Genomic DNA, 112,833 nt, shown 5'->3' with positions numbered 1-112,833 from the left:
GCGTCCCCGCTGGCCCGGTCGGCAAACCCGCGCACCCACGCGCCCGGGCGGCCCACCACGCACCCACGCGCCCGGGCGGCCCACCGCGCACCCACGCGCCCGGGCGGCGCGCCGCGCACCCACGCGCCAAGGCGGCACTCACCGCACCGGTCGGCGAGCCAGCGCGTCCGGCGCGTCCCCCCACGACTCCGGGCGTCCACCACGCCTGGTCCGGCGGTGTGAGGTGGGGACGGCTACCCGGGCGGCAGCGCGGCGGTCAGGTCGGCGGCGTGCCGCAGCGTATCGGCCAGCCGGTCGCGCAGATCCTCGTCCAGCGGCACCGCCCCGGCCCGGCGCAGCCACTCCCGCGCGTCCTCCGGCCGGTCGAGCACCAGGGCCACTTCGGCGCGGTAGACCAGCGCCTCGACGTGCGTGGCCGGGTCGTCGGCGGCGTCCGGGCGGGCCAGCGCGCCGTCGAGGATCCGGACCGCCTGATCCGGTCGGCCGCGCGAGTCGGCCTGCACCACGGCGTTGCGCAGCGCGCGGGCCAGCCCGCCCCGGTCGTCGGTGTGGGGCGCGGTGGCGCGGCCCACGAACCGGATCCAGTTGCCGCCGGGGTCGACGATGCTGAACCCGGAGTGCCCGTCCTGGTTGGCGCGGGGCCGGGGCCGGGTCATCCGGGGCACGCCGGAGACGAGCACTTTTCCGTAGGCGGCGCGCAGGCCCGCGGCGAAGGCGCGGTGGATGGCGACCAGGTCGTCCACCACGACCAGACAACTGCCGTACGAGGTGGCCGGGTCGAACTCGGGCATGCCGAAGAAGTGCAGGTTCAGGTCGTCCCGGCGCAGGGCCAGGTAGGGGTTCGGCCGCTCCTGCCGGTGCGTGACCTGGAAGCCGAGGGCCTGGTAGAAGGGCGCCACGTCGTCCAGGGAACGACACGGCAGCAGCGGGATCGTGGTCTCGTGGGCCATGCGCCGAGCGTGGCAACCGGCGGTGGGCACGTGCACATGGAAATGTCCGGACGGCCCGGCGGGACCGCCCGAACGGACACGGGGGCCGGCCCCGGGCGGGACCGGCCCCCGTTCGGGGTCACGCGGGGTCAGGGCTTCCAGGACCCGGCGGTACGCAGGTGGTGCTCGTACTCGACGACGCCGTTCTGGTCCTTCACGTCGAAGATCAGCTGGCCGCTGCGCTTGGAGCCGGCGGGCAGGTTGTTGCCCGAGGTCATCAGCTTGCCGCAGCCGGAGAAGGCCCCACCGATGCCGTTCTCCTCGGTGCCGTCCGCCGCCTTCCAGGTGAAGAAGAACGGGTTGATCGACCCGGTGCCCTTGGTGACCTCGGCGGTCACGTCGGCGATCAGGAAGGTGCCGTTCTTCGGGCCCGGCATGAATTCCCGGCACGCGGCGCTCTTGGTCCGGAAGTTGCCGACGGTGATCTCGACGGTGCCCTCGTCGTCGTTGACGATCAGCTTGTCGCCGGCGGGCATGTCGAAGGTCTTGTCGTCGGTCGTGCCCGGCTGCGGCGTGTTGGAGGTGTCGCCGGTCGGGGTGTCACCGATCGGGTTGCTGTAGGTGACGCCCGGAGTGGGCAGCGTGTCGATCGCTTCCTTGGTCTTCTTCGCGCCACTGTAGATCGCGAAGATGCCACCGCCGCAGCAGAGCAGCAGCATGACCGCCGCCACGATGCCGACCGTGATCCAGACGTTCTTGCTGGACTTCTTGGCCGGCGGCCCGAACGGCTGCCCCGGCGGGGGCGGGTACGGCCCGGACGCCGGGTACTGCCCGGGCGGCGGCGGGTAGGGCGGCTGCCCACCGGGCGGCGGGTAGCCACCCGGCGGCGGGTACGCGCCACCCGGTGGCGGATACGACGCGCCCGGGGCCGGCGGCGCGGGCGGGTACGCCTCGGTCGGCGCCGGCGGCTGGTACGACGGGTACGCCTCGGTGGGCGCGGCCGGCGGCTGGTACGACGGGTACGCCTCGGTCGGCGCGGGCGGCGGCGGGTACGGCGCGCCGGAGGTCGGCGGCTGCGGAGCGTACGGCGCGCCCGAGGTCGGCGGCGTGCCCGGGGCGGGCGGCGGCGCGTACGGGCTGCCCGACACCGGCGGCATCGGCGCGGTGGGAAACGCCTGTGTGGGCGGTTCCGGCGGCTGCTGGTTCGGGTCCTGCGACCCGGACGGAGGCTGAGGGTGGCTCACCGTACTCCTTGGGCACCTTCGGGATTTTCAGTCGGAACGACGGTACAAGCCGGCGGCAACCAGACCGTCAGGCCCTCACCGACGTGGCAGAACGGCGGCGGTGCGGACCAGATCGTCGTCGACCGCGAACCGACCGGTCATCGAGGGCGGCGGATCGGCCACCGGGGCGGCGGCGAGCCGGGCCGGCGCGATCTCCGCCCGGAACGTCCCCGCGTCGAGGTCGAGCGTGACCCGCGCGTCGGGGAAGCCCAGCCAGGTGCCGACGACCGGGTGCCAGATCTTGTAGACGGTCTCCTTGGCGCTGAACACCACCGTCGGCCAGGGCAGTCCGGCGGGCAGGCGGGCCAGCTCCGCCTCCTCGTCGGGAAGGCACACCTTCCGCCGTACGCCGGGGGAGAGTGCCCGGTGCCGCTCGGCGTCGATGCCGACCGCGCGCAGGTCGGCGGCGCGGGCGACGGCGGCGGCGCAGTAGCCCTCGGTGTGGGTGATCGCGCCGACCACGCCGGGCGGCCAGACCGGGGCGCGGTCGGGGCCGGCGGGCACCGGCGTGGGCGGCAGCCCGAGCGCGGTGAGCGCCCGGCGGGCGCACATCCGACCGGCGGTGAAGTCGCGCCGGCGGCTGGGCACCGCGCGGTCGCCCAGCCCGGCCAGCTCGGCCGGCAGCAGCTCGCCGGACCAGTCGGCCGGGCCGGCCACCGCCACGGCGACGGTGGACGGCAGCAGGTCACGCACGAGCGGCGGTGGGTGACGGGGACACTCGGTGAACGTACCGTAACGCGGGAGCGCGCTGCGGCGCTGAACCAACGTCGCGGGGGAGGCAGCGTCCACACACCACTGGTACGAACTGGAAGGAGTCGCCGATGACGCCCGGTGCGGAGGCGTCGGAACCACGGGCCGGCGAACATGTCCCCGTGACCCCCGACTGGACCTGCGGCTCGTGCGGCGACGACTGGCCGTGCGCCACGAAACGCCACCATCTGCTGCACGAGTACGAGGTCGACCGGGCGTCGTTGAGCGTCTACCTCGGCTCGTGTCTCGCCGCCGCCACGCACGACCTGCGCGCCGCGCCGGTCACCGCGCTCCAGGACCGGTTCATCGGATGGGTGCCCCGCGGCCCGCGGACGTTCTAAGCAGCCCGGCGCTCCCGGTGGCCGCCGCGTCGGGTTCACGGCGGCCACCGGTCGCGGTTCTAGGGGCGGCGGGGCCGGCGGGTGAGGGCGAAACCGGCCACGCCGGCCACGGCGGCGAGCACGCCGCCCACGCCGGTCCAGACCCAGCGCGAGCCGGCCTCGGGGAGCCAGCCGGTCAGGTCGGTCTCCTCCTCGGCCACCGGCTCGGGCGTCGGCTCGGCGGTCAGCAGCGTCCCGGCCCGCGTGTTCGGCACCAGGGGCGCGGCCAGCTCACCGTCGTCGCCGGAGGCGCCGCCGGAGTCGGCGGCGCCGACCAGCATGTCCACCTCGATCGGCAGACCCAGGTCCGGCTCGGGCAGGTCGGTGACGGAGAGCCGGACGTAGTAGGTGCCGGGCAGGGGGTCGCCCGACCACGGCTCAGCCCACGGCCGCACCCGCCGCAGCGTGCAGCCGAGCGTCACGCTGGTCGCCGCCGTGTCCGCGGTGGGGGTCTGCGCGCCGGCCGTGCAGGCCTGCCGGCGGCGCAGTCCGTCGAAGACGTCGACCGTCCAGGCGGACGCGCCGCTGCGTCGCTTGGGGAAGGTGACCGTGACGCCGACCTCGTGGACCTGGCCGGCGTCGGCCCGGAACGACCAGTACAGGTGGTCGCCGGTGGAGGCGCCCACCCGTACCGGCTGGCCGGCCGTGACGGTGGCGGCGGTGAGGAACGAGGTGCCGGCCTTGGTCACGGTGGTCGCGCCTGGCGACGGGCTGGGGGCGGCGAGGGCCGCGGCCGGGGTGAGGGCCAGGCCCGCGGCGGCCGCCGCCGCCGCGAGGCGAATCGGGGTACGCATCCTCAGTTCTCCCTCCACGTGGCCACCCACCAGCGGGTGAGCAGGCCGGCGAGCAGCCCGGTGACCAGGCCGGCCACGGCGAGCAGGAGCAGCAGGACCCAGCCTCGGCCGAGGTCCGGCCCGTCCGGGGCGGGGGAGGCGGCGACCACGTCCACGGTCAGCTCGACCGGCATTCCCGGCTCGGCCCGGGTGCCGGCCCGGGCCGCGAACGAGTTGCTGACCACCAGGCAGACGGTCCGCGCGGTCTGCGTCCCGCCGGGGGTCGGCTCCGGGCTCGCCGCGTCCTCCTCCTCGGCGGCCGACCAGCGCAGGCCGGCCGAGACCACGTCGGTACGCCCGCTGCCGGCGTCGACGCCGCGGACCAGTTCCCGCCCGTCCGGCGCGGTGGCCCGCAGCAGCACGCCGTAGTCCGGGTTGACCGGGCGGTCCAGCGCGACGCTGACCGAGGCGCGTAGCTCCTGCCCGGGGCGCACCGGCACGCGGTACCAGCGGTGCTCGGAGAACTTCTCCCGGTCGCTGTAGACGCCGGGTGCGAGCAGCGGCGCGCCGTCGCAGGCCGCCGCGCCGCCGACCACGGCCGGGGTGGCCGTGTACGTGTCCCGGGCCCGGTCGACCAGTTGCTTGATCCGGCCGGTCAACTCGTCGGCGCTCTGCGCCGCCGTGTACGTGCCGCCGGTCGCGCCGGCGATGCAGAGCAGCTGCCGGCGTACCTTCTCGTCCGGGGCCAGGCCCAGCGTGTCGACGACGAGCCGGGTGCCCTGGGCGGCCAGCTCGCGGGCGACCTCGCACGGGTCGGGCGGCGCGCAGGTGTCCTCGCCGTCGGTGATCAGCACGATCCGTCGGGCGGTGCTGCCGGTGCCCAGGTCCTGCGCGGCGGAGCGCAGCGCGAGCCCGACCGGGGTGAAGCCGGTCGGTCGCAGCCCGGCGACCGCGGCCTTGGCCGCCGCGCGGTCCACCGGGCCGACCGGCACGATCTGCTGCGTGTCCAGGCAGCCCTGTTTCTTGTCCTTGCCCCGGTAGGTCGCGCCGAGCACCCGGATGCCGAGCTGCGTCTCGTCGGGCAGGCCGTCGACCACCTCGTTGAACGCCTGCTGGGCGACGGAGATCCGGCTGCGCCCGTCGATGTCGCGGGCCCGCATCGAGCCGCTGACGTCGAGGACCAGCTCGACCTTGGGCGGCTCGGCGGCGGGTTCGGTGGTCTCGTCGTCGGCCCCGGCGGGGCTCGGACCGATCATCGCGGTCGCCGCCAGCAGTCCGATGAGGACGGCCGTCGATCGTCTCTTGTTGATCACCGGGCGAAGTGTAGTGAGATCCACTTAGGAAGATCATCCGGGTGGGCCCCTCCCCGGGCGCCCCTCCGTCGGCCCCGCTGAGCTTCCGGAATATGACCCACCGTTAGCTGCCCGATGTAAACCTTTCGGGGGGTGGCGCATTGGTCGGAAATCTGACCCGCCCGCACCCGTTGTGCCGCTGCCGGAGTGTGGTTAAGCTCTGTCTTGCGCGCCCCAATCGCCCGCTTCCCCCGTGGCAGGCGATCGGGGCGCGCTTTTTCGTGCCCCCGTTCGGCCGGGGTCAGATCCAGCGACCGTCCAGCCACATCCGGGCGGACCAGTCGGCGTAGGGCAGCAGCCGGCCGACGAACACCGGATAGAAGTAACCGAAGCAGAGCGCCACCAGCAGCACGTAGGCGCCCGCGATGATCCCGCCCACCAGTCGTCGGTCACCGACCTGCTCGGCGCTCGGTGGCGGCGCCGTCGCGGAAACCGGCGCGGGGGTCGCGATCGCGCCGAGCACGTAGACCACCGCGAGCACCAGGAACGGCACCGCCGGCGCGGCGTAGAACGAGAACATCGTCCGCCCGTCCAGCGCGAACCAGAACCAGGGCAGCAGGCCGGCGGCCACGCTGAGCAGGATGGCCCCGGCCCGCCAGTCGCGCCGGGCCAGACCCAGCCAGACGGTCGCGGCCAGCGCCGGCAGGAACGACCACCAGAGCAGCGGGGTGCCCAGCAGCAGCACCTCGGAGGCGCAGCTCGACGCGCCGCAGTTGCCGTCGCCGGACCAGTAGAACGCCACCGGCCGGCCGAGCAGGAGCCACTGCCACGGCCAGGACTGGTATTTGTGCGGGTCGTCGAGCTGCGTGTGGAAGCCGTACGCGGCCTTGTGGTATTCCCACAGATTGATCAGGGGACCGATGACCGGGGTGTCGCTCAGCCCGGGCGTGTTCGGGTAGCGGGCGGCCAGGCGGTAGTAGCCGTCGTCGCTGAGCAGCCACCCCGACCAGGTCGCCACGTAGGTGGCCACCATCAGCACGCCGGCCACCAGCAGCCAGGGCAGCTCGTCGAGGACCGCGTCCCGCCACGGGTGACGGACCCCGGCCGACCGGCGGACCCCGACCTCCCAGAGCAGCACCAGCAACGCGAACGCCGGCACGAAGTAGAGCCCGCTCCACTTCACCGCGCAGGCGCAGCCGAGCAGCACCCCGGCCGCGAACCGCCACCACGGCCAGTCCCGCCAGCCCGACGCCGGCCGCCCGGCCCGCCCCCGCAGCGTCGGGTCGAGACCCGCCTCCAGCGCCCGCGCCCACCGCCGCCGTCGGGCGTCCCGGTCGAGCACCAGCGCGCCGAACGCGGCCAGCACGAACAGCAGCAGGAAGATGTCGAGGATGGCCGAGCGGGACAGCACCAGGTGGAAGCCGTCCAGCGCGAGCAGCAGGCCGGCCGCGCAGCCGAGCACCGTGGACCGGAACATCCGCCGGCCGATGCGCACCAGCAGCAGCACCGACACCGTGCCGGCCAGCGCCGCGCCGAAGCGCCAGCCGAACTCCGGGGCGGTCGTCACGAGGTGTCCCGGCACGGAGATGTTGGTCTCCGCGTCCTGGTAGCCGAAGGCCCACTCGCCGAGCCCGATCAGCCACTTGCCCAGCGGCGGGTGGACCACGTACGACGGGCCGTTGTCCTTGTAGTTCCACTCGACCCCGCGGTCGATGAGCCCGTACGCGTCCTTGGCGTAGTAGGTCTCGTCGAAGATCTTGCCCGGCGGGTGGCTGAGCCCGACGAAGCGCAGGATCGCGGCGATCGCCACCACCACCCCGGTGGCCAGCCAGGCCTGCCCCCGACCGATGCGGTCGTCGACGGTGGCGAGCCGGCGGCGGACGGCGGCCGGGATCCCACCCCCGCCGGTGTCGCCCGGGGAGCCGGTGGCCCGGTCGTCGGGAGAAAGCTCGGCGTTCGCGCTCTGTGCTGTCGACGCACTCGTCACCCGGCGATCGTAGGCTGCGAGGGTGCCCGGTGGCGTACGTCGTCTCCGAAATTGGTACGACCGTCGATGAGGGAGCGCACGCCGTGGGTGAAATGTCCGAGGTTGGGCGACTGGTGCTGCTCGGTGCGCCACTGGGCAACCCGGCCGACGCGTCCGCCCGGTTCCGCGAGGCGCTCGCCACCGCCGACGTGGTCGCCGCCGAGGACACCCGGCGGCTCACCCGGCTGGCCCGCGACCTGGACGTCACGGTGCCCGGCCGGATCGTCTCCTACTTCGAGGGCAATGAGGAGCGGCGTACCCCCGAACTGGTCGACGTGCTGACCGCCGGCTACACGATCGCCCTGGTCACCGACGGCGGCATGCCGAGCGTCTCCGACCCCGGCTACCGGCTGGTCCGCGCCGCGCTGGACGCCGGTGTCCCGGTGACCGCGGCCCCCGGGCCGAGCGCGGTCACCACCGCGCTGGCGCTGTCCGGGCTGCCCTGCGACCGGTTCTGCTTCGAGGGTTTCCTGCCCCGCACCCCTGGCGCCCGACGGTCCCGGCTGCGCGCGCTCGCCGCCGAGGAGCGCACGCTGGTGCTCTTCGAGGCGCCGCACCGGATCACCGGGGCGCTGGCCGACCTGGCCGAGGCGTTCGGCCCGGACCGGCCCGCCGCGCTCTGCCGGGAGCTGACCAAGACCTACGAGGAGGTGGTCCGCCGGCCGCTCGGCGAGTTGGCCGAGTGGGCCGCCGCGGGCGACGTGCGCGGCGAGATCACGTTGGTGGTGGCCGGCGCGTCACCGCAGCCGGCGGCCCGGCCGGACGACGAGACGCTGCGCGCCGCGGTCGACGAGCGCGAGGCGGCCGGGACGTCCCGGCGGGACGCGATCACCGAGGTCGCGACCACGTACGGGCTGCGTCGCCGCGAGGTCTACGAGATCGTGCACCGCTGATCGGCGGCCCGCCTCACCAGGCGGCGGCGAGGAAGCCGACGGTGATCAGCAGCGGGCCGGCCAGCGCCAGCCCCACCGCCCAGCGCCGCTGCCGCTCGTCCGCGAGCCGGGTGGCGCCGGTCCACCGGGGGATCGCGGCGGCGCAGCCCGCCACCAGGGCCAGCCCGAGCAGCCACCGCAGGTGCCGGCCGGGCCCGGTGTCCGCGTAGGCGGTGGAGCCCTGCGGCCCGGTCATCCGGGCGGGCAGCGTGCTGCCGGTGGCGGTGCGACCGGCCGGCACGCCGCTGACCCGCACGCCGTGGGCCTGGAACCGGTCGCCGTCGGCCAGGAAGATCCCCCGGCAGCGCTGGGTGAGCCCACCCCCGACACACTCGGTGATCATCACCGTGCCGCCGGTGGAGTGCCCCACCGCCAGCCAGAACGGCCCGGCGCTCACCCAGGCGAAGAACGCGGCGAGCAGGCTCAGCGTCAGCAGCGCCGCCAGACCGGCGGGCGGATCCGGCGGGTGGGCCGGGCGGGCCGGCTCCCGGCGGGCGCGGGGGCGACCGGTCCGGCGACGCGGTTCGTCGCGCAGGGGCGTGCCGTCCCAGTGCACCTTCTCGATCGGCGCCCAGACGGCGGCGTCGTCGCCCGCCGGCGCGCCCCGGCGTTGCCACCGGGGCTGCCGCACCGGCACCCGGCGGGGCACGGCGTCCACCGGCGCCCCGGTGGTCGGCTCCACCTCGACCGGCGGGTCCGTCGGGTCGAGCCGGGGCTGCGGGGCGACCGGCGCGCCGGTCGCCGGCCGCGCGGCCGCCGACGGCTCCGGTGCCGCTGGTCTACTGGTCACGACGTTCATTTCACACCGCCGCACCGGGCTCGCCGGGCAGCTCAGGCCGCGTGTCGGCGACAAATCGGGCGTACGGCGGGAACGGCCGGCCTATTGGTTCGCGGGTGCCCCGGAGCACTCACTAGGCTTGACGCTCATGAGTCACGTTCTCGCCGCGGTCGCCTGGCCCTACGCCAACGGCCCGCGCCACATCGGCCACGTATCCGGATTCGGCGTTCCCTCCGACGTCTTCGCCCGGTACATGCGGATGGCCGGCCACGACGTGCTCATGGTCTCGGGCACCGACGAGCACGGCACCCCGATCCAGGTGCAGGCCGACGCCGAGGGCGTCACGCCGCGCGAGCTGGCGGACCGCTACAACCGGGTGATCGCCGAGGACCTGCGGGCGCTGGGCCTGTCCTACGACCTGTTCACCCGGACCACCACCCGCAACCACTACGCGGTGGTGCAGGAGCTGTTCACCGGGCTCTACCGCAACGGCTACATCGTCCCGAAGGTCACCACCGGGGCGATCTCCCCGTCCACCGGCCGCACCCTGCCCGACCGCTACATCGAGGGCACCTGCCCGATCTGCGGCTACGACAGCGCGCGCGGTGACCAGTGCGACAACTGCGGCAACCAGCTCGACCCGATCGACCTGATCAACCCCAAGTCCAAGATCAACGGCGAGACGCCGGAGTTCGTGGAGACCGAGCACTTCTTCCTCGACCTCCCCGCCCTGGCCGACGCGCTGCGGCAGTGGCTCGACAGCCGGGACGGCTGGCGGCCCAACGTGCTGCGCTTCTCCCGCAACCTGCTCGACGACCTCCAGCCCCGGGCCATCACCCGCGACCTGGAGTGGGGCGTGCCGATCCCCCTCGACGGCTGGCAGGACCGGTCCGACAAGCGGATCTACGTCTGGTTCGACGCGGTCATCGGCTACCTGTCCGCCTCCATCGAGTGGGCCCGCCGCTCCGGCGACCCGGAGGCGTGGCGCAGGTGGTGGTCGACCGACGGCGAGGGGAAGGACGCCCGCTCCTACTACTTCATGGGCAAGGACAACATCGTCTTCCACTCGGTGATCTGGCCGGCCCTGCTCGGCGGCTACTCCGGCGAGGGTTCCCGCGACGGCGAGCCCGGCGACCTGGGCCGGCTCAACCTGCCCACCGAGGTCGTCTCCAGCGAATACCTGACCATGGAGGGGCGGAAGTTCTCCTCCTCCCGCAAGGTGGTCATCTACGTCCGGGACTTCCTGGAGCGCTACGACGCCGACGCGCTGCGCTACTTCATCGCGGTGGCCGGCCCGGAGAGCAACGACACCGACTTCACCTGGGCCGAGTTCCTCCGCCGCAACAACGACGAGCTGGTCGCCGGCTGGGGCAACCTGGTCAACCGGTCCGTGTCGATGGCGGCGAAGAACTTCGGCGCGATCCCGCCGGTCGACCCGGCCGGGCTCACCGACGCCGACCGGGCGCTGCTGGACACCGCCCGCGCCGGTTTCACGGTGGTCGGCGACCTGATCGCCCGGCACCGGCAGAAGCAGGCCATCGGCGAGGCGATGAAGGTCGTCGCCGAGGCCAACAAGTACCTGTCCGAGCAGGCGCCGTGGAAGCTCAAGGGCGACGACGACAAGCCCCGGATGGGCACCATCCTGCACGTCGCGCTCCAGGTGGTCAGCGACGCCAACACGCTGCTCACCCCGTTCCTGCCGCACTCCGCCCAGAAGATCCACGAGCTGCTCGGCGGCACCGGCACGCACGCGCCGATGCCGGTCATCGAGGAGGTCGACGACCTCGACGGCGGGCCGGCGTACCCGGTGCTGACCGGCGACTACACGGTCGGGGCGCGCTGGGAGTCCGTACCCCTGGAGGTGGGCCGGCCGCTCGCGGCGCCGAAGCCGGTGTTCCGCAAGCTCGACCCGTCCGTCGTCGACGAGGAACTGGCCCGCCTCGCCGGCTGACCGCGTACGCGTGACCGCGGCCCCGGGGGATCCCCGGGGCCGCGGTTGTCCGCCCGGTCAGGCGGTCGCCATGCTCGGCTTGCCGATGAACTCCATGATGGCCTTGTTGACCTCGGTCGGATGCGTCCACGGCGTGCCGTGCGGCGCGCCCTTGAGCGTGACCAGCTTGGCGTCGGACAGCATGTTCACCAGCCGCTGACCCGTCACCGGGTACGGCAGCACGTTGTCCTTGTCGCCCTGGATGATCAGCACCGGCACGTCGATGTTCGGCAGGTCACCGCGGAAGTCGGTCTGCCAGGCGTCCACCGAGTCGTGGGTGCCCTTGGCCGACGCCTGCGCGCCGATCTGCCAGTGCGCGTGGTAGGCCTCGTCGCTGACCAGCTTGCCCCGGTTCTCGCTGGCGTTGAAGAACGCGTCGCAGAACTGGGTCAGGTAGGCGAACCGGTCCTGGATGATCGCCTTCTGGAACCCCTCGAACAGGCTCTTGTCGACGCCCTCCGGGTCGTCGGGCGCCTTCAGCAGATACGGCGCCAACGGGGCCATCATGACCGCCCGGTCCACCCGGTCCGACCCGTACGCGCCCAGGTAGCGGGTGACCTCACCGGTGCCCATCGAGTGCCCGATCAGGATCGCGTTGCGCAGGTCCAGCTCGGTCATCAGCACGTCGAGGTCGGCGGCGAACGTGTCGTAGTCGTAGCCGAAGGCCGGCTGCGCCGAATTCCCGAAACCGCGCCGGTCGTACGTGATCACCCGGTATCCGGCGGCGAGCAGCGGACCGCTCATCTTCTCCCAGGTCGCCCCGTTGAACGGGAACCCGTGGATCAGCACGATCGGCTGACCGGAGCCGTGATCCTCGTAGTACAGGTCGATGGGTGCGGAATTCTCCGTACCGACGGTGACGAAAGGCATGTCGGAAACATCCTCCTGCGTGGGGCCTCGGACGCCCACGCCTTCCCGACCAGCCGCCGTCTATGCGCCCCGCTGCGGATACGGCAGATCCACCACCCGGTCGTCGGCCAGCTCCGCGCCCGGCGCCCACACCTCGTAGACACCCCGTTCGTGACACTGCGCCCCGGTCGCTGCCACCGCGTCCGGATCCGGACGGGACAGCCGCAACCGCGACCACCCCGCCTCCTCCCGCAGCACCAGACAGGGGACCCCACGCCAGGACGCCGTGCGCAGCCGCCGCGCCGCCGCCTCCACCGGATAGCGGGCCGCCCGGGTCATCGCCAGCACCCGAAACCCGCCCGGCTGGTCGGCCACCGCCTCGTACTCCGTCCCGCCGTACGCGCCGACGAGCTGGGTGGAGCGCGGCGCGTCACCGGTCGGCACGTACTCCTGGTCGGCGGAGAGACCGGGCACCGCGGCCAGCAGGTGCCGCCACTGCGGGCCCGCCAGACGCAACCAGCCGCGCTGCTCCGCCTGGTAGGTGTAGAGCACCACCTCCACCCCCTCGGCCGGATAGGCCAGCAGCGTGGCGTTCGCCGGCATCGGCAGGTCGGCGAAGTCCCGGGTGACGAACTCCGGGACGAGCTGGGCGTTGCTCGGCACGAACCCGGTGCCCAGCACCGGCGGGCCGAGCCGGTCCCGCGGCGGCAGCGCGGTCAACCCCCGGTGGGCCGCGCCGACCGGGACGTCGTAGTCGGCCGGGTCGGCGGCCCGCCAGCGCAACGCGTACGCCACGTCGCCGCCCTCCGGGTCGCCGCGCAGCACCGCCATCCCCGCCGGCGTCCGCAGGTGCGCCACGTCGTGCTCCCGGTAGCAGAAACCGTGCGGCAGCCAACCCCGCACGTAACCGGCGAGCTGCCGCGCGGACAGCACCTTCACCATCCGGGTGCCCGGCCGGATCACCGCCGACGCCCGCACCGCCGCCAGCGTCGGGTCGCCGGCCGCCCCCGGCTGCTGGCTGAGCTGGTGCACGTACGCCCAACCCCGGTCCCGGTGCAGCGGCATCAGCAGCGGCGGGTCCGCGTCCTCGCTCGGCTCGGCCGCCCCGTGCACCGCGCCCACCTCGGTCGCGTGCACGAACCTGCGCCACGGGTAGGCCAGCCCGGGCCGGGGGCACCACTCGAAGCCGGGGGCCTCGTCGGCGCTGAACAACTCGTACGCGGCGCCCCGGGCGATCTCCTCGGCCGGGTGCACGCGACCGTCGTACGTCACGCGCAACCCGGTCCGCTCGGAGGCGGCCCCGCCGGTCTGGTCGGTGACGGTCACCCCGGGACGCTAAGCCGGCCAGATGTTGACCGTGTGAACAGCCGGTGGCGGTCCGGGAACGTCGGCCCCGGCGGGTGTGTGATGCTGGCCGCGATGACCGAGCAGACCGAGACCCGCAAGCAGCGCGCCGCCCGCCGCGCCGGCGAGTTCCCGCCCGCCCCCGAGCCGCTGCCCCGCCCCGTGCTGGACAGCCACACCCACCTCGACATCACCGTCGGCGAGTACGGGACGCCCGGCGGCGCCACCACCACCGGCGACGACCCGGTCGCCGCCGCGATCGCCGTCGCCGCGCAGGTCGGGGTCGACCGGCTCGTCCAGGTCGGCGTGGACGTCGAGTCGTCCGGGTGGGGCGCCGACGTCGCCGACCGGTACGCCCCGGTGCTGGCCACCGTGGCGCTGCACCCCAACGAGGCGCCCCGCCTGGCCGACCTCGACGAGGCGCTGCGCGAGATCGAGGCGCTGGCCGGCCGGGACCGGGTCCGGGGCGTCGGCGAGACCGGCATGGACTTCTTCCGCACCGGCGACGCGGGGCGGGCCGCGCAGGAGGAGAGCTTCCGCGCGCACATCGCCATCGCCAAGCGGCACGGCAAGGCGCTGGTCATCCACGACCGCGACGCCCACGCCGACGTGCTGCGCATCGTCGACGACGAGGGCGCGCCGGACACCGTCGTCATGCACTGCTTCTCCGGCGACGCCGACTTCGCCCGCGAGTGCGTCCGCCGCGGCTTCCTGCTCAGCTTCGCCGGCACCGTCACGTTCGGCAGCGCCGCCGCGCTGCGGGAGGCCGCCGCCGTCACCCCGCCGCAGCAGATGCTGGTGGAGACCGACGCCCCCTACCTCACCCCGATGCCGCACCGGGGACGGCCGAACGCGTCGTACCTGATCCCGCTGACCGTCCGGTTCCTCGCCGAGACCACCGGCGCCGACCTGGACACCCTGTGCGCGGCCATCTCCACCAACGGTGACCGAGCATTCGGCCCCTGGTGAAAGGAGGGGGCCCTTCTTAACACCAGGCGATAAGAAGGGGCCCCTCCTAACGGCAACACCCAGGCGCTTACGCTACGGGGCGTGACCGGACTCCTCGGCCCGGCGGAGATCCGGGAACTCGCCGCGCGGCTCGGCGTCACGCCGACCAAGAAGCTCGGCCAGAACTTCGTGCACGACCCGAACACCGTCCGCCGGATCGTCACCGCCGCCGGGCTGACCCCGGACGACGTGGCGCTGGAGGTCGGCCCCGGGCTCGGCTCGCTCACCCTGGCCCTGCTGCCGGTGGCCGCGCACGTGCACGCCGTGGAACTCGACCCGACGCTCGCCGCCGCGCTGCCGGAGACCGCCGCCCGGTTCGCCGGCCCGGACGCCGCCCGGCTCACCGTGCACCACGCCGACGCGCTGCGGGTCACCGCCGCCGACCTGGCCGACCCGGCGCCCACCGCGCTGGTGGCGAACCTGCCCTACAACGTGGCCGTCCCGGTGGTGCTGCACCTCCTCGCCGAGCTGCCCACCCTGCGCCACGGCCTGGTCATGGTGCAGAAGGAGGTCGCCGACCGGCTCGTCGCCGGACCCGGCTCCAAGGTCTACGGCATCCCCTCGGTCAAGCTCGCCTGGTACGCCCGCTCCCGCTCCGCCGGCAAGGTCCCGCCGAACGTGTTCTGGCCGGTGCCCAACGTCGACTCCGGCCTGGTCGCGTTCACCCGACGCGAACCGCCCCGCCCGGACGTACCCCGGTCGGCCGTCTTCGCCGTGGTCGACGCCGCGTTCGCCCAGCGGCGCAAGACGTTGCGGGCCGCCCTGGCCGGTTGGGCCGGCGGCGCGGACCGGGCCGCCGCGGCGCTCACCGCGGCCGGTGTCGACCCGGGCGCACGCGGCGAGTCACTCACCGTGGAGCAGTTCGCCGCCATCGCCGCGTCGGCCCCGGACGCCTCCGCCGGCGCCCAGTAGGCTGGCGCCGTTGCCCGACCCCGCCGAGGAGCTGACCGTGCAGAAGCCGTTCGACATCCGCCTGCGCCCACGGGAGCTCACCCGGTGACCGAGGCCTGGCGACCGGAGGACGAGGACGGGCAGCGGCGCGGGGCCAGCGGTCCGGTCAAGGTGCGGGTGCCCGCCAAGGTCAACCTGCATCTCGGGGTGGGACCGCTGCGGCGCGACGGCTACCACGAGCTGAACACCGTCTACCACGCGATCTCCATCTACGACGAGCTGACCGCCCGCCGCGGCGACACGCTCACCCTGACCATGGAGGGCGAGGGCGCCGGCGAGCTGGCCCTGGACGACTCGAACCTGGTGATGCGGGCCGCGCACGCCCTCGCCGGCTACGCCGGTGTCGCCCCGCACGCCCGGCTGCACCTGCGCAAGCAGATCCCGCTCGCCGGCGGGCTGGCCGGCGGCAGCGCCGACGCGGCCGCCGCGCTGGTCGCCTGCGACGCGCTCTGGGGCACCGGCCTGTCCCGCGACGAACTGGCCGGCATCGCCGCCGACCTCGGCTCCGACGTGCCGTTCCTGATCCACGGCGGCACCGCGCTGGGCACCGGCCGGGGCGAGGCGGTCAGTCCGGTGCTGGCCCGCCCCACCTCCTGGCACTGGGTGGTGGCCGTCGCCGACGGCGGCCTGTCCACCCCGGCCGCCTACCGCGAACTCGACCGGCTGCGCGACGCCGGCACTGCCGGCGAGCCGCTGGGCAGCACCGACGCGCTGCTCGGCGCGCTGCGGCAGCGGGACCCCCGGGTGCTGGGCGCCACGCTCGGCAACGACCTGCAGGCCGCCGCGCTGACCATGCGTCCCGCCCTGGCCGCGACGCTCAAGGCGGGCGAGGCCGCCGGCGCGCTCGCCGGGATCGTCTCCGGCTCCGGACCGACCTGCGTGTTCCTCGCCGCCGACGCCGCCGACGCCGGACGGATCGCCGCCGAGCTGACCGCCGCCGGGGTGTGCCGGGAGGCACGGGTCGCCCACGGCCCGGTCGCCGGCGCCCGCGTCGTCTGACGCCCCGTACCCTTGACCCAGGCGTCCCGGCCCCCGGGGCGCCTGAGTCATGAAGGGTGGGTCTGTGGCCAACATCGTCAACCTGGACCGGGTGTCCAAGGGGTACGGCGCCGCCGGGCCGCTGCTCACCGACGTCTCGCTCGGCCTCGACGACGCCGACCGGGTCGGCGTCGTCGGCCTCAACGGCGCCGGCAAGTCGACCCTGCTGCGGTTGCTCACCCGCACCGAGGAGCCCGACGACGGCCGCGTCACCCACCGCCGGGACCTGCGGGTGGCCTGGCTGCCGCAGCGCCTGGACCTGGCCCCCGACCTCACCGTGCGGGACGTCGTCCTCGGCACCGCCTGGCTGGACGAGAGCATGGGCGCCGAGCACGAGTGGGCCGGCGACGCCGGCGTCCGGGCCATCCTCGACGGCCTCGGCATGCCCCACCTCGGCCTCGACACGCCGGTCGGCCCGATGTCCGGCGGCGAGCGCCGCCGGGTCGCGCTCGCCGCGCTGCTGGTCCGCGACGCCGACCTGCTCGTCCTCGACGAGCCCACCAACCACCTCGACGTCGGCGGCGTCGACTGGCTGGCCCGGCACCTGGTCAGCCGCAAGGGCGCGCTCGTCGTGGTCACCCACGACCGCTGGTTCCTGGACGCCGTCTGCACCACCACCTGGGAGGTCGCCGACCAGACCGTCCGGGCGTACGAGGGCGGCTTCGCGGCGTGGACGCTGGCCCGCGTCGAGCGGCAGCGGGTCGCCGCGGCCACCGAGGCCCGCCGGCAGAACCTGCTCCGCAAGGAGATCGCGTGGCTGCGCCGAGGCGCGCCGGCGCGCACCTCCAAGCCCAAGTTCCGCATCGACGCCGCCAACGCGCTCATCGCCGACGTGCCGGAACCGCGCGACACCATGTCGCTGCAACGGCTCGCCACCGCCCGCCTCGGCAAGCAGGTGTACGACCTGGAGCACGTCCGCCTGCACGCCGGCCCCAAGGAGATCCTGCACGACACCACCTGGCAGGTCGGTCCCGGCGACCGGGTGGCGATCCTCGGGCGCAACGGCGCCGGCAAGACCACCCTGCTGCGGATGCTGGCCGGGGTGACCCGCCCCGACGGCGGCCGGTTCGCCGCCGGGCAGACCGTGCGGCCGGCGTTCCTCTCCCAGGAACTCGCCGAACTCCCCGGCCACCTGCGCGTCCTGGAGGCGGTCGAGGAGGTGGCCCGGCGGGTCCAGTTCGGCGACCGGGAGATCAGCGCCTCCCAGCTCGCCGAGATCTTCGGCTTCGACGACCGGCGGCTCTGGACGCCGGTGAGCGACCTGTCCGGCGGTGAGCGCCGCCGCCTCCAGATGCTGCGGCTGCTCGCCGGCGAACCCAACGTGCTCCTGCTCGACGAGCCCACCAACGACCTGGACACCGACACGCTCGCCGCGCTGGAGGACCTGCTCGACTCCTGGCCCGGCACCATCGTGGTGGCCAGCCACGACCGCTACCTGATCGAGCGGGTCACCGACGTCGCGTACGGCATGTTCGGCGACGGCCGGCTCGTGCACCTGCCCGGCGGCGTCGACGAGTACCTGGCCCGCGCCGCCGCGGCCGGCGGCCCGGCGCCCGCCGACCTCACCCCCGGCACGGCCGCCCCGGCCCGCGACGGCATGTCCGCCGCCGAGGTACGCGTCGCGAAGAAGGAACTCACCCGGCTGGAGCGGCAGATCGCCAAGTTGGAGCAGAAGGAGGCGGGCCTGCACGAGCAGCTCGCCGCCAACGCCACCGACTACGCGAAGGTGGCCGAGCTGGACGCCCAGCTCAAGGAGGTGCGGGCCGAGCGGGACCGCACCGAGGAGACCTGGCTGGCCCTGGCCGAGGAGCTGCCGGCCGGCTGAGCATGGGGGGTGTGCGGCGTCACTGACCGGCGTACGCGACAATCAGCGGCGGAACCCTCGTCCGAACGGTCTTTTGGAGACGCAGAGATGGCCCACACCCCCGTCAACCACCCCGCGCGGCCGATCTACCGGGCGATCGGCGGGCTCGTTGGTCTGTACTTCGTCGTCTTCGGCGGCCTCGGCATCATCGCCAGCGCCGGCAACGACTTCTTCGCGCAGGACGACACCAAGGTCCTCGGCCAGGGCACCAACATGGGCTTCTCGCTGCTGTCGGTGCTCATCGGCGTGGTGATCCTGGTCGGCACCGCGATCGGCCGCAACCTCGACGTGGCGATCAACCAGTGGCTGGCCTACACCCTGATGGCCATCGGCCTGGCCGCGCTGGCGTTCATCCAGACCGACGCCAACATCCTCAACTTCTCGATCATGACGGTGATCGTGGTCCTGACCCTCGCGCTGGTGCTCCTGATGGTCGGCATGTACGGCAAGGTCGGCACCGACGACGAGCACGAGGCCTGGCAGAAGGCCCGCCTGGTGCTCTGACCCCGATCCACCCCGAAGGCCCGGCGTGCGCGCCGGGCCTTCGGCGTTTTCCGGTACGGGAACCGGCGCCCCGGGTGACAATTGCCCCGAATCAGTCAGATGGCTGGAGGGCACCATGGCGCACTTCCCGGTGAACCATCCCGCGCGACCGCTCTACCGGCTGCTGTCCGGGCTCATCGGTCTCTACATCCTGGTCTTCGGGGTCTACGGCGTCTTCCAGACCTGGGGAGACGGGCTGTTCGGTCGGGACAGCAACTGGGCCCTCGGACTCCGTACCAACCTGGCCTTCTCGCTGGTCTCGGTGATCTTCGGCGCGGTCCTGATCGTCGGCGCGTCCCGCCGGAACAACCTCGGGCACTACATGAACCTCACCGCCGGCGCGGTCTTCCTGGTCACCGGCATCCTGATGATGTCCGTGCTCCAGACCTCGGCGAACTTCCTGAACTTCTCGATGTCCACCGTCATCGTGTCGCTGCTGTTCGGGCTGATCCTGCTCGCCACCGGCCTGTACGACAAGGTCGGACCGCCGGAGCACGCGGAGGAGGAACGCCGCCGCCGCTACCACCCGGTCGCCGAGAGCCCTAACCCCTGATCGGGCCCGGCTTCGACTCCAGGTGCGACAGGCCGTTCCAGGCCAGGTTCACCAGGTGCGCGGCCACCGTCTCCTTGCGCGGCTTGCGCACCTCCAGCCACCAGCGCCCGGTCAACGCCACCATGCCCACCAGCGCCTGGGAGTAGAGCTCCGCCAGCTTCGGCTCATAGCCCCGGCTGGAGAACTCGGCGCCGAGGATGTGCTCCACCTGGTGCGCGACGTCGTTCATCACGCTGCTGAAGTTGCCCGTCGCCGACATCAGCGGCGACTCACGGACCAGCACCCGGAAGCCGCTGGTCTCCTCCTCGATGTAGGTGAGCAGCGTCAGCGCCGCCTGCTCCAGCAACTCGCGCGGGTGGCCCGCGGTCAGCGCCGTGGTGATCCGGTCCAGCAGCGAACGGACCTCCCGGTCCACCACCACCGCGTAGAGCCCCTCCTTGCCGCCGAAGTGCTCGTAGACCACCGGCTTGGAGACCTTCGCCCGCGCCGCCACCTCCTCGATCGAGGTGGCGTCGAACCCGCGCTCGGCGAAGATCTGCCGAGCGATCGAGATCAATTGCTCGCGCCGCTGCGCCGCGGACATCCGCACCCGGGACGGCTTCGCCGCCGGGACGGCCCGTCGGCGAGAGCGGTCGCTACCGGGAACATCGGTCACCCGACCCATCCTGCCAGGCGCTGCTCACCTGGGCCGACCGGTCGGTCGGTGTCGTACGTACGTTCTAATCTGTGCCGATGACCGATCCGCTCGCCGCCGAGGCGCGCCGTCTGCGCGTCGAGGAACAGCTCTCCGTCGCCGAGATCCGGGCCCGGCTGGGCATCGGTCGTGATCGCGTCTACACGCTGCTGCGCGGTGTGCCGCCCCCCGAACGGACCCGCCGACCCCGTGCCCGGGACGACGACCGTGCCGAGGCCGTGCGGTTGCGCGCGGCCGGCCGGTCGGTCAACCAGATCGCGGAGCAGCTCGGCGTGGCGAAGTCGACGGCCTACCAGTGGGTGCGGCACCTGCCGCTGGATCCGGACGAGGCGACCGCCGAGCGGCGTCGCGCGCACTCCAAGGCGATGACGGACGCCCGCTGGAGCGCCTACCGGGAGTCGCGGGACGCGGCGCAGGCTGCCGAGCATGCCCGGGCGGCGGGTGCGGTCGGCGGCCTCGGGGAGCGGGATCTGCTGCTGCTGGGCGCGGCGATCTACTGGTGTGAGGGGGCCAAGTCCAAGCCGTGGCGGCGGCCGGTGACGGTGCAGTTCGTCAACAGCGACCCCGGTCTGCTGGCCCTGTTCCTGAGGTTCCTCGACGTCTGCGGCGTGGAGCGGGCGGTGCCGACCTACCGGGTGAGCATCCACGAGTCGGCCGACGCCGAGGCTGCCGTCCGGTGGTGGGCGCAGCGGTTGCGCCTCCCTGCGGATCGGTTCCGCCGGACCGTGCTCAAGCGGCACAACCCGACGACGGTGCGGCGGAACACCGGCGACACCTATCACGGGTGCCTGGTGATCACTGTGCCGCGCAGCCGTGCGCTCTACTGGCGGATCGAAGGTATGATCTCCGAGCTGTTCCGGATCGCGGACGAGGATCGAGCCCAAGAGGGCGACCCGTAGGTCTTGACACGGCAATGGGGTGTGGGGTAACGGCAACCCGCAGGCCTTTGGAGCCTTGAGCTCCTGGTTCGAATCCAGGCACCCCAGCTCATCCGCCGGATCGCCCGTGGGCGGACGGCGTTTGTGTGGCCGGATGCGAATTGTGGCGAGCCGCGTGGTTAGCATGACCGCGAGACTGTCGCCGTCCCGACGGGAGCACGTCGTGTCCCAGCCCCACCTCCGCACCGTTGTCGTGCTCGCCGCCGGTGAGGGCAAGCGGATGAAGTCGTCCCTGCCCAAGGTGCTGCACCCACTGCTCGGCCGTACCCTGCTCGGTCACGTCCTCGCCGCGGCCGGGCCACTGGGCGCCGACCGCACGGTCGTCGTGGTCGGCCACGGCGCCGACCAGGTACGGGAACACCTGACCGAGGTCGCGCCGGCGGCCACCCCGGTGCTCCAGGAGCGGCAGCTCGGCACCGGGCACGCGGTCCGGATCGCGCTGGACGCGGTGCCGGAGGCGACCGGCACGGTCGTGGTGATCAACGGCGACGTGCCGCTGCTGCGGCCGGCGACCGTCGAGGCCCTGGTCGAGGCGCACGAGGGCGCGGGCGCGGCGGCGACCGTGCTGGCCGCCGAGGTGCCCGACCCGACCGGGCTGGGCCGGATCGTGCGGGACACGCAGGGCCAACTGGAGCAGATCGTCGAGGAGCGGGACGCCACGCCGCAGCAGCGCGCGCTGCGCGAGATCAACGCGGGCATCTACGCGTTCGACGTGGCCCGGCTGCGGGAGGCGTTGGGCAAGCTGTCCACCGACAACGACCAGGGCGAGGAATACCTGACCGACGTCTTCGCCCTGCTGCGGGACGCCGGCGAGCCGGTGGCGGTGCACTGCGCCGCCGACCACGTGGAGACGCTCGGTTGCAACGACCGGGTGGAGCTGGCCGGGCTGCGCCGGCTGCTGCGCGACCGGGTCAACGAGGGCTGGATGCGCACCGGCGTGAGCATCCTCGACCCGCACACCACCTGGATCGACGTGACGGTGACCGTGGAGAAGGACGCGGTGATCGACCAGAACACCCAGCTCCAGGGCGCCACCGTGGTGGGCGCGGGCGCGCTGGTCGGGCCGGACACCACGCTCGTCGACACCGTGGTGGGCGAGGAGGCCAGCGTGGTGCGCAGCCACGCGGTGGGCGCCGAGGTGGGCCCGCAGGCCAGCGTCGGGCCGTACGCGTACCTGCGGCCGGAGTCGCGGCTGGCCCGCAAGGCGAAGGTCGGCACGTTCGTGGAGACCAAGAAGGCGTCGATCGGTGAGGGCTCGAAGGTGCCGCACCTGTCGTACGTGGGGGACGCGACGATCGGCGAGCACAGCAACATCGGCGCGGCGACGGTCTTCGTCAACTACGACGGTGTGCGCAAGCACCACACCACCATCGGCAGTCACGCGCGTACCGGGGCGGACAACATGTTCGTGGCGCCGGTGCGGGTGGGCGACGGCGCGTACACCGCGGCCGGTTCGGTGATCATCGCGGACGTGCCGCCGGGCGCGATGGCGGTGGCGCGGGGTCAGCAGCGCAACGTGGAGGGCTGGGTGGTGCGCAAGCGGTCCGGCACGGCCGCCGCGGAGGCGGCGCAGCGGGCCCGCGAGGGTGCGTCGGAGCCGGGAGTGGCCGCAAGCGAAGGTGACTGACTCCACGGGGACCGCCGGGCCGTGGGTGGACCGGTGAACCCGGGGGATACTGCAACCGAACAGTCCCCGGCCCACCGCCGCCGGGTACCACCGACATACGGGAGCAGACGGGCCCATGGGCAGCATCGTCGCCGAGAACCGCAAGAGCCTGATGCTCTTTTCCGGACGGGGTTTTCCGGAGCTGGCCAAGGAGATCGGTGAGGTGCTCGGCGTCGCGCCGACACCGGCCGACGCGTACGAATTCGCCAACGGTGAGATCTTCGTACGGTTCAAGGACTCGGTCCGTGGTTCGGACGCCTTCGTGGTGCAGTCCGTGACGCACGGCGTGAACACCTGGGTCATGGAGACCCTGATCATGGTCGACGCGCTGAAGCGTGGTTCGGCCAAGCGGATCACCGTGGTGCTGCCGTTCTACCCCTACTCGCGGCAGGACAAGAAGCACCGCGGCCGGGAGCCGATCTCGGCGCGGCTGGTGGCCGACCTGCTGAAGACCGCGGGCGCGAACCGGATCCTGACGGTGGACCTGCACACCGCGCAGATCCAGGGTTTCTTCGACGGCCCGGTGGACCACCTGTTCGCGATGGACGTGCTGGCCGAGTACGTGGAGCACAAGTACGCCGGCCGCCCGATGACGGTGGTGGCGCCGGACTCGGGCCGGGTGCGGGTGGCCGAGCGCTGGACGGACCGCCTGGGCGGTTGCCCGCTGGCGTTCATCCACAAGACGCGGGACCCGATGAAGCCGAACCAGGTGGTGGCGAACCGCGTGGTCGGTGAGGTCGAGGGCCGGGTCTGCCTGATCGTCGACGACATGATCGACACCGGTGGCACGATCACCAAGGCGGCCGACATCCTCAAGGAGTCGGGGGCGGCGGAGATCGTGGTGGCCTCGACCCACGCGCTGCTGTCCGACCCGGCGACCGAGCGGTTGAAGAACAGCCCGATCAGCGAGGTCGTCGTGACGAACACGCTGCCGCTGCCGCCGGAGAAGCAGCTGGACAAGCTGACCGTGCTGTCGATCGCCCCGCTGCTGGCGCGGGCGATCCGGGAGGTCTTCGACGACGGTTCGGTGACCACCCTGTTCGGTGGCCTGAGCTGATGGTGGGCCCGGTCGCCGGCGTGGTCCGGCGGCCGGGCCGTTGCCCTGCGCGCCGGCCGGCGCGGTGATATGGGGGACTGCCGGAAAGCCCGGAATCCGCTCGGGTAGACTGGTGCGGTTGCCACGGCGAGGGTGCCCGGCGGGCTGCTGACAAGCACCGCACGGAGGCGCCGTCATCGACGCGGTGCTCCGGGCGGTCGTTCATGACCTTGAGCCCCAGCGAGCCCCTCGCCCAGCACCGCCAGACGACAAGCCGCCGCAGCGAAGCATCAGGAGTTTCCCCGTGTCCGAGGTAAAGATCAGCGCCGAGCCCCGTACCGAGTTCGGCAAGGGTGGTGCCCGTCGTACCCGCCGGGCCGGCAAGGTGCCCGCCGTGCTGTACGGCCACGGCGAGAAGCCCAAGCACATCGCGTTGCCGGCGCGTGACTTCGCCGCCGCGATCCGCAAGGGCGGCGCGAACCAGCTCTTCGCGATCGAGGTGAGCGACGGCACCCAGGTGCTGGCGCTGCCGAAGGCGATCCAGCGTGACCCGATCAAGGACACCTTCGAGCACGTGGACCTGCTGCTGGTCCGGCGCGGCGAGAAGGTCACCGTCGAGGTCCCGGTCCAGCTGACCGGCGAGGCCGCGAAGGACACCCTGATCGTGCACGACCACGACACCCTGTCGGTGACCGCCGACGCCACCAAGGTGCCGGACCACCTGGAGGCGTCGATCGAGGGCGCCGAGCCGGGCACCACGATCACCGCCGCCGACGTCGAGCTGCCCTCGGGCGTGGAGCTGGCCACCGACGAGGAGACCGCTGTCGCCTCGGTGACCGCCGCCCCGACCGCCGAGCAGCTCGAGGCCACCCTCCCCGAGGTCGAGGTCGCCGAGTCCGAGGCCGAGGCCGAGGTCGGCGAGGAGACCGCCGAGGGCGAAGAGGGCACCCCGGCCGAGGGCGAGCCGGCTGCCGAGGAGCCGAAGACCGAGGCCTGATCGGCCCGCAGGCTGTGCGACAGGCGTCCCCGGTTCCCGGGGGCGCCTGTCGGCGTATCGCCAGGCGGGTCGTGGGGAAGAGCGGAAGGGACGTGGCGTGACGGACGAGGCGGGGCCGTGGCTGGTGGTCGGCCTGGGCAACCCGGGTCGGGAGTACGCGGCCAACCGGCACAACGTCGGCTTCATGGTGGCCGACCTGCTGGCCGCCCGGGTGGGCGCGAAGTTCGGCCGGCACAAGCGGGCGGTGGCGGAGGCGGCCGAGGGACGGCTGGGGTTCGGCGGCCCGAAGCTGGTGCTGCTGAAGCCGTTGACCTACATGAACCTCTCCGGCGGCCCGGTGGCCGGGCTGGCCCAGTTTCACAAGATCCCGCCGGCCCGGGTGATCGCGGTGCACGACGAGCTGGACATCCCGTACGGGCAGGTGCGGGTCAAGTGCGGCGGGGGCGAGGGCGGCCACAACGGGCTGCGGTCGATGTCGAAGTCGCTCGGCACGAAGGACTATGTCCGGGTGCGGTTCGGGATCGGTCGTCCGCCCGGCCGGCAGGATCCGGCGGACTACGTGCTGTCGGACTTCTCCGCCGCGGAGCGCAAGGAGCTGGAGTTCCTGGTGGACCGCGCGGCGGACGTGGTGGAGTCGGTGGTCACCAAGGGTGTGGAGCCGACGCAGAACCTGTACCACGGGGGTTGACCGGCAGGTCGCTCGCCGGCCGGTAGTCTGCGCCTTTGCGACGGGAGCGAAGGCAGCGACGGGAGCGAAGACACCATGGGCAGTCCTCCGATGATCGACGGCGCGTTCGCGCGTTGGCTCGCGTCGCGGGCCGGGCAGGCGCTGATGGCCCTGCGCGCGGAGATGGGCTTCGCCGACGCCGGGGCGTTGCGGTCCGCCGGGGACAAGATCTCGCACGACCTGATCCGTACCGAGCTGGCGCGGTGGCGCCCGGCGGACGCGGTGCTGTCGGAGGAGGACGAGGGGTCGCGGCTGGCCTGGACCGCCGAGGTGAGCGACGAGGCGATGCCCCGGCTGACCGCGGACCGGGTGTGGATCGTCGACCCGCTGGACGGCACCCGGGAGTACGCCGAGGACGGGCGCGCGGACTGGGCGGTGCACGTGGCGCTCTGGTCGCGGCACGCGCCCTCGCCGCACGGTCTGGTGGCGGGGGCGGTGGGACTGCCGGCGCAGCACCGGGTGCTGGGCACCGACTACCCGCCGGCGTACCCGCCGATGCGGTTGGAGGCGGCCACGGCGGCCGGCGCGCGGACCATCCGGTTGGCGGCCAGTCGTAGCCGTCCGCCGGTTTTCCTGACCGATCTGGCAGAGGACGTCGGCGCTCATCTGGTCCCGATGGGCTCGGCGGGCGCGAAGATCGCCGCCGTGGTGACCGGCGAGGTCGACGCGTACATCCACGCGGGCGGTCAGTACGAGTGGGACTCGGCCGCTCCGGTCGCTGTGGCGACGGCCACCGGATTGCATGCTTCCCGGATCGACGGTTCTGCGCTGGAATACAACGGGGCCGACCCTCGCCTACCCGATCTGCTGGTCTGCCGCAAGGATCTCGCGGGTCGGTTGCTTGCAGCGCTGCAGCGGCATTCCGGGTAACCTGAGCAATCTTCTTCACGACTCCGACCGGAAAGGTCTGGAATCCCGATGTGCGGATCCGAGCGAATCGAGTTCGTGTCATGACGTCCCCCGCCGCGTACCAGGTGTCGCACCTCGACGCGCTCGAGGCGGAGAGCATCTTCGTGATGCGCGAGGTCGTCGCCGAGATGGAGCGGCCGGTGCTGCTCTTCTCCGGCGGCAAGGACTCGATCGTGATGCTCCGGTTGGCCCAGAAGGCGTTCGCGCCGGCCAACATCCCGTTCCCGGTGATGCACGTGGACACCGGGCACAACTTCCCCGAGGTGCTCGACTACCGCGACCAGCGGGTGGCCGAGCTGGGCCTGCAGCTCATCGTGGCCAGCGTGCCGGAGGCCCTGAACAAGGGCATGGTCCGCGAGTCGGCCGACGGCATGCGCAACCGTATCCAGACCCCGGTGCTGCTCGACGCGGTGGAGAAGCACCGGTTCGACGCGCTCTTCGGCGGCGCCCGGCGGGACGAGGAGAAGGCCCGGGCCAAGGAGCGGGTGTTCAGCTTCCGCGACGAGTTCGGCCAGTGGGACCCGAAGAACCAGCGCCCGGAGCTGTGGTCGCTCTACAACGGCCGGCACCACCCCGGTGAGTCGATCCGGGTGTTCCCGCTGTCCAACTGGACCGAGCTGGACGTCTGGCACTACATCGCGCGGGAGCGGATCCCGCTGCCGTCGATCTACTACGCGCACGAGCGCGAGGTGATCGAGCGCGACGGCATGTTCTACGCGGTCAACGAGTTCTTCCGGGCCCGCGCCGGTGAGCAGCCGTTCAAGGCCCAGGTGCGGTACCGGACCGTGGGCGACGCCTCCTGCACCGCGGCGGTCCGCTCGGACGCCGACACGGTGGAGAAGGTGATCGAGGAGGTGGCCGCCACCCGGATCACCGAGCGCGGCGCGACCCGCGGCGACGACCGGGTCAGCGAGGCCGCCATGGAGGACCGCAAGCGAGAGGGCTACTTCTGATGAGCGTCGAGACTGTGGCGCCGGCCGAGGCCGACGCGTCGGCCCGGCCGATGGACCTGCTGCGGTTCGCCACCGCCGGCAGCGTCGACGACGGCAAGTCGACCCTGATCGGCCGGCTGCTGTACGACACCAAGTCGCTCTTCAGCGACCAGCTCGCCGCGGTCGAGGCGGTCAGCGCCGCGCGGGGCGACGAATACACCAACCTGGCGCTGCTCACCGACGGCCTGCGCGCCGAGCGGGAGCAGGGCATCACCATCGACGTGGCGTACCGCTACTTCGCCACCCCGCGGCGGAAGTTCATCATCGCCGACACCCCCGGGCACATCCAGTACACCCGGAACATGGTCACCGGCGCCTCCACCGCCGATCTGGCGCTGATCCTGGTGGACGCGCGCAAGGGCCTGGTGGAGCAGTCCCGCCGGCATGCCTTCCTCTGTTCGCTGCTGCGGGTGCCGCACCTGGTCCTGTGCGTGAACAAGATGGACCTGGTCGACTGGTCGCAGGAGGTCTTCGAGCGGATCGCCGACGAGTTCACCGCGTTCGCCGCGAAGCTCGACGTGCCGGACCTGACCGTGGTGCCGATCTCCGCGCTGCGCGGCGACAACATCGTCTCCCGCTCCGAGAACATGCAGTGGTACGAGGGTCCGTCGCTGCTGCACCACCTGGAGCGGGTGCACATCGCCTCCGACCGCAACCTGGTCGACGTGCGGTTCCCGGTGCAGTACGTGATCCGGCCGCAGTCCACCACCGTCACCGACTACCGGGGCTACGCCGGCCAGGTGGCCTCGGGCGTGCTCAAGCCGGGCGACGAGGTGATGGTGCTGCCGTCGGGCTTCACCAGCCGCATCGCCGCGGTGGAGACCGCCGACGGGCCGGTGGACGAGGCGTTCCCGCCGATGTCGGTGACGGTTCGGCTGACTGACGAGATCGACATCTCCCGCGGTGACATGATCTGCCGGCCGAACAACGCGCCGATGGTCGCGCAGGACATCGAGGCGATGGTCTGCTGGATGGACGAGAGCCGGCCGTTGCAGGTCGGCGGCAGGTACGCGATCAAGCACACCACCCGTACGGCGCGGACGATCGTGCGGGAGCTGCACTACCGGTTGGACGTCAACTCGCTGCACCGGGACGAGTCGGCCGGCGAGCTGAAGCTCAACGAGATCGGCCGGGTGCGGCTGCGTACCACCGTCCCGCTGCTCGCCGACGAGTACCGGCGCAACCGCACCACCGGCGGGTTCGTCATCATCGACGAGGCCACCAACCGGACGGTCGGCGCGGGCATGATCGTCGAAGCCGGCTGACCCTGGCGTAAGGAAGGGCCCCTTGTTAACAGTGAGTGTTAACAAGGGGCCCTTCCTCTACCGCAGGCGTTAATAGGGGGCCCTTCCTTACAAGCGGGTCGCGCCGCCGGCGGGCTGGACGGTGAGCGTGCCGGGGGCGGCGAAGCCGCGCTCGGCGTACGCGGCGGCCACCGCGTCGGCCACCGTGTCGGCGGCGTCCGCGTCGACCAGGGCGAGCACGCAGCCGCCGAACCCGCCGCCGGTCATCCGCGCGCCGTGGGCGCCGGCGGCGAGCGCCGCCTCGACCGCGGTGTCGACCTCCGGCACGGTGATCTCGAAGTCGTAGCGCATCGAGGCGTGCGACGCGGTCAGCAGCGGGCCGATCTCGCGGACCCGGCCGGCGCGCAGCAACGCGACCGTGTCGAGCACCCGCTGGTCCTCGGTGACCACGTGCCGGACCCGGCGGCGGGTCTCGTCGTCGTCGAGGCGGGCCAGCGCCGTGTCGAGGTCGGCGGTGGGTACGTCGCGCAGGGCGGCCACGCCGAGCGTCGCGGCGGCCCGCTCGCAGCTCTTGCGCCGGGCGGCGTACTCGCCGTCGGCGTGCCGGTGCGGGGCGCGGCTGTCCACGACCAGCACGGCCAGCCCGGCCGCGGCCGGGTCGAACGGGATCTGCTCGACCTCCTCGGTGCGGCAGTCGAGGAAGAGCGCGTGCCCCTCCCGACCCCGGATCACCGCGGACTGGTCCATGATCCCGGTGGGCGCGCCGACGTAGTCGTTCTCGGCCCGCTGGGCGAGCCGGGGCCAGCGCTCGGCGGGCAGGTCCAGCGCGCCGAGGTCGACCAGGGCGGCCAGCACGGCCGACTCGATCGCGGCCGACGAGGAGAGCCCGGAGCCGACCGGGACGTCGGAGGCGATGGCGAGGCGCGCGCCGGGGACGTCGAGGCCGGCGGCGCGCAGCGCCCACACCACCCCGGCCACGTAGGCGGCCCAGCCGTCGACCCGGCCGGGGTCGTCGGCCTCCTCGGCCCCGAACTCCACCGGCTCGTCGTCCAGCTCCGACCAGACCGTCCAGCGCCGGTCCGGCCCGGGCGCCGCGGCGACCACGGTACGCAGCGGCAGCGCGAAGGGCAGCACGAAGCCGTCGTTGTAGTCGGTGTGCTCGCCGATCAGGTTGACCCGCCCGGGAGCCGCCCAGCGGCCCGCCGGCTCGGCGCCGTACCGCTGCCGGAAGCCGGCGGTGGCGCGGTCGGTGACGTCGCCGCGGCGACCGTCACCCACGCTCGCGGGGCTCACGCGGGCCGACCGACGTGCTCGCGGTAGAACGCCCAGGCGTCGCCGACCATGTCGTGCAGCGTCGGCTTCGCCGGCGTCCACCCGAGTTCGTCGCGGGCCAGGGCGGACGACGCGACCAGTTCGGCGGGGTCGCCTTCGCGGCGCGGCGCCACCTCGACCGGCACGGGGTGGCCGGTGACCTCGCGGACCACGTCGACGACCTGCCGGTTGGTGAAGCCGTTGCCGTTGCCCAGGTTGTAGATCCGGTGCCGGCCCGGGGTGGCCGCGTCGAGGGCGAGCAGGTGGGCGCGGGCCAGGTCCTCGACGTGGATGTAGTCGCGCACGCAGGTGCCGTCGACGGTGGGGTAGTCGTCGCCGAAGAGTTGGAGCTTCTCCCGGCGGCCGGCGGCCACGTCGAGGGCGATCGGGATGAGGTGCGTCTCCGGTTCGTGCCGTTCGCCGATGGCGAGCCCGTCGTGCAGGTAGGCCCCGGCGACGTTGAAGTAGCGCAGCGAGACGGCGCCCAGGTCGTGCGCGACCGCTTCGGAGGTCAGCGCCATGTCGACGGCCAGTTTCGTCGCGCCGTAGGTGTTGGTGGGGGCCTTGACGGCGGTTTCCGGGATGGGCAGCTCGGTGGGGTTGCCGTAGACGGCGGCGGTGGAGGAGAACACCATCCGGGGCACCCGGGCGGCGCGGACCGCGTCGATCAGGGCGAGTGAGCCGACGGTGTTGGTGTGCCAGTAGAGCTCCGGCTTGATCATCGACTCGCCGGCGGCGATCAGGGCGGCGAAGTGCAGCACGCCGTCGAACCCGGCGTCGGGGGTGAGCACCCGGGCGGCCTCGTGCACCGACAGCTCGACGTGCGTCGCCTCGGGGGCGAGCGCCTCGCGGTGGCCGGTGCGCAGGTCGTCCAGCACGGTCACCTGGTGGCCGTGGTCGAGCAGCATCCGGGTCACCACGCTGCCGATGTAGCCGGCGCCGCCGGTGACGAGCAGTTTCACGTGAGGTCCTCCTCTGCCTGGCCGCGTTCCGCGTCGGCCGTCCGTGATCACCCTACGGCCGACGGCTGTGCCACCGCTGTCGAGTGAGCCTCCCTCCATTCCATCACAATCCATCAGGGTTGAACAGATCCGAACATTCGGGCGGGCGGACGGTGTCCGCTGTCTACCATCCTTGTCATGCGGGAGGCAGGTGGTCCCGGGCCTCGGCGGCGACCGCCGGGGCGGCCCCGGCGCGAACCCGGCCCGCTCGCCCGGACCGTGGCCCGCCTCGTGGTCCGCGCCGCCGACGGCGCCACCCGCCTGGTCACCGACCTGCTCGGGGCGAGCCCCACCGCCGGCCGCGAGCGGATCAGCGAGGCGGAGCTGCGCGACCTGGTCGCGGCGAACACGCTGCTCGACCCGGACGAGCGGCGGATCATCGACGAGGTGCTGGTGGCCGGCGCGCGGCTGGTCCGCGAGGTGATGGTGCCCCGCACCGAGGTGGTCTTCCTCGCCGCCGGCCTGCCCGTGGCCGCGGCGCAGCGGCTGGTCCGCGACGACCCGCACACCCGCTACCCCGTGGTCGACGGCACCCACGACGACGTGGTCGGCTTGGTGCACCTGCGCGACGTGCTGCTGCGCCCGGGCCCGGACGCCCGGGTCACCGTCGGCGAGCTGACCCGTGAGGTCAAGCGGCTGCCGGACAGCAAACGGGTGCTCGCGGCGCTGACCGAGATGCGCCGCGAGGGCCACCACCTGGCCGTGGTGGTCGACGAGTACGGCGGCACCGCCGGCATCGTGACCTGCGAGGACCTGGTCGAGGAACTGGTCGGGGAGATCCACGACGAGGGCCACGGGCCGCCCGACGCCGAGCCCGCCGGTCTGCCCGCCGTGGTCGACGGTCGGCTCAACCTGACCGACTTCGCCGAGCGCACCGGGGTGCCGTTGCCCGCCGGCCCGTACGAGACGGTCGGCGGCTACGTGATGGCCGCGCTGGGCCGGCTGCCGGTGGCCGGCGACGAGGTGCCGGTGGCCGTCGACCCGGTCGACGGATCGGGACCGGCCGATCCGGAGGGCTGGCTGCTGCGGGTGCTGGCGCTCGACGGCCGACGGGTGTCCCGCCTGGTGGTCTCCGCGGCGCGGCTGCCCGAGCCCCGGCGCGAGGTCAGCGGCCCGCCGCCGGCCGTACCCGCCCGACCCGCCGGCCCGTCATGACGGACGCCGGGGCTTGCTGACAGAATTGCCGCCATGTCCGACGTACCCGCCCGGCCGCGCGTCTTCTCCGGCATCCAGCCGACCGCCGACTCGTTCCACCTCGGCAACTACCTGGGCGCGCTGCGGCACTGGGTGGCCCTGCAGGAGAGCCACGACGCGTTCTACTGCGTGGTGGACCTGCACGCGATCACCGCCGGGCACGAACCGAAGGTGCTCAAGCAGCGCAGCCGGGTGGCCGCCGCGCAGCTCTTCGCGCTGGGCATCGACCCGGACCGCAGCACCCTGTTCGTCCAGTCGCAGGTGCCCGAGCACCCGCAGCTGGCCTGGGTGCTCGGCTGCATCACCGGCTTCGGCGAGGCCGGCCGGATGACCCAGTTCAAGGACAAGTCGCAGAAGCAGGGCAGCGAGCGGGCCAGCGTCGGCCTGTTCACCTACCCGATCCTGCAGGCCGCCGACATCCTGCTCTACCAGGCGAACGCGGTGCCGGTCGGCGAGGACCAGCGGCAGCACCTGGAGCTCTCGCGCGACCTGGCCCAGCGGTTCAACTCGCTGTTCGGGCCGACCTTCACGATGCCCGCCCCGCACATCGTGAAGGACACCGCGAAGATCACCGACCTGCAGGACCCGACGGCCAAGATGTCGAAGTCGTCCTCCTCGCCGGCCGGGATCATCGACCTCCTGGAGGATCCGGCCCGCTCGGCCAAGAAGATCCGCTCGGCGGTCACCGACACCGGCCGCGAGATCGTCTTCGACGCCGAGGGCAAGCCGGGCATCTCCAACCTGCTGACCATCTACTCCGCGCTCTCCGGCCGCGGCATCGACGACCTGGTCGCCGCGTACGACGGCAAGGGCTACGGCGACCTGAAGAAGGACCTCGCCGAGGTGGTGCGGGAGTTCGTCACGCCGATCCAGGCGCGCACCAACGGCTACCTGGACGACCCGGCCCAGCTCGACAAGCTGCTCGCCCGGGGCGCGGAGAAGGCCCGGGCGGTGGCGGCCGAGACGCTGCGCACCGCGTACGAGCGGGTGGGCTTCTTCCCGCCGGTACGGTTCGAGTAGCGGCCCGGGCGGGGCGGGAGTGACGCAGTCGGTGGCCGGAGGGACGGCGCGCAACGTGGCGGGCGGTGACGCGGCGCGGGACGGCGGCGACACGATCCAGATCGGGATCGCGGTCGACGTCCCCGAACCGTGGGGCGGGCAGCTCACCCGCCGCCGGATCTCCGCCGGCGACCCGCAGGCGGTCCCCGCGCACGTCACCCTTCTCGGCCCCACCGAGATCCCGGTACGCGCGCTGCCGGCCGTCGAGGAGCACCTGGCCCGGGTGGCGGCCACGCACCTGCCGTTCACCCTGCACCTGCGCGGCACCGGCACGTTCCGCCCGGTCACCCAGGTGGTGTTCGTGGCGGTGGCCGCCGGGATCAGCGAGTGCGAGCTGCTCGCCGCCGCCATCAACTCCGCCCCCGAACTGCGCCGGGAAGCGCGCTTCCCCTACCACCCGCACGTGACGGTGGCCCAGGACGTGCCGCCCGAGGTGCTGGACAAGGCGTACGAGGACCTGGCCGACTTCTCCGCGCTGTTCGAGGTGGACGCGTTCACGCTCTTCTCGCACAGCGGGGCGACCCGGTGGCAGCCCCGCCGCGACTTCCGGCTCGGCGGCCCGCGCTGAGCACTCGGCCGGCCGGGCCGCCTCCGCCGGGAGCGGGGATCGGCGAGGATGACGGAGTGAACGTCTTCGGCCGGATCGAGACGGCCATCGGGCGCCGTATCGACGCGGCTCGTGGTCGCTCGTCGGTCTTCGACCACCTCTGGCTGGCCGGGACGCTCTACGCCGACCTGATGGCCGGCCGGCTCGCCGCCGCCATCGCCTACTACGGGTTCTTCGCCGTGTTCGCGCTCGCCCTGGTCGCGTACTGGATCTTCGGCGCGGTGCTGCGGGACAACGAGGAGGTCAGCCGCGCGGCGGCCGACTTCCTGCGGGACAACCTGCCCTTCCTCGACCCGGCCCAGATCTCCGAGAGCAGCAACACCGTCGGCGTGGTCGGCCTGGTCATCCTGGTCTTCACCGGCATCGGCTGGGTGGAGGCGATCCGTTCCTCGCAGCGCCTGATGTACGGCTTCAACCAGCAGCCCGGCAACCTGGTGGTGCGCCGGCTGGTCGACCTGGGCGTGCTGGTCGCGGTCTTCGTGCTGCTCTTCGTCTCGGTCGCCGCCGTCGACGCGCTGGAGTCGCTGCTGCGGTTCCTGCTGCGCAGCACCGGCTCGGTGGGCCTGACCACGGTCAGCGCGGTGCTGAGCGTGCTGGTCAACGCCGTGCTCGCCGCCGCGCTGCTGCTCGCCGTGCCCCGGCTGCGGATGAGCCGGCGGCGGCTGCGCCCGGCGGTGCTGACCGTCGCGGTCGGGATCACGCTGCTCAACACCGTGGGGCGCTACTACGTGGTCCGCACCGAGCGGAACCCGGCGTACACGGTGGTGGCGACCGCCGTGGGGCTGCTGCTCTACCTCTACCTGCTCAACCAACTGGTGCTCTTCGGCGCCGCGCTCGCCGCCACCAGCCGCTACGGCCGGGTGGTCGACCTGGCCGAGGGCGGGGCGCGGGAGGTGGACGTGGAGGCCGACGTGCTCGACGAGGAGACCGACCCGGGCACCCCCGGAGGCGGCGGATGAGCGCCCGGATACGGATCGACGCCGGGTCGGCCACCCCTCCGTACGAGCAGGTGCGCGCGCAGCTCGCGGCGATGGTGGGGGACGGGCGCCTGGCGGTGGGCACCCGGCTGCCCGCGGTCCGGCAGCTCGCCGCGGACCTGGGGCTGGCGGTGAACACCGTGGCCCGGGCCTACCGGGAGCTGGAGGCCGCCGGCCTGGTCGAGACCCGGGGTCGGCACGGCACCGTGGTGGCCCCGGGGCGGGACGACGCCACCGACCGGCTGCACCGTGCCGCCGCGGACTACGCCGCCGAGGCGCGTCGCCTGGGCGTCCCGCCGGAGCGGGCGCTCGCCCTGGTCCGTGCGGCGCTGGACGCCGGTACGCGTGGCTGAGAGCGGTCGCCTGAGCGGGGAGAGTCGGGGGATTGCGCTCCCCGGTCGTGCGGGCAACGACGATGATGGGCCGGTGGGCGCACTCGTGACACTGGACCTGCCGGACGACTCCCCGATGCTGGGCCTGCCGTGGATCATCACGTTCGCCCCGCTCGGGCCGGAGGACGAGTGGGAGCCGGTGGTCTGCGGGCCGTACGAGCGGCCGCACGCGCTCGCGCTGGCCGAGGCCGTGGTGGCCGAGGAGCAGCTGATGGCGGTGGTGGAGCCGCTGCTGCCGGCGCTGACGCCGGAGGAGATCCGGGGCGAGATCGCCGCCGCGCAGATCGCCGCCGCGGACGAGGCGGCCCAGGCCGACCAGGCGGATCTCTACGGTGACTTCGAGGACGTCATCGACGAGGAGCTGGAACTGGCCGCCGAGCGCCGGCCGGAGCCGGAGCCGGCCAACCCGCCGGACTCCGACGAGGTGCGCGCCGGGTTCGCCCGGATCGCCGCGCTGCTCACCGCCAAGGGCGGCTGACGACGAGGGTCCCCGATGGACACCGGCCCCCCGGGAGCGGACTCCCGAGGGGCCGGTACCACCTCACCCCCCACCACAAGGGGTCGGCAGCCCAGCCGCCCGTCGGCGCGGAGCACAACGGACGACCAGGTCGTTGGCGGGTTACCCGGCTCAGCGCCGTTCGAACCACGCAGCTGCGTCCACCGGCAGGACGTGCCCGTCGCCCTGCTCGGTGAGATCGGCGCTGGCGACGAGCGGCCGGCCGAAGCCGGTCACCGTCACGTCGGCGCCGCTGATGTTGACCACGCAGGTCAGCTCGGTGTCCCCGGCGGTGCGGCGGAACGCCAGCACGCCGGGCTCGGTCTCCAGCCAGGTGATGCCACCGAGGCCGGCCAGCGCCGGGTGCGCACCGCGGATCCGCAGCGCGGCCCGGTAGAGCTCCAGCGTCGAGGAGGGCGTGCCGGTCTGCGCGGCCACCGAGAGGGACCGCCAGGTCGCCGGCGCCGGCAGCCAGCTCAGCTCGCTGCCGTCCGGCCCGAAGCCGTACGGGGCCAGCTCGCCGCTCCACGGGATCGGCACCCGGCAGCCGTCGCGGCTCTCCCCGGTGCGCCGGAACGCCGGGTCCTGGCGCAGCTCGTCGGGGAGGTCCAGCACCTCCGGCAGGCCCAGCTCCTCGCCCTGGTAGACGTAGGCGCAGCCGGGCAGCGCGAACATCAGCAGCGCGGCGGCGCGGGCGCGGCGCAGGCCGACCTCGCCGTCGCCGTACCGGGTGACGTGGCGCTGCCGGTCGTGGTTGGAGAGCACCCAGGTGGTGGGCGCGCCGACGATCGTCGACTCGGCGAGCGCGGTGTCGATCACCTTGCGGAACGAGTCGGCCGACCAGGTGGCGTCGAGGAAGTCGAAGCTGAACGCCTGGTGCAGCTCGTCCGGGCCGATGTAGCGGGCCAGCCGCTGCGGGGTCTCGGCCCAGGCCTCGGCGACCGCCATCCGACCGCCGGGGTAGCTGTCCAGGATGGGCCGCCAGGCGCGGTAGATGTCGTGCACCTCGTCCTGGTCGAAGTAGGGCAGCCGGCCCTTGCCGAGCAGCTCCGACTGGCGCTGGCCGGTGGTCATCGAGTTGAAGCCGACGTCCGGCAGGCCCTCGGCCTTGATCATCCCGTGCGCCACGTCGATCCGGAAGCCGTCCACGCCGCGGTCCAGCCAGAAGCGCAGGACGTCCTCGAACTCGGCCCGCACCTCGGGGTGGCGCCAGTTCAGGTCGGGCTGGGCCGGGTCGAACAGGTGCAGGTACCACTGGCCGTCGACCACCCGGGTCCACGCCGGGCCGCCGAAGATGCTCTCCCAGTCGTTCGGGGGCAGCTCGCCCTGCTCGCCCTTGCCGTCGGCGAACAGGTAGCGCTCGCGCTCCGGCGAGCCCGGACCGGCGGCGAGCGCCGCGGCGAACCACGGGTGCGCGCTGGAGGTGTGGTTGGGCACCAGGTCGACGATGATCCGCAGGCCCAGGGCGTGCGCGTCGGTGATCATCTCGTCGAAGTCGGTCAGGTTGCCGAAGAGCGGATCCACGTCCCGGTAGTCGGACACGTCGTAGCCGGCGTCGACCTGCGGCGAGGTGTAGAAGGGGGTCAGCCAGAGCGCGTCCACGCCGAGGTCACGCAGGTAGGGCAGGCGCTGCCGGATGCCCTGGAGGTCACCGACACCGTCGGAGTTCGCGTCGGCGAAGCTGCGGACGTAGACCTGGTAGACGACCGCGGACCGCCACCAGTCGTCGTCGGCGGCCAGCGGCGTGGGGGTGGGGGCAGAGGTCATCGGATGTCGATTCCCGTTCTGTGGTGGCGCAGGGTGTCTGAGCAGGATGCCGCGCCAGCTCTGCAAGAGTCAAGCATTCCTTGCGCAAGAAATGACACCGATCACCTCCCCGCCAGGAGGATCACGCTTCCACCCCCGTCCCGCATCCCGGGACACCCCGCGCAGAGCGCCGCCCCCGAGCGCACCCGCGATCTTGCAGTTGCGGCCCGTGACTCGCGGCTTTCACCCCTTCTGTCGGGGCCGAAACTGCAAGATCGACGGGGTGGTCAGGCGGGGACGGCCAGGGAGGTGGGGGCGGGGCGCTGGCGTTTGGGGGCGGTCGCGGGGCGGGTCACCGCGGTGGAGCCGCGTACCACCAGCTCGGGGCGGAACAGGTACTCGGAGTTGGGGGAGGGGTGGCCGTTGATCTCGTCGACCAGCGCCCGTACCGCCGCGACCGCCATGGCGGCGACCGGCTGGCGCACGGTGGTCAGCGGCGGGTCGGTGAACGCCATCAGCGGGGAGTCGTCGTACCCGACCACGGAGATGTCCTCGGGCACGGACAGGCCGCGCTGGCGGGCCGCCCGGATCGCGCCGAGCGCCATCAGGTCGGAGCCGCAGACCAGTCCGGTGGCGCCGCGCTCGATCAGCCGGCCGGCGGCGGCCTCGCCGCCCTCCACACCGAACAGGGACAGTTCGGTCAGCTCGGTCAGGTCCTCGTCGGAGATGTCGGTGAGGCGCCCCATCGCCGCCTTGTAGCCGGCGACCTTGCGCTGCACCGGGACGAACCGGTCCGGGCCGGTGATCAGGCCGATCCGCCGGTGCCCGAGCGCCACCAGGTGGGCGACGGCGAGTTCGGCGGACTCCCGGTCGTCGCAGGAGACGAAGGGCGCGGGGATGCCGGGGGCGTAGCCGTTGATCATGACGATCGGCAGCGGCCGGGCGAGCAGGGTGCGGTAGCGGTCGTGGTCCGCGGCCGTGTCGGCGTGCAGGCCGGAGACGAAGACGATGCCCGATACCTGGCGGTCCAGCAGCATCTCGACGTACTCGTCCTCGCGGACGCCGCCGGGGGTCTGGGTGCAGAGCACCGGCGTGTAGCCGGTCGGGGCGAGGGCGGACTCGATGATCTGGGCGAACGCCGGGAAGATCGGGTTGTCCAGCTCGGGCACGACCAGGCCGACCAGCCCGGCGCTGCGCTTGCGCAGCCGGGCCGGTCGCTCGTAGCCGAGCACGTCGAGGGCGGTGAGGACGGCCTGCCGGGTCTCCGGGGCCACTCCGGGGCGGTCGTTGAGCACCCGCGACACCGTGGCCTCGCTGACTTCGGCCTGTTGGGCGATGTCGGACAGTCGAGCGCGCATGGCGGCACTTTAGCTCAACGGCAAAGTCTTGCGTACACTTCTGCAAGCCCTTCCATTCTCTGCAACCTCTTGCTAACGTCCCCGCAACATGCGAGAGCAGCGGCGCAGCACCCCCGCGCCGGTCAGCAAGAACTTTCAGAGGTTTCCACTGGTGGTCGCCCTTCCCCCGGCGGGCCACCATGACGACAGGAGTACCGATGCGCATCCGTACCGCGGGTGTGGTCGCCGTCCTCGGCCTGGCGCTCGCCGCGTCCGGCTGTGGTGACAGCGGCAGCGACAAGCCGGCCGCCGAGAAGTCCGCCGACAAGGCGACCGGCGGCAAGCTGGTCATCTGGGCCGACGACAAGCGCACCGCCGCCCTCAAGCCCTTCGCCGAGGAGTTCGGCAAGGAGAACGGCGTGACCGTCGAGGTCCAGGCCGTCTCCAAGGACCTGCAGACCAACTTCGTCACCGCCTCCCAGCAGGGCAGCGGCCCGGACGTCGTGGTCGGCGCGCACGACTGGATCGGCAACATGGTCCAGAACGGTGCCATCGACCCGGTGCAGCTGCCGGCCGAGCAGAAGAGCGGCTTCAACGAGACCGCCATCAAGGCCGTCACGTTCAACGGCCAGCTCTACGGCGTGCCCTACGCCACCGAGAACGTGGCCCTGCTCCGCAACACCGAGCTGGCCCCCGAGGCGCCGAAGACGATCGAGGACCTGGTCGCCACCGGCAAGAAGCTCAAGGCGGAGAAGAAGGCCAGCGAGATCCTCTGCCTCCAGTCCGGCCAGAACGGCGACGCGTACCACATCTACCCGCTGTACACCTCGGGTGGCGGCTACCTGTTCGGCACCGCCGCCAACGGCGACTACGACCCGAAGGACCTGGGCGTGGGCAAGCCGGAGTCGATCGCGGCCTTCCAGAAGATCGCGAAGCTCGGTGAGAAGGGCGACGGCGCGCTTAAGCGCTCCATCACCGGCGAGAACTCGATCGCCACCTTCACCGGCAAGAAGTGCGCCTTCCTGGTCTCCGGCCCGTGGGCCGTGGCCGACGCCAAGAAGGCCGGCATCAAGTACGACATCTCCCCGGTCCCCGGCTTCGCCGGTGGCAAGGAGGCCCAGCCGTTCGTGGGCGTCCAGGCGTTCTACGTGGCCGCCAAGGGCAAGAACAAGGCCCTGGCCCAGGAGTTCGTCACCAACTACGTGACCAAGCCCGAGCTGGCCGTCGCGCTGTACAAGGCCGAGCCGCGCCCGCCGGCGCTGACCGCCGCCTTCGACCAGGTCAAGGGCGAGGACGCCGACCTGGCCAAGTTCTCCGAGGCCGGCAAGAACGGCCAGGTGCTCCCGGCGATCCCGGCCATGGCCGCGATCTGGGACCCGTTCGGCAAGGCGGAGGCCGCCATCATCGGTGGCGCCGACCCGGCCAAGACGATCACGGCCGCTGGCAAGACCATCCAGGGTCAGATCAAGTAATGAGCGCGCCGCTGTCCGGCCCGGGGTCTGCCACGCAGACCCCGGGCCGGGAGCCCGCCCGCCCCGGGCTCCCGCGCACGTCCCGTACCGCGCGGAACCACGCGCCGATCACCGCGACCGGCCTCGTCGTCAAGGTGGTCCTGCTCGGCCTGGTGGCCGGGATCGCGATCTGGGCGGCGTTCCCGCTCATCGAGGCCGAACAGTGGATCGGGCTGGGTGTCCTGGCGGTCACCACCGCCGGCCTGTTCTACCTCTACCTGAGCCGCCGGCACATCCCGGCCAAGTACCTGGTCCCCGGCACGCTCTTCCTGATCGCCTTCCAGGTCTTCCCGGTGCTCTACACCGCGAGCACCGCGTTCACGAACTTCGGCGACGGCCACCGGGGCAGCAAGGACGACGCGATCGTCGCCATCCAGACCTCCTCGGTGAAGCAGGTCCCCGGCTCGACCGAGTACAACCTCAGCATCGCCACCAAGGGCGACCCGGCCACCGGCCCCCTGGTGTTCCTGCTCAGCGACCCGAAGACCAAGGAGGTCTTCGCCGGGGACGCGGGCGGGCTGCGCAAGCTCGACGCCGGTGACGTCACGGTCAGCAGCCTCAGCGGCAAGGTCACCGCCGCCGACGGCTACACCGTGCTGAACATCGGCCAGGCCAGCGGCCGCAGCGACGCGATCACCGCGCTGATCGTCCCCACCGACGGCGGCGCCATCCGCTCCAACGGCCTCACCCGGGCCTACGAGGGCAAGGCGGCCCGGGCGTACGACGCCGGCTGCGACTGCGTCAAGGACAGCGAGACCGGCAAGACCTGGAGCGCGGACGAGAAGGTCGGCTCCTTCGTCGCCGCCGACGGCGAGCGGCTCACCCAGGGCTGGAAGGTGAACGTCGGGCTGAAGAACTTCAGCGCCGTGCTCACCGACCCGAACATCTCCAAGCCGTTCTTCGGCACCCTGGCCTGGAACTTCGCGTTCGCGATCGGCTCCACCGGCCTCACCTTCCTGCTCGGCATGGCCATCGCGCTCGCCCTGCACTCGCCCCGGATGAAGGGCACGAACTTCTACCGGGTGCTGCTGATCCTCCCGTACGCGATGCCGTCGTTCGCGATGCTGCTGGTCTGGCGGGACATGTTCAACACCGACTTCGGCCTGGTCAACAACCTGTTCGGGCTGGACGTCGACTGGTTCGGCGGCTCCTGGTCGGCCCGGATCGCGGTGCTGCTGGTGCAGCTCTGGCTCGGCTACCCGTACATGTTCCTGGTCGCCACCGGCGCGTTGCAGGCCATCCCGCGGGAGCTGACCGAGGCCACCTCGGTCGACGGGGCGACGCCCTGGCAGTCGTTCCGGGCGGTCACCCTGCCGCTGCTGCTGGTGGCGCTCTCGCCGCTGCTGATCGCGTCGTTCGCGTACAACTTCAACAACGTCAACGCGATCCTGTTCACCACCGAGGGTGGGCCGTTCGCGCCGGACAACCCGCGCAACGGCGCCACCGACCTGCTGATCACCTACACCTACCGGTTGGCGTTCGGCGCGCAGGGCGCCGAGTTCGGCCTGGCCGCCACCGTGTCGATCTTCATCTTCGCGATCGTGGCGACGGTGTCGGCGATCAGCTTCCGGCGCACCCGCAAGCAGGAGGAGGTGTACTCGTGACCAGCATCGCGGAAACCCCGGTGGCCAACCGCAACGCGGCCGGCCGGGCGCGCAGCCGGTGGTTCGCCCAGGTGGGCTGGCGGCACCTGGTCGGGGTGCTGGCGGTCGTGTTCAGCCTCTTCCCGATCCTGTTCGTGATCTCGGCGGCGCTCAACCCGCTCGGCACGCTCTCCTCCACCGAGCTGCTGCCGACCGGGGCGTCGCTGGAGAACTTCACCAACCTGTTCGACCGCACCGCGTTCGGCCACTGGTTCCTCAACTCGCTGCTGCTGGCGGGCGTGGCCAGCTTCGCGTCGATCTTCCTGTCGGCGCTGGCCGCGTACGCGTTCTCCCGGATGCGGTTCGCCGGGCGCCGGGTCGGCCTGCTCACGCTGCTGCTGATCCAGATGTTCCCGCAGTTCCTGGCCATCGTGGCGATCTTCCTGATCTTCACCACGGTCACCGACCTGTACCCGGCGATCGGCTTCAACACCCCGTGGGGCCTGTTCCTGCTCTACATGGGTGGCGCGCTGGGGGCGAACACCTGGCTGATGAAGGGCTTCTTCGACACGCTGCCGAAGGAGCTGGACGAGTCCGCGACCATGGACGGCGCCTCGCACGTGCAGGTCTTCTTCCGGATCATGCTGCCGCTGGTGGCGCCGATCCTGGCGGTGACCGGCCTGCTCGCGTTCATCGGGTCGATCAACGAGTTCATCATCGCCAACGTGTTCCTCACCAACACCGAGTCGAAGACCCTCGCGGTCGGCATGTACGGCCTGGTGGCGGGCGAACGCAACAACAACTTCGGGATCTTCGCGGCGGGCACGCTGCTCACCGCGATCCCGACGGTGCTGGTGTTCCAACTGCTCCAGCGCTACATCGTCTCCGGCCTCACCTCCGGAGCCGTCAAGGGCTGAGCCTCCTCGGCTCACGCTGCGGCAAGGGCGTCGTGTCGGCGTACACCGGAGCGGTTCTCGGGCGGACCGCCGCGGTCGGGTCACACCGACCGCGGCGGGTGCCCGCCCCACTCCCTGTCGGTACGACGCGAAAGGCACCACCATGTCCCTGCAACCGCACCACGACGGGTCCGCCACCTACGTCCCGGAGCAGGAGCCCGCGCTCGGGCAGACCGTTCCCGTCTTCGTCCGGGTGCCCGCCGGCGCCGGCGTCCGCCAGGTGCACCTGCGCACCACCGGCGACGGCGAGCCGCACTTCGCCGAGGCGGTGGTCGACCGCACCGAGAACGGTGACGTGTGGTGGCGGGCCGACGTCGAGGTCCGCAACCCGGTCAGCAACTACCGCTTCCTGCTCGACGGCGACCGCGGTGCCCATTGGCTGAACGCGGCCGGCACGGCCGCCCACGACGTGCCGGACCACGGCGACTTCAAGCTGGTCAGCTACGCGCCGCCGCCGGCCTGGGCCCGGGACGCGGTGATCTACCAGATCTTCCCGGACCGGTTCGCCCGCTCCGCCGCCGCCGACACCCGGACCGCGCCGGACTGGGCCATCCCGTGCGACTGGGACACCCCGGTGATCGGCCGTGGCCCGGAGACGCCCCGCCAGTTCTACGGCGGCGACCTCGACGGGATCACCGAACGCCTGGACCACCTGGACCGGCTCGGCGTCAACACGGTCTACCTCACCCCGGTCTTCCCGGCCCGCTCCAACCACCGGTACGACGCGTCCAGCTTCGACACGGTCGACCCGCTGCTCGGCGGCGACGCCGCGCTGGCCCGGCTCGCCGACGCGGTGCACGCCCGGGGCTGGCGGCTGCTCGGCGACATCACCAGCAACCACACCGGCGACGCCCACGACTGGTTCACCGCCGCCGTCTCCGACGTGCACGCGCCCGAACGCGACCTGTACTACTTCGACCTGCCCGGACAGGACTACGAGTCCTGGAACGGGGTCAAGTCGCTGCCGAAGCTCAACTGGGGCAGCGCGGAGCTGCGCCGCCGGTTCGCCACCGCCGAGGACTCGCTGCTGCGCCGCTGGCTGCGCCCGCCGTACGGGCTGGACGGCTGGCGGGTGGACGTGGCGAACATGACCGGCCGGCGGGGCGCCGACGCCTACACACACGAGGTGGCGCGGCTGCTGCGTGAGGTGGTCGCCGAGACCCGGGCGGACGCGTTGCTGCTCGCCGAGCACGGCCACGACCACACCGGTGACCTGGACCGGGACGGCTGGCACGGAACGATGAACTACGTCGGCTTCACCGACCCGGTGTGGTCCTGGCTGCGCGCGGGCGACGACCCGGTGCCGAACTTCCTCGGCACCCCGGGCGGGGTGCGGCGGCGGGACGCGGGCGCGGTCCTGGCGACCATGAACACCTACCGGTCGCTGGTGTCGTGGCGGTCGTACACCCACTCGTGGCAGCTGCTCGGCTCGCACGACTCGGCCCGGATCCGCACCGTGGTCGGTGACGCGGCCCGGCAGGAGGTGGCCGCCGGCCTGCTCGCCACCATGCCCGGCACGCCGGTGGTGTTCGCCGGGGACGAGCTGGGGCTGACCGGCACCAACGGGGAGGGCTCGCGGACCCCGATGCCGTGGCACCGGCCGGAGAGCTGGGACCGGCGCACGTTCGACGCGTACCGGTCGTTGCTGGCGCTGCGCCGCGACGAGCCGGCGCTGCGGCACGGCGGCCTGCGCTGGGTGCACGCGGACGCGGACACGCTGGTGTTCCTGCGCGAGGCGCCGACCGGCACGGTGCTGGCCCTGGCCCGCCGCGCCCCCGGCGCCCCGGTCCGCCTGACCGGCCTGCCCGCCGCCGACAACGTCTACGGCGGCGCGGCGGCGCTGCGCCCGTCCGCCGACGGCACGGTGACGCTGCCGGCGGACGGCCCCACCTTCCAGCTCTGGCGTCTGTGAAAGGAGGGGCCCCCTGTTAACGCATTCTGCATAACAAGGGGCCCCTCCCAACACCTCAGCGCAGGAGGGCTCGGGCGCCGGTGAGGTAGGTGGCGCGGTCGGGGGAGCCGGTCAGGATGCGCTGGGTGAAGTAGCCGGGGACCAGGCCGAAGAGGGCCGCGCCGACCGCCTCCGGATCCGCGTCGGGGGGCAGCTCGCCGGCGTCGCGCGCCCGCCTGGCGGCGGCGACGAAGTGGGCCCGCAGTCGGGTGTAGGTGGCCGCGACGAATTCCGCCAGCACCGGGTCCCGCTGCGCCTCGCTCCACACCTGCAACGCCAGCGGCAGCACCCCGTCCGGGCCGAGCTGGGTGTCGACGAAGGTGAGGGCCCGCTCCAGCACCCCGGTCAGCGGCAGCGGCGGGTCGGCCGCGGACAGCTCGGCGAAGGTCGCGTCCGCGGTGCCGACCACCGCCTGGGCGATGGCCGTGATCAGGTCGTTCTTGCTCGGGAAGTAGCGGTAGACGGCGCCGACCGAGAGCCCGGCCTCCCTGATCACGTCCTGCATCGAGGTGTGGTGGAAGCCGTCGCGCACGAAGCACCGCCGGGCCGCGTCGAGGATCTGCTGACGGCGGGCGGCGAGGTGCTGCTCGGAAACTCGTGGCACGTCCCACATTCTAAAGCGAACGTTCGTTCTTGACGAAGGCCGCGCGGAGGCGCACGCTCGGTTCAAGAGAACGAACATTCGTTTTAGGGAGACGCCGATGCTCCGGTCCCGCTCGCCCTGGTCCCTCGCCGCGCTGCTGGTCGGCCTGACGGTGGTCGCGCAGGCGCTGCTCGTACCCCTGTTCGCGGCGCCGGCCGCGCACCTCGCGCCGCGCGACCTGCCGGTCGCGGTGGCCGGGCCGCCGGCCGCCGCGGAGCTGGCCGCCCGGCTAGCCGCCGCCCGGCCCGGCGGCTTCGCGGTCACCACGCTCCCGGACGCGGCGGCCGCCGACCGGGCCCTGCGGGGCCGCGAGGTGTACGCCGCGTTCGTGGCCGGCCCGGACGGCGTCGCGCTGCACACCGCGCCGGCCGCCAGCCCCACCGTGGCCGCCCTGCTCACCGAGGCCGCCGGCCAGCTCTCCGGCGGCAGCCCGGTGCCGGTGACGCCCGTCGTGCCGGCCGACCCGGACGACCCGCGCGGCGCCGGGTTCGCCGCCGGCTTCCTGCCGCTGGCGCTCACCGGCATGCTGGCCGGCGCGCTGCTCACGCTGCTGGTCGCCGGTCGCGTCGCGCGGTTCGCCGGCCTGATCGGGTACGCGGTGGTCGCCGGCGGCGTCGGCGTCGCGGTGCTGCACGGCTGGCTCGGTCTCGTCGACGGCGACCCGTGGCGGGAGGCCGGCGCGATCGGGCTGTTCTCGCTCGCCGCCGCCGGCACGGTGGCCGGGCTGGGCGCGTTGCTCGGCCGCGCCGGGATCGGGCTCGGCGCGCTGCTGGTCTTCCTGGTCGGCAACCCGCTCTCGGCGGTCGCCGCCGCGCCCGAGCTGCTGCCGCAGCCGTGGGGGACGGTCGGTCAGTTCCTGCCGGTCGGCGCCGGCGGCACGCTGCTGCGGTCGGCGGCCTTCTTCGACGGCGCGGGGGCCGGTCGGTCGCTGGCCGTGCTGGCCGGATACGCGCTGGTCGGGCTGGCGCTCGTGCTGATCGGCCGACGGTCCGGCGGGCTCGGCGAGGCGCCGGTGTCGCGCCCGGCCCGAGCCGAGGTCACGGTATGACGGCACCTCGGCGGGCCCCTACTACAAAGCGTCGTTGATGGGGGAGGATGGCCGGCGTGGAAGCTCTTCGTCTGATCCTTCTCTACGTCCATCTGATCGGCTTCGCGCTGCTGCTCGGCGGCGGGATCGCCCAGTACGTCACCGGCCGACTGCGGATCAACGCCGCGATGCTGTGGGGGGCGGTGATCCAGATCCTGACCGGTCTCGGACTGTCCGCCCCGCTGCGCGACGGGGACGAGCCCGCCCCCGCGAAGCTTGTTACCAAGTTGGTGCTCGCGCTGCTCATCTTCGTCATGGTCTTCTTCTCCCGTAAGCGGGAGTCCGTGAACCGTGGGCACTTCCTTGCGATCATCGGGTTGACGCTGGTCAACGCGGCGGTCGCGGTCTTCTGGCGGTAGTTCGCCGGGAGGTCGGGGAGGCGCCGGAAACGGACGTTCGCGACACCGCCCATCAGGTCTGTCAGCACGAGAAGTGATCTGCCCCACCCAAGGGTTACACCGGGGTAACGGACGCTCAACAGTCGTGCACGATTGTCGGCCGGTGGGTGGGCGCGGGCGTACGCTCCCGTCCGTAACGTGGGACGCCGGCGGCACACCGCAGGCCGGCGCAAGGGCTGCGCACCGCGCACGACGCGGTGGGCAATGGGAAGGAGACGTCTTGCGCTCTGTGCGTGGGATGCGGATCGCCTCCGCCGTCGTGGCGGGTGGCCTCGTGCTGGGCGCCGCCGCGTGTGGTGAGGCTCCGGACGACGACAAGAACGCCGGCGGCACCGGTGGCAAGAAGTTCAGCGCCTGCATGGTGACCGACGTCGGTGGCATCGACGACAAGTCCTTCAACACCTCGGCCTGGAAGGGCCTCCAGGAGGCGAAGAAGGAGAACGACAGCATCGACATCAAGAACGTCCAGTCGAAGGCTGAGCAGGACTACGAGGTCAACCTGACCGGCTTCGTCAACCAGAAGTGCGACTTCATCCTGGCCGTCGGTGGCCTGATGTCGGACGCCACCAAGAAGGCCGCCGAGGCGAACCCGAACCAGCAGTTCGCGATCGTGGACGCCAACCCGGGTCTGGACAACATCTACCCGATGCAGTTCGACACCGCGCAGGCCGCGTTCCAGGCCGGCTACCTCGCCGCCGGGATGAGCAAGACCGGCAAGGTGGGCACCTACGGCGGCCAGCCGATCCCGCCGGTCACCATCTTCATGGACGGCTTCGCCGACGGCGTGGCGTACTACAACAAGGCCAAGAGCAAGAACGTCCAGGTCCTGGGCTGGGACAAGGCCGCTCAGAAGGGTTCCTTCGCGAACTCCTTCGAGAAGCAGGACGAGGGCAAGAAGGTGTCCGACGCGCTGGTGGCCCAGGGCGCCGACATCGTCATGCCGGTCGCCGGCGGCGCCGGTCTCGGCACCACCGCCGCGGCGAAGTCCTCGGGCGGCAAGTACTCGGTCGTCTGGGTGGACATCGACGGCTGCGAGAGCACCCCGGACTGCTCGGCGATCCTCACCACGGTCGTCAAGAACATCCCGGAGGCCGTCAAGGAGGCCGTGCTGAAGGCCGCCGGTGGCGAGAAGCTGCAGGCCAAGCCGGGCTTCGTGGGCACGCTGGCCAACACCGGCGTCTCCATCGCGCCGTACCACGACTTCGACAGCAAGGTCCCGGCGGACCTGAAGGCCGAGGTCGACAAGCTCAAGGCGGACATCTCCGCCGGCACCATCACGGTCACCTCGAAGGCCCAGCCGACCAAGTGACCGCTCCGCCGGCCGCCGCGGTGAGATCATCGACGGCGGGGGCCGGCGGGCACCAGCACTGACGATCCGGCCGTCCCGGCGCACGGGGTCCGCACCCCGCGCCTCGGGGCGGCCGGTCACCTTGATCCCCCACACCCCCACCCGGCGCGGTGGCGGCGCGGCAGTGGCTACGCTGCACCATCGCTCGCACTCCAGGAGGTTGCGCTGAGACTCGAACTGCGCGGCATCACCAAACGGTTCGGTGATCTGGTCGCCAACGACCACATCGACCTCACGGTGGAGCCTGGAGAGATCCACGCCCTGCTCGGCGAGAACGGCGCCGGCAAGTCGACCCTGATGAACGTGCTCTACGGGCTCTACCAGCCCGACGAGGGCGAGATCCTGGTCGACGGCAAGCCGCTGAAGCTGAAGGGTCCGTCGGACGCGATCGCCGCCGGGATCGGCATGGTGCACCAGCACTTCATGCTGGTGCCGGTCTTCACCGTGGCCGAGAACGTCATGCTCGGCGCCGAGCAGGTCCGGGGGCCGTTCGCCGGCATCCTGGACCGCCGGCGCGCCCGGCGCGAGGTCGCCGAGGTCTCCGAGCGCTACAACCTCCGGGTCGACCCGGACGCGGTGATCGAGGACCTCCCGGTCGGCATCCAGCAGCGGGTGGAGATCGTCAAGGCGCTCACCCGGGACGTCGACCTGCTGATCCTCGACGAGCCCACGGCCGTGCTGACGCCGCAGGAGACCGAGGAGCTGCTCACGGTCATGCGGTCGCTCAAGGCCGCCGGCAAGTCGATCGTGTTCATCACGCACAAGCTGGGCGAGGTCAAGGCGATCGCCGACCGGATCACCGTGATCCGGCGCGGCAGGACCGTGGGCACCGCCGAGCCGAGCGCCAGCCGGGACGAGCTGGCCGCGCTGATGGTGGGCCGCAGCGTCCGGCTGACCGTGGACAAGAAGCCCGCCGAACCCGGCAAGCCGATCCTGGAGATCGCCGGCCTGGTCGTCGACGACGACCGGCAGGTACGCGCCGTCGACGGCGTCGACCTGACCGTGCGCGCCGGTGAGGTGCTCGGCGTCGCTGGCGTGCAGGGCAACGGCCAGACCGAACTGATCGAGGCGATCATGGGCCTGCGTCCCACGCTCGCCGGCACGATCAGCCTCGACGGCGAGGCGGTGAACGGCTGGTCGACCAAGAAGGTGCTCCGTGCCGGCGTCGGCTACGTGCCGGAGGACCGCAGCGTCGACGGCCTGGTCAAGGAGTTCTCCGTGGCGGAGAACCTGGTGCTGGACATCTACGACCGGCCGCCGTTCGGCAAGGGCCTGTCGCTGAAGCCGGACGCCATCGGCAAGTCGGCGAAGGAGCGGATCGAGCAGTTCGACATCCGTACCTCGTCGGCCGACGCGGCCGTCGGCACGCTCTCCGGCGGCAACCAGCAGAAGGTGATCGTGGCCCGGGAGCTGTCCCGGCCGCTGAAGCTCTTCATCGCCGCGCAGCCCACCCGGGGCGTGGACGTCGGCTCGATCGAGTTCATCCACAGCCGGGTGATCCGCGAGCGGGACGTCGGCACCGCGGTCATGGTGGTCTCCAGCGAGCTGGACGAGGTGATCGGCCTGGCCGACCGGATCGCGGTGATGTACCGCGGTCGGATCATCGGCATCGTCGGCCCGGACACCCCGCGCGAGGAGATCGGCCTGCTGATGGCCGGCATCACGCCCGACACCGCCACCCCGACCGCTGACAGCCCTGCCAACGAGGACGAGGCATGACGAACCCGAATCCGGTCTCGGGCTCCCCGGACAAGGAGCCGGCGACCGAGGCGCAGGAGGCGCGCAGCGAGGCCCGGGCGACGCCGACCGTGCCGGCCGGCGACACCGAGCGTCCGGTGCCCGCCGCCGCGCCGAAGCAGCCACCGGCCGGGGAGCCCCGGCCCAGCCTGGGCAGGCTCTTCCTGGACAACCTCTGGGCGGCGAACACGGTCACCGTGACGGTGCTCGCGGTGGTGCTGGCCATGCTGGTCGGCGCCGTGCTGATCATCGTCTCCGACCCGGAGGTGCTGGCCACCTACAGCTACATCACCGCCCGCCCGGCGGACGCGTTGAACGCCAGCTGGACCGTGGTCAGCGAGGCGTACGCGAACCTGTTCAAGGGCGCGATCTTCGACCCGGACGCGGTCGGCTTCACCGCCGTCATGGGCCCGATCTCGGAGACGCTGACCTACACCGCGCCGCTGGTCTTCACCGGCCTGTCGGTGGCGCTGGCGTTCCGTGGCGGTCTGTTCAACATCGGCGCCCAGGGCCAGGCCACCATCGGCGTGATCCTGGCCGCCGTCGCCGGCTTCGCGTTGCCGCTGCCGCCCGGCGTGCACCTGCTGGTGGCGCTGATCGCCGGTGCGCTCGGCGGCGCCCTCTGGGGCTTCATCCCGGGCATCCTCAAGGCCCGCGCCGGCGCCCACGAGGTGATCAACACGATCATGCTCAACTACGTGGCGATCTACTTCCTGTCCTGGATCATCGTCCAGAACGGGGTGCAGAACCCCGACCGCGCGGACGCGATCAGCAAGCCGGTCGACTCCTCCGCGCAGCTGCCCCGGCTGCTCGGCGACAACCTGCGGGTGCACGCCGGCATCCTGCTCGCGGTGCTGGCCACCTGGTTCATCGCCTGGCTGCTCAACCGCTCCACGCTCGGCTTCGAGCTACGCGCGGTGGGCGAGAACCCGGACGCGGCCCGGACCGCCGGCATCAGCGTGACCAAGACGTACGTGCTGGTGATGGCGACCGCGGGTCTGCTCGCCGGCCTCGGTGGCTCGAACATGGTGCTCGGCTCCACCGCCAACGCGTTGACCCCGCTGGTGATCGCGCAGATCGGCTTCGACGGCATCCTGGTCGCCCTGCTCGGCCGCGTGAAGCCGTGGGGCGTGCTGCTGGCCGCGCTGCTGTTCGGCGCGCTCCAGGCCGGCGGCAACCGGATGCAGTCGTACTCGGGGATCTCGCTGGAGCTGGTCACCGTGCTCCAGGCGCTCATCGTCATCTTCATCGCCGCGCCCGCCCTGGTGAAGGCGATCTTCCAGCTCCGGGCGGCCCGCGCCGCCCGGCTGCAGACGAGCCTCGCGAAGGGCTGGTGAGCATGTCCACCACCGCTGTCCCCGAGGTCGCCGTAACCGCGGTCGACGAGGGTTTCTGGACGCGTACCCGCAAGGCCGGGGCCGTCCTGCTGGCGCTGGGTGTGCTCGCGGCCGTGCTGTTCGGCGCGCTCGCCACCGACCAGCAGGCCCGCTTCACGCTCAGCGAGACCGAGGGCGGTGCCGCCCTGGAGATCAACGGCACGATCGGCGCGATCCTGTTCGGCGTCATCGCCGCGGCGGCCGGCGCGGCCCTGCTGGCCGGCGTGCCCAGGCGCTGGTTCACGCTGCTGCTCGGCGCCGGCCTGGTCGCCTTCGTGCTCAGCTTCCTCTGCTGGCAGGTCTCCGCCGCCCCCGAGGGCCGCAACTTCATGCCGCTGGTCAACGTCGTCCGGGGCACGTTCATCCTGGCGTTGCCGCTGATCTTCGGCGCGCTGGCCGGTGTGCTCTGCGAGCGTTCCGGCGTGGTCAACGTGGCGATCGAGGGCCAACTGCTGATGGGCGCCTTCTCCGGCGCGCTGTTCGGCAGCATCTCCGGCAACGTCTGGGTCGGCCTGGTGGCCGCCGCGATCGGCGGCGCGTTCATCTCGCTGCTGCTGGCCGTGTTCGCCATCCGCTACCTGGTCGACCAGGTGGTCATGGGCATCGTGCTGAACCTGCTGGCGGTCGGCATCACCGGCTTCCTCTACGAGCGGCTGATGCAGCCCGACGCGGCGAGGTACAACAGCGCGCCGCGCTTCAGCAACTGGGAGATCCCGTTGCTGAAGGACATCCCGCTGATCGGTCCGGCGCTGTTCCGGGGCAACATCTTCCTCTACCTCGGCCTGCTGCTGGTGCTGGTCATCCACCTGGCCCTGTTCCGCACCCGGTGGGGTCTGCGGACCCGGTCGGTGGGTGAGCACCCGACCGCCGCCGACACGCTGGGCGTGAAGGTGCTGCGGCTGCGCTACCGCAACGTGATCATGGCCGGTCTGGTGGCCGGTGTCGGTGGGGCGTCGTACACGCTGGCGCTCTACTCGTTCACCAAGAACATGATCGGCGGTAAGGGCTTCATCGCCCTGGCCGCGCTCATCTTCGGCCGGTGGAGTCCGACGGGTGCCCTGTTGGCGGCGCTGTTCTTCGGCTTCGCCGACCAGCTCGCCACCTATCTGGGCGCGATCGGCAGCAGCATCCCGAGCCAGTTCCTGGCGATGCTGCCCTACCTGGCGACGATCCTGGCGGTGGCCGGGCTGGTCGGCAAGGTCCGGGCGCCGGCCGCCGACGGCAAGCCGTACATCAAGGGCTGAGCCTCCGCGACGCGACGTGCCCGGCGGGAGGACCCGCCGGGCACCGTCGTCTCCGGCCGCGCCGGTGACCGATCGGCGTGGATTGGGCAGAATGGGAGTCGTGATGGAGATCGACTGGGAGCGGCTGCGGGCCGCCGCCACCGAGGTGATGCGGCACGCCTACGTGCCCTACTCGAAGTTCCCCGTCGGGGCCGCCGCCCTGGTCGACGACGGCCGGGTCGTGGTGGGCTGCAACGTGGAGAACGCCGGCTACGGCGTGACGCTCTGCGCCGAGTGCGGCGTCGTCTCCTCGCTGCACGCCACCGGCGGCGGTCGGATCGTGGCGCTGTCCTGCGTCGACGCGACCGGTGAGCCGCTGATGCCGTGCGGCCGGTGCCGGCAGCTGCTCTGGGAACAGGGCGGGCCGGAGTGCCTGATCGAGGCGAAGAGCGGGCCGCTGCGGATGGCGGAGCTGCTCCCGCACGCCTTCGACGTGGCCGACATCGAGGCGGTGACCGGCGAGCATCCGGTGCCCGTGGTGCCGGACCGGCTGGCCGCCTGGCGCGGCCGGGGGACGGTGTTCGTGCACCCCGACCTGTCCGGCGGGCAGCAGGTCTGGACGACCTACTGGGAGCGGTCGGCCGGGGACGCCGAGGGTGCCGAGACCGGTGTGCTGGAGGAGGGCCCGACCTGGGAGGACCCGACCGGGGCCATCGAGTGGGGGCTGGCGCGGACGCCGCGGGTGGTCGTGGTGGACGCCTCGGGCACGATCTTCTGGGCCGGTGAGGGCGAGCCGCCGTCGGAGATCCCGGTTCGCTGGGGTTGAGGTTGGGGCCTGGGCCGACCGCGCCCGGCTCCGGGCGGTCAGGCTTGATCCCTCCGCCGGGCACGGTCGGCCCAGGCCCGACGTGGGCACCGTGCGCGGAGAATGCGGCCGGCGTTGTCGATCTATTGATGGGAACTCAAAGGTGAGTGCTTTTACGGCGGTTGACGTCATCCGGGCGAAGCGGGACGGGGGTGTGCTGAGCGACGGGCAGATCGACTGGGTGGTCGACGCGTACACCAAGGGGTTGGTGGCCGACGAGCAGATGTCGGCGCTGGCCATGGCGATCCTGCTGCGCGGCATGACCGGCCCGGAGATCGCCCGGTGGACCGCTGCCATGATCGCCAGCGGCGAGCGGCTGGACCTGTCGTCGGTGGCCCGGCCGACCGTGGACAAGCACTCCACCGGCGGCGTCGGCGACAAGATCACCCTGCCGCTGACCCCTCTGGTCGCCGCGTGCGGCGCGGCCGTCCCGCAGCTGTCCGGCCGGGGGCTCGGTCACACCGGCGGCACGCTGGACAAGCTGGAGTCGATCCCGGGTTGGCGGGCGGCGCTGGGCAACGACGAGTTCATCGCCCAGCTCCGCGACGTCGGCGCGGTGATCTGCGCGGCCGGTGACGGGCTCGCGCCGGCCGACCGCAAGCTGTACGCGCTGCGCGACGTCACCGGCACCGTCGAGGCGATCCCGCTCATCGCCAGCTCGATCATGAGCAAGAAGATCGCGGAGGGGACCGGCGCGCTGGTGCTCGACGTGAAGGTCGGCTCCGGCGCCTTCATGAAGAACGTCGACGACGCCCGCGAGCTGGCCCGCACCATGGTCGAGCTGGGTGGGGCGCACGGGGTGCGCACGGTCGCCCTGCTCACCGACATGTCCACCCCGCTCGGCCTGACGGTCGGCAACGCGGTCGAGGTGACCGAGTCGGTGGAGGTGCTCGCCGGCGGCGGCCCGGCCGACGTGGTGGAGCTGACGCTGGCGCTGGCCCGGGAGATGCTCGACGCCGCGGGCCTGCCGGACGCCGACCCGGCCGCCGCGCTGCGGGACGGCCGGGCGATGGACGCCTGGCGGACGATGATCCGGGCGCAGGGCGGCGACCCGGACGCCCCGATGCCGACCGCGCCGGAGGTCGAGGTCGTCACCGCGGCCGAGGACGGCTGGGTGGCCGAGGTCGACGCGTACGCCATCGGGGTGGCCGCCTGGCGGCTCGGCGCCGGCCGGGCCCGCAAGGAGGACCCGGTGAGCGTGCCGGCGGGCGTGGTCCTGCACAAGCGCCCCGGCGATCGCGTGCGGGTCGGTGACCCGCTGTTCGAGCTGCGCGCCGAGCACGCCGAGCGGATCCCGGCGGCGCTGGCCGAGGCGCGTGGGGCGATCCGGGTGGCGGCCGAGGCGCCGGCCGTCACGCCGCTGGTCATCGACCGGATCGGTTGACGGGTTCCGGCTCGGGCCGGCCATGGTGCCGGCCCGGCCGGAGCCGCTATCCTCCCAGGCCAGGGGGACCGACCGGCGGCGAGCCGGGGCGACCAGACAGGGACTGACCGTTGCGCGTATCCGCTCCCGATCCTCGGGCCGTCCGCGAGGCGAGCCTCGACGAGCTGTCCCGGCTGGGTCTTCCGCTGCCGCCGCCGCAGTTCCCGCTGGTGTGGGAGCCGGGCGACGAGATCGAGCTGCGCCCGACCCCGGAGATCGAGGCCCGGATCGCGGTGCTGCATCTGATCCTGGCCCGCTGCTTCGGCATGCCCGCGCAGGCGGCGATGAGCTGGCTGCTCGACTCGCACCTGGTCGAGATGCTGACGCCGCCGGAGTGGCAGTTCGTGATGGGCGGCCGGGGCGACCACCGGTCGTTCGTGCTGCACCACGACGCGCTCTTCTCGCTGGCCTGGGTGCTCGGCCTGACCAAACAGCTGGACCCGACCGTGCCGGTCGACGAACGGTTGGTCGAACGGATGCCGAACCTGGTCACCGGGGAGACGTTCCCGCAGTGGCAGGCCCGGATCCTGGCCGCACCGCAACATCCCGCCGACGCGGCGGCGCTGCTCGACCTGCACTACTGCCTGGACTGGGCCTACCTGGAGACCGAGCGGGCCGGCCGGGCGCTGCCCGGGCTGGTGGACGCCAACGCGATCGGCCAGCGCCGGTGGGCGTTGGAGTGGGCCGTGGTGCTGCGCGGGCCGTACCACGAGGAGCCGCCGGGCTGGGAAGAGGTCGACCTCTCCACCTGAACCGCCGCGACACGGTGGTTCTCGCGCTTTCCCGCCCCGCCGGCCGCGCCGCCGGCGTATCTGATCGCGGTCAATTGTCGGGCCGGCCGGTCGGGCTGCCAAACGAGCGTTAGCGTCGATGGTCCCCGCCTGGACATTACTCCGAGTGAGTGTCGGAGGGTGGCTTCTCAAGTACTTGTGCGTGATCGACAGCGGCTGATACTGTTTCGCCAGTCAAGCGCGGGGGATATTTTCCCGCAGCTGTTCTGAAAGACGGGGAGGAACATGAAGCTGCGTCGAATCACCATGTCCGCGGTCGCGGGCGTGGCAATTGCCGGTGGCCTGGTCGCGGTGAGCGCGAGCCCTGCGGCGGCCACGCCGCAGAGTTGCTCGCACGCCAAGTACAGCGCCAGCGCGGCGGTCGCCATCTGCAACAGCGGGACCGGCAACTTCCGCTCGGTCGTCTCCTGCCAGTACTCGCCGTACGAGGGTGCGACCCGGTACGTCAACGGGTACGGCCCGTGGAAGGCCGCCGGGTCCGGCTCGCCCTCGTACTCGTACTGCCCCACGGTGAATGGTGTCTACTCCTACTACAAGTCGGATGGCATCCAGATTTCCTGACGAATGCCGCTGCACATTCTGATGGGCGTTTCTGTCGGGAAATTCGGAGGTAGTAATGCGTATTCGTAAATTGACTGCTGGCCTTTTCGCCGCGGCGGCTCTGTCGACGGGTGCGGTGGTCGCCACCGCGGCGCCGGCGCTCGCCACCCCCACCAACTGTTCCTGGGCGAAGTACACGGCGACCTCCATCGTCGCGGTGTGCCACGGCGGCACCGGCCAGTACCGGGCCAGGATCACGTGCCGGCACTACTACGGCGCGGCCGGCGACTACTACTACACCAACGGCTACGGCTCGTGGAAGTCGGCGAGCAGCGGACAGGCGTCGTACGCCTACTGCCCCGCGAGCGGCGAGACCTTCTCCTCGGGCGGTCTCGACCTCGTCTGACCCGGCGGGCCGCCTCGGCGGCCCGACGGCTCGCGGCAACCGACGTGGCGGGCTCGGCTCTCGGCCGGGCCCGCCACGCGCTGTCCAGGGGCGACCAGGACGCGGATCAGGTCGAGGGTCGCGTCAGCGCGGCCGGTGCACGCCCAGCCGGACGGCGAGCGTGACCGGCGCCGGCTCGGGCAGCCCGGCGACCCGGGCGGCGAGCCGTCCCGGGTCGGCGTGCCAGGCGCTGGGTCCCATCCCCACCAGCGTGGTGACCTCGGCGCGGGTCAGCGTCAGCCGGGCCCGGTGCTCGGTGACGGATTCCTCGGCGAAGTGGCCGGCCAGGCTGCCGGCCACCCGGTCGGCCTTGTCGGGGTCCACCCGGAGCAGGTCGAGCGCGTCGACCAGCTCGGCCAGGTGGTCGACGGCGGGGGTGACCACCAGCAGCGCTCCGGCCGGGTCGAGCACCCGGTGGAACTCCGGACCGTTGCGCGGCGCGAAGACGTTCAGCAGCACGGCCACGGACCGGTCGGCCAGCGGTAGCCGCTGCCAGGTGTCGGCCAACGCGGCGGCCGCGCGCGGATGGGCCCGGGCCGCGCGGCGCAGCGCCGGCTTGGAGACGTCCAGCGCCAGGCCGTGGGCGTCCGGCAGCGCCGCCAGCACCGCCGCGAGGTAGTGGCCGGTCCCCGCGCCGGCGTCCACCACCAGGGGGTACGGGTCGTCGGGCGCGACGCGCGTCGCGACGGAGGCCAGCGCGGTGGCGACGGTGTCGTAGTGCCCGGCGGCGAGGAAGTCGGACCGGGCGGAGACCATGTCGGCGCTGTCCCCGCTGTGCGGGGTGCGGCCGGCGAGCAGGTTGACGTAGCCCTGCCGGGCGGTGTCGAAGCTGTGCCCGCGCGGGCAACGCAGCGCGCGGGTGGTGCCGGCGGTGGCCTCGGCCAGCGGCTCGGCGCAGACCGGGCAGCGCAGCCGGCCCAGGATCCGGTGGTCCACGGCTCAGCCCGCCGCTTCCGCGCGTCGACCGGCGCCGTCGCCGGGTCGGCCGGCGAGACGGTCGACCACCCGCTGGCTGAGTGTGCCGAGCGCCGCCAGCTCGGCCGGGGTGAGCAGGTCGATCAGGTGGCGGCGGACGGCGGCCACGTGCCCCGGCGCGGCGGCCTCGACGGCCCGCCGGCCGGCCGGGGTGAGGGTCACCACCGAGCCGCGCCCGTCGGTGGCGCACTCCTCCCGGACGACCAGGCCGCGTTGCTGCATCCGGGAGATGTGGTGGGAGAGCCGGCTGCGGGACCAGAGCATCCGGTCGGCCAGCTCGCTGAGCCGCATCCGCTGGTCGGGGGTCTCGGAGAGGTCGCTCAGCACGTCGTAGTCCGGCTCGGAGAGGCCGGCGTCCTGCATCAGCTCACGGGCCAGCTCCAGGTCGAGCAGCCGGCGCATCCGCCGGTAGCCCCGCCACGCGCGGTCCTCCCGCTCGTCGAGCCAGCGCGGTTCGTCCATGCCCCGATCCTAACGGTTGGTTGACATGTCACCAACATGCCGCCTAGGTTGATGACATGTCAACGAAAATGTCGGCCCGGGTGGTCCGGCTGCTCGCCGGCCTGACCCTGTTCGGCGTCAGCGTCGCGCTGATGGTCCGCGCCGACCTCGGCCTCGCGTCCTGGGACGTGCTGCACCAGGGCCTCGCCGCCCGCACCGGCCTGCCGATGGGCCTGCTGGTCAACGGCGTGGCGCTGCTGGTGCTGCTGCTGTGGATCCCGTTGCGGCAGCGCCCCGGCATCGGCACGGTGGCGAACGTCGCCCTGGTCGGGCTGGCCCTCGACGCGACGCTGGCCCTGGTCCCCCCGCTCGACCCGCTCGCCGGTCGGATCGGGCTGCTGGTCGCGGGCATCCTGCTCAACGGTCTCGCCACCGCGCTCTACCTGGGCGCCCGCCTCGGTCCCGGTCCGCGCGACGGGCTGATGACCGGCCTGGCCGCCCGCGGCCTCCCGCTCGGCCCGGTACGCACCCTGATCGAGGTGACCGTGCTGGCGGTCGGTTGGCTGCTCGGCGGGGCCGTCGGTCCCGGCACCCTGCTCTACGCGGTCGGCATCGGTCCGATCGTCGCCTGGCTCGTTCCCCGACTCACCGTGCCGGCCCCGGCCGCCATCCCGACAGGAGTGACCCCACCATGCCCCGCCTGAACGTGATCGTCGCCAGCACCCGCCCCGGTCGGGTCGGCCGCCGCATCGGTGACTGGTTCACCGCCGCCGCCGTCCGCCACGGCGGCTTCGACGAGGTGCGCCTCGTCGACCTGGCCGAGGTCGGACTGCCCTTCCACGACGAGCCGCACCATCCGTCGGAGCGGGTCTACCTGCACGAGCACACCCGTACGTGGAGCGCCACCACCGATGCCGCGGACGCCTTCGTCCTGGTGATGCCGGAGTACAACCACGGCTTCAGCGCGCCGCTCAAGAACGCGATCGACTACCTCTACCACGAGTGGCAGCACAAGCCGGTGGGCTTCGTCAGCTACGGGATGACCTCCGGGGGCCTGCGCGCGGTGCAGATGATCAAGCAGGTGGTGACGACCTTGAACATGACGCCGGTCAACGACGCGGTGGTCGTCTTCCTGCGGCAGGCGCTGGACGAGTCAGGTGAGCTGCGCGCCGACCCGGGCCGGGACGAGGCCGCCGCGCTGATGCTCGACCGGCTCGTCCGGCTGGCCGCCGCGCTCGCGCCGCTGCGGGTGACCGCATGAGCGCCCGGCTCTGGGAGCTGTTCGGCGAGCACGGGCGCGGGGTGCTGGCCACCCTCCGCCGGGACGGACGCCCGCAGCTGTCCAACCTCGACTATCTGGCCGAGCCGGGCCTGATCCGTTGCTCCACCACGGCCGACCGGGCGAAGGTGCGCAACCTGCGCCGGGACCCCCGGGCCAGCTTCCACGTGACCACCGCCGACGGCGGGGCGTACGCGGTGGCCGAGGGCACGGTGACGCTCACCCCGCCGGCCGCCGCGACCGACGACGCGACGGTCGACGAGTTGGTCGAGGTCTACCGGCGGATCCGCGGCGAGCACCCGGACTGGGCGGACTACCGGGCCGCCATGGTGGCCGACGGCCGCCTGGTCCTGCGCCTGACCGTCGAACGGGTCTACGGCTGGCGTCCCTGAAGCCGGTCCGGTGCCGGACCGGCACCGCCGGTGACTAGGGTCTGAGCATGGTCGCAATCTCGTACGAGGACATCGTCAAGGTCCCCAAGGCGCTGCTGCACGATCACCTCGACGGCGGCCTGCGGCCCGCGACGATCGTCGAGCTGGCCGCCGAGGCCGGCCACGAACTGCCCACCACCGACCCGGAGGCGCTGGGACGCTGGTTCTCCGAGGCGGCGAACTCCGGCTCGCTGGAGCGCTACCTGGAGACGTTCGCACACACCGTCGCGGTCATGCAGACCGCGCCCGCGCTGCGTCGGGTCGCCCGGGAGTGCGCGCTGGACCTGGCCGCCGACGGCGTCGTCTACGCCGAGGTGCGGTTCGCGCCCGAGCAGCACCTGGAGCAGAACCTCACCCTCGACGAGGTGGTCGACGCGGTGGTCACCGGGTTCCGGGAGGGCAGCGCGCTGGCCGCCGAGGCGGGCACGCCGATCCGGATCGGCACGCTGCTCACCGCGATGCGGCACGCGGCCCGCTCGCAGGAGATCGCCGAGCTGGCGGTGCGGCACCGCGACACCGGGGTGGTCGGCTTCGACATCGCCGGCGCCGAGGCCGGCTTCCCGCCCACCCGGCACCTGGACGCGTTCGAGTACCTCCAGCGGGAGAACTTCCACTTCACCATCCACGCCGGCGAGGCGTTCGGCCTGCCGTCGATCTGGCAGGCGATCCAGTGGTGCGGGGCGGACCGGCTGGGCCACGGCGTGCGCATCGTGGACGACATCACCCCCGGCAACCCGCCGGTGCTGGGCCGGCTGGCGGCGTACGTGCGGGACAAGCGGATCCCGCTGGAGCTGTGCCCGTCGTCGAACGTGCAGACCGGTGCGGCGGCGTCGATCGCCGACCACCCGATCGGGCTGCTGCGCGACCTGCGCTTCCGGGTGACGGTGAACACCGACAACCGGCTGATGAGCGGCACCTCGATGTCGCGGGAGATGGCGCTGCTGGTGGACGCCTTCGGCTACGGCTGGAAGGAACTCCAGTGGTTCACCATCAACGCGATGAAGAGCGCGTTCATCCCGTTCGACGAGCGGCTGCGGATCATCGACGAGGTGATCAAGCCGGCGTACGCCAAGCTGATCGGCTGATCACCGGCGGCGCGGGTGGCCGGCGAGCAGGGCGGCCACCCCGCGCAGCACCTGCCGGGCGCGGGCGGCCTCGGCGCCCAGGCCGGTCTGCCGGCGCAGCACGGCCGGCTCGGTCCGCAGCAGCGTGATCCCGCGCCGGACCAGCACGCGGGGGGCTTTGCGCTGCTCGGCGAGATCGCGGGCGAGCCGGCGCAGGAAGGTCGCGCCTCGCGGGCGCCGCAGCGCGTACGCCCCGGCGAGCAGCCCCCGGCGCCGGCACTCGGCGACGATCTCGGCGGCGAAGATCCCTTCGGCGACGAAAATTGGCGATCCGTCGACGTCGAATGGCCGGGTGGCCACCCGCCGGTCCGCGCCGATCGCATAAACCGGCACTTCGGCCTTGCCCTCCCGGGCCAGTCGGGCAATGGTTTCCACCGCCGTGTCCGCGTCCCAGGACAAGGGGGACTCCCAGTCCACCTGTCCGTTTCGGCGTGGACACGTAGGGTCATCGCCGTCCTTGTAGAAGTCGTCCAGACACAGCACCGGAAGTCCGGTTCGCTGGGCTATGTACGACTTTCCCGAGCCGGAGGGCCCGGCGAGCAGGACGACGCGATGCGGGTGTTCCATTACCTTCAGTGACTCCGGCCAGACGGATTGCTATCAAATTGCATCAACATCTCATCACACCTCCGGCGAGGGACAACCTGGGCTTTCTCTTTGGGAGGCGGCGTGATGGAATCTCGGAGGTCCGACCCGCCGGGTCGGTCGCTCGGCGTTGCCCTCAGGTGACGTCGGACGCGGTTTTGCGAGGGCGGTGACGTGAGCAAACGGCCAACGACGGCGGGCTCCTTCCTGTCGCGGCTGCGCCGGCCGGCGAGTCGGCTGCGCGACATGCCGATCTGGTCCAAGCTCGGTCTGATCATGATCGTGCCGACCATCGCCACGGTCGTGGTGGGCACCAGCGGTCTGGTCGACCACCTGGAGACGCTCAACAATGCCAACCGGGCCGGCGACCTCGCCAGCCTGATCGGCTACTCGGGTGACCTGGCCGACACGATGCAGGACGAGCGGGTCGGTTCGGTGCTCTTCCTCGGAGCGAAGGAACTCCAGACCCGGGCGCAGTACCAGGAGGCCTACAACCGGGCCAACCAGCGGGTGGACCAGGCCAAGGGCCCCTACCTGCGCCAGCGGGGCGAGATCGACGACCTGCCGCGCAACTTCGAGGCCCGGCTGGACGAGATCGACGACCAGCTCAAGGACCTGCCGGCCACCCGCAGCCAGGTGCTGAACGGCAAGCTCAAGATCGACGAGGCGGAGAAGGCGTACGAGCGCCTGATCAACGATCTGCTCTCGATCCGTGACTCGGCCACCCAGCTCGCCGGTGACAACGACCTGAGCGACCGGATGCGCGCCGCCGCCGCGGTCGCCCGGCAGAAGGAATACCTGGCCCAGCGCCGGGTGGTCGTGCACCAGGCACTCACCCAGGGGCAGTACAGCCCCGCGCTGCGCGAGCAGTTCATCGCCAGCGGCACCGCCCAGGCGCAGGCCCTCGCGACGTTCCGGTCGGTGGCCACCCCGGCCGACGCCGAGTTCTTCGACCAGACGGTCGAGGGACCCGACCTGCGTAAGGCCGACAACCTCACCGGCTTCATGTCGGCGAACAACAGCGGCTCGATGAAGAACGCGCCGTTCGGGCCGGACCAGTGGGACCAGGCGATGGTCGGCAACGCCAAGCTGATCCGCACGGTCGAGTCCCGGCTCGACGGCAACGTGGTCCGGCAGGCCGACGAGCTGCGGTCGGACACGCAGCGCCAGGTGTTCCTCGAGACCGGCCTGCTGCTCACCATGCTGCTGCTGGCCATCCTCTTCGCCTACCTGGTCGCCCGGTCGATGGCCCGCTCGCTGCGCGACCTGCGTCAGGGTGCCCTCTCGGTGGCCCAGTACGGCCTGCCGCAGGCGGTGGCCCGGCTGCGCGACCCGCAGGTGACCGGTCAGCTCTCCCCGGTGCAGCTGGCCAACCAGATCGCCGAACCGCTGCCGGTCCGCAGCAAGGACGAGTTCGGTCAGGTGACCGAGGCGTTCAACGCCGTCCACCTGGAGGCGGTCCGCACCGCGGCCGAGCAGGCCGCCCTGCGCGCCTCCGTCGCGACCATGTTCGTCAACCTGTCCCGCCGCTCGCAGATCCTGGTCGACCGGCTGATCGGCCACCTCGACCGGCTGGAGCGCGGCGAAGAGGACCCGGACCGGCTGGCCGAGCTGTTCCAGCTCGACCACCTGGCCACCCGGATGCGCCGCAACGACGAGAACCTGCTGGTCCTCGCCGGTGCGGACTCCACCCGTGTGCAGCGCGAGCCGGCCGCCCTGATCGACGTGCTCCGCGCCGCCCAGTCCGAGGTCGAGCACTACACCCGGATCGAGTTCGGGGTCATCGACCGCGACATCGAGGTCGCCGCGCACGCGGTCAACGACCTGGTGCACCTGGTCGCCGAGCTGTTCGACAACGCCACCGCCTTCTCGCCGCCGGACTCGAGCGTCATGGTCGAGGCCCGTCGGGTCGGCGACCGCGCCTCGCTCTACGTGGAGGACCGCGGCATCGGGATCAGCTCCGAGCAGCTGCGCGACCTGAACGAGCGGCTCGCCACGCCGCCGCAGGTGGACGTGGCGGTCTCCCGGATGATGGGCCTGGTCGTGGTCGCCCGGCTGGCGTCCCGGCACGGCGTCAAGGTCGAGCTGCGGCCCGCCGCCGACCGAGGCACCGTCGCCGACGTCACGATGCCCACCTCGGTCCTGGTGCCGCGCGCCCTCGCCGGTCGTGGGATGCCGGCCCCGGCGCTGCCCGCCGCCGGCCCGCAGCAGGGCGGCCCCACGCCGGCCTTCGGCGCCCTGGCCGCGCTCGGCAACGGCCCGCACACCCCGCCCCCCGCGCCGCACCCCGGCGCCTCCGGCAACCAGGTCACGCTCGGCGGGCGTTCCTTCGACCCGGGCCACCGCAACGGCTCCGGCACCCCGGCCAACGCCGGCGGCGGTCGTGCCATGCCGGCCTGGTCCGACCTCACCGGCGCCAACGCCGGTGGCGGCGACGGCTACGCCCCGCGGGCCGCCAACGGCCAGCCGGTCGACCCGCTGCCCCAGCGGCGCAACCCGGCCGAGGGCGACCCGGCCACGACCGGTCAGCAGCCGGCCATCCCGCGGCAGCTGCCCAGCAGCCCGGAGGCGCGGCCCTACAACCCGCCGCCGGTGTCGGCCCCGCCGGTCCCACCGGTGTCGGCCCCGCCGCTGCCGCCGGTCTCCGGCGCGCCGGTCTCGGGCAACCCGTACGCGAACAACCCGTACCCGGGCCGTCCCGTCTCGGCCGCTCCGGTCTCCGGTCACCCGGTCTCCGGCGACCCGTACCAGGGCCGTCCGGTGTCGGCCGCGCCGGTCTCCGGCTACCCGGTCTCGGGTCACCCCGTCTCGGCCGCGCCGGTCTCCGGCCAGCCGACCGCGGGCTACCCGGTCTCCGCCCCGCCGACCGACCAGTTGCCGTCGCGTCCGGTCCCGTCGACGTCCGCTCCGCACGTGGGCGCCCCGCCGGTCTGGCCGCCGGTCGCCCCGGCGACCCCGGCGCCGGCCCCCGCCATGCCGGAGCGGCTGCCCGCCGGCATGGACATGACCACGGAGTTGCCGCGGGTCCCGCGTACGGAGACGCCGTCGATGGCGCCGCAGCAGCCCGCCACCCCGCCGGCGGCCCCTCAGCCGGCGGCCGCCCAACCGGCGTCGGCCCCCGCACCGCGCCAGGCCGCGCCGCAGCAGCCCGGCAACCGTCAGCGGTACGCGGACGAGACGATGGAGCTGCCGATCTTCCGGGAGCTCGAGTCGGCCTGGTTCCGCACCCGCCGGCCCGGGCCCAACGAGGAGGCGGCGGCCCCGGCCGGGCCGGCCAACGGCGCCGCGACCCAGCAGTTCGCCAAGGTGGACACCGCCGGCCGGGCCGTGCCGCAGACCACACCCGCAACGACAGGTAACACACCGATGGCACACACTCCGACGGCCGGCGGAGCCCCGCGTGACAACGGCACGGCGAACGGCAACGCCCGTCCGGCGTACGCCGGTGGGCTGCCCACCCGGCAGCCGGCGTCGCCGCAGCAGCCCTCGCCGTGGCAGACCGCGGCCGACGACGGTTGGCGGGCCGCCTCGGCCGCCACCGAGGTGCCGGTGGAGGAGACCACGCAGAAGGGTCTGCCGAAGCGGACGCCGATGGCGCAGCTCGTGCCGGGCAGCATCGACAAGCCGTCGCCGTCGTCGCAGCGGCGGACGCCGGAGGGTGTCCGCGGTCTGCTCTCGGCCTACCATCGGGGCGTGCAGCGGGGGCGGAACACGACCGACAGCAACACGACCGGCCCGGAGGGCACTCCGGGCGGGCAGCAGTCCTCGCAGTCTGGCTCAGGCCCGGTGGCCGGGAGCGGGCAGAAGGAGCAACAAGGATGACTACTACGCAGGATCTCGGATGGCTGCTCGCCAACTTCGCCGACCGGGTGCCCGGTGTGGCGCACGCGGTCGCGGTCTCGGCCGACGGCCTGCTTCTCGCCTCGTCCCGTGACCTCCCGCGGGACCGCGCCGACCAGCTCGCGGCGATCGCGTCCGGCCTGGTCAGCCTGACCCAGGGCGCGGCGCGCTGCTTCGAGGGCGGAGCGGTGCTGCAGACAGTCGTCGAGATGGACAACGGCTTCCTGTTCCTGATGTCCATCTCGGACGGCTCGTCGTTCGCGGTGCTCGCGGCGCGCAGCTGCGACGTTGGTCAGGTCGGGTACGAGATGGCCCTGCTCGTGGACCGGGTGGGCGACGCCCTGACGCCGCAGCCGCGTACGGCTGTGGGGATGATGGGCTGAATGACGCGCTGGCCGGTGGGTCAGGAGCGGGAACAACTACGACAGCGACGGATGCCACCGGGGCGAGCCGGTGCCGGGTGCGAGGGAGGTGAGCGGCGACATGGCGGATCGTGACGAGCCGACGGGAGCGTTGGTCCGGCCGTACGCCGTTACCCGTGGTCGTACCCGTCCCCGGCTCGACATCGCCCTGGAGGCGCTCGTCGAGACGACGGTGCGCGGCCGAGCGGTTGCCACTGGCAATGGTGGTGGCCACGGTCGTGAACACCAGTACATAGCCGCGTTGTGTGACGGACGCGTGCAGTCGCTTGCCGAGATCGCGGCGCGGATGCAGCTTCCGCTCGGCGTGGCCCGGGTGCTCATCGCCGACATGGCGACGGACGGCCTGGTCGCGGTCCACGAGCCGACCATTCTGGACGACTCTGACGACGCGGTGGGCACTGAACTGCTGGAGAGGGTGCTGAGTGGACTTCGCAGGCTCTGACATGTCGCACCGGCCGCCGGTCCCGAGCGGGCGCGTGACGTCGGCGAAGATCGTTATCGCCGGTGGATTCGGCGTCGGCAAGACGACGCTGGTCGGTTCGGTCTCGGAGATCACGCCGCTGACCACCGAGGCGATCATGACCTCCGCCGGCGTGGGCGTCGACGACACCCGGCAGGTGCCGGGCAAGACGACGACCACGGTGGCGATGGACTTCGGTCGTATCTCGATCGACCGTGACCTGATCCTGTACCTCTTCGGTACGCCGGGTCAGACGCGGTTCTGGTTCATGTGGGACGAGTTGGTCCGGGGCGCGATCGGCGCGGTGGTGCTGGTCGACACCCGTCGACTCGCCGACTGCTTCGCCGCGATCGACTTCTTCGAGCACCGGCGGTTGCCGTACCTGATCGCCATCAACTGCTTCGACGGCATGCAGTACCACGATCCGCAGGACGTGCGGGACGCGCTCGCGATCTCCCGCGACGTGCCGGTGGTGCCGTGCGACGCCCGTAACCGGGAGTCGACGAAGCACGTGCTGATCTCGCTGGTCGAGTACGTGCTCACCATGCGGCGCTCGCGGGCCGTCGCGCCCGCCTGACCGACACGCGGAAGCGCCCGGCGGCCATGGGCCACCGGGCGCTTCCTGCCGTCCGTGGTCGAATGCGGTACGCGGTCGCCCGGTGACCGCCCCGCGGGACGGTCACCGGACGACGGTCAGGCGTACCGGGTCCAGCTGCCCTGGGAGACCAGGTAGACGCCGAGCGAGTCGGCCTCCATGCCACCGTGCCGGCCCTCGGTGAAGGCGTAGCCGCCGGCGATGCCCTCGGCCATCTGGGTCTGGAGGAACGCCCGCAACCGGCCCCGGTCGAGGCTCGTCGCCTTCCGCGCCGACGCGGCCAGGAGCTGGAGCGCGTCCGACGCGTACGGGGCGAAGGCGACCGAGGTGCCGTGCCGCTGGGTGTAACGCCGGTCGAAGTCCTGGCGGGCCACCTGCGCGGTGCTGGTGGCGGTCAGGGGGGAGCCGCCCAGGCACGCCGGGTGCACGGCGTACGCCCCCTCCACCGCTGTCGCGTTGGCGCCGCTCACGGTGTCGTCGGCGACCGCCCCGGCGTCGAAGAAGAGCGGGCCGCGGTGACCGGCGCGCCGCAGCTCCCGCGCCGCGTCACCGGAGTCGGGCGCGGTGCCCCAGACGATGACCCCGTCCGGCTCGCCGGCGGCGGCGCGCTCGGCGGCGGACCGGAAGTTCCGTCCGGTCTCCGGCAGCCGTACCGTCCGGACCAGGTCCACCCTGCTGTTGTCGAGCGCGTCCCGCACCGCCCGCACGCCCGAGTCGCCGTGGGGTCCGTCCGCCGCGAGCAGGACCACCCGGCGGATCCGCTGTGATTCGAGCAGGTCCGCCAGCCGGCGGGCCATGTCGGTGCCGTCCGGGGTGAGCTTGAAGCTGAACGTACGCTCCTGGAGCGGGAGCACGATGCGGTCCCCGTAGCCCAGGGACAGGTAGGGCGTCTTGAGCCGCTGGGCCGCCGCCGCGAGGGCCGCGGCGGTCTCACCGAGAACGCCACCGACCAGTGCCTGCGCTCCGGCGCGCGTCAGCTCGGCGGCCTGTCGGGCGGCGACCTCCGGGCTGCCGCCGTTGTCCCGGATGTCCAACCGGATCGACCGGAGCAGGGTGCCGACCTGGATGCCGGTCCGGTTCAGCGACTCCGCCGTGATCTCCAGCGCCCGGCGTTGGAACACGCCGAGCGTCGCGCCGCGTCCGCTCAGCTCCAGGCTCGCGCCGACGAACAGGTCCTGGTCGCCCGGTGCGCTGCTGGTCCCGCCGTCACCCGGGCGCTGCCCCTGCGGCCCGCAGCCGGCCAGCAGCAGGCTGCCGGCCGCGGCGGCGAGAACGCCCCGACGGGTGAGCACGGTGGAGTCGAATGCCGGTGTCGCCAATGGAGTCGCCTTCCCACCCCGGCGAACAGGCGCCGCCGCTGGTCCGCCGGGTATGTTCCCGGCCGGCCGGACCCGGCGTCAAATCGTCCGGGTGTGGGTAGGAACACGCCGAGGCGTGGTGGTCAGGACCGGTATCCCGCTGAGCGGTATTCGTATTCCCGCTCGTCGTCGCGGTCGCCGGTGTCCCGGCTGAAGTCCCAGCCGCCGGCCGCCTCGCGGCCCGGCCGACCGCCGACCGCGAAGCCACCGATCTCCTGACCGCGACGCCAACCCCGGAAGTAGCCCGTGGTGTTCTCGGCGAGGCTGGCCGCGTTGCGGACGATCCGCAGTGGACGCTCCTCGCGCAGCGGCGAGCCCGGCACCAGGTTGGCCTGGGGGACCCGCTTCGGCAGGCCCGCCTTGGTCTCCGAGCCCACCGACGGGCGGGCGGCCTGCTCGGCGGCCTGCCACCCGGTGTCCGCGGTGCTCGACCACTCCAGGTCCGCCTCGTCGCCGTGCCCGACGAACCAGGCCGACTTGGCCTGCGCGAAGATCAGCAGGTCACCGTCGCCCTCGTCCGACACCGGCGGCGGCCGGTGCTCCTTGGGCGCGGGACGCCGCTCCAACGGCGGGGGCAGCTCGGCGCGGGGTGCCCGACGCGCGGCGTCGGCCGGGTCGACCAGCCGCAGCGGGGGCGTGTCGAGGCCCGGGTCGGTCGGCTGGTCCAGCTCGTTGCGCAGCGCCCGGTCGGCGAGCGGCGGCGGCTCCACCAGGCGCAGCATCGGCGGCTCCTGGGGCAGGTCGTCGGCGAGCCACGGCGGGGTGACCCGTCCCGGGTCGCTCGGCGCGTCCACGCTCCGCCCGTACGGGTAGGCGGGTGCCTCCCGCTCCCGGTCGTTCTGGTCGTCGCCAGTGTTGACCAGCGGCCAGTTGGCGCGGGAGCCCGGCGGGGCGGGTTCCGGCGCGGAGGGGCGCGGGCTCGGCACCGGAACGCTCAGGTCGGTGGCGCTGAACCCGCCGGTCGGCGGCTCCTGGTTGGTCTTGGGGCGCGGCGGGATCACCGTGCGCTGGCGCTCGGCCCGCGCCTTGTTGATCGCGGCGGTGGTCAGCGTCGGGCGGAACGGCTCGCCGGCGTCGGCGGGCGGCACGGCGCCGCGCTGGGACGGGGCGATCGGCGTGATGCCGGGCGGCGGCGGGGGCGGAGCGGAGATCGGTCGGTTCGTCGGACCGTCCACCCGCGACGGCAGGGGTGCGCCGGTCGGCTCGGGGCGGCTCGGGGGAGCCGACATCGGCCGACCCAGCGCCGCCGCCGGGGCGACCGGGGTCGGTGCGACCGGCGGCGGAGCCACCGGCGCGGGCGCGACCGGCGGCGGGCCGAGCGGTCGGGGCGACGGCGGTGCGGCCGGACCGGAGACGGGCTCCGGGCGGCTGCGCCGGCCACCGGGTACGGGCTCGGGGCGGGCTCGGCGACCACCCGGCTCGACGGTGTCGGGGGCCGGCTCGGGGCGGACCCGCCGGAGGGCGTGCTCGACGGTCGGCTCAGGTTCGGCCGGGCGCACCGGACGCAGCCCGGTCGACACGGTCGGGGTCAGTTCGTCCACCTGCTCGCCCCGGCGGGCGGCGGCCCGGCGGCCGGCCACCGGCGCGGGGGCGGCCCGCTCGGCCAGCGCACCCACCAGCGCGTCGCAGCCGGCGTCGCAGGCCCGGACCGACGCGACGGCCTGTCGCACCGTCTCGGCGACGGCGGCGGTGAGCGATCGGTTGACAGTGGCCCGCCGGGGCGTCTCGGAGATGGCGACGCGCAGCGCGGTCACGGCCTCGTCGATCCGGTCGGCGTCGGCCAGGCCGTCGGCGGCCAGCTGCGCAGTCACCGCGTCGGCGGCCACGCCGGCGTCGCGGCCGCGACCGGACGCGCCGGTCAGCATGCCCGGCTCGGGCAGCGCGTCGAGCACGGCCAGGGCGACCGGCTCGGCGGGATCCGGGTACGCGCGCAGCGCCGCCGGATAGAGCTCGCGGAGGACCTCGCGCAGCGTCACCGCGGCCGAGTGCCGCCCGCTGGCCAGTGCCGCGTGCGCGGCCAGAACCTGCTTGTAGCCGGCGAGGTCGCGCGGCGCCGGGAGGGTCACCGCGGACAGCGCGCCCGCCTGCAGGGCCCGGGCCAGCCCGACCGCCCGGCGCTCGACCGGGGAGGACTGCATCTCCTCGAGGGAGTCGTCGTCGGCGAAGCGCTCGGCGAAGTCGTCGACCGAGTCGTCGTCGGCGATCGCCAGCGGCCGGCCGGCGGCACTGAGCAGCGAGGTGACGGTGTGGTCGTCGGAGTCGGCGGCGATCGCCACCCCACTCGGCCCACCGGACCGCTCCACCAGCAGCGCGACCAGCCGGGCGTAGCCGGCGGGCTCGTCACCGATCTCACAGACGTGCAGCAGACGGCCTGCGTCGTCGACCACAGCGGACGTCAGCGTCGTTCCGGCCGAAGCCGTTCGGTCGGCCGGATCTGCCGAGGCCAGACCGCAGTACACGCGCACGAGCGCCACGGCGTCGTCCTCCTCCCGGGACACAGGTCTTGTTCTGCCAGAGACTGATGCTCCCCGCTCCGGGTCAGTCGCGCCAGTCCACAACAGCAGAGATCTTGCCGACAATGGTGCGCCAACCCAAACTTGCGGTTTGTGCCCCGATTTTCTTCAGCCGGCGCCGACCCAGGAAACCACCGATTCCGCCATTGACAGAAGCGCGCAGCGCCTCGTCCAGATCGTCCAGGCTGGAGCCGGCGGAGAGCATGTCGAGCACGGCCGGTAGCCGCAGGGCGTACGACAGGTCACGGGCGATCTCACCGGCTTCGATCAGCAGCGCGGGATCCCAGGCGTCGTGACCGCCGCGAAGGTTCTCCACCACCAGGTCGAGTTCGTAGGTGTCCTCGTCCAGCGGGGCGATGTCGGCCGGTTCCAGCCGTTCGGACAGTTCATTCCAGCTGTCCAGTTGGGACAGGTCGTTGGGCGCACCGGAACGGATGAAAGTGACAAGCGACTCGGGGGTCTTGAACAGCAGCAGCCGGCCCTTGTGGCTGAGGAAGACCGGCACCTCCTCGTCGCCCGCGTCGTCCTCGTCGTCCTCGGCCTCGGCCTCCTCGGCCTCGTCGTCGTCCGTCTCGGCCCCGGCGTCGCCGGTCTTGCCCCGGCGACGTCCCCCGGCGCGGCCGCCGTCCTTCTCCTCGTCCTCGTCGTCCTTCTCGGCGGAGAGGGCGGCGAACTCCTCGTCGAGGATCACCACCTCCTCGTCCTCCTCGGTCTCGACGACCTGACGGCGGGCCAGGAACGGGTCGTCCTCGTCGCGCTCGGCGACGTCGGTCGGGGTCAGCTCGCGCGCCGTCCGGTAGGCCCGGAGCGTGAAGCCGGTGCCGGCGGGAAGGGCGATCTCCACCGGGTCGATCCGCACCTCGTCCCAGAGCGTGCGGTCCGCCGCCGGGCGGTCGACCTCGACCTCGTCTGCTGCGGCCGACGCGTCGGTCTCGTCGAGCTCGGGCTCGTCGGCGTCGGGCCGTTGGGGCGACTGGCGGGCCACGCTGACCTCCGTGTGCGTTCGGTTGCCCACCCGACGGCGTCGCGCCGCCGAGTGACTCTGCGCACATACCCTAGTGGGCGACCGGTTCCGACCGGGAGCCGCACCCCGGTGGCGTCCCGCGCGCCTGACAAGTAGGCTCGCTACACATGAAGGCGCAGGCGCTGCACGGACACCTGGACGCGCTGCTGCTGGCCGTGCTGGAGCGGGGCTCCCTGCACGGCTACGCGATCATCGAGGCGCTGCGGGCCCGCAGCGGAGGCACCCTCGACCTGCCCACCGGCACGATCTATCCGGCGCTGCGCCGACTGGAGCGGGCCGGGCTGGTGGACAGCACGTGGAGCACCGTCAACGGCCGGGAACGACGCACCTACCAGCTCACCGATGCGGGCGGCCGGGCGCTCGCCGGGGAACGCGCGGGCTGGCGCGAGTTCAGCGCCACCGTCGGCCGGTTCCTCGGCGCCGACGAGCCGCCGACCGCGCCGGCCTGACCGGGGTCACCCGGCCGGCCGCGGGACGCGGTTGCTGAGCAGCCACCACCGCGCCGCCCGGGCCAGGGCGAACCAGGCGGCCGAGACCACCACCGCGCCGACGATCATCGGGGGCCAGGTCAGCGCGGCGTCCCAGAGGCGCACCGACCAGCCGAACAGGGCGCCCCCGGCGAGCGCGCCGAGCAGCAGCCCACCGGTCAGCCCGAAGCCGACCGCGCGGGCCGACCGGACCAGCCGCGGCGAGCCCCGCCGGGCGGCCAGCGCGCCGAGCAGCAGCCCCAGCAGGGCCAGCCCGGCGACCACCGCCCAGATGCCGTTCAACGCGGCGGAGAGCAGCAGGTAGCCCGACGGCGGCCGGGGCCCGGCGCTCCAGCTCGACCCCCGCCAGGTCAGGTCGCCGGCGGACATGAGCACCACCGCCACCGCCAGCGTGCGCAGGGCCAACCCGCGCAGCGCCCCGGCGGCCAGCTCGGCCTGGTAGCCGGGCACGAGCTGGGCGGCGCTGCCGAACTCGGCCACCGCCCGCCGCTCGGCCTCCGCCCGCGGCAGACCCCCCTCCCGGTACGCCTCGACGGCGTCCTCCAGCGCGTGCCGCGCCTCGGTCAGCAGGTCGGCCTTGAGCCGGGTCGGCCCGTGCAGCCGCCCGGACAACTCGCGCAGCCGGCCCTCGACCCCTGCCCCCTGATCCACCCGCATGGCACCAGCCTGCCACCGGCGGGCGCGGGTGGCGTCGGGGAAAACCCCGGAACGCGTCAGGGGGCGAGCGCGAGGTAGCCGCGCTCGGCCGCCTCCTGGCGCAGCCACTGCTCCCGGTACCAGCCCGGGCGCGCCACCAATTCCTCGTGCCGGCCGCGCTGCACCACCCGGCCACCCTCCAGCACCAGGATCTCGTCCAACCCGGCCAGGCCACTGAGCCGGTGGCTGATCAGCAGCACCGAGTGCCCGGCGGGGGTGGCGGCCAGCGCGGAGTCGAGCACCGCGTCGGCCGCCGCCGGGTCGAGCCCCTCGGTCGGCTCGTCGAGCACCAGCACCGGTGGCGCGGCCAGCAGCGCCCGGGCCAGCGCCAGCCGCTGCCGCTGGCCGCCGGAGAGCTGCCCGCCCTGCTCGCCGACCACGGTGTCCCAGCCCTCGGGTTGGTCGCGTACCCAGTCGAGCAGCCCGGCGGCGCGGGCCGCGTCGGTCAGGTCCGCCTCGCCGGCGTCGGGGCGGCCGAGAAGCAGGTTCTCCCGCACCGTCGCGTGGAAGACGTACGCCTCGGCGAGCAGGCCGCCGACGATCCGGGGAAGCCGGTCGGCCGGGTGCTCGGACACCGGTACGCCGCCGACGGTGACCCGGCCGGCGGCGGGGCGTACCGCGCCGGTGAGCGCGGCGGCCAGCGTGCTCTTGCCGGCGCCGCTCGGGCCGACCACGGCCACCCGGCAACCGGCCGGCAGGTCGAGGTCGAACCCGGCCAGGGCCGGTGCGGCTCCGGCCCGGTAGCGGATCGTCACGTCCTCGAACCGCACGTCGTGGCCGCCGGTGACGGGCCCCGCCGCGCCGACCGGTTCCGTGACGCCGACCGGTCCCGTGACGCCGACCGGTCCCGTGACGCCGACCGGTTCCGTCGCGGCCGGTTCGGTGAGCAGGTCGGCGACGCGGGCCAGCCCGGCCCGGAGCTGGGTGCGTTGCCGGGCCGCCGCGACCAGGGCGAGCGCCACCTCGACGGCGGCCAGCGTGCCGACGGCGAGGACGCCGACCAGCACCCCGCCCACGCCCGCGCGCAGCGCCACGACCACCACCGCGGCGGCGGTGAGGCCGCCCACCAGCACGCCGGTCGCGTCCACCGCGAAGCCGACGGCGGCGAGCCGGCGCTCCAGCCGGGCCAGTCGCCCGGCCCGCCCCTCGGCGGCGGCCAGGGCGGCGTCGGTCGCGCCGAAGGCGGCCAGGTCGGCGGCGCCGTGGGTGAGGTCGACCGCGTCGACCGCGAGCGCGCCGCGTAGCGGGGCCACCTCGTCGGCGGCCCGGCGGGTGAGCCGGGTGGCCAGCGCGGGCAGTGCCACGCCGGCGACCAGCAGGCCCACCGCGAGCACGCCGGCGGCCGGCGGCGAGATGAGTGCCGCGCCCCCGACCGCGAGCAGGCCGACCAGGGCCGCCGCCGATCCCGGCACGAGCACGCGCAGCAGCAGGTCCTGGGCCGCCTCCACGTCGGAGACCAGCCGGCTCAGCGCGTCACCGGTGCGCCGGTCGGTGCCCTCGCGCCGGGCGGCGAGCGCGGCGAAGACCCGGGCCCGGACGTCGGTGATCATGCGCAGCACGGCGTCGTGCCCGGCGAGCCGTTCGGTGTAGCGGAACACGCCCCGGCCGACCGCGAGCGCCCGCACCGCGACGATGGCCACGGTCAGCCGGTCCAGCGGCGGCCGGCCGGCGGCGCTCATCAGCAGCCAGGTCGCGGTCGCCATGAGCGCGAGCCCGGCGAACTCGGTCGCCGCGGCGAGCAGCCCGGCCCCGAGCAGGCGGCCCAGGTAGGGCCGGGCCAGACGCAGCACGACCCGCTCGGCGTCCGGGCGGGTGGGCGCCGGCGGTTCCGGCGCCCCGGACGGCTCCGCCGGGACCGAGGTCGGCCCGGCGGGCACGCGCCCCACCGGCGTCACGCCGTCGCCGGCGCTCACCGGGTCACCGCCGGGCCGGTGGTCGTCGGGCGGAGTTCGGTGACCCGGCCGTCCTCGACGCGCAGGATCCGGTCGGCGTCGGCCAGCAGTGCGGGCCGGTGCGCGACCAGCAGCGCGGTCCGGCCGGCGACCAGCCGCCGGGTGGCGCTCAGGACCACCGCCTCGCTGGCGCTGTCCAGCCGGGCGGTCGGTTCGTCGAGCAGCACCAGAGGCGCGTCGCGGAGGAACGCCCGGGCCAGCGCCACGCGTTGCCGCTGCCCGCTGGACAGGCCGTGGCCGCGCTCGCCGAGCCGGGTGTCGAGCCCGTCGGGCAGCGCGTCGACCACCTCGTCCAGCGCCGCGTCGGTCACCGCGGCGGCCAGCACGTCGTCCGGGGTGTCCGGCGCGCCGAGCCGGATGTTGTCGGCCAGCGAACCGGCGAACAGGTGGGCCCGCTGCGGCACCCAGGCCAGCTCGCGGCGCCACGCGTCCGGGTCGACCTCGGCCAGGTCGGCGCCGTCGACGGTGATCCGCCCGCTGGTCGGGCGGACGAAGCCGAGCAGCAGGTTGAGCAGCGTGCTCTTGCCCGCGCCGCTGGGCCCGATGACGGCCACCCGGTCGCCGGGCCGGATGGTCAGCGTGACGTCGCGCAGCGCGGTCGTCCGGTCGTACGCGACGGTCACGCCCTCGAAGCGGATCTCGCCGCGGCCGTCCGGGGCCGCGCGCCCGGCGGCGGTGGGTTCGATCGGCGCGTCGGTCGCGGAGAGCGTGAGCGCCTCGTCCAGCGCGGTGAGCCCCTCCATGCTGGCGTGGAACCGGCTGCCGGCCGCCCGCAACGGCAGGTACGCCTCCGGGGTGAGCAGCAGCACGAGCAGCGCGGTGGAGAGTGTGATCCCGCCGCCGAGCAGCCGGATGCCGACCGGCACCGCGACCAGCGCGACGGAGAGCGTGGCGACCAGCTCCAGCACCAGCGCGGACAGGAACGCGATGCGCAGCGTCTTCATGGTGGCCTGGCGGTGGCCGTCGGCCATCCGGCGCACCACGTCGACCTGGGCCCGGGCCCGGCCGAACGCGCGCAGCGTGGGCAGCCCGGCCACCATGTCCAGGAAGTGCCCGCCGAGCAGCGACAGCCGCCGCCACTGCCGCTCGGTGGCGGCCTGCGCCTGCCAGCCGAGCAGCGCCCCGAAGATCGGGATGAGCGGGATGGTGAGCACGATGATCAGCGCCGAGCTCCAGTCCGCGAACACGATCCGGGCCAGCACCGCCGCCGGCACCGTCACGCTCAGCACCAGCTGCGGCAGGTAGCCGGTGAAGTAGGGGTCGAGCGCGTCCAGCCCTCGCCCGGCCAGGGTGGCCAGTTGCCCGGCCCGCCGGCCGGCGACCCAGGTGGGGCCGTGCCGGCCGACCGCGCGCAGCAGGTCCGCGCGCAGCGCCGCCTTGACCGTGGCCGCGGCCCGCGCCGCCACCGTGCCCTGGGCCCAGCTCACCAGCGCCCGGGCGGCCACCGCCGCCACGAACCACGCCAGCGCCGGCCGGTGCAGCCGCCCGTCGATCGCGGTCGCCAGCAGCGTGGCCAGGGCGGTGGCCTGGGCCACCACCAGCAGCGCGGTCAGCCCGCCCAGCACCGCGAGCACGGCGAGGTCGCGCCGGGCCGCGGGGACCCGACGCAGCAGACGCGGGTCGAACGGGCGGCGGTTCACCAGTACACCGGTGCCCGGCCGTCGGTCCGTCCTCGGAACACCCACCAGCACATCGCCTGAAAGCCTAGTAGGGCCGGCACGAGCGGCAGCACCAGCCAGCCCAGCAGCGCCAGCGTCGGGCGGCTCGCCGCCGCGTCGGCGACCGCGAGCGAGGCCGCCGGGTCCGTCGTGGAGACCAGGATCCGGGGCCAGAGCGCGGCCCCGACCAGGGGCGCCGGGAGCGCCAGCGCCGTCGCGGTCGCTGCGAAGGCCACCCCGGCGCGGCCCCGGCGCAGCGCCGCGCGGGCCACCAGCAGTGCCGCCACCAGCGCCAACGGCAGGAGTACGGCGACCGCCGGCCGCCCCACGGCGGCGCGTACCCGGTCGGAGAGCAGCCCCAGGACGGTGGCCGTGGCGACCGCGGTGAGCGCGGCGGGCACCAGGCCGCGGGCGACCCGGGCGAGCGCCGGCGCGTCGGCGGCCGGCAGCCGGAGCGTGAGGAAGGTCGCACCGTGCAGCGCGACCAGCGCCAGCACGGTGAGCGCGGCGGCGGCCACGAACGGGGTGACGAGGTGGCCGGCGCCGGCCACGTGCCCGTCGGCGGTGAGCGGCACCCCCTGGAGCAGCCCGCCGAGCAGGGCACCCCAGCCGAGCGCGGCCAGCACGCTGCCGACCACCACGACCCGGTCCCAGCCGGCGCGGGCGGAGCCGGCGACCGACCGGCTACGCAGCTGCACCCCGGCGGTCACCAGCACGACGCCGGCCAGCGCGCCGAGCACCGCCGGGTAGAAGCCGGAGAGCAGCTCGCCCTCCAGCGTGGGGAAGGCGCCGAACAGGATGCCGACGGCGGCGACCAGCCAGACCTCGTTGCCGAGGAAGAACGGCCCCACGGCGGTGAGCGTCGCCCGGCGGGCGGCCTGGTCCGCGCGCCGGGCGAGCAGCAGGCCGACGCCGTAGTCGTAGCCGCCGAGCACCAGGTAGGTGGCGAAGAAGAGGCCGAGCAGGGCGTACCAGGCGAGTTCCACGGCGGGCTCCTCAGGCGAACACGGGCTGGTGGTCGGGGTCGGTGTCGGGCGCGGGCGGGCGGCCCAGGGCGGGGTCGAGCGCGCCCCGGGCGGCGTGCCGGGCCATCAGCGTCCAGTTGGTGACCGCGAGCGTGCCGAGCAGCAGGCTGAAGCCGATCAGCGAGGTGAGCATGAGCCCGGGCGACACCGGCGAGACGGCCTGGGCGGTGGGCAGCAGCCCGTACGCCACCCAGGGCTGGCGGCCCACCTCGCGGGCGATCCAGCCGAGCAGCACGGCGACGAAGGGCAGCGGCAGGCCGAGCAGGACCAACCAGAGCGGGAACCGCAGCCGGATGATCCAGTCGCGCCAGAGCAGCGGCAGCAGGAGCCAGACGCAGCCCAGGGCGAAGCCGATCAGGATCATGAAGCCGAGCCCGACGCTGGACAGCACCGGCGGGTCCCAGTCGCCGGGACCGAACCGGGCGGTCCAGTCGGCCACCGTCGCGTCCCGGGCCGGCCCGCCGCCGAACTTGGTGGGCTGGACCTGCCCGACCGGGCCGAACTGGGCGAAGCCGAAGCCCTGGAGAGCGGTCACCGCGAGCGCCGCGGTGACCAGGCCGATCCGCAGCGAGGTGCGGAAGAGCGCGAAGTCGGGGGTACGCCGGAGCAGGTGCCAGGCGCTGACCGCGGCCATCAGCAGGCCGCCGGTGACCAGGCCGGCCGAGACGACGTGGCCGAACGCCATGCCGAACGTGGGGTTGGTGAGCAGTGCGCCGAAGTCGGTGAGGTGGGCGACGCCGTCGCGGACCTCGTAGCCGACCGGGTTCTGGAGCCAGGCGTTCGCCACCATGATCCAGAACGCCGAGGCGTACGCGGTGAGCGCCACGCCCCAGAGCAGCGCCAGGTGCACGCCGCGCCGGAGCCGGTGCCACCCGAAGATCCACATGCCGAGGAACGTGGACTCCAGGAAGAACGCGACGAGCGTCTCGATGGCCAGCGGCGCGCCGAACACGTTGCCCACGTACCGCGACAGCCCGCTCCAGTTCAGCCCGAACTGGAACTCCATCACGATCCCGGTGGCGATGCCGAGCACGTAGTTGATCACGTAGAGCTGGCCCCAGAACCGGGTCAGTCGCTCGTACACCGGCTTGCCGGTCAGGTGTCCGGCCGTCTGCAGCCCGACCAGGAGGGTGACCAGGCCGAGCGTGACCACCACGAACAGGAAGTGGATCGAGGTGGTGGTGGCGAACTGCAGGCGGGCGAGGAGCAGGGGGTCCATGGTCGCGTCTCCCACGGGTTGGCTCGCTTGTCGTAGGAACCCTACACGTAGCTTGCCTACCTATAAGGCGCGCGGCACCCGGAGAAGCCCCGTAGGGGACGCCTCAGCTCAGGAAGAGGGAGACCGGCAGGAACACCAGCGTGCCGGCGACGGCCAGCGCCGTCGCGCCGAGCACCCGCGGCGGGCGGTCCGCGACCAGCAGCCGCTGCACCCGTACGTCGAGGTCACGGTCGCCCAGACCGAGCGTGCCGGCCGGCGTGACCCGGTGCCCGGCGGCGGCGAACCGGCGCAGCGCGCCGGCCAGCGGCTCCTCCGCGTGCAGCTCGCGAGCCTTGTCGTCGGCGCGCATCTCGACCAGCAGCGCCACCCGCTCGTGCGCGTCGCGCACCCAGCGGAACCAGGGCAGCGCCCGGCAGAGCGCGGTGAACGGCAGCAGCACCAGATCGTGCCGCTCCTGGGCGTGTGCCCGCTCGTGGGTCAGCACCGCCGCCAGCTCCGCCGGGTCGAGCAGACTGACCGTGCCGGCGCTCACCACCACCCGGGGCTTCACCCCGGGCAGGCAGTAGGCCGCCGCGCTCGGGTGGTCGAGCACCAGCGCGCCGGGAATCGTCGGGTCGCGCCGGGCGACCAGGGTGAGCAGCTCCCGGTGCCGGCGCTGCGCCCGCACCGCGCCGTGCACGCTGCGCACGGTCGTGGTGAGCAGCACCGCACCGATGCCGAAACCGACCCCGACCAGGCTGAGATGCGCCGCGCCCACACCGGCCGGCAGCGTGCCGTGGGCCAGGTCGTCGGCGAGCGCCAGCAGCGCGCCGCCGGTCGGCCGGTCGTACGCGGCGAGACCGACCGCCATCGGCAGCCCCATCGCGGAGAGCCCGAGCGCCAACCCGACCGCCTGCCAGCAGACGATCGCCACCCGGGGCGCGCGCCACGTCCAGCGCGCGGCGGCGAGGACCTGCGCGGTCAGCCAGCAGGCCAGGATGGTCGCGGCGAAGTGCACGGCGTACGCCACGGCGGCGGCCCTACCGGTCCGTCGCCTCGTCGAGCGCCGGCCCGGCGGGCCGCGGATCCTCGACGCGGTCGGTCAGCCCGGCGCGCCTGGCTCCGGCGGCCCGGTCCGGCTCGGTGCGCCCGGCTCCGGCGGCTCGATCCGGGTCGGTGAGTCCCGCCTCGGCGGCGAGGGCGGCGCGGAGCACGTCCGCCTCCGTGCCGGTGACCGAGCGGGCGAAGCGCACCAGCGCCGCGTCCCGGCTGCCGCCCAGGTCGAGGGCGTCGAGCATGAGCTGGGCGATGTGCGCCTCACGGGTGGCGGCCGGCCGGTAGCGCCAGGCCCGCCCCTCCCGCTCGCGCTGCACCATGCCCTTTCCGGCGAGCCGGTCGAGCACGGTCATCACCGTGGTGTAGGCCAGTTCCCGCCCGTCGAGGGCGTCGGCGACCTCGCGCACGGTCACGCCGTCCGACGTGCCCGGGACCGAGTCCCACAGCACGTCCATCACCGCACGCTCAAGGTCCCCCAGCCGAGTCACCCACCAATCCTACCTCCGGTAGTAGACACCGGGCATCTGCCCAGGGGCCTCCGCACCGGGGCGGGACCCGGCCACCTCGGGGAGCTGGTGTTGATCTCACCGCGCGATCCACACCAGGTCGGCGAAGTGGTGCTGTCCCGCCGGGCGGGATGCGGCCATCTCGGCGAGCTGGTGTGGATCTTGCGGCGGGATCGAGGGCGGGTCGGAGCGCCGGGGTCAGACGCCCTTCGGGTGCCAGACGGTCTTGGTCTCCAGCAGCGTGGTCATCCGGGTCAGACCCGGATCGGCGTGCCAGTCGTGGTCCGCCGGGGCCGGCCGGAGCACCCGCTTGAGGTTCTCCGCGGCCTTGACCTCCAGCTCCGCCGCCAGCTCGGCGTCGGCGACACCGGTCAGGTCGACGGCGTTGACGTCCATGTGCGCGGCCAGCGTCGGCACCGTCTCGGCGAGCCGGCCGGTCAGGATGTTGACCACGCCGCCGGGCAGGTCGGAGGTGGCCAGCACCTCGGCCAGGGTCACCGCCGCCAGCGGCGCCGCCGGGGAGGCGGCCACCACCACCGTGTTGCCGGTGACGATCGCCGGGGCGATCACACTGACCAGACCGAGCAACGCCGGGGCCTCGGGGGCCACCGCGGCCACCACGCCCGTCGGCTCCGGCGCGGACAGGTTGAAGTACGGGCCGGCGACCGGGTTCGCGCCGCCGTAGACCTGGGGGAGCTTGTCCGACCAGCCGGCGTACCAGACCCAGCGGTCGATCGCGGCGTCGACCTCGTCGGCCGGGGCGCCGAGCGCGACGAACTGGTCGCGCCGGCCCTCCAGCATCTCGGCCACCCGGTAGAGGATCTGACCCCGGTTGTACGCGGTCGCCCCGGCCCAGCCCTTCACCGCGGCGCGCGCGGCGACGACGGCGTCCCGGGCGTCCTTGCGGGAGGCCAGCGACACGTTGGAGTCCTGCACGAGATACGACCGTCCCGACTCGCTGCGCGGGAACTTCCCGCCGATGAAGAGCTTGTACGTCTTGCGTACCGCGACCCGCTCAGACATTGAGGTACCCCTCCAGCCCGTGCCGGCCGCCCTCGCGACCGTAACCCGACTCCTTGTAGCCGCCGAACGGCGAGGTCGGGTCGAACTTGTTGAACGTGTTGGCCCAGACCACGCCGGCGCGCAGCCGGTCGGCGGTCCACAGGATCCGGGAACCCTTGTCGGTCCAGATGCCGGCCGACAGCCCGTACGGCGTGTTGTTGGCCTTCTCGACGGCCTCCGCCGGGGTGCGGAAGGTGAGCACGGACAGCACCGGGCCGAAGATCTCCTCGCGGGCGATCCGGTGCGCCTGGGTGACCCCGGTGAAGATGGTCGGCGCGAACCAGAAGCCGCGCTCGGGCAGCTCGCACGGCGGCGACCAGCGCTCCGCCCCCTCGGCGGCGCCGATCTCGGACAGCTCGCGGATCTTCGCCAGCTGGGCGGCCGAGTTGATCGCGCCGATGTCGGTGTTCTTGTCCAGCGGGTCACCGACCCGCAGCTGGGCCATCCGGCGCTTGAGCGACTCCAGCACCTGGTCGGCGACCGACTCCTGGACCAGCAGCCGGGACCCGGCGCAGCAGACGTGCCCCTGGTTGAAGAAGATGCCGTTGACGATCCCCTCGACCGCCTGGTCGATCGGGGCGTCGTCGAAGACGATGTTGGCGGCCTTGCCGCCCAGCTCCAGGGTGAGCTTCTTGCGGGTGCCGGCGACCGCGCGGGCGATGGCCTTGCCCACGTCGGTGGAGCCGGTGAACGCGACCTTGTCCACGCCCGGGTGCTCGACCAGCGCGCGGCCGGTGTCGCCGGCGCCGGTGACGATGTTGACCACGCCGGCCGGCAGGTCGGCCTGCTGGCAGATCTCGGCGAACAGCAGCGCGGTCAGCGGGGTGGTCTCGGCCGGCTTGAGCACCACCGTGTTGCCGGCGGCCAGCGCCGGGGCGATCTTCCAGGCCAGCATGAGCAGCGGGAAGTTCCACGGGATGACCTGCGCGGCCACGCCGAGCGGCTTCGGGTCGGGGCCGAAGCCGGCGTAGGGCAGCTTGTCCGCCCAGCCGGCGTAGTAGAAGAAGTGCGCGGCGACCAGCGGGAGGTCGACGTCGCGGGACTCCTTGATCGGCTTGCCGTTGTCCAGCGACTCCAGCACGGCCAGCTCGCGGGAGCGCTCCTGGATGATCCGGGCGATCCGGAACAGGTACTTGGCCCGGTCCCGGCCCGGCATCGGGCCCCACACCTTCTCGTACGCCTGGCGCGCGGCGCGGACCGCGCGGTCCACGTCCTCGTTGCCGGCCTCGGCGATCTCGGCCAGGACCTCCTCGGAGGCCGGGTTGACCGACTTGAAGCTGCCGCCGTCGGTGGGGTCGACGAACGCGCCGTCGACGAACAGCCCGTACGAGGGCTTGATGTCCACCACCGAGCGGGACTCGGGGGCGGGTGCGTATTCGAACATCGCGTTCAGTCCAGGGTGAAGTAGTCGGGACCGGCGTAGACGCCGGTCGTCAGCTTGGTGCGCTGCATGAGCAGGTCGTTGAGCAGGCTGGACGCGCCGAAGCGGAACCAGTCCGGGTCGAGCCAGTCCGGGCCGACGGTCTCGTTGACCATGACCAGGTACTTGATCGCGTCCTTGGTGGTCTTGATGCCGCCGGCCGGCTTGACGCCGACCTGCCGCCCGGTGGCGGCGCGGAAGTCGCGGACCGCCTCCAGCATCACCAGGGTCACCGGCAGTGTGGCCGCGACCGGGACCTTGCCGGTGGAGGTCTTGATGAAGTCGCCGCCGGCCAGCATGGCGAGCCAGGAGGCGCGCCGCACGTTGTCGTAGGTGGCCAGCTCGCCGGTCTCCAGGATCACCTTGAGGTGCGCGTCCCCGCACGCCTCCTTGGTGGCCACGATCTCGTCGTGGACCTCGGAGTAGCGCCCGGCCAGGAACGCGCCCCGGTTGATCACCATGTCGATCTCGTCGGCGCCGGCCGCGACGGCGGCCCGGGTGTCGGCGAGCTTGACCTCCAGCGGCGCCTGACCGGACGGGAACGCGGTCGCCACGCTGGCCAGGTGCACGCCGGATCCGGCGAGCACCTCGGCCACGTGCGGGACCATCGACGGGTAGACGCAGACCGCGCCGACGTGCGGGCAGCTCGGATCGGACGGGTCGGGCCGCACCGCCTTGGCCGCGAGCGCCCGCACCTTGCCCGGGGTGTCCGCGCCCTCCAGCGTGGTCAGGTCGACCATCCGGATCGCCAGGTCGATCGCCTCGGCCTTGGCCGTGGTCTTGATGGATCGGGTGCCGAGTTGTGCCGCCCGCTGCTCCGCGCCGACCTGGTCCACGCCCGGCAGGCCGTGCAGGAAGGTCCGCAGAGCGGTCTCGGATCGTCCCAGCTCGGAGAGGTCCGACCGGGCCGACGTCGCTGTCGCCGTCATGCCCCGAATAGTACGCACCCGCGAGTCGAGTGATCTTGGTCACGGCGGACCCGACGTGAGCGCATACGTGAGCGGCGTCGCTGGTCGGGCCGCACCCGCCGTGCGCCGGGCCGGGGACCGGTAGGTTGAGCGATCGTGGACGTACACGTCATTGACCATCCGCTCGCCCAGTCGCGGTTGACCGCCATGCGGGACGCCCGGACCGACTCGGCGTCGTTCCGGGCCGCGCTGCGCGAACTCACCACCATGCTGGTGTACGAGGCCGCGCGTTCCTTCCCGGTCGAGAAGTACTCGATCCAGACCCCGGTCACCGACACCGAGGGCACCCGGCTGGCGAACCCGCCGCTGCTGGTGCCGGTGCTGCGGGCCGGCCTCGGCATGGCCGACGCCGCGCTCGACCTGCTGCCCGAGTCGTCGATGGGCTTCGTGGGCCTGGCCCGCGACGAGGAGACGTACGAGCCGCGGGCGTACATGGAGTCGCTGCCCCGGGACCTGAGCGGCCTGCCGGTGCTGGTGCTCGACCCGATGCTGGCCACCGGCGGCTCGCTGGAGCACTGCTGCCGGCTGCTCGCCGACCGCGGCTGCACCGACATCACCGTGCTCTGCGTGCTGGCCGCACCGGTCGGCATCCAGCGGCTGGAGCAGTCCGGCCTGCCGCTGCGCCTGGTCACCGCGTCGATCGACGAGGGCCTGAACGACCGGATGTTCATCGTCCCGGGCCTCGGCGACGCCGGCGACCGGCAGTTCGGCGGCATGCCCCGCTTCTGACCCGTCGACACCCGCGCAGAGGGCCCATTCCGTCTCGGAGGGGCCCTCCGCCGTAGGAAACGGGCGGCACCGGCGAGTTGATGCGCGGGGGTGCGGGGAGGCGCTAGCGTTCCGGGCCATGACTGGTGTTGCGCTCGCCGAGGAGCTGCTGCTCCTCGCGTATGACGACGAAACCGGCAAGGCCACCATGCCGCGGATCAGCCTGGACCTGGGCATGGCCGCCGCGGTGCTGGTCGAGCTGGCTCTGGCCGGACGGGTCGCGTACGCGGACGGGAACCTGGCGGTGGTCGACCCCGCGCCGACCGGCGAGCCGATCGCGGACGCGGTGCTGGCCAAGATCGCCGCGGACACCCCGCACACGCCCTCGTCCTGGGTGCAGCGGCTGCGGCACGGGCTGCGCGACCGGATCCTCGGCGACCTCTGCGGCCGGGGCGTGGTCCGCGACGTGGACGAGACCGAGCTGGGCTTCATCCACGTGCACCGCTACCCGGTGGCCGACGCCTCGGTCGAGGCGGACATCCGCCGCCGGCTGGCCGACGCGCTGACCAGCGGGCAGCTCCCGGACGAGCGGACCGCGGCGCTGGCCACCCTGGTCGCGGTGCTGCGGATGGAGCCGGCGCTCGGGCTGACCGGCGCCGCCGCCACCGACGCCGGCAAGCGCCTGGAGGAGATCGCGGCGGGCGCCGGTTTCTCCGGCACGGTGAGCCTGGACGACAGCGTGGTACGTCCCTCGGTGAGCCTGGTCATCGCCGCCCTCGGCCAGGCCGTCGACGCCGCCCTCGGCAAACGCCCCAGCGTGTAAGGAAGGGCCCCCTTTTAACGCCTCAGGTAGAGGAGGGGCCCCTTGTTAACGCCAGGCGTTAAGAAGGGGCCCCTCCTTACATCTCAGAGGCCGAGGGCGGCGGCGATCTCGTTGCGCAGCTCGGTGACGGCGGCCCGGGCGCGGCGCCGGGCCGCGGTGACGTCGCCGTCGGTCACCGGCTCCACCACCTCCAGGTACGCCTTGAGCTTCGGCTCGGTGCCGGAGGGCCGGATCACCACCCGGGCGGCGTCGGTGCGCAGGATCACCACGTCCGCCTCGGGGAGCAGGTCGGTCGCCTCGAGGACCGGGTGCCCGAGCAGCGCGGTCGGGGTGGCCGCCCGCACCCGCGCCATCGAGTCCGCGATCACCCGCAGGTCCTCCACCCGGACCGAGAGCTGGTCGGTGTGGTGCACGCCGAACTCGGCGGCCAGCTCGTCCAGCCGGTGGGTGAGCGTACGACCCTGGGCCTTGAGCCCGGCGGCCAGCTCGGCGACCGTCAGCGCGGCGGTGATGCCGTCCTTGTCCCGGACGTGGCCCGGCGCGACGCAGTAGCCCAGCGCCTCCTCGTAGCCGTACACCAGCGGCTCCCGGCCCCCGCCGGCCCGGACGATCCACTTGAACCCGGTCAGCGTCTCGTCGTAGGGCAGCCCCCGGGCCTCGGCCATGGCCCGCAGCAACGTCGACGACACGATCGTGGTGGCGTAGAGGCCGGTCACCCCGCGCCGCATCAGGTGGTCGGCGAGCAGCGCGCCCACCTCGTCGCCGCGCAGCATCCGCCAGGACCCGGCGTCGCGTACGGCGACCGCGCAGCGGTCCGCGTCCGGGTCGTTGGCGATGGCGATGTCCGCGCCGGTGCGGTCGGCGAGCGCGACCAGCAGGTCCACCGCGCCCGGCTCCTCCGGGTTCGGGAAGCTCACGGTCGGGAACGCCGGATCCGGCTCGGCCTGCTCCGGCACCACGCCGGGCACGCCGAAGCCGGCCCGGGCGAACGCGGCGGTCAGCACCACGCCACCCACCCCGTGCAGCGGCGTGTACGCGACCTTCAGGTCCCTCGGCCCGGCCGGGTCCACCACCGCGGCGGCCCGGTCCACGTACGCGGCGACCAGGTCGTCGCCGAGCACCTGGCCGGCCGGGCCGAGCGGCACCTGCGCGAGCGGGCCGACCGCGCGGATGGCCGCCTCGATGCCGGCGTCGGCCGGCGGCACGATCTGCGCCCCCGCGCCCAGCTCGCCGCCGAGCTGCGCGCCCAGGTAGACCTTGTAGCCGTTGTCCTGCGGCGGGTTGTGGCTGGCGGTGACCATCACGCCGGCGACCGCGCCGAGCTGCCGGACCGCGAACGCCAGCACGGGCGTGGGCAGCGGGCGGGGCAGCAGCAGCGCCGGGCGGCCCGCGCCGGTGGCCACCTGCGCGGTGCGCTCGGCGAAGGCGCGCGACCCGCGTCGGGCGTCGTACCCGATCACCAGCGGGCCCTCGCCGCCCTGGGCGGCGAGCCAGCCGACGAGCCCGGCGGCGGCCTGGGTGACCACGGCGAGGTTCATCCCGTTCGGCCCGGCGCGCAGCGGGCCGCGCAGGCCGGCGGTGCCGAAGGTCAGCGGGCCGGCGAAGCGGTCGGCCAGCTCGCCGGCGGTGCCGGGCAGCCCGTCGAGGACGGCGCGCAGCTCGTCCCGGTCGGCCGGGTCGGGGTCGTCGGCGAGCCAGCTCTCGGCTCGCGCGCGAAGGTCGTCAAGGTCAGTGGTGTCCGCCGCCATGGCCTCTTGATAGCACGGCGACGGATCACCACTGGCCGTCGGCCTCGACTCAGTTGTCCGCCGTGAGCTGGAACGAGCCGACCATCGCGTCGAAGATCGGCTTGCTCTCGGCGAACCGCGCGTCGGTGGAGGAGAGGTAGAACGAGTAGACCTTGCCGTCCTTGACCAGGCCCCGCCAGATGCCGTGGCGCATGGCCTCGCCCTCACCGCAGGTGTATTCGAGCTGGCCCGCGGTCTGCCCGGCGAGCGGCTGCTCGGAGACGGACACCTCGGTGTAGGGCGCGGGGCAGTTCTTGCTCTTGGCGCTGTTCTTCTTCAGGTTCCGCGAGGCGAACTCGGCCCAGCTGATCGAGGTGCCGCCCCACTCCTCGGCGATCACCCGCACCTTGCGGCCCTCGTCGTTCGGGTCGACGTAGTCGACGTAGAGGCCGCCGGTCTGCTGCTGCCAGCCCTTGGGCACCTTGATGGTGACGCCCTTGACGGTCCGCTCCTGCATCTCCGGCGCGGCGGCCGCCGAGGTCGACGGCAGCGCGCCCACGATCGGCGGGGGAGCGTCGTCGCCGCCGCTGGTCAGCGCGATCACGCTCACCAGCAGCACCACGGCCAGACCGCCCGCGGCGGCGAGCTGGACCTTGCGCGGCCACGCCTTCACGCGGCCGAGCAGGCCCTTCACCCCGCCGGGCGCGTCGGCCGGCGCGGTGGCCGACGTGGTCCACGGCTGGCCGGTGCCCGGCACCGACCACTGCGCGCCGCCGCCGTACACCAGCTGGGTGGCGTCGGCGCCGCCGCCGTAGGTGGTCGGGGTGCCGGTGGGCACGCGCTGGGTGGCGTCCGCGCCGGCACCCCGGCCGAGGCGGACGGTGGCGTCCGGCGAGATGTGCTGGGTGGCCTCGGGAGCGCCCGGCCCGGACATGGCGCCGGTGGGCGTGTGCAGCGGCCCGGCCAACGCGTCGGCGCTCGTCTCGTCGAGCGCCGCGTCACCCGCCGTCGTGGCGCCGGGGCGCTCGCCGCGACGCAGCGCGGCCAGCCGGTCGGTCAGCGACTCGCCCGGGCCGATCATCGCCCGGCCGCCGATCTGGCCGCTCGGCTTCGGCTCCGGGGCGACCGGCGGCGGGGTGGTCGGGCGCGGCACCGGCACCACGGCGTACGGGTCGGTGACCGAGTTGACCGCGGTCGCGGTGCTGGTCAGCGGGCCGGCGAGCAGCTCGCGCAGCATGGCCCGGGCCCGGTGCACGTCCATCCGGCGGGCCGGGTCCTTCTCCAGCAGGCCCATCAGCACGCCGGTGAGCGGGCCACTGCGCTGCGGCGTGGCGGGCGGGTCCTCGACCACGGCGTGCATGGTCTCGATCGGGTCGCCCTTGTCGAACGGGGGCCGCCCCTCCACCGCGGTGTAGAGCGTCACGCCGAGCGAGAAGAGGTCGCTGGGCGGGCCGAACTCCTGGCCCATGGCCCGCTCGGGGGAGATGAAGTGGGGCGAGCCGAGCACCATGCCGGGCGTGGTGAGCTGCACGTCGGTGGGCATCCGGGCGACGCCGAAGTCGGTCAGCACGCAGCGGCCGTCGGTGCAGATGAGCACGTTGGCCGGCTTGACGTCGCGGTGCAGCACGCCGATCGCGTGCGCCACCTCCAGCGCGCCGAGCAGCGCGATGCCGATCTTGGCGACCGCGCGCGGCGCGACCGGCCCGTCCTCGATCACCATGTCGGCGAGGCTGCGGGCGTCCAGCAGCTCCATCACGATCCACGGCCGGCCACCCTCGGTGACCACGTCGTAGACCTGCACCACGGCCGGGTGCTGGATCGCGGCGGCGGCGCGGGCCTCGCGCAGCGTCCGTTCGTAGAGCGCGTCGCGGTCGCTGGGGGCGAGCCCCGGCGGGAGGACGACCTCCTTGACCGCCACGTCACGGCGCAACAGGGTGTCTGTGGCCCGCCAGACCGTGCCCATGCCGCCGTTGCCCACCGGGGAGCGCAGCGAGTAGCGACCACCGATGGTGGTGCCGGGCGCCGCGCGTCCAGTGGGGGGACTGGCCGGTCCGCCGCTCCACGTCGGAATCTGAGTCACAGAAAAGCCACCGGGGGATATCGAGGGGGCTGGGACACAACCCCTCTATCTTGCTGGTTCCGACGCCCGATGCGAAACCCGACGCGGCGGGCGTTTACCTACTCGACGGTATGTGGCCAGCTACTCACCTCCGGTGGGCCGCCACCGCCCGGTGTGCGGTATCCCTCACCCATCGAGCGGCGGCCGCGTCCTACCATCCGGTAATGAGCGATGCGCGGTCAAGCGAGTCGGGTTTCCCGATCAAGGGCGTCTACACGGCGGCCGACCTTCCGGCGGACCTGGACTCCCGGCTGGGCGAGCCCGGCGACTACCCGTACACCCGTGGGGTCTACCCGACGATGTACACGTCCCGGCCGTGGACCATGCGGCAGTACGCCGGCTTCGGCACCGCCACCGAGAGCAACGCGCGCTACCACCAGCTGCTGCGCGCCGGCACCATGGGGCTGTCCGTCGCGTTCGACCTGCCCACCCAGATGGGCTACGACTCGGACGACCCGATCGCGCACGGCGAGGTCGGCAAGGTCGGCGTCGCCATCGACTCCATCGAGGACATGCGGACGCTCTTCGGCGGGATCCCGCTGGACAAGGTCTCCACCTCGATGACCATCAACGCGCCCGGCTCGGTGCTGCTGCTGCTCTACCAACTGGTGGCGGAGGAGAACGGGGTGCCCGGCACCGCGCTCAACGGCACCATCCAGAACGACATCCTCAAGGAGTACATCGCCCGCGGGACGTACATCTTCCCGCCGAAGCCCTCGCTGCGGCTGGTCGCGGACACCTTCGCCTACTGCCGGGCCGAGGTGCCGAAGTGGAACACCATCTCCATCTCCGGCTACCACATGGCCGAGGCCGGCGCCTCGCCCGCGCAGGAGATCGCGTTCACGCTGGCCAACGGCGTGGAGTACGTCCGGGCGGCGCTCGCGGCCGGGCTGGCCGTGGACGACTTCGCACCCCGGCTGTCGTTCTTCTTCGTGGCCCGCACCACGCTGCTGGAGGAGGTCGCCAAGTTCCGCGCGGCCCGTCGCATCTGGGCCCGGGTGATGCGCGACGAGTTCGGCGCGAAGAACCCGAAGTCGATGATGCTGCGGTTCCACACCCAGACCGCGGGCGTGCAGCTCACCGCCCAGCAGCCCGAGGTCAACCTGGTCCGGGTGGCGGTGCAGGGGTTGGGCGCGGTGCTCGGCGGCACCCAGTCGCTGCACACCAACAGCTTCGACGAGGCCATCGCGCTGCCCACCGAGAAGGCCGCCCGGCTGGCGCTGCGGACCCAGCAGGTGCTGGCGTACGAGACGGATCTCACCGCCACCGTCGACCCGTTCGCCGGGTCGTACGTGGTGGAGGCGATGACCGCCGAGCTGGAGACGGCGGCGAACGAGCTGATGGACCGGGTGTTCGACCACGGCTCGGCGGTGGACGCCATCGAGGCCGGCTTCCAGAAGCGCGAGATCGAGCAGTCCGCGTACCGGATCGCCCAGGAGATCGACTCGGGTGAGCGGGTGGTGGTCGGACTCAACCGGTTCCAGATCGACGAGGAGGAGCCGTACGAGCCGCTGCGGGTGGACCCGACGATCGAGGCGGCGCAGGCGGAGCGGCTGGCCAAGCTGCGCGCGGAGCGGGACTCGGACGCGGTGGAGCGGGCGCTGGCCGAGCTGCGCGCCGCGGCCGAGGGGGACACGAACGTGCTGCACCCGATGAAGGCGGCGCTGCGCGCCCGGGCCACGGTCGGCGAGGTGTGCGGGACGCTGCGCGACGTGTGGGGGGTCTACCGGCCGACCGACCGGTTCTGACCTGGGCGGACACGCTCTGGCGGCGTACGGTGGAAGCCTCCCCGCACGCGGCGGGCGATGCGGCCCGGCGCGGATCCCTCCCCGGGCGACGCCGCCCGGGGCGGTGCCGACGCGTCCGCGGGCAGTGTGGCCGTGACCGTGGCGCGTGTGCGATTCGGGAATGCGGGTAACCCGAACGGGGGAACGGGACGGACAGCCTGTGCGGTCGTTCGGCGGACAGTCATGTCACCGTCGGGAGTCGTCCGGCAGCCGACTGTTGTCGCGCAATTGTCGGAGCGGCAGTTAATTGCCGCAACTAATGCGACAATTCGGAACGACGACCGGTATTTGGTGACCGATGAATCGGTTACGCGTTGTAGGAGGTGGGGGGCAGATGACGGCGTCCGACCGCGATCTACCTGCTGTCCCGCAGATATTCGAGCCCTCCCACCAGGGCATTCGTGACGCTGCGCGGTCCGACCGCTACGCGAAAGATGTTGCGCAGCGTCACCGCCGGAGGTCTAGGCTGTCTGCTGTTCTCCCCGAAGATCCATCCATCTCTAGTGATCGAGAATTCGACGTGACGAGTGCGTTGACGCTGCCTTCCGGTGGCCCGCTGGCGTCGTCCCGGCCCGAGACGCCGACCGGTTCCCAGCCCCTGCCCTTCGAGCTCGACCATCTGCTCGCGCTGCGGGTACCCGGCCTCATCGAGACCCGCCGGCACATTCACTCGCACCCGGAACTGTCGGGCGAGGAATTCGAGACGGCCGCGCTGGTGCACCGGGAACTCTCGCTCGCCGGGCTGAAGCCGCGCCTGCTCCCCAAGGGCAACGGCGTCATCTGCGACGTCGACGGTCGCCCGGACGGGCCGGTGATCGCGCTCCGCGCCGACATCGACGCGCTGCCGCTGAGCGACCCGAAGGACGTGTCGTACCGGTCCACCGTGGAGGGCGTCTGCCACGCCTGCGGCCACGACGTGCACACCTCGGTGATGCTCGGCGTCGGCATGCTGCTCGCCCAGTTGGCCGACCTCGGTCAGCTCGACGGCCGGGTGCGGCTGATCTTCCAGCCGGCCGAGGAGATCCTGCCCTGCGGCTCGCTGGAGGTCATCGAGGCCGGCGGCCTCGACGACGTGGTGCAGATCTTCGCCTTGCACTGCGACCCCAACCTGCCGGTGGGCAAGGTCGGCCTGCGGGTCGGCCCGATCACCGCCGCGGCCGACAACGTCACCGTCCGGCTCACCGGTCCCGGCGGGCACACCGCCCGCCCGCACCTGACCGTCGACCTGGTCGACGCGCTCGGCCGGCTCGTCACCGAGGTGCCGACGCTGATCAGCCGCCGGGTGCCGGCCAACAGCGGGCTGCTGCTGGTGTTCGGCCACGCCTCGGCCGGCACCCGCTACAACGTGATCCCGTCCGAGGCGTGCGCCGCCGGCACCCTGCGGGTGATGGACCGCGACACCTGGGACCAGGCGCCCAAGATCGTGGCCCAGGTGGTGCGGGACGTGCTCGCGCCCACCGGCGCCACCGTCGACCTGGAATACCTGCGCGGCCGGCCGCCGGTGACCAACGACGCCCGGGCCATCGGCGTGCTCACCGCGGCCACCGCGTCGGCGCTCGGGCCGGAGGGCATCGCCGAGACGCCGCAGAGCATGGGCGGCGAGGACTTCTCCTGGTACCTGGAGCACGTGCCCGGCGCGCTCGCCCGCCTCGGCGTCGGCCGGAGCGGGCCCAACGTGGACCTGCACCGGGCCTCCTTCGACGTGGACGAGCGCGCCATCGAGGTGGGCGTACGCCTCATGGTCCAGACCGCGCTGCGGGCACTGGCGGCGGCGCGCTGACCGGACCGCCGGTCGGCCCGACCGGCGCCGGCGGCTGCGGCCCGCCGGGCGGCGGCGTCCGGCGGCCCCGCCGGCGTCGCCACCGCAGCAGCAGCCACAGCGGTACGCCGATCACCACCGCGAACGGCAGGACCGCGCCGAGCACGGTGAGCAGCACGCGCACCGAGGTGAGGAAGACCGTCCAGCCGCCGCCCAGCCCGGTCAGGAAGCCGAGGTCGGCCTCCTCCTCGGCGGTGCTGGCGTCCCGGCCCAGGAACGTCACGGTGATGGTGGAGAGCGCGGTCAGGTCGGCCAGTCGACGCTTGCGGGCCTCCAACGCGGCCAGGTCGGCCTGCCGGGTGCCCACCTCGTTCTCCAGGGCGACCAGCTGGTCCACCGAGCTGGCCTGGGCCAGCAGCTTGCGGGCGCTCTCCACCCGGGCCCGCTGGGTGGCGATCCGGGCGTCCAGGTCGACCACCTGCTCGGTCACGTCCTCGGTGCGGATCTCCCGGCGCTCCTGGCGGCCGAACCCGGCCAGCTGGTCGATCACACCGGCGAACCGGTCCGCCGGCACCCGCAGCGTCAGCACCGCCCGCGCGTCCGCCGACTCGCTCGACCGCCGGTCGCCGCCGACGAAGCCGCCGGCCGCGGTCACCGCCGTGGTCGCCTCCCGTGCCGCGGTGTCCACGTCGTCCACCCGGACCTGCATCGTTCCGGTGTAGATGATGGACCGCTGGTCCACCCGCAGGTCGGCGCCGCCGGTCCCGCCCGGGGCCGCCTGGTCCCGCTCCGCTCCGGCGTCCCCGCCGCCCTCCGCCGCCGGCGCCGCCGCGTCGTTGCTGCCACTGTCCCCGCCCGCGCTGCACGCCCCCACGGCCAGCACCGCGGCCAGGCCCACGGCCACCAGGGCCACGCCCCGGAGTCGTCGTCCGCCCATTCCCCGCTCCGATCGTCGACGGCCCCGCGAGCCGGGGCCGATACCTCGGACGCGACGCGTCGTCGCGCCGGTTCCGGCAGACTGCGCTGAGGACATCACGATTCGATAATCGAGGAGTCACGATGCAGGTCACCAAGTTCACCCACTCCTGCCTCCGGCTGGAGCACGACGGGGGAGTGCTGGTCGTCGACCCCGGCGTCTTCAGCGAACCCGAGGCGCTGGACGGGGCGGACGCGGTGCTGATCACGCACGAGCACCCGGACCACGTGGACGTCGCCGCGCTGACCCGGGCGCTGGAGCGCCGGCCGATCCAGGTGAACGGCCCCGCCTCACTCGCCGGCGTGCTCGGCGACGCCGCCGAGGCGCTCGTCGTGGTCGCACCGGGCGAGTCGTTCACCGCCGCCGGCGTGCCGGTGCGGACGTACGGCGGGCAGCACGCGGTCATCCACCCGGACATCCCCGTGATCCAGAACATCGGCTACCTCTTCGACGAGGTCGTCTACCACCCGGGCGACGCGCTGTTCGTCCCCGACGACGTCCAGGTGGACACGCTCTTCGCCCCGATACACGCGCCCTGGTCGAAGTTCTCCGAGGTGCTCGACTTCATCCGCGCCGTCGCCCCCCGCCGGGCCTACGCGCTGCACGACGGTCTGCTCAACGCCAACGGCTTCGGTGTGCTCGACCGGCAGTACACCGCGATGTCGAACACCGACTACCGCCGTCTGGAGCCCGGTACCCGGATCGACGCCTGAACCGTGCCCGGCCCCCCTGCCGACGTGGTCCGGCGGCTCTACGCCACGCCCCCGGACCGGTTCGTCGCGGCCCGGGACGCCGCGGTGGCGGAGGCGCGCCAGGCCGGCGACCCGCGTACCGCCCGGGAGATCGGGCGGCTCCGCCGGCCCACGGTCGCGGCCTGGCTGGTCAACCTGCTCGCGATCCGCCGGCCCGAGCTGGTCGCCGACCTGACCCAGCTCGCCGAGGCGCTCCGCGCCGCCCAACGCGACCTGCGCGGCGGCACGCTCCGCGAGCTCTCCGCGCAGCGGCGCGCCGTCGTGGGCGCGCTGGTCGCCGAGGTACGCCGGCTGGCCGCCGCCGAACCCGCCGCGCCCCCGGCCGGGAAACTGCCGCTGGGCGAGGTGGAGGCGACGCTCAACGCCGCGCTCTCCGACACCGAGGTGGCCGACCAGGTACGCGCCGGCCGGCTGCTGCGGGCCAGCCACTACGCCGGGTTCGGTGAGGTGCCCCGCCCCCAGCTGCGGCTGATCACCGGCGACGACGAGGAGCCCACCCAACCCGAGCGCGCGGGCAGGTCCGGCGTACCGGAGCGGGCCGGGAAGTCCGGCGTACCGGAGAAGGCGGGGACGTCCGGCGTACCGGACCGGGCGGCCGAGGCGCGCCGGGCGCGCGAGGAACGGGCGGCGCGGGCCGAACGGGCCAAGCGGCGGCGGACGGCCGCCCGCGAGCTGGAGAAGGCGCGCGCGGAGCTGGGCCGGGCCGAGGCGGAGCTGTCCGGGGCCGAACGGGCCGAGCGGGACGGCGCCGCGACGTTGGACCGGATCGAGACCGAGCTGGCCGAGCTGGAGCGCCGTCGGGCGGCGGCCGAGCAGGAGCTGAGCCGGGCCAAGCTGGCCCGCCGGGGCGCGGAACGCGCGCTCAGCGCCGCCCGGCGGCGCGCCGGCGAGGTGGAGGGCGTCCTGGAGGCGCTCGACGCCGAAGAGGGGGATGCCATGGAGGGTGATCACGAGGCAGACTGAGCGTGATGAGCGGCCACGGTGGACGGACGGCGGGGGGTCACCGATGACCCCGGAGCAGGTGGCCGCCGCGTGCAAGCCGCTGGCGCTGGAACTCGGCGAGGCGTTCTCCCGCTGCCCGTCGACGCTGCGCCGGGCCCGGCTGCTCGGCATCTCCGGGTGGGCCTTCTACATCACCGGCCGGGCCGGCGCGCTCGGCGACGTACGCGCCGAGACGGTGGCCGCCGCGCTCGGCTTCATCGCCCCCGAGGCGGTCGCCGACGGCTGGGACGCCGCCGCGCGGACCGTCCCGCCGCTGGAGGTCGCCGCCGCCAACCTCGCCGAGTGCTGCCGCTGGGGCGCGGCCCGGCTGGGTGGGAGTCCCGAGGTGTCCCGGCTCGCCGGGCTGCTCGGCCGGGCGGTCGAGGCCGCCGACGGCAGCGCCATGCCGCTCTTCGCCGCCTGGCGCGCCATGCCGGTGCCCGACCCGTCCCCCGGCGCCCGGGCCGCCGTCGGGCTGCTGCTGCTGCGCGAGCACTTCGCCGGGGCCTACCTGCTGGCCGTGCGGGCGGCCGGGCTGACGCCGCTGGAGGCGGTGCTGGCCGGGCCGGAGGGGGAGGCGGGGGCCGCCGCCTGCGGCTGGGCCCCGCCCTACCCGCCGGTCGGGCCGCTGGTGCGGCGGCGGCTCTGGGCCGAGGCGGTGACCGACCGCCTGGTGTCCCCGGCGTTCCGCGCGCTCGGCCCGGTCGAGGGCACCGAGCTGGTCCACCTGCTCACCGCCGCCCGGCCGCGCGCCCGGGGCGGATAAATGGGAGGCGTCCCGGCCGGCCCGGCTGCCAGGATCTGCCCCGTGACGCTCCCCGCCGGCTGGACCGCCCGCCGCCCCACCCTCGACGACGTGACCGCGATTCTGGCGGTGGTGCACGCCGCCGACACGTTCGCCGTGGGCTACCCCGACTTCGACGCGGACGACGTACGGGACGCGCTGACCGCGCCCTTCGTCGACCCGGCGCGGGACTCCTGGCTGGTCACCGACCCGGACGGGGTGGTGGTCGGCTGGGCGATCCTGAGCAACCCGACCGGGGTGGGCCGGGAGTTCGTCGAGGTCTACGTGGACCCGGACCACGGCGGGGACCTGCGCGCCCCGCTGCTGGCCCGGCTGCTCGCCCGGGTCGCCGAACGGGCCGCCGAGCGGGGCCGGTCCGCGCTGACCGCCCGCACCGCCGTCTTCGCCCCGGAGGCCCGCTGGGCGGGTGAGCTGGTGGAGGCCGGGTTCACCCGGGTCAAGCGGTACGTCCGGATGACCCGTTCGCTGGCCGACCTGCCCGCCGAGGCGGCGCCACCGGCCGGGGTGACGATCCGGCCGCTGCGCGCCGACGACGAGAGCGACCTGCGGCTGTTCCACCGGATCCACGACACCGCGTTCCGGGACACCCCCGACCACGAGCCGCTCGACTTCGCGCGGTGGCGGGAGCTGCTCCCGTCCAGCGGCAAGGTCTGGGACGAGTGGCTGCTGGCCGAGGTCGACGGCGAGCCGGCCGGGGCCCTCCAGTCCTCCGACCAGGCGCTCGACCAGGGCATGGGCTGGGTCCGGACGCTCTCGGTGCTGCCCGCCCACCGGCGGCGCGGGGTGGGCGCGGCGCTGCTGCGCCGGGCCTTCGCGATCTACGCGACGAAGGGCCGCGAGGGCGCCGGGCTGGGCGTGGACCTGGCCAACCCCACCGCCCCGGTCACCCTCTACCGCTCCGTCGGGCTGGTGGAGGAGCGCTGGACCGACATGTACGAGCGGAACGTGCCCGCCCCGCAGGTGTGACCCGGGACCCCCGCGTCGGGGTCGCCGAGCGGGCCGGTGTCCGTCCGGCGCACACTGGAGGGGTGGGAGACGCGCTACGCGGACGCGGTGCCGGTGGGGCGGGACCGCAGCTCGGTGACGTAGTCGTCCGGCGCGCCCGCCTTCTCGGCCGCGTTCGCGATCTCCGACAGGTACCACGACGTCGGCAGCCCGCCCTCGTAGCCGTCGAAGACGTAGACCCACGCGGTCACGTCCCCGTCCAGCGTCGAGACGCGCACGGTGAGCCGGCGGTAGGTTTCGGCGGTCACGCCCTCGATCTCGTCGAGCTGGGCCGCGTCGTACGGGTGGATGTCGTAGAGCGCCACGAAGACCCGGTCACCGGGGGACTCCACCACGGTGCTGACCGAGCCCTCCCAGCCGATGACGTCCTCGCCCGCGAAGGTGAGCCGCCACCCCTCCAGCCAGCCGGTGCCCACCATCGGCGAATGCGGGCAGTAGGCGCGCATGCGAGCGGGGTCCAGGTTTGAGCCGTAAGCGGCGTAGAGACGCACGGCGACGACGATAGCCCGGTCGGCCGGTGGGGGAGAATACGACGGTGCGTGTCGGACGCGACGGGGAGAAGAAAGTCACTGTGAGCACAGACGAGGGGCGTTTGCCGTGAGCGCGAGGAGTGCAGCGGAGCGGAGCCCCGCAGTCGCGAACGAAGGGACGGCTCTGTGAGCCAGATCGTGATCATCGGCGGCGGGCCGGCCGGGTACGAGGCGGCCCTGGTCGCCGCCCAGTTGGACGCCGATGTCACCGTGGTCGAGGCGGCGGGCGCCGGCGGCGCCTGCGTGCTCTCCGACTGCGTGCCCTCCAAGACCTTCATCGCCAGCTCCGAGGTGGTGACCGGCTACCGGGACACCGAGGAGTTCGGGGTGCACTCCGACGGCCTGGAGGCGGTCACGGTCGACGCCCGGGCGGTGCACGAGCGGGTCAAGCGGCTCGCCCTGGCTCAGTCCGCCGACATCCACACCAAGCTGATCAAGGCCGGGGTCGAGTTCGTCGCCGGCACCGCGCGCCTCGGCGAGGACGCGCTCGGGCACACCCACCGGGTGATCGTCACCCCGGCCGGCGGCGGCGAACCCTACTCGATCGAGGCCTCGACGGTGCTGGTCGCCACCGGCTCGACCCCGCGTCAGCTCCCCACCGCCGTGCCGGACGGCGAGCGCATCCTGACCTGGCGGCAGGTCTACGACCTGCCCGAGCTGCCCGAGCACCTGATCGTGGTCGGTTCCGGCGTCACCGGCGCGGAGTTCGCCAGCGCCTACCTGGCCATGGGCGTCCAGGTCACGCTGGTCTCCAGCCGCGACCGGGTGATGCCGCACGAGGACGCCGACGCCGCGATGGCGATCGAGCGGGTGTTCCGCAACCGGGGCATGAGCATCCTCAACAACTCCCGCGCCGAGGCGGTCCGCCGTACCGCCGACGGGGTGGAGGTCGTGCTCTCCGACGGTCGCCAGGTCACCGGTTCGCACGCGCTCATCGCGGTCGGCTCGATCCCCAACACCGCCGACCTGGGCCTGGCGGAATACGGCGTCGAACTGTCCCGGGGCGGTTACGTCACCGTCGACCGGGTGTCGCGCACCAACGTGCCCGGCATCTACGCCGCCGGCGACTGCACCGGCGTGCTGCTGCTGGCGAGCGTCGCGGCCATGCAGGGCCGGATCGCCATGTGGCACGCGCTCGGCGAGGCGGTCCGGCCGCTGCGGCTGCGTACCGTCGCGGCGAACGTGTTCACCGACCCGGAGCTGGCCACCGTCGGTGTCTCGCAGGACGAGGTGGACGCCGGCAAGACCCCGGCCCGCCAGGTGATGCTGCCGTTGTCCGGCAACGCCCGGGCGAAGATGGACGACCTGGCCGACGGTTTCGTCAAGCTGTTCTGCCGGCCGGCCAGCGGCCAGGTCATCGGCGGCGTGGTGGTGGCGCCCAAGGCCAGCGAGCTGATCCTGCCGATCACCATGGCGGTGGAGAACAACCTCACCGTCAACGAGCTGGCCCAGACCATCACGATCTACCCGAGCCTGTCCGGCTCCATCACCGAGGCCGCCCGGCAGCTCATGCTCCACGAGCTGGAGTGAGCGCGGACACGACCCGCGTCACGACTCCCCGGAGCCGTCCGGATTCGATCGTGACCGGTCGTGGTGGTGGCAGCGGCCGGTGAAGACGGCCGCGAGGATCGGGCCGAGCACGGCGTCGACGTGTCCGGTCGACGCCGTGGCCGTGGGCGGTCGTGTCAGGGCAAGCCGGATGGCGAGACCGTGCGCGGTGGCGAGGATGCGGGCGGCGGCTGTGTCGGCGTCGACGTCGGGCTCGACCTCCCCGCACTTCTTGCCGTTGCGCACCGCGACGGACGCGCGCAGGTGCAGGTCGCGATCGGCGCGCACCGCGACCTCGGCGATCTCGGGGTCGTGGAGGGCCTGGGTGAGGAGGTTCTGGGTGATGTGGAACTCCGCGGTCCGTGTGCCGTCGAGGGGGAGCAGTTCGCGTACGGCGGCGGCGAGCATGTCGCGGATCGGGCGTTCGGCGGCCTCGCCCTCGGCGATGTGCGCCACGATCCGGTCGTCGCGGCGGCGTAACGCGTCGAGGTAGACGAAGCGGAGCAGTTCGTCGCGGTTGGTGAAGTAGTGCTGGATGAGTCCGACCGAGATTCCGGCCGACGCGGCGACGCGCGCGAACGTGGTGGCCGCGAGCCCGTGCACCAGGACGTGGCGCTGGAATGTACGGGCGATGAGCGTACGTCGCTCCTCGTGGTCCACGACGCGAGGCATTTGAAAACCATACAGCTATATGGTTAAGGTTTGCCATATGAGCGTATGGTTACGTGGGTCGATCCTCGGCGGACTGTTGCTGCTCGTCCTTCCGATCGGTGCCGCAGCACCTGAACGTCCCACCGCACGTGCCTCGGTGGGGCCCGGTGAACTGGACGCCTTCGTCACCGGACAGATGAAGCGCGCGGGCGTCCCCGGACTCGCCTACGCGGTGGTGGGGCCGGACGGGGTGGAGCGCCAGGAGACGTTCGGCAAGGACGGTGACGGCGAGGCCGTCACCGCCACGACCCCGTTCCTCTGGGGCTCCCTGGCCAAGCCGGTGACCGCGAGCCTGGTGGTGCGGATGGCGGCCGCCGGGGAACTCGACCTCGACGAGCGCGTGACGACGTACCTGCCGGGCTTCGCCATGGCCGACGACGAGGCGCGCACGATCACCCTGCGGCACCTGCTGAGCCAGACCGGCGGCATTCCCGAGCGGATGGACCTCACCGACCGTTACGACGCCGACCGGCGCCCCGGGGACGTCGTCGATGACCTCGCCGACGTTCGTCTCGCCGCCGGCGTCGGCGCGAAGCACGTCTACTCGAGCTTGAACTACATGCTGCTCGGTGCGGTCGTGGAGGAGGTCACCGGCCGCGATTTCGCGAAGGTGCTGCGCGAGCGGCTGCTCGTGCCGGCGGGCATGGACACCGCGATCGTCGACGCCGACGACGCGGCGGACCGGCTTCCGCCCGGCCACCGGTACGTCCTCGGCCAACCCCGGGCGTTCCGGACCGCGTTCGATCCCGCCGGGCTCAGCTCGGGCTACCTCGGCGGTTCGCTGCGGGACGCCGTCGCGTTCGTCGAGGCCAACCTCGACGGCAGCCGGGTGCTGACTCCCGATCAACGCGCGGCCCTGCGCCATCCGGAAGTTGTCACCGGCGACGACCGGAGCTACGGGCTGGGCTGGCGTACCTGGCCGGTCTTCGGGGGTGACCAGCCGATGGTCTGGCACGCAGGGGCTGCGCCCGGCTACCAGGCCGGGCTCGTGCTGCTGCCGGAGCAGGGGCGGGCGGTGGTGGTGTTGCAGAACGTCTACGGCAACTTCCAGGAGACCCGGTTGCTCGACACCGCGTGGGGGTTGGCGTCACTGCTGGCGGGTGCCGAGCCGGAGCCGCACGGCGGGGAGCCGTCGTACCTGACGATCCTCTCCGCGCTGGGCGCGGTATGCCTGGCGCTGGTGGCCATCCTCGCCGTCTCGCTCCGGCGGTTGGCCCGGCCGCCGGGGCCGGTGTGGTCGCGACGCCGTGCGGTGGTCGGGCTGGCCGGCTGGCTGGTCGGCCTCGTGCTGGTCGGAGGCGGGCTGCTGGCCCTGCCGGCGGCCTTCGGGGTGACGCTCGGCCAGGTGCAGCTCTGGGCGCCCGACATCGCGGCGCTTCTCGACAGCGGCCTGGTGCTGGTCGTCCTGGCGGCCCTGGGCCGACTCGCGGTGACGGCACGCGCCCGCCTGGCCGGAACCCGCGCCGACGTGGCCTGAACACCGCGCCCGACCCCGGCTGGTCGTCGGAGGTGCAGCTGTCCGGTTGCCGCCAGGGCGCAGCGACCGGAGAGCCGGGTCCCCTCGGGTGCGACGTCGACGGTCAGAATCGAGGGCCGCCCCATCGCGTGGCCCTGGAGGGTGCTCGTCATCGCCCATGGAATGACTTCCACGCGATCACCCCCACGATGACGACCGCGATCACGAAGATGATCCACACAGGTTCCATCGCTTCTCTCCATCCGGTGTGTCGAGCGCGCATGTCCTCGATTCTCTTCCCCGGCCGACCACCGCCCACGCTCAGCTCCGCTCACCTGCGCCCCTGGGTGCGTGGGTCGAGCGCCGGCCGAAGTCGGTGGCGAGCCAGCGACCGGCGGAGGCGTCGGGGAAATCGGGCGCCTCGTCACCGGTGGCCACGACCTCCAGGTCGTGCACCCGGTCGAGTCGGAAGACGCGCCAGTCGTCGCGGTCGACGTCGTAACCGATGAGGTACCAGCGACCGCGACGGTGGACGTGGCGGTGGGGGATCAGCAGGCGGGTGGTCGGCCGGTCGTGGTCGTCGCGGTAGGTGAACCGGACGCTCCGGCCCTGGGCCACCGCGTCGGCCACGACGCCGACCGCGCGGGCGTTGATGCCGGGGTCGTCGATCTCCGGAACGGTGACGGCGAGCATGGTCGCTGCGGCCCGGCGACGTAGGGCGCGGGGCAGCACCCGGTCGAGCTTGGCCAGCGCGCGGGCCGGGGCGTCGTCGCCCGGCATGGCGCCCTCGATCAGGCGGAGCCCCGCCACCACGCAACTGATCTCGTCGGGGTCGAACAACAGCGGCGGCAGTGCGACGCCGGGGACCAGACGGTAGCTGCTCCCGGGACCGGGGCGCGCCACCACGCCGTAGCCGAGCCGGCGCAGCCGGTCGGCGTCGCGTCGCACGGTCCGCCCGCTCACCCCGAGGCGGCCGGCGAGTTCCTCGACGGTCCAGCCGGAGCGCGAATGGAGCAGGGCGAGGAGCAACAGCGTCCGCTCGGTGGGGTCGTCGGCCATGGCGTCACCATGTCAGAAGTGGCGGACGCCAGACGGCCGGCACTGCTTCTAGCGTGGTGGTCGTCCGCCCGACCCGATCCGAGGGAGTGCCGATGACGATCGCCGTGACGACTCCGACGGGCAATGTGGGCCGCCACGTGGTGGCCATGCTGATCCGCGCCGGTGTCCGGCCACGGGTGCTGGCCCGTCGGCCGGAGCGGCTGAAGCCCGACATCCGCGCGGAGGTGGAGGTCGTCGCGGTCGACCAGCACGACGTCGACGCCGTGGTCGCGGCCACCGCCGGCGTCACCGCGCTGTTCTGGGTCGATCCGCCGCCCGCCGGTGACGACCCACTCGCGGAGTACGCGCGGGCGACCGACAGCGTGATCCGGGCGGTGCGGGAGAACGGCATCGGCCGGGTCGTCTTCCAGAGCAGCGTCGGAGCCGAGAAACGGCACGGCGTCGGCGAGATCGACGGGCTGGCCCGGACCGAGGAGGCGCTCGACGCCACCGCCGCGTCGGTCACCCACCTGCGCTGCGGCATGTTCTTCAGCAACCTGGAACTCCAGGTCGACGCCATCCGCAGCGGGACGATCCCGGTCCTGCTGCCGGTGGACCACGCGATCCCGTGGGTCGCACCGCGCGACATCGCCGAGGTCGCCACCACCAGGCTCCTCGCCGACGCCTGGACGGGACGGTGCGTACGGGCGGTGCACGGGCCCGCCGACCTGACCTGGACCCAGGTCGCCGAGACCGTCACCGCCGTCACCGGCCATCGGCTCCGGGTCGAGCGGATCTCCGACGACTCGATGCGTGAACTGCTCTCCGCCGCCGGTATGAGCGAGGCCCGGATCGAGGCCCTCATCGGGATGTCCAGCGGGATGCGCGACGACTTCACCCCCGAACAGGCGCGCACCGTGCACACGAGCACGCCCACCACCCTGGCCTCGTGGGTCGGTGACGTGCTGGCCCCCCTACTGGACGGTCAGGGCCCCGGTGACCGTCGACGCCCGTAATGCCGTTGTCACCCACGTGCCGACCTGTGAAGGATCAACCCCATGGCCTCTCGTACCTCCAACTTCTGCTTCGACGCGATCGACCCCTACGCGCAGGTGACCTGGTGGTCGGCGGTGCTCGACGACTTCCAGCTGCTCAACCCGGAGGAGATGGGGCCCGACGACGACGAGTGCTGGCTGGTCGGTCCCGACTCCAGGGAGATCATCTTCGCCCGCGTCCCGGAACCGAAGACGGTGAAGAACCGGATGCACTTCTGCCTCCGCCCCACCGACCGCAGCCGTGAGGAGGAGGTGGACCGCATCCTCTCGCTGGGCGCCACTCTCGTGACCGACCTACGCGACGGGCCGTCGAAGGGCTGGGCCGTGCTCGCCGACCCCGAGGGCAACGAGTTCTGCGTCCTCACCCGCCACGTCCCCGAGGGCTAGCCGGGCAACCACGCCGTTCCGGCCCGCCGGCTCATGTTCCACAAGCCGGCGTGAGCGCGGCGACCCGCGTCAGGTGCAGGGCGACGGTGGTCAGGAGGGCGGTCTCGGCGAGGATCAGGAGTCGCTCGGCCAGTCCGATCAACGCGCGGTCACCGGGGTAGGCGGACCAGATCATCGCGGCGGCCAGCAGCAGGCTCGCCACCGTCCACGCGCGTAGCCAACCGGCGGGCGCGGCGCCGAGCCGGCGGGCGAGCAGCCAGCCGGCGACCGGCAGGGCCAGGAACGACAGGACCGACGCGTACCGGTGCACGTAGGCCGCGGTGTCCATGGGCAGGCCCGGCTCGTTCGTGGGCACCACGGCGGCGGCCAGCAGCCCGGCCGACCAGGCGACCAGCAGCACGACCGCCGCCCGACCGGCGCCCGCCCGGCGCAGCGCGGGAAGGAGTACGGCGCTGGCCACCGCGAGGACCGCCATCGCGGTGTCGATGACGCCGCCCCGGTCGGAGACGGCGAAGTCGCTGACGGTCAGCGACCAGGGACTCAGGTCGTCGTTCACCTCGAGGTGACCGATCACGGCGAGCACCGCCGCCAGGGCGATCCCGCCGAGGGCCAGCAGGCCGCTTCTCCGGGCTCCACGCATGGGCCCAGCCTGTCGCCGGAACGACCCCAGGCGGATCCGGGACCGCCACCCACTTCGATCCCCGGGTCGTCCCCTAGCGGAAGCCGCCCGGCGTCACGCCACGTCGAGCCGGATGTTGCCGATCCTGGCCACGACGTCGAGGTGGCCACCCAGCCCGGTCACGTAGGCGCGGAGGATCTCCAGATTGACGCTCTCGCCGTTCTCGATCTGGCTGATCCGGGCCTGGGACAGGCCCGCCGCCTCCGCCAGTTGAGCCTGTGTCATGCCCAGCTGCTTCCGGATCTCCGCCAGTTGGGCGCCACTGACCGCGGCCAGCATCTGTTCCCTGAGTCGTCCACGCCGGGCCACCCGGTCGGCATCGTCCCAGGAGGGGTCGACCCCCCGGGCCTTCGCCTTGACGTCGCGCCAGTTCGACCCATCGCTCATGACTGATCTTCCTTCAAGCTGATCAGGTGCTCCTGGAACCGTTCGTCCGCCAACGGGACGGCGTTGCGGTACCAACTCTGCCACTGCCCCGACTTGTCCCCGGCCACCAGGAGCACCGCCTCGCGGAGCGGATCGAACGCGAAGATCATGCGAACCTCCGACGTGCCGGTGGAACCCGGTCTCAGCTCTTTCATGTGGTGGTAGGTGCTGCCCCTGAGTCGATCGACCAGCGGCCGGCCCAGCGCGGGACCGTGCTCGGCCAGCAGGTCGAGCGCCTCGCTGACGAGGTCAGCGGTGCACGGGTCGTCCGCGCACAGGCCGAGGAACCGGTCTTCGACAGCAGGATGGAGCCGGATCTCCCACACAGCCCAAATATAAGCAGAGCTTATACGTGCCGGTGCCCCGGACACGCCGGAGTCGCGGAAAGAATCCGACGCCCGGTCGGTGGGGCGTCCGGCGGAGATCCTGGGTGGCCGCGCGAGGGTCAGTCGGCGGGGGCCTCGGTGCGGGTCTGGCGGGTGCTGATCCAGGTCATGGCCCAGCCCGCCCCCGCGAACCCGGCCGCCGCCAGCCCGCCGATCAGCAGCAACCGCCACGCCGACTCGGTCAGTGCCGTGCCGCCCAGGTGACCGACGAGCGTGCCGTAGCTGGCCCAGCCGGTGGCCGCCGCCGCCTCGTAGGTCAGGAACAGTCGGTACGGGTAGCGGCTGCGGCCGGCCGAGAAACACGCCGCCATCCGGCCGCCGGGCACGAAGCGGCAGAGCAGGATCACCAGCGGTCCGGGCTCGCGCAGTCGGCGGGTGGCCCGGGCGACGGCGCGGCGGGCCCGCCCCGGCGTGGCGTGCCGGGCTGCCCGGCGGGCCGGTGCGGTGCGGCCGAGCACATAGCAGGCCAGGTCACCGACGAAGACGCCGACCGCGCCGACCGCGATGGTGAGCGGCAGGTTGAGCCCGCCGTAGACGGTCAGCGCACCACTGGTGATCATGACGACCTGGGTCGGCACCACCGGGACGAAGGCGTCGGCGACCAGCAGCGTCAGCAGCAGCGCGTACGCCCACATGGGCGACGCGACGTCAGAGATGAGTTCGGCCACGACCGCCACCTCGCCGGAGTTCCCCGTTCGACCGCACCGAGCCTGACGCCGTGTCCCGCGTCACCGCGACCGGCCCTGCCCCGTGGTGACCGTCGACACCGGTGGGCCGTCGATCTGCAACGAGGCGACCCTTCCCGGGGTGACGGACAACCGGTGCGACGTGCGTCGAGCGGGGCGGCGGATTCACGCTCACCGGCGTACCGTTGACGGGACGCGGCACCGGAGCCGTCGGGTCCCCCGTTCTCGATGCCCGGGCCGCCGCGGGTCGCCGGCAGGTCCCGTGCCGGCGACCCGCTCCCACTCCCCGAAACTCACGTGCGCCGTCGACGTCCGCGCGCCTACCGTCGGGGCATGCGCAGTGCTGAGGTGACCACGACGCCGGGTGTTCCCGGCGCGCCGCACTGACGTTTCCGTCGACGAGGCCCCGGGGCGATCCGCTCCGGGGCCTCGCGGCGTCCCGGTCCCGCTCGCCTCCGGGTCGTACCCGATCAAGGAGAGCGACATGATCGACCACCGCAGGCTCGGCCGGGAGCTGGAGCTGTTCGTCTCCGACCCGCTCGCGGGCGCCGGGCTGCCGATCTGGCTGCCGGCCGGCGCCGCCGCCCGGCACGCCGTCGAGGAGTACGTACGGGAGTTGGAGCGTCGGGCCGGCTACCGGCACGTCTACTCGCCGCCGCTGGGCAAACGGGAGCTGTTCGAACGCTCCGGGCACCTGGGCTACTTCGCCGACGACATGTTCCCGCCGATGCGGTTGAGCGCCGACGACGAGTTCGTGCTCCGTCCGGCGCTCTGCCCGCACCACGCGCTGGTCTTCGCCGCCCGGGGCCGGTCCTACCGGGAACTGCCGCTGCGCGTCGCCGAGCTGGGCGGGATGTATCGGGCCGAGCGCTCCGGGGTGCTCGGCGGGCTGTCCCGGGTGCGGGCCATCTCGCTCAACGACGCACACAACTTCTGCGCGCTGGAGCAGGTCGGCGACGAGGTGCGGGAGATCCTGCGGCTGATCCGCGAGGCGCACGCCGCCCTCGGCGTCCGTCCGGCCGGGTTCCGGTTGTCGCTGCGCGGGCCGGACCAGCGGTACGTCGGCGACGACGCCGGGTGGGCGCGGGCCGAGGAGCTGCTCCGCGCCGCGCTCGACGGGGTGGACGTCACCGAGGCGCCGGGCGAGGCCGCGTTCTACGGCCCGAAGATCGACATCCAGATCGTGGACGCGGGCGGCCGGGAGTCGACCATCTCCACCGTCCAGCTCGACTTCGACAAGCCGGAGCGGTTCGACCTGTCGTACACCGACTCGGACGGGCGGCGGAAGCGGCCGGTGATGGTGCACCGGAGCCTGGTGGGCAGCATGGAGCGGCTGTTCGCCTACCTGATCGAGGTGCACGAGGGCGCGTTCCCGGCCTGGTACGCCCCGGTGCAGCTGGTGCTGCTCCCGGTGGACGACGCGCAGGCCGACGCGGTCCACCGGCTCCGCCGCGAGGCGGAGGCCGCCGGTCTGCGGGCCGAGGTCGACGAATCGGGCTCGCTGGGCGCGCGGATCCGGGACGCGGCCCGCCGACGCGTCCCGTACGTCGGGGTGGTCGGTGCCCGGGAGGCGGCCGACGGGTCGGTCTCGCTGCGCCTGCGCGACGGGCGCGGTCTCGCCCCGATGCCCGCCGCCGCGGCGGTGGGGCTGGTCGGCGCGGTGGTCGCGAGCCGGTCGCCCGACCTGCTCCCGCCGGCCTGAGCCCGGCCCGACGCCGGGGTCGCCCGGGTGACGTGCCGTCACCCGGGCGGCCGGTGTCGCAGGTGTCGCCGGTTCCATGTCAGTTCCCGACCGGCGCGCCGGTGGGCCGGACCCCGGCCGGCGGACCGCCCGGCGTCGGCGCGGGCACCTCGTCGGAGATCACCGCGCCGGTGAACTGGGCCCGGTAGAGCCGGGCGTACGCGCCACCGGCGGCGACCAGCTGGTCGTGGGTGCCCTGCTCGACGATCCGGCCCTGCTCCATCATCAGGATCAGGTCGGCGTCGCGGATGGTGGAGAGCCGGTGCGCGATGACGAAACTGGTCCGGTCGGAGCGCAGCGCCGCCATGGCGCGCTGGAGCAGCACCTCGGTGCGGGTGTCCACCGAGCTGGTCGCCTCGTCGAGGATCAGCAGCGACGGCTCGGCCAGGAACGCCCGCGCGATGGTGATGAGCTGCTTCTCGCCGGCGCTGACGTTGCTGCCCTCCTCGTCGATCACGGTGTCGTAGCCGTCCGGCAGGCTGCGGACGAAGCGGTCCACGAAGGTCGCCCGGGCGGCGGCGAGGATCTCCTCCTCGGTGGCGTCCGGCCGCCCGTAGGCGATGTTGTCCCGGATGGTGCCGCCGAACAGCCAGGTGTCCTGGAGCACCATGCCGATCCGTCCGCGCAGGTCGTCCCGGCGCAGGGTGCTGATGTCCACCCCGTCCAGCGTGATCCGGCCGGCGTCCAGCTCGTAGAACCGCATGACCAGGTTGACCAGGGTGGTCTTGCCGGCGCCGGTGGGACCGACGATGGCCACGGTGTGCCCGGGCTCGGCGACCAGGGAGAGGTCGTCGATCAGCGGCTTGTTCGGGTCGTAGCGGAACGAGACGTGTTCGAACTCGACCCGGCCGTGCGGGTCGGCGATCCGGGCCGGCTCGCCCGGGTCGGCGCTCTGCTCGTCGGCGTCGAGCACGGCGAAGACCCGCTCCGCCGAGGCCACCCCGGACTGGAGCAGGTTGGCCATCGACGCGACCTGGGTGAGCGGCTGGGTGAACTGCCGCGAGTACTGGATGAACGCCTGCACGTCGCCGAGGCTCATCGCGCCGGAGGCCACCCGCAGCCCGCCGACCACCGCGATGGCGACGTAGCTGAGGTTCCCGATGAAGAACATCGCCGGCATGATGATCCCGGAGACGAACTGGGCGCCGAAGCTGGCCTTGAACAGCTCCTCGTTCTTGGCGTGGAAGGCGGCCTCGACCTCCTTCTGCCGGCCGAACACCTTGACCAGCTCGTGCCCGGTGTAGGCCTCCTCGATCTGGGCGTTCAGCTCACCGGTGTGGGTCCACTGGGCGATGAACTTGCGCTGCGACCGCTTGGCGATCTGACCGGTGACGATCACCGACAACGGGATCGCGACCAGGGCCACCGTCGCCAGCAGCGGCGAGATCCAGAACATCATCCCGAGTACGCCGACGACGGTCAGCAGCGACGTGAGCAGCTGGCTCAGCGTCTGCTGGAGGGTCTGCGAGATGTTGTCGATGTCGTTGGTGACCCGGCTCAGCAGCTCGCCCCGCGGCTGCTTGTCGAAGTACGGCAGCGGCAGCCGGTTGAGCTTGTCCTCCACGTCGGCGCGGAGCCGGAACACGGTGCGCTGCACCACGCCGTTGAGCACCCAGCCCTGCGCCCACATCAGCACGCTCGCGGCGACGTAGAGCGCGACCGCGAACGCCAGCACCCGGCCCAGCCGGTCGAAGTCGATGCCCGCGCCGGGCATCACGTCCATCCGGGCCAGCATGTCGGCGAAGTTGCCGTTGCCCGCGGCCCGGGCCGCGGCCACCGCCGCCTCGGTGCTGGTGCCGGCCGGCAACTGCCGCCCGATCACCCCGTTGAAGATCAGGTCGGTGGCGTGCCCGAGCACCTTCGGCCCGATCACGCTGAGCCCGACGCTGGCCAGCGCCAGCGCCAGCACGCCGACGAGCTGGATCCGGTACGGGCGCAGCCGGCCGAGCAGCCGCCGCGCCGACGGCCCGAACCGCATCGCCTTCTCGGCCGGCATGCCCATGTTCATGTGTGGCGGGCCGCCGGGCCGCCGTCCGGCCGGAGGCAGCCGCTTCGGTTCGGCCTGCTGCGGTACGGCGCTCACGGGGTGCTGGCCGGGCATGCCCTCACGGCCCTCGCTGCGCTCGGTGCGTTCGCTCATGCCGTGCTGGCTGGGCATGTTCTCACGGCCCTCGCTGCGCTCGGTGCGTTCGCTCATGCCGTCACCTCCGCCGTCTGCTGCGACGCCACGATCTCGGCGTACGTCGGGCAGTTCTCCAGCAGTTCGTCGTGCCGTCCCATCCCGACGACACCCCCGTCCTCGAGCACGATGATCTGGTCGGCGTCGACGATCGTGGAGACCCGCTGGGCCACGATCACCACCGCCGCGTCCGCGGTGACCGGCCTGAGGGCGGCCCGCAACCGGGCGTCCGTGCCGAGGTCGAGTGCGGAGAAGGAGTCGTCGAAGAGATAGATCTCCGGCTTGCGGACCAGCGCGCGGGCGATGGCCAGGCGTTGCCGCTGGCCGCCGGAGACGTTGGTGCCGCCCTGCGCGATCGGTGCGTCCAGTCCGCCCGGCATCTCGGCGACGAAGTCGCGCGCCTGGGCGATCTCCAGGGCCGCCCAGAGGTCCGCGTCGGTGGCGTCCGGGTTGCCGTAGCGCAGGTTGCTCGCCACCGTGCCGCTGAACAGGTACGGCCGTTGCGGCACCAGCCCGATCCGCCGCCACAGCTCGTCCGGGGCCAGGTCGCGCACGTCCACGCCGTCGACCAGGACCGCGCCGGCGGTCGGGTCGACCAGCCGGGGGATCAACGTCAGCAACGTGGTCTTGCCGGCGCCGGTGGACCCGATGATCGCCGTGGTGCGGCCCGGCCGGGCCCGGAACGAGATGTCGCGCAGCACCGGCGCGGTGGCGCCCGGGTACTGGAAGCCGGCGCCGCGCAGCTCCAGCTCGCCGCGTCCGGCGACCTCGGTCACCGGGTCGGCCGCCGGCACCACCGAGGAGTCGGTGTCCAGCACCTCCTCGATGCGTTCGGCGCAGACCGCCGCCCGGGGCACCATCATCAGCATGAAGGTGGCCATCATGACCGCCATCAGGATCTGCATCAGGTACTGCAGGAACGCGGTGAGCGCGCCGACCTGGATCTCCCCGGAGTCGACCCGGGCCGCGCCGAACCAGAGCACCGCCACGCTGGAGACGTTGAGCACCAGCATCACGATCGGGAAGATCAGCGCCTGGAGTCGGCCGATGCGCAGCGCGGTCGCCGTCAGGTCGGCGTTGGCCCCCTGGAAGCGGTCGGTCTCGTACGGCTCGCGGACGAACGCCCGGACCACCCGGATGCCGGTGATCTGCTCGCGCAGCACCCGGTTGACGGTGTCGATCCGGGTCTGCATGAGCCGGAAGCCCGGCACCATCCGGCGGATGATCAGGCCCAGCGCGACGGCCAGCACCGGTACGCAGACCAGCATCAGCCAGGAGAGGCCGACGTCCTCGCGCAGCGCCATCACCACGCCGCCGACGCTCATGATCGGCGCGGCCACCAGCATGGTGCAGCTGAGCAGCACCAGCATCTGCACCTGCTGGACGTCGTTGGTGTTGCGGGTGATCAGGGACGGCGTGCCGAAGCGGGCCACCTCGCGGGCGGAGAAGCGGTTGACGTGCCCGAAGATCGCCCTGCGGACGTCACGGCCGAAGCCCATCGCGGTCTTCGCGCCGAGGTAGACCGCGGCGATCGAGCAGGCGATCTGGAGCAGGCTGACCACCAGCATCCAGCCGCCCGTCCGCAGGATCTGGTCGGTGTCGCCGCGGGCGACGCCCCGGTCGATGATGTCGGCGTTGAGGCTGGGCAGGTAGAGCGAGGCCATCGTGCCGACGAACTGGAGCGCCACCACGGCGGCCAGCAGTCGTCGGTACGGGCGCAGATGTGTGCGGAGCAGGCGGATCAGCACGGATGTCTCCCCGTCGGCGACTCGGTGTCGGACTCGCTGTCCCGGTTCAACCGACGGAGGTCCCCGTCGGACATGCCGGTGATGATTTCGGTCAGGAATTCGCGGATGACGGCGCGCTTGGCCGGGTCGGCGTCGACCGACGTCAACGGCCGGTCGCTGTGGATCAGGTCGATGATCGCGCGGGCTTGCTCCTGGCCCTTGTCGGTGAGCGTGAGCTGGACGGCGCGCCGGTCCTCCGGGTTGCGCCGCCGGCTGACGAAGCCGTCGCGTTCCAGGGTGTCGACGATGCCGGTGAGGGTGGCGGGCCGGACGAAGCACAGCTCCGCCATCTCGCGGTGGGTGATGTCGCCGGCCCGCAGCAGGATCATCAGCACCCGCATGCCGGCGGAGGTGAGGCCGTGGTGCTCGGCCAGGTAGCGCCCCCAGTGCTGCTCGACGACGTGGCCGGCGATCGAGATCAGCCGGCCGAGCGGCGCCTGTTGCAGCGCGTCGGGGTAGCGGACGAGCGGTCCCATGTTCACGGGCGTCAGATTAGCCCCCGAACCATCAGGTCCCAAACTAATTTCTGAGAGTGCCCTCAGCCACGCTCGGTCCGGGCGCGGGGCGGCTCGTCCGGCGCGGTGGCGACGTACTCCCGCATCACTTCGGCGACCTCGCGCAGGAACGTGGCGGTGGCCTCGGCCTGTTCGGGGGTGAGTCGGGCGACCGCGCGGTCGACGCCGACCAGCATGGGCCGCAGCGCCTCCAGCACCTCGCCGACCGCGTGCTCGGTCACCTGGAGGGTCAGGCGCCGGCGATCGTGCGGATGTGGGGCGCGGGCGACGTGTCCGGCCTGGACCAGCCGGTCGACGAGCGTGGTGGCGGAGGCGGAGCGGATGCCCAACCGGTTGCCCAGCTCGACCGGGCCCAGCGGCTCGGGGCTGGAGATCAGGTGGTCGATGGCCGCGGCGTCGGTCGCGCCGATGCCGAGGCGGCGGGCCAACGCGGCTCGGGTGTCGCCGGCGACCCGGAGCATCTCACGCAGCGCCCGGGCGGCCTCGCTGCTCGGCGGCCGGCCGGCGGGCGTGACCTCTCCGGTTGACGGCGACCCCTCCACGGGTTAAAGCTAGCATCTCAGGTAGCTAGAAAATCTAGCTAAAGCGGGAGGGGTGCCATGCGCGGCGACGGGCGCGGACGTTGGTTCGGGCTGCTGGCCATCAGCCTCGGCGTGGCGATGATCATCGTGGACGCCACCATCGTGAACGTCGCGGTGCCGCAGATCA

Annotated in this window: 105 protein-coding genes, 1 tRNA gene and 1 pseudogene (1 of these 107 only partly in view); 62 read left to right on the top strand and 45 right to left on the bottom strand. The window is 73.1% G+C overall.

Going from position 1 to position 112,833, the window contains the following annotated elements; all coding sequences use genetic code 11:
* Window positions 1-233 precede the first annotated feature (233 nt).
* The 3 genes from GA0070622_RS29740 to GA0070622_RS29730 form a co-directional block, all read right to left on the bottom strand.
* Window positions 234-950, bottom strand: a complete 717-nt coding sequence (locus tag GA0070622_RS29740; protein WP_091582565.1) for a VOC family protein — start codon at window positions 948-950, stop codon at window positions 234-236.
* Window positions 951-1,078: 128 nt separating this feature from the next.
* Complete coding sequence (locus GA0070622_RS29735; protein ID WP_091582562.1) at window positions 1,079-2,173, bottom strand: DUF4352 domain-containing protein; 1,095 nt, start codon at window positions 2,171-2,173, stop codon at window positions 1,079-1,081.
* 75 nt (window positions 2,174-2,248) lie between these two features.
* Window positions 2,249-2,905, bottom strand: a complete 657-nt coding sequence (locus GA0070622_RS29730; RefSeq protein ID WP_091582559.1) for a 4'-phosphopantetheinyl transferase family protein — start codon at window positions 2,903-2,905, stop codon at window positions 2,249-2,251.
* Between the two features lie 179 nt (window positions 2,906-3,084).
* On the opposite strand from GA0070622_RS29730, the gene GA0070622_RS29725 reads away from it, so the two are divergent.
* On the top strand, window positions 3,085-3,303 hold the full coding sequence (locus tag GA0070622_RS29725; protein ID WP_342672788.1) for a hypothetical protein: 219 nt from the start codon (window positions 3,085-3,087) through the stop codon (window positions 3,301-3,303).
* A gap of 59 nt (window positions 3,304-3,362) precedes the next feature.
* Here GA0070622_RS29725 and GA0070622_RS29720 read toward each other — a convergent pair whose 3' ends face one another.
* The 3 genes from GA0070622_RS29720 to GA0070622_RS29710 all read right to left on the bottom strand — a co-directional run bounded on the left by GA0070622_RS29720 (window position 3,363) and on the right by GA0070622_RS29710 (window position 7,394).
* Entirely contained in the window at window positions 3,363-4,136 is a 774-nt protein-coding gene (locus tag GA0070622_RS29720) for a peptidase (protein WP_091582550.1), read from the bottom strand.
* Window positions 4,137-4,138: 2 nt separating this feature from the next.
* Window positions 4,139-5,428 (bottom strand): VWA domain-containing protein, encoded by a 1,290-nt coding sequence (locus GA0070622_RS29715; protein ID WP_091582545.1) that lies wholly within the window; start codon window positions 5,426-5,428, stop codon window positions 4,139-4,141.
* Window positions 5,429-5,708: 280 nt separating this feature from the next.
* The gene (locus GA0070622_RS29710) at window positions 5,709-7,394 is read right to left on the bottom strand and encodes a dolichyl-phosphate-mannose--protein mannosyltransferase (RefSeq protein ID WP_091582541.1); all 1,686 of its coding nucleotides are present in this window, start codon (window positions 7,392-7,394) and stop codon (window positions 5,709-5,711) included.
* 92 nt (window positions 7,395-7,486) lie between these two features.
* On the opposite strand from GA0070622_RS29710, the gene rsmI reads away from it, so the two are divergent.
* Window positions 7,487-8,326, top strand: a complete 840-nt coding sequence (gene rsmI, locus GA0070622_RS29705) for a 16S rRNA (cytidine(1402)-2'-O)-methyltransferase (protein ID WP_369700188.1) — start codon at window positions 7,487-7,489, stop codon at window positions 8,324-8,326.
* A 13-nt stretch (window positions 8,327-8,339) separates the two neighbouring features.
* On the opposite strand, the gene GA0070622_RS29700 is transcribed toward rsmI, so the two are convergent.
* A complete protein-coding gene (locus GA0070622_RS29700) occupies window positions 8,340-9,164 on the bottom strand; it encodes a hypothetical protein (protein ID WP_245666901.1) in 825 nt (274 codons plus the stop codon).
* Between the two features lie 127 nt (window positions 9,165-9,291).
* Here GA0070622_RS29700 and metG point away from each other — a divergent pair, with 127 nt between their 5' ends.
* The gene (gene metG / locus GA0070622_RS29695; RefSeq protein ID WP_091582532.1) at window positions 9,292-11,094 is read left to right on the top strand and encodes a methionine--tRNA ligase; all 1,803 of its coding nucleotides are present in this window, start codon (window positions 9,292-9,294) and stop codon (window positions 11,092-11,094) included.
* Window positions 11,095-11,151: 57 nt separating this feature from the next.
* Here the strand turns inward: metG and GA0070622_RS29690 are convergent, their stop codons facing one another.
* Together GA0070622_RS29690 and GA0070622_RS29685 are read right to left on the bottom strand one after the other, a co-directional pair.
* The gene (locus GA0070622_RS29690; protein WP_091582528.1) at window positions 11,152-12,003 is read right to left on the bottom strand and encodes an alpha/beta fold hydrolase; all 852 of its coding nucleotides are present in this window, start codon (window positions 12,001-12,003) and stop codon (window positions 11,152-11,154) included.
* 60 nt (window positions 12,004-12,063) lie between these two features.
* A complete protein-coding gene (locus tag GA0070622_RS29685) occupies window positions 12,064-13,308 on the bottom strand; it encodes a hypothetical protein (RefSeq protein ID WP_091582525.1) in 1,245 nt (414 codons plus the stop codon).
* Window positions 13,309-13,389: 81 nt separating this feature from the next.
* On the opposite strand from GA0070622_RS29685, the gene GA0070622_RS29680 reads away from it, so the two are divergent.
* The 6 genes from GA0070622_RS29680 to GA0070622_RS29655 all read left to right on the top strand — a co-directional run bounded on the left by GA0070622_RS29680 (window position 13,390) and on the right by GA0070622_RS29655 (window position 19,283).
* Window positions 13,390-14,295 carry a TatD family hydrolase gene (locus tag GA0070622_RS29680; protein WP_091582520.1) on the top strand — a complete coding sequence of 302 codons (906 nt, stop codon included), beginning with the start codon at window positions 13,390-13,392 and terminating at the stop codon, window positions 14,293-14,295.
* Window positions 14,296-14,376: 81 nt separating this feature from the next.
* Entirely contained in the window at window positions 14,377-15,246 is an 870-nt protein-coding gene (gene rsmA / locus GA0070622_RS29675) for a 16S rRNA (adenine(1518)-N(6)/adenine(1519)-N(6))-dimethyltransferase RsmA (protein WP_091582517.1), read from the top strand.
* Window positions 15,247-15,330: 84 nt separating this feature from the next.
* Entirely contained in the window at window positions 15,331-16,284 is a 954-nt protein-coding gene (locus GA0070622_RS29670) for a 4-(cytidine 5'-diphospho)-2-C-methyl-D-erythritol kinase (protein ID WP_091582514.1), read from the top strand.
* Window positions 16,285-16,348: 64 nt separating this feature from the next.
* Window positions 16,349-18,148, top strand: a complete 1,800-nt coding sequence (locus GA0070622_RS29665) for an ABC-F family ATP-binding cassette domain-containing protein (protein ID WP_091582509.1) — start codon at window positions 16,349-16,351, stop codon at window positions 18,146-18,148.
* Between the two features lie 87 nt (window positions 18,149-18,235).
* The gene (locus GA0070622_RS29660; protein WP_091582507.1) at window positions 18,236-18,691 is read left to right on the top strand and encodes a DUF4383 domain-containing protein; all 456 of its coding nucleotides are present in this window, start codon (window positions 18,236-18,238) and stop codon (window positions 18,689-18,691) included.
* A 115-nt stretch (window positions 18,692-18,806) separates the two neighbouring features.
* Window positions 18,807-19,283: a DUF4383 domain-containing protein gene (locus tag GA0070622_RS29655; RefSeq protein WP_091582503.1), complete on the top strand. Its 477-nt coding sequence runs from the start codon at window positions 18,807-18,809 to the stop codon at window positions 19,281-19,283.
* Here GA0070622_RS29655 and GA0070622_RS29650 read toward each other — a convergent pair.
* Window positions 19,273-19,947, bottom strand: coding sequence for a TetR family transcriptional regulator (locus GA0070622_RS29650; protein ID WP_425412786.1), 675 nt, complete (start codon window positions 19,945-19,947; stop codon window positions 19,273-19,275). The genes GA0070622_RS29655 and GA0070622_RS29650 overlap by 11 nt on opposite strands.
* Window positions 19,948-20,015: 68 nt before the next feature.
* Here GA0070622_RS29650 and GA0070622_RS29645 point away from each other — a divergent pair, with 68 nt between their 5' ends.
* The 9 genes and pseudogenes from GA0070622_RS29645 (at window position 20,016) to cysN (ending at window position 28,507) form a co-directional block, all read left to right on the top strand.
* Window positions 20,016-20,876, top strand: coding sequence for a helix-turn-helix domain-containing protein (locus GA0070622_RS29645; protein ID WP_091584219.1), 861 nt, complete (start codon window positions 20,016-20,018; stop codon window positions 20,874-20,876).
* 15 nt (window positions 20,877-20,891) lie between these two features.
* Window positions 20,892-20,963 (top strand) — tRNA-Gln (locus GA0070622_RS29640).
* Between the two features lie 76 nt (window positions 20,964-21,039).
* Window positions 21,040-22,602 (top strand): annotated as a pseudogene (gene glmU, locus GA0070622_RS29635) (bifunctional UDP-N-acetylglucosamine diphosphorylase/glucosamine-1-phosphate N-acetyltransferase GlmU); the annotation flags it as partial.
* A 55-nt stretch (window positions 22,603-22,657) separates the two neighbouring features.
* On the top strand, window positions 22,658-23,638 hold the full coding sequence (locus tag GA0070622_RS29630) for a ribose-phosphate diphosphokinase (RefSeq protein WP_091582494.1): 981 nt from the start codon (window positions 22,658-22,660) through the stop codon (window positions 23,636-23,638).
* Window positions 23,639-23,921: 283 nt separating this feature from the next.
* Window positions 23,922-24,614: a 50S ribosomal protein L25/general stress protein Ctc gene (locus tag GA0070622_RS29625; protein WP_091582491.1), complete on the top strand. Its 693-nt coding sequence runs from the start codon at window positions 23,922-23,924 to the stop codon at window positions 24,612-24,614.
* 97 nt (window positions 24,615-24,711) lie between these two features.
* Window positions 24,712-25,302 carry an aminoacyl-tRNA hydrolase gene (gene pth / locus GA0070622_RS29620; RefSeq protein WP_091582488.1) on the top strand — a complete coding sequence of 197 codons (591 nt, stop codon included), beginning with the start codon at window positions 24,712-24,714 and terminating at the stop codon, window positions 25,300-25,302.
* Window positions 25,303-25,377: 75 nt separating this feature from the next.
* A complete protein-coding gene (locus GA0070622_RS29615; protein ID WP_091582485.1) occupies window positions 25,378-26,211 on the top strand; it encodes an inositol monophosphatase family protein in 834 nt (277 codons plus the stop codon).
* Between the two features lie 80 nt (window positions 26,212-26,291).
* Window positions 26,292-27,203, top strand: coding sequence for a sulfate adenylyltransferase subunit CysD (cysD, locus tag GA0070622_RS29610; protein WP_091582481.1), 912 nt, complete (start codon window positions 26,292-26,294; stop codon window positions 27,201-27,203).
* Window positions 27,203-28,507: a sulfate adenylyltransferase subunit CysN gene (gene cysN / locus GA0070622_RS29605; protein ID WP_091582478.1), complete on the top strand. Its 1,305-nt coding sequence runs from the start codon at window positions 27,203-27,205 to the stop codon at window positions 28,505-28,507. The genes cysD and cysN overlap by 1 nt, the downstream gene beginning before the upstream one ends.
* Before the next feature lie 87 nt (window positions 28,508-28,594).
* Here the strand turns inward: cysN and galK are convergent, their stop codons facing one another.
* A complete protein-coding gene (galK, locus tag GA0070622_RS29600) occupies window positions 28,595-29,764 on the bottom strand; it encodes a galactokinase (protein WP_091582475.1) in 1,170 nt (389 codons plus the stop codon).
* Between the two features lie 11 nt (window positions 29,765-29,775).
* Window positions 29,776-30,759 (bottom strand): UDP-glucose 4-epimerase GalE, encoded by a 984-nt coding sequence (galE, locus tag GA0070622_RS29595; RefSeq protein ID WP_091582472.1) that lies wholly within the window; start codon window positions 30,757-30,759, stop codon window positions 29,776-29,778.
* A gap of 177 nt (window positions 30,760-30,936) precedes the next feature.
* On the opposite strand from galE, the gene GA0070622_RS29590 reads away from it, so the two are divergent.
* The 6 genes from GA0070622_RS29590 to GA0070622_RS29565 all read left to right on the top strand — a co-directional run bounded on the left by GA0070622_RS29590 (window position 30,937) and on the right by GA0070622_RS29565 (window position 35,505).
* Window positions 30,937-31,953: a hemolysin family protein gene (locus GA0070622_RS29590; protein WP_091582469.1), complete on the top strand. Its 1,017-nt coding sequence runs from the start codon at window positions 30,937-30,939 to the stop codon at window positions 31,951-31,953.
* A gap of 33 nt (window positions 31,954-31,986) precedes the next feature.
* Window positions 31,987-33,012, top strand: a complete 1,026-nt coding sequence (trpS, locus tag GA0070622_RS29585) for a tryptophan--tRNA ligase (RefSeq protein ID WP_091582467.1) — start codon at window positions 31,987-31,989, stop codon at window positions 33,010-33,012.
* 31 nt (window positions 33,013-33,043) lie between these two features.
* A complete protein-coding gene (locus GA0070622_RS29580; protein WP_245666898.1) occupies window positions 33,044-33,619 on the top strand; it encodes a 2'-5' RNA ligase family protein in 576 nt (191 codons plus the stop codon).
* A gap of 56 nt (window positions 33,620-33,675) precedes the next feature.
* Entirely contained in the window at window positions 33,676-34,617 is a 942-nt protein-coding gene (locus tag GA0070622_RS29575) for a YhjD/YihY/BrkB family envelope integrity protein (protein WP_091582460.1), read from the top strand.
* Entirely contained in the window at window positions 34,614-34,988 is a 375-nt protein-coding gene (locus tag GA0070622_RS29570; protein WP_091582458.1) for a GntR family transcriptional regulator, read from the top strand. Before GA0070622_RS29575 ends, GA0070622_RS29570 begins: the two co-directional genes overlap by 4 nt.
* A 73-nt stretch (window positions 34,989-35,061) precedes the next feature.
* The gene (locus tag GA0070622_RS29565; protein ID WP_091582454.1) at window positions 35,062-35,505 is read left to right on the top strand and encodes a hypothetical protein; all 444 of its coding nucleotides are present in this window, start codon (window positions 35,062-35,064) and stop codon (window positions 35,503-35,505) included.
* Window positions 35,506-35,655: 150 nt separating this feature from the next.
* On the opposite strand, the gene GA0070622_RS29560 is transcribed toward GA0070622_RS29565, so the two are convergent.
* Window positions 35,656-37,290, bottom strand: a complete 1,635-nt coding sequence (locus GA0070622_RS29560; protein ID WP_091582452.1) for a glycoside hydrolase family 13 protein — start codon at window positions 37,288-37,290, stop codon at window positions 35,656-35,658.
* Window positions 37,291-37,556: 266 nt separating this feature from the next.
* Complete coding sequence (locus GA0070622_RS29555) at window positions 37,557-38,627, bottom strand: LacI family DNA-binding transcriptional regulator (protein WP_091582450.1); 1,071 nt, start codon at window positions 38,625-38,627, stop codon at window positions 37,557-37,559.
* Window positions 38,628-38,824: 197 nt separating this feature from the next.
* On the opposite strand from GA0070622_RS29555, the gene GA0070622_RS29550 reads away from it, so the two are divergent.
* The 4 genes from GA0070622_RS29550 to GA0070622_RS29535 all read left to right on the top strand — a co-directional run bounded on the left by GA0070622_RS29550 (window position 38,825) and on the right by GA0070622_RS29535 (window position 44,568).
* Entirely contained in the window at window positions 38,825-40,078 is a 1,254-nt protein-coding gene (locus tag GA0070622_RS29550; RefSeq protein WP_091582448.1) for a sugar ABC transporter substrate-binding protein, read from the top strand.
* A complete protein-coding gene (locus GA0070622_RS29545; RefSeq protein ID WP_091582444.1) occupies window positions 40,078-41,721 on the top strand; it encodes an ABC transporter permease subunit in 1,644 nt (547 codons plus the stop codon). Before GA0070622_RS29550 ends, GA0070622_RS29545 begins: the two co-directional genes overlap by 1 nt.
* A complete protein-coding gene (locus tag GA0070622_RS29540) occupies window positions 41,718-42,617 on the top strand; it encodes a sugar ABC transporter permease (RefSeq protein WP_091582440.1) in 900 nt (299 codons plus the stop codon). Before GA0070622_RS29545 ends, GA0070622_RS29540 begins: the two co-directional genes overlap by 4 nt.
* A gap of 142 nt (window positions 42,618-42,759) precedes the next feature.
* The gene (locus GA0070622_RS29535; protein ID WP_091582436.1) at window positions 42,760-44,568 is read left to right on the top strand and encodes a glycoside hydrolase family 13 protein; all 1,809 of its coding nucleotides are present in this window, start codon (window positions 42,760-42,762) and stop codon (window positions 44,566-44,568) included.
* 55 nt (window positions 44,569-44,623) lie between these two features.
* On the opposite strand, the gene GA0070622_RS29530 is transcribed toward GA0070622_RS29535, so the two are convergent.
* On the bottom strand, window positions 44,624-45,211 hold the full coding sequence (locus GA0070622_RS29530) for a TetR/AcrR family transcriptional regulator (protein WP_218060641.1): 588 nt from the start codon (window positions 45,209-45,211) through the stop codon (window positions 44,624-44,626).
* A gap of 97 nt (window positions 45,212-45,308) precedes the next feature.
* Between GA0070622_RS29530 and GA0070622_RS29525 the strand changes: the two genes are divergently transcribed.
* The 11 genes from GA0070622_RS29525 to GA0070622_RS29475 all read left to right on the top strand — a co-directional run bounded on the left by GA0070622_RS29525 (window position 45,309) and on the right by GA0070622_RS29475 (window position 56,444).
* On the top strand, window positions 45,309-46,298 hold the full coding sequence (locus tag GA0070622_RS29525) for a hypothetical protein (protein ID WP_091582429.1): 990 nt from the start codon (window positions 45,309-45,311) through the stop codon (window positions 46,296-46,298).
* Window positions 46,299-46,354: 56 nt separating this feature from the next.
* Window positions 46,355-46,696 carry a hypothetical protein gene (locus GA0070622_RS29520; RefSeq protein ID WP_091584216.1) on the top strand — a complete coding sequence of 114 codons (342 nt, stop codon included), beginning with the start codon at window positions 46,355-46,357 and terminating at the stop codon, window positions 46,694-46,696.
* 277 nt (window positions 46,697-46,973) lie between these two features.
* Window positions 46,974-48,044, top strand: a complete 1,071-nt coding sequence (locus GA0070622_RS29515) for a BMP family lipoprotein (protein ID WP_176710613.1) — start codon at window positions 46,974-46,976, stop codon at window positions 48,042-48,044.
* 204 nt (window positions 48,045-48,248) lie between these two features.
* Entirely contained in the window at window positions 48,249-49,802 is a 1,554-nt protein-coding gene (locus GA0070622_RS29510; RefSeq protein ID WP_091582421.1) for an ABC transporter ATP-binding protein, read from the top strand.
* On the top strand, window positions 49,799-51,157 hold the full coding sequence (locus GA0070622_RS29505) for an ABC transporter permease (RefSeq protein ID WP_091582418.1): 1,359 nt from the start codon (window positions 49,799-49,801) through the stop codon (window positions 51,155-51,157). The genes GA0070622_RS29510 and GA0070622_RS29505 overlap by 4 nt, the downstream gene beginning before the upstream one ends.
* A gap of 2 nt (window positions 51,158-51,159) precedes the next feature.
* Window positions 51,160-52,440, top strand: coding sequence for an ABC transporter permease (locus GA0070622_RS29500; RefSeq protein WP_091582415.1), 1,281 nt, complete (start codon window positions 51,160-51,162; stop codon window positions 52,438-52,440).
* 91 nt (window positions 52,441-52,531) lie between these two features.
* Window positions 52,532-53,245 carry a cytidine deaminase gene (locus GA0070622_RS29495; RefSeq protein ID WP_176558728.1) on the top strand — a complete coding sequence of 238 codons (714 nt, stop codon included), beginning with the start codon at window positions 52,532-52,534 and terminating at the stop codon, window positions 53,243-53,245.
* A gap of 142 nt (window positions 53,246-53,387) precedes the next feature.
* Window positions 53,388-54,668 carry a thymidine phosphorylase gene (locus GA0070622_RS29490; protein ID WP_091582407.1) on the top strand — a complete coding sequence of 427 codons (1,281 nt, stop codon included), beginning with the start codon at window positions 53,388-53,390 and terminating at the stop codon, window positions 54,666-54,668.
* A 110-nt stretch (window positions 54,669-54,778) separates the two neighbouring features.
* Window positions 54,779-55,459, top strand: a complete 681-nt coding sequence (locus GA0070622_RS29485) for a DUF4272 domain-containing protein (protein ID WP_091582403.1) — start codon at window positions 54,779-54,781, stop codon at window positions 55,457-55,459.
* A gap of 264 nt (window positions 55,460-55,723) precedes the next feature.
* Complete coding sequence (locus GA0070622_RS32240; RefSeq protein ID WP_141561847.1) at window positions 55,724-56,059, top strand: hypothetical protein; 336 nt, start codon at window positions 55,724-55,726, stop codon at window positions 56,057-56,059.
* Between the two features lie 115 nt (window positions 56,060-56,174).
* Complete coding sequence (locus GA0070622_RS29475; protein ID WP_091582394.1) at window positions 56,175-56,444, top strand: hypothetical protein; 270 nt, start codon at window positions 56,175-56,177, stop codon at window positions 56,442-56,444.
* Window positions 56,445-56,567: 123 nt separating this feature from the next.
* Here GA0070622_RS29475 and GA0070622_RS29470 read toward each other — a convergent pair whose 3' ends face one another.
* Together GA0070622_RS29470 and GA0070622_RS29465 are read right to left on the bottom strand one after the other, a co-directional pair.
* Entirely contained in the window at window positions 56,568-57,419 is an 852-nt protein-coding gene (locus GA0070622_RS29470) for a putative RNA methyltransferase (protein WP_091582391.1), read from the bottom strand.
* A 3-nt stretch (window positions 57,420-57,422) separates the two neighbouring features.
* On the bottom strand, window positions 57,423-57,920 hold the full coding sequence (locus GA0070622_RS29465; RefSeq protein ID WP_091582388.1) for a MarR family winged helix-turn-helix transcriptional regulator: 498 nt from the start codon (window positions 57,918-57,920) through the stop codon (window positions 57,423-57,425).
* 56 nt (window positions 57,921-57,976) lie between these two features.
* On the opposite strand from GA0070622_RS29465, the gene yczE reads away from it, so the two are divergent.
* Genes yczE through GA0070622_RS29445 form a run of 4 tightly spaced genes read left to right on the top strand, consistent with a single transcriptional unit; the run spans window position 57,977 to window position 60,694 of the window.
* Complete coding sequence (yczE, locus tag GA0070622_RS29460; protein ID WP_091582384.1) at window positions 57,977-58,603, top strand: membrane protein YczE; 627 nt, start codon at window positions 57,977-57,979, stop codon at window positions 58,601-58,603.
* Window positions 58,591-59,160, top strand: a complete 570-nt coding sequence (locus GA0070622_RS29455) for an NADPH-dependent FMN reductase (RefSeq protein ID WP_091582381.1) — start codon at window positions 58,591-58,593, stop codon at window positions 59,158-59,160. The genes yczE and GA0070622_RS29455 overlap by 13 nt, the downstream gene beginning before the upstream one ends.
* Window positions 59,157-59,570 (top strand): PPOX class F420-dependent oxidoreductase, encoded by a 414-nt coding sequence (locus tag GA0070622_RS29450; protein WP_091582376.1) that lies wholly within the window; start codon window positions 59,157-59,159, stop codon window positions 59,568-59,570. The genes GA0070622_RS29455 and GA0070622_RS29450 overlap by 4 nt, the downstream gene beginning before the upstream one ends.
* A 47-nt stretch (window positions 59,571-59,617) precedes the next feature.
* Window positions 59,618-60,694, top strand: coding sequence for an adenosine deaminase (locus GA0070622_RS29445; protein WP_091582371.1), 1,077 nt, complete (start codon window positions 59,618-59,620; stop codon window positions 60,692-60,694).
* On the opposite strand, the gene GA0070622_RS29440 is transcribed toward GA0070622_RS29445, so the two are convergent.
* Window positions 60,695-61,132 (bottom strand): ATP-binding protein, encoded by a 438-nt coding sequence (locus GA0070622_RS29440; protein WP_245666896.1) that lies wholly within the window; start codon window positions 61,130-61,132, stop codon window positions 60,695-60,697.
* Between the two features lie 360 nt (window positions 61,133-61,492).
* Between GA0070622_RS29440 and GA0070622_RS29435 the strand changes: the two genes are divergently transcribed.
* From GA0070622_RS29435 to GA0070622_RS29420, 4 genes are all read left to right on the top strand, one after another.
* On the top strand, window positions 61,493-65,140 hold the full coding sequence (locus tag GA0070622_RS29435) for a sensor histidine kinase (RefSeq protein WP_091582362.1): 3,648 nt from the start codon (window positions 61,493-61,495) through the stop codon (window positions 65,138-65,140).
* A complete protein-coding gene (locus GA0070622_RS29430) occupies window positions 65,137-65,541 on the top strand; it encodes a roadblock/LC7 domain-containing protein (protein WP_013283992.1) in 405 nt (134 codons plus the stop codon). Before GA0070622_RS29435 ends, GA0070622_RS29430 begins: the two co-directional genes overlap by 4 nt.
* Window positions 65,542-65,641: 100 nt before the next feature.
* Entirely contained in the window at window positions 65,642-66,022 is a 381-nt protein-coding gene (locus GA0070622_RS29425) for a DUF742 domain-containing protein (RefSeq protein ID WP_013473970.1), read from the top strand.
* A 1-nt stretch (window position 66,023) separates the two neighbouring features.
* The gene (locus tag GA0070622_RS29420) at window positions 66,024-66,617 is read left to right on the top strand and encodes a GTP-binding protein (protein ID WP_091582358.1); all 594 of its coding nucleotides are present in this window, start codon (window positions 66,024-66,026) and stop codon (window positions 66,615-66,617) included.
* A gap of 116 nt (window positions 66,618-66,733) precedes the next feature.
* Here GA0070622_RS29420 and GA0070622_RS29415 read toward each other — a convergent pair whose 3' ends face one another.
* From GA0070622_RS29415 to GA0070622_RS29405, 3 genes are all read right to left on the bottom strand, one after another.
* Window positions 66,734-67,954 (bottom strand): ABC transporter substrate-binding protein, encoded by a 1,221-nt coding sequence (locus GA0070622_RS29415; RefSeq protein WP_091582354.1) that lies wholly within the window; start codon window positions 67,952-67,954, stop codon window positions 66,734-66,736.
* 122 nt (window positions 67,955-68,076) lie between these two features.
* Entirely contained in the window at window positions 68,077-70,491 is a 2,415-nt protein-coding gene (locus GA0070622_RS29410) for a serine/threonine-protein kinase (protein WP_091582350.1), read from the bottom strand.
* A gap of 40 nt (window positions 70,492-70,531) precedes the next feature.
* Window positions 70,532-71,521, bottom strand: coding sequence for a DNA primase (locus GA0070622_RS29405; protein WP_091582347.1), 990 nt, complete (start codon window positions 71,519-71,521; stop codon window positions 70,532-70,534).
* Between the two features lie 116 nt (window positions 71,522-71,637).
* Here GA0070622_RS29405 and GA0070622_RS29400 point away from each other — a divergent pair, with 116 nt between their 5' ends.
* Window positions 71,638-71,979, top strand: a complete 342-nt coding sequence (locus tag GA0070622_RS29400; RefSeq protein ID WP_091582343.1) for a PadR family transcriptional regulator — start codon at window positions 71,638-71,640, stop codon at window positions 71,977-71,979.
* Between the two features lie 6 nt (window positions 71,980-71,985).
* Here the strand turns inward: GA0070622_RS29400 and GA0070622_RS29395 are convergent, their stop codons facing one another.
* The 10 genes from GA0070622_RS29395 to deoC form a co-directional block, all read right to left on the bottom strand.
* Entirely contained in the window at window positions 71,986-72,675 is a 690-nt protein-coding gene (locus GA0070622_RS29395; RefSeq protein ID WP_091582340.1) for a permease prefix domain 1-containing protein, read from the bottom strand.
* Between the two features lie 56 nt (window positions 72,676-72,731).
* Window positions 72,732-74,504: a thiol reductant ABC exporter subunit CydC gene (gene cydC, locus GA0070622_RS29390; protein ID WP_425412792.1), complete on the bottom strand. Its 1,773-nt coding sequence runs from the start codon at window positions 74,502-74,504 to the stop codon at window positions 72,732-72,734.
* A 119-nt stretch (window positions 74,505-74,623) separates the two neighbouring features.
* On the bottom strand, window positions 74,624-76,306 hold the full coding sequence (gene cydD, locus GA0070622_RS29385) for a thiol reductant ABC exporter subunit CydD (protein WP_091582335.1): 1,683 nt from the start codon (window positions 76,304-76,306) through the stop codon (window positions 74,624-74,626).
* Window positions 76,303-77,310, bottom strand: coding sequence for a cytochrome d ubiquinol oxidase subunit II (locus GA0070622_RS29380; RefSeq protein ID WP_091582332.1), 1,008 nt, complete (start codon window positions 77,308-77,310; stop codon window positions 76,303-76,305). Before GA0070622_RS29380 ends, cydD begins: the two co-directional genes overlap by 4 nt.
* A 10-nt stretch (window positions 77,311-77,320) precedes the next feature.
* Window positions 77,321-78,568 carry a cytochrome ubiquinol oxidase subunit I gene (locus GA0070622_RS29375; protein WP_091582329.1) on the bottom strand — a complete coding sequence of 416 codons (1,248 nt, stop codon included), beginning with the start codon at window positions 78,566-78,568 and terminating at the stop codon, window positions 77,321-77,323.
* A 103-nt stretch (window positions 78,569-78,671) separates the two neighbouring features.
* Window positions 78,672-79,577 (bottom strand): M56 family metallopeptidase, encoded by a 906-nt coding sequence (locus GA0070622_RS29370; RefSeq protein ID WP_091582325.1) that lies wholly within the window; start codon window positions 79,575-79,577, stop codon window positions 78,672-78,674.
* Between the two features lie 10 nt (window positions 79,578-79,587).
* Window positions 79,588-80,091, bottom strand: coding sequence for a BlaI/MecI/CopY family transcriptional regulator (locus GA0070622_RS29365; protein WP_091582323.1), 504 nt, complete (start codon window positions 80,089-80,091; stop codon window positions 79,588-79,590).
* A 216-nt stretch (window positions 80,092-80,307) separates the two neighbouring features.
* Complete coding sequence (locus GA0070622_RS29360; protein ID WP_091582320.1) at window positions 80,308-81,132, bottom strand: aldehyde dehydrogenase family protein; 825 nt, start codon at window positions 81,130-81,132, stop codon at window positions 80,308-80,310.
* A complete protein-coding gene (locus GA0070622_RS29355) occupies window positions 81,125-82,555 on the bottom strand; it encodes an aldehyde dehydrogenase family protein (protein WP_091582316.1) in 1,431 nt (476 codons plus the stop codon). The genes GA0070622_RS29360 and GA0070622_RS29355 overlap by 8 nt, the downstream gene beginning before the upstream one ends.
* Window positions 82,556-82,560: 5 nt before the next feature.
* Window positions 82,561-83,520, bottom strand: coding sequence for a deoxyribose-phosphate aldolase (gene deoC, locus GA0070622_RS29350; protein ID WP_091582313.1), 960 nt, complete (start codon window positions 83,518-83,520; stop codon window positions 82,561-82,563).
* Window positions 83,521-83,655: 135 nt separating this feature from the next.
* Between deoC and upp the strand changes: the two genes are divergently transcribed.
* Both upp and GA0070622_RS29340 read left to right on the top strand, forming a co-directional pair.
* On the top strand, window positions 83,656-84,288 hold the full coding sequence (gene upp / locus GA0070622_RS29345; RefSeq protein WP_091582308.1) for a uracil phosphoribosyltransferase: 633 nt from the start codon (window positions 83,656-83,658) through the stop codon (window positions 84,286-84,288).
* 118 nt (window positions 84,289-84,406) lie between these two features.
* On the top strand, window positions 84,407-85,090 hold the full coding sequence (locus GA0070622_RS29340) for a GOLPH3/VPS74 family protein (protein WP_091582305.1): 684 nt from the start codon (window positions 84,407-84,409) through the stop codon (window positions 85,088-85,090).
* A gap of 83 nt (window positions 85,091-85,173) precedes the next feature.
* Here GA0070622_RS29340 and GA0070622_RS29335 read toward each other — a convergent pair whose 3' ends face one another.
* Together GA0070622_RS29335 and GA0070622_RS29330 are read right to left on the bottom strand one after the other, a co-directional pair.
* Complete coding sequence (locus tag GA0070622_RS29335; protein ID WP_091582301.1) at window positions 85,174-86,838, bottom strand: phospho-sugar mutase; 1,665 nt, start codon at window positions 86,836-86,838, stop codon at window positions 85,174-85,176.
* Between the two features lie 49 nt (window positions 86,839-86,887).
* Window positions 86,888-88,897: a serine/threonine-protein kinase gene (locus tag GA0070622_RS29330; protein WP_091582297.1), complete on the bottom strand. Its 2,010-nt coding sequence runs from the start codon at window positions 88,895-88,897 to the stop codon at window positions 86,888-86,890.
* Between the two features lie 203 nt (window positions 88,898-89,100).
* Between GA0070622_RS29330 and GA0070622_RS29325 the strand changes: the two genes are divergently transcribed.
* On the top strand, window positions 89,101-90,684 hold the full coding sequence (locus GA0070622_RS29325; protein ID WP_091582293.1) for an acyl-CoA mutase large subunit family protein: 1,584 nt from the start codon (window positions 89,101-89,103) through the stop codon (window positions 90,682-90,684).
* Between the two features lie 559 nt (window positions 90,685-91,243).
* Window positions 91,244-92,503: an amidohydrolase gene (locus tag GA0070622_RS29320; protein ID WP_091582289.1), complete on the top strand. Its 1,260-nt coding sequence runs from the start codon at window positions 91,244-91,246 to the stop codon at window positions 92,501-92,503.
* Here GA0070622_RS29320 and GA0070622_RS29315 read toward each other — a convergent pair.
* Window positions 92,460-93,419: a DUF4349 domain-containing protein gene (locus GA0070622_RS29315; protein WP_091582284.1), complete on the bottom strand. Its 960-nt coding sequence runs from the start codon at window positions 93,417-93,419 to the stop codon at window positions 92,460-92,462. The two genes, GA0070622_RS29320 and GA0070622_RS29315, sit on opposite strands and share 44 nt — an antisense overlap.
* A 122-nt stretch (window positions 93,420-93,541) precedes the next feature.
* Here GA0070622_RS29315 and GA0070622_RS29310 point away from each other — a divergent pair, with 122 nt between their 5' ends.
* The 4 genes from GA0070622_RS29310 to GA0070622_RS29295 are packed head-to-tail and all read left to right on the top strand — an operon-like array spanning window position 93,542 to window position 96,962.
* Window positions 93,542-94,171 (top strand): MBL fold metallo-hydrolase, encoded by a 630-nt coding sequence (locus GA0070622_RS29310; RefSeq protein WP_091582279.1) that lies wholly within the window; start codon window positions 93,542-93,544, stop codon window positions 94,169-94,171.
* A gap of 3 nt (window positions 94,172-94,174) precedes the next feature.
* The gene (locus tag GA0070622_RS29305) at window positions 94,175-95,173 is read left to right on the top strand and encodes a hypothetical protein (protein ID WP_091582274.1); all 999 of its coding nucleotides are present in this window, start codon (window positions 94,175-94,177) and stop codon (window positions 95,171-95,173) included.
* 43 nt (window positions 95,174-95,216) lie between these two features.
* Window positions 95,217-95,957, top strand: coding sequence for an SCO6745 family protein (locus tag GA0070622_RS29300; protein ID WP_091582270.1), 741 nt, complete (start codon window positions 95,217-95,219; stop codon window positions 95,955-95,957).
* A gap of 42 nt (window positions 95,958-95,999) precedes the next feature.
* Entirely contained in the window at window positions 96,000-96,962 is a 963-nt protein-coding gene (locus GA0070622_RS29295) for a GNAT family N-acetyltransferase (protein ID WP_091582265.1), read from the top strand.
* A gap of 74 nt (window positions 96,963-97,036) precedes the next feature.
* Here GA0070622_RS29295 and GA0070622_RS29290 read toward each other — a convergent pair whose 3' ends face one another.
* A complete protein-coding gene (locus tag GA0070622_RS29290; RefSeq protein ID WP_046566454.1) occupies window positions 97,037-97,492 on the bottom strand; it encodes a gamma-glutamylcyclotransferase in 456 nt (151 codons plus the stop codon).
* 165 nt (window positions 97,493-97,657) lie between these two features.
* Between GA0070622_RS29290 and GA0070622_RS29285 the strand changes: the two genes are divergently transcribed.
* Window positions 97,658-99,061: an NAD(P)H-quinone dehydrogenase gene (locus tag GA0070622_RS29285; RefSeq protein WP_091582260.1), complete on the top strand. Its 1,404-nt coding sequence runs from the start codon at window positions 97,658-97,660 to the stop codon at window positions 99,059-99,061.
* An 18-nt stretch (window positions 99,062-99,079) separates the two neighbouring features.
* On the opposite strand, the gene GA0070622_RS29280 is transcribed toward GA0070622_RS29285, so the two are convergent.
* Window positions 99,080-99,751 (bottom strand): TetR/AcrR family transcriptional regulator, encoded by a 672-nt coding sequence (locus tag GA0070622_RS29280; protein ID WP_091582257.1) that lies wholly within the window; start codon window positions 99,749-99,751, stop codon window positions 99,080-99,082.
* A gap of 136 nt (window positions 99,752-99,887) precedes the next feature.
* On the opposite strand from GA0070622_RS29280, the gene GA0070622_RS29275 reads away from it, so the two are divergent.
* Window positions 99,888-101,267: a serine hydrolase domain-containing protein gene (locus tag GA0070622_RS29275; protein WP_176710591.1), complete on the top strand. Its 1,380-nt coding sequence runs from the start codon at window positions 99,888-99,890 to the stop codon at window positions 101,265-101,267.
* Between the two features lie 300 nt (window positions 101,268-101,567).
* Here the strand turns inward: GA0070622_RS29275 and GA0070622_RS29270 are convergent, their stop codons facing one another.
* Complete coding sequence (locus tag GA0070622_RS29270; RefSeq protein WP_091582250.1) at window positions 101,568-102,305, bottom strand: helix-turn-helix transcriptional regulator; 738 nt, start codon at window positions 102,303-102,305, stop codon at window positions 101,568-101,570.
* Between the two features lie 92 nt (window positions 102,306-102,397).
* Between GA0070622_RS29270 and GA0070622_RS29265 the strand changes: the two genes are divergently transcribed.
* Together GA0070622_RS29265 and GA0070622_RS29260 are read left to right on the top strand one after the other, a co-directional pair.
* A complete protein-coding gene (locus GA0070622_RS29265; RefSeq protein WP_091584213.1) occupies window positions 102,398-103,300 on the top strand; it encodes an NAD(P)H-binding protein in 903 nt (300 codons plus the stop codon).
* A gap of 42 nt (window positions 103,301-103,342) precedes the next feature.
* Window positions 103,343-103,726, top strand: a complete 384-nt coding sequence (locus GA0070622_RS29260) for a VOC family protein (protein ID WP_091582247.1) — start codon at window positions 103,343-103,345, stop codon at window positions 103,724-103,726.
* Window positions 103,727-103,757: 31 nt separating this feature from the next.
* On the opposite strand, the gene GA0070622_RS29255 is transcribed toward GA0070622_RS29260, so the two are convergent.
* From GA0070622_RS29255 to GA0070622_RS29240, 4 genes are all read right to left on the bottom strand, one after another.
* Complete coding sequence (locus GA0070622_RS29255; RefSeq protein ID WP_091582242.1) at window positions 103,758-104,366, bottom strand: DUF998 domain-containing protein; 609 nt, start codon at window positions 104,364-104,366, stop codon at window positions 103,758-103,760.
* Window positions 104,367-104,459: 93 nt separating this feature from the next.
* Window positions 104,460-104,792: a helix-turn-helix domain-containing protein gene (locus GA0070622_RS29250; RefSeq protein WP_091582238.1), complete on the bottom strand. Its 333-nt coding sequence runs from the start codon at window positions 104,790-104,792 to the stop codon at window positions 104,460-104,462.
* Window positions 104,789-105,157, bottom strand: a complete 369-nt coding sequence (locus GA0070622_RS29245; protein ID WP_091582234.1) for a type II toxin-antitoxin system RelE/ParE family toxin — start codon at window positions 105,155-105,157, stop codon at window positions 104,789-104,791. Before GA0070622_RS29245 ends, GA0070622_RS29250 begins: the two co-directional genes overlap by 4 nt.
* A gap of 119 nt (window positions 105,158-105,276) precedes the next feature.
* Window positions 105,277-105,885 (bottom strand): DedA family protein, encoded by a 609-nt coding sequence (locus GA0070622_RS29240; protein ID WP_091584210.1) that lies wholly within the window; start codon window positions 105,883-105,885, stop codon window positions 105,277-105,279.
* 502 nt (window positions 105,886-106,387) lie between these two features.
* On the opposite strand from GA0070622_RS29240, the gene thrS reads away from it, so the two are divergent.
* Window positions 106,388-107,605 (top strand): threonine--tRNA ligase, encoded by a 1,218-nt coding sequence (thrS, locus tag GA0070622_RS29235; protein WP_091582230.1) that lies wholly within the window; start codon window positions 106,388-106,390, stop codon window positions 107,603-107,605.
* A 79-nt stretch (window positions 107,606-107,684) separates the two neighbouring features.
* Here thrS and GA0070622_RS29230 read toward each other — a convergent pair whose 3' ends face one another.
* The 4 genes from GA0070622_RS29230 to GA0070622_RS29215 form a co-directional block, all read right to left on the bottom strand.
* Complete coding sequence (locus GA0070622_RS29230) at window positions 107,685-109,745, bottom strand: ABC transporter ATP-binding protein (protein ID WP_091584206.1); 2,061 nt, start codon at window positions 109,743-109,745, stop codon at window positions 107,685-107,687.
* Window positions 109,746-109,837: 92 nt separating this feature from the next.
* Window positions 109,838-111,571, bottom strand: a complete 1,734-nt coding sequence (locus GA0070622_RS29225) for an ABC transporter ATP-binding protein (protein WP_091582226.1) — start codon at window positions 111,569-111,571, stop codon at window positions 109,838-109,840.
* On the bottom strand, window positions 111,565-112,086 hold the full coding sequence (locus tag GA0070622_RS29220; protein ID WP_091582222.1) for a MarR family winged helix-turn-helix transcriptional regulator: 522 nt from the start codon (window positions 112,084-112,086) through the stop codon (window positions 111,565-111,567). Before GA0070622_RS29220 ends, GA0070622_RS29225 begins: the two co-directional genes overlap by 7 nt.
* A gap of 62 nt (window positions 112,087-112,148) precedes the next feature.
* Window positions 112,149-112,586: a MarR family winged helix-turn-helix transcriptional regulator gene (locus GA0070622_RS29215; RefSeq protein WP_172968031.1), complete on the bottom strand. Its 438-nt coding sequence runs from the start codon at window positions 112,584-112,586 to the stop codon at window positions 112,149-112,151.
* 138 nt (window positions 112,587-112,724) lie between these two features.
* On the opposite strand from GA0070622_RS29215, the gene GA0070622_RS29210 reads away from it, so the two are divergent.
* On the top strand, window positions 112,725-112,833 hold the 5' end (the start) of the coding sequence (locus tag GA0070622_RS29210; protein ID WP_091582215.1) for a DHA2 family efflux MFS transporter permease subunit. 1,514 nt of this gene lie beyond the right edge of the window; only the first 109 of its 1,623 coding nucleotides appear in the window; its start codon is at window positions 112,725-112,727; its stop codon lies off the right edge, out of view.

Origin of the sequence: Micromonospora sediminicola, from assembly GCF_900089585.1 — a bacterium.
Classification (GTDB): Bacteria; Actinomycetota; Actinomycetes; order Mycobacteriales; family Micromonosporaceae; genus Micromonospora; species Micromonospora sediminicola.
This window is presented reverse-complemented; position numbering and strand designations above follow the sequence as displayed.

Excerpts from the sequence above, each read along its gene's own strand:
- GA0070622_RS29740 (WP_091582565.1), bottom strand. The coding sequence starts at position 950 with ATGGCCCACGAGACCACGATCCCGCTGCTGCCGTGTCGTTCCCTGGAC.
- GA0070622_RS29720 (WP_091582550.1), bottom strand. The coding sequence starts at position 4,136 with ATGCGTACCCCGATTCGCCTCGCGGCGGCGGCGGCCGCCGCGGGCCTG.
- rsmI (WP_369700188.1), top strand. The coding sequence starts at position 7,487 with ATGTCCGAGGTTGGGCGACTGGTGCTGCTCGGTGCGCCACTGGGCAAC.
- GA0070622_RS29700 (WP_245666901.1), bottom strand. The coding sequence starts at position 9,164 with ATGAACGTCGTGACCAGTAGACCAGCGGCACCGGAGCCGTCGGCGGCC.
- metG (WP_091582532.1), top strand. The coding sequence starts at position 9,292 with ATGAGTCACGTTCTCGCCGCGGTCGCCTGGCCCTACGCCAACGGCCCG.
- GA0070622_RS29690 (WP_091582528.1), bottom strand. The coding sequence starts at position 12,003 with ATGCCTTTCGTCACCGTCGGTACGGAGAATTCCGCACCCATCGACCTG.
- GA0070622_RS29680 (WP_091582520.1), top strand. The coding sequence starts at position 13,390 with ATGCTGGCCGCGATGACCGAGCAGACCGAGACCCGCAAGCAGCGCGCC.
- GA0070622_RS29660 (WP_091582507.1), top strand. The coding sequence starts at position 18,236 with ATGGCCCACACCCCCGTCAACCACCCCGCGCGGCCGATCTACCGGGCG.
- GA0070622_RS29655 (WP_091582503.1), top strand. The coding sequence starts at position 18,807 with ATGGCGCACTTCCCGGTGAACCATCCCGCGCGACCGCTCTACCGGCTG.
- GA0070622_RS29650 (WP_425412786.1), bottom strand. The coding sequence starts at position 19,947 with ATGGGTCGGGTGACCGATGTTCCCGGTAGCGACCGCTCTCGCCGACGG.
- GA0070622_RS29645 (WP_091584219.1), top strand. The coding sequence starts at position 20,016 with ATGACCGATCCGCTCGCCGCCGAGGCGCGCCGTCTGCGCGTCGAGGAA.
- GA0070622_RS29630 (WP_091582494.1), top strand. The coding sequence starts at position 22,658 with ATGGGCAGCATCGTCGCCGAGAACCGCAAGAGCCTGATGCTCTTTTCC.
- GA0070622_RS29615 (WP_091582485.1), top strand. The coding sequence starts at position 25,378 with ATGGGCAGTCCTCCGATGATCGACGGCGCGTTCGCGCGTTGGCTCGCG.
- cysD (WP_091582481.1), top strand. The coding sequence starts at position 26,292 with ATGACGTCCCCCGCCGCGTACCAGGTGTCGCACCTCGACGCGCTCGAG.
- cysN (WP_091582478.1), top strand. The coding sequence starts at position 27,203 with ATGAGCGTCGAGACTGTGGCGCCGGCCGAGGCCGACGCGTCGGCCCGG.
- GA0070622_RS29590 (WP_091582469.1), top strand. The coding sequence starts at position 30,937 with ATGCGGGAGGCAGGTGGTCCCGGGCCTCGGCGGCGACCGCCGGGGCGG.
- trpS (WP_091582467.1), top strand. The coding sequence starts at position 31,987 with ATGTCCGACGTACCCGCCCGGCCGCGCGTCTTCTCCGGCATCCAGCCG.
- GA0070622_RS29570 (WP_091582458.1), top strand. The coding sequence starts at position 34,614 with ATGAGCGCCCGGATACGGATCGACGCCGGGTCGGCCACCCCTCCGTAC.
- GA0070622_RS29560 (WP_091582452.1), bottom strand. The coding sequence starts at position 37,290 with ATGACCTCTGCCCCCACCCCCACGCCGCTGGCCGCCGACGACGACTGG.
- GA0070622_RS29555 (WP_091582450.1), bottom strand. The coding sequence starts at position 38,627 with ATGCGCGCTCGACTGTCCGACATCGCCCAACAGGCCGAAGTCAGCGAG.
- GA0070622_RS29550 (WP_091582448.1), top strand. The coding sequence starts at position 38,825 with ATGCGCATCCGTACCGCGGGTGTGGTCGCCGTCCTCGGCCTGGCGCTC.
- GA0070622_RS29545 (WP_091582444.1), top strand. The coding sequence starts at position 40,078 with ATGAGCGCGCCGCTGTCCGGCCCGGGGTCTGCCACGCAGACCCCGGGC.
- GA0070622_RS29535 (WP_091582436.1), top strand. The coding sequence starts at position 42,760 with ATGTCCCTGCAACCGCACCACGACGGGTCCGCCACCTACGTCCCGGAG.
- GA0070622_RS29525 (WP_091582429.1), top strand. The coding sequence starts at position 45,309 with ATGCTCCGGTCCCGCTCGCCCTGGTCCCTCGCCGCGCTGCTGGTCGGC.
- GA0070622_RS29515 (WP_176710613.1), top strand. The coding sequence starts at position 46,974 with ATGCGGATCGCCTCCGCCGTCGTGGCGGGTGGCCTCGTGCTGGGCGCC.
- GA0070622_RS29505 (WP_091582418.1), top strand. The coding sequence starts at position 49,799 with ATGACGAACCCGAATCCGGTCTCGGGCTCCCCGGACAAGGAGCCGGCG.
- GA0070622_RS29500 (WP_091582415.1), top strand. The coding sequence starts at position 51,160 with ATGTCCACCACCGCTGTCCCCGAGGTCGCCGTAACCGCGGTCGACGAG.
- GA0070622_RS29495 (WP_176558728.1), top strand. The coding sequence starts at position 52,532 with ATGGGAGTCGTGATGGAGATCGACTGGGAGCGGCTGCGGGCCGCCGCC.
- GA0070622_RS32240 (WP_141561847.1), top strand. The coding sequence starts at position 55,724 with ATGAAGCTGCGTCGAATCACCATGTCCGCGGTCGCGGGCGTGGCAATT.
- GA0070622_RS29465 (WP_091582388.1), bottom strand. The coding sequence starts at position 57,920 with ATGGACGAACCGCGCTGGCTCGACGAGCGGGAGGACCGCGCGTGGCGG.
- yczE (WP_091582384.1), top strand. The coding sequence starts at position 57,977 with ATGTCAACGAAAATGTCGGCCCGGGTGGTCCGGCTGCTCGCCGGCCTG.
- GA0070622_RS29455 (WP_091582381.1), top strand. The coding sequence starts at position 58,591 with ATGCCCCGCCTGAACGTGATCGTCGCCAGCACCCGCCCCGGTCGGGTC.
- GA0070622_RS29450 (WP_091582376.1), top strand. The coding sequence starts at position 59,157 with ATGAGCGCCCGGCTCTGGGAGCTGTTCGGCGAGCACGGGCGCGGGGTG.
- GA0070622_RS29445 (WP_091582371.1), top strand. The coding sequence starts at position 59,618 with ATGGTCGCAATCTCGTACGAGGACATCGTCAAGGTCCCCAAGGCGCTG.
- GA0070622_RS29430 (WP_013283992.1), top strand. The coding sequence starts at position 65,137 with ATGACTACTACGCAGGATCTCGGATGGCTGCTCGCCAACTTCGCCGAC.
- GA0070622_RS29425 (WP_013473970.1), top strand. The coding sequence starts at position 65,642 with ATGGCGGATCGTGACGAGCCGACGGGAGCGTTGGTCCGGCCGTACGCC.
- GA0070622_RS29420 (WP_091582358.1), top strand. The coding sequence starts at position 66,024 with ATGTCGCACCGGCCGCCGGTCCCGAGCGGGCGCGTGACGTCGGCGAAG.
- GA0070622_RS29400 (WP_091582343.1), top strand. The coding sequence starts at position 71,638 with ATGAAGGCGCAGGCGCTGCACGGACACCTGGACGCGCTGCTGCTGGCC.
- GA0070622_RS29395 (WP_091582340.1), bottom strand. The coding sequence starts at position 72,675 with ATGCGGGTGGATCAGGGGGCAGGGGTCGAGGGCCGGCTGCGCGAGTTG.
- GA0070622_RS29375 (WP_091582329.1), bottom strand. The coding sequence starts at position 78,568 with ATGGACCCCCTGCTCCTCGCCCGCCTGCAGTTCGCCACCACCACCTCG.
- GA0070622_RS29360 (WP_091582320.1), bottom strand. The coding sequence starts at position 81,132 with ATGTCTGAGCGGGTCGCGGTACGCAAGACGTACAAGCTCTTCATCGGC.
- GA0070622_RS29355 (WP_091582316.1), bottom strand. The coding sequence starts at position 82,555 with ATGTTCGAATACGCACCCGCCCCCGAGTCCCGCTCGGTGGTGGACATC.
- deoC (WP_091582313.1), bottom strand. The coding sequence starts at position 83,520 with ATGACGGCGACAGCGACGTCGGCCCGGTCGGACCTCTCCGAGCTGGGA.
- GA0070622_RS29340 (WP_091582305.1), top strand. The coding sequence starts at position 84,407 with ATGACTGGTGTTGCGCTCGCCGAGGAGCTGCTGCTCCTCGCGTATGAC.
- GA0070622_RS29335 (WP_091582301.1), bottom strand. The coding sequence starts at position 86,838 with ATGGCGGCGGACACCACTGACCTTGACGACCTTCGCGCGCGAGCCGAG.
- GA0070622_RS29325 (WP_091582293.1), top strand. The coding sequence starts at position 89,101 with ATGAGCGATGCGCGGTCAAGCGAGTCGGGTTTCCCGATCAAGGGCGTC.
- GA0070622_RS29315 (WP_091582284.1), bottom strand. The coding sequence starts at position 93,419 with ATGGGCGGACGACGACTCCGGGGCGTGGCCCTGGTGGCCGTGGGCCTG.
- GA0070622_RS29310 (WP_091582279.1), top strand. The coding sequence starts at position 93,542 with ATGCAGGTCACCAAGTTCACCCACTCCTGCCTCCGGCTGGAGCACGAC.
- GA0070622_RS29300 (WP_091582270.1), top strand. The coding sequence starts at position 95,217 with ATGACCCCGGAGCAGGTGGCCGCCGCGTGCAAGCCGCTGGCGCTGGAA.
- GA0070622_RS29280 (WP_091582257.1), bottom strand. The coding sequence starts at position 99,751 with ATGCCTCGCGTCGTGGACCACGAGGAGCGACGTACGCTCATCGCCCGT.
- GA0070622_RS29270 (WP_091582250.1), bottom strand. The coding sequence starts at position 102,305 with ATGGCCGACGACCCCACCGAGCGGACGCTGTTGCTCCTCGCCCTGCTC.
- GA0070622_RS29265 (WP_091584213.1), top strand. The coding sequence starts at position 102,398 with ATGACGATCGCCGTGACGACTCCGACGGGCAATGTGGGCCGCCACGTG.
- GA0070622_RS29260 (WP_091582247.1), top strand. The coding sequence starts at position 103,343 with ATGGCCTCTCGTACCTCCAACTTCTGCTTCGACGCGATCGACCCCTAC.
- GA0070622_RS29255 (WP_091582242.1), bottom strand. The coding sequence starts at position 104,366 with ATGCGTGGAGCCCGGAGAAGCGGCCTGCTGGCCCTCGGCGGGATCGCC.
- GA0070622_RS29250 (WP_091582238.1), bottom strand. The coding sequence starts at position 104,792 with ATGAGCGATGGGTCGAACTGGCGCGACGTCAAGGCGAAGGCCCGGGGG.
- thrS (WP_091582230.1), top strand. The coding sequence starts at position 106,388 with ATGATCGACCACCGCAGGCTCGGCCGGGAGCTGGAGCTGTTCGTCTCC.
- GA0070622_RS29230 (WP_091584206.1), bottom strand. The coding sequence starts at position 109,745 with ATGCCCGGCCAGCACCCCGTGAGCGCCGTACCGCAGCAGGCCGAACCG.
- GA0070622_RS29220 (WP_091582222.1), bottom strand. The coding sequence starts at position 112,086 with ATGGGACCGCTCGTCCGCTACCCCGACGCGCTGCAACAGGCGCCGCTC.
- GA0070622_RS29215 (WP_172968031.1), bottom strand. The coding sequence starts at position 112,586 with ATGCTCCGGGTCGCCGGCGACACCCGAGCCGCGTTGGCCCGCCGCCTC.